Here is a 115,343-nt window from a genome sequence, read left to right as displayed (position 1 = left end):
GGAGCAAAAACCCATTCGCACCCTTTCCGCCTGTGGTTCACTGGTGGTGGTGGCGCTGTATCTGATTGCGCAGATGGTTGGTGCCGGTAAGCTGATTCAGCTCCTGTTCGGCCTCAATTACCATGTCGCGGTCATTCTGGTGGGCATCCTGATGGTGATGTATGTGCTGTTCGGCGGCATGCTGGCGACCACCTGGGTGCAGATTATCAAAGCGGTGCTGCTGCTGTTCGGTGCCACCTTTATGGCTGTCATGGTGATGAAAACCGCAGGTTTCAGCTTCAACACGCTGTTTACTGAAGCGATGGCAGTACACCCGAAAGGCTCAGCCATTATGCAGCCTGGTGGGTTGGTGAAAGATCCGATTTCAGCGCTGTCGCTCGGACTGGCCCTGATGTTTGGTACTGCCGGATTGCCACATATCCTGATGCGCTTCTTTACGGTAGCCGATGCTCGTGAGGCGCGTAAGAGCGTGTTTTGGGCCACCGGCTTTATGGGCTATTTCTACTTCCTGACCTTTATTATCGGCTTCGGCGCGATCTTGCTGGTAGGGGCCAATCCCGCCTTTAAAGATGCCAGCGGCGCGCTGATTGGCGGCACCAATATGGCGGCAGTCCATCTGGCGGATGCAGTGGGTGGCAGCCTGTTCCTTGGCTTTATCTCTGCTGTGGCATTCGCCACCATTCTGGCGGTGGTGGCCGGGTTAACGCTGGCGGGGGCTTCTGCGGTTTCTCATGACCTGTATGCCAGCGTGATCCGCAAAGGCAAGGCCACCGAACGCGAGGAACTGCATGTCTCGAAAGTCACGGTGCTGGTGCTTGGCATCGTAGCGATTGCGTTGGGGATTTTGTTTGAGAAGCAGAATATCGCCTTTATGGTCGGCCTGGCGTTCTCTATCGCGGCCAGCTGTAACTTCCCGATTATTTTGCTGTCGATGTACTGGTCGAAGCTGACCACACGCGGCGCAATGATTGGAGGCTGGCTGGGCTTGCTGACGGCGGTGGTGCTGATGATTCTTGGCCCCACCATCTGGGTGCAGGTATTAGGGCATGCTGCGCCGATCTATCCGTATGAGTATCCGGCGTTGTTCTCAATACTGGCCGCGTTTATCGGCACCTGGCTGTTTTCCATTACCGATCATTCGGAACAGGGGGCCATTGAACGTCAACGCTTCCGTGGACAGTTTATTCGTTCTCAAACCGGTGTGGGGATTTCACAGGGGAAAGCGCACTGACGCCCTCACCCTAGCCCTCTCCCACAAGTGGGAGAGGGAATATATGGTACCCCTCCCTCTCCCTTATGGGAGAGGGAATATATGGTACCCCTCCCTCTCCCTTATGGGAGAGGGAATGGTCCGTGCAAAACTGGCATATCGCACACCGCCCTCTCCCTTATGGGAGAGGGCCGGGGTGCGGGTCACAACGCGCAGATGACTCTAACCGCAGAGGATTAAAAACGCAGTGACGCCCCAACATACGGGCCATCGGCCAGCACGTTGTCTTTACGGCTGCCTTTGTTGTTCAGCTCGATATACTGATAACCCACACGTACGTTCAACAGCGAGATCGGGGTGAAGCTCAGGCCGCCAGACACTTCCTGGTAGCTGTCGAGATGATCAGAGAAGGATTCCGGTGCATAGTAGTAGCCACCATACAGGCCCCACATGCTATTGAAGTTGTACTGCGCACCCGCACCCAGTGCCACGGCAAATCCGTCTTTACCATCTTCCGGGTGGGTAAACAGCGCTTTCGCCGTCGGAGCCAGACGCAGGTTACCAAAATCAACGTTGTAACCCAGACCCAAACCGTAAGTGCTGCCATCATGATCGCTGCGCAGCCAGTTGCCATTAAGGAACAGACCCGGTGAGTTGGTACCGAGGCCAAGGTTGAGGTTGGTGGTGTGTTCACCCACGTCAACACTGCCCTCAATCGCCTGCGCGCCGCTGCTCAGCAGAGCCAGACCCAGTACGCTTCCTGTAACAAGTTGCTTTAACATGTAATTCCACTCCATGAAGGACAATCAATTCGGCGGAAAGGGTAAACAGCCAGGCGGCAGGAAACAACTTTATTTGGCAAGCTTTACGTAAACAGGAATGACAGCAACATGCAAAACGGCCCTTGCGGGCCGTTAATTTGGCAGATTACGCCTGCCACATCAGATGCCCCAGCAAGGGGGCAAGGATCACCGTCACCACACCAGAAAGCATCATCACCAGGCTGGAAACCACCCCTTCCTGCTGACCTATCTGGTAAGCGCGCGCCGTACCAGCACCGTGCGAGGCAGCGCCGAAACCGGCCCCCTTCGCCACACCCTGTTTGATCGCGATACGCAGGAACAGAAAATCCCCTACCGCCATGCCAAACACCCCGGTGATCACCACAAACAGCGCCACCAGATCCGGCTGACCGCCAATCGGTTTCGCCGCCGCCAGTGCAAACGGCGTGGTGATGGAGCGCACGGCCAGGCTGCGCTGAATAGATTCCGGCAGAGTAAGCAAACGCGCCAGCCACACCGAACTGCACACCGACACCAGCGTCGCGGTCGCCACCCCCAAACTGAGCGATAACCAGTGGCGTTTGATAATCTCCTGGTTTTCATACACCGGCACCGCAAAGGCCAGCGTTGCCGGGCCAAGCAGCCACAGCAGCCAGTGGCTTTCGGCGATGTAATCTTTCCAGCTCACATGGGTAATCAGCAGCAGTACCACCAACACCAGCGGCGTCATCACCAACGGCATCAGCAGCAAAGTGCGCCAGCGCTGGTACAAACGTTTGTTGAGGTAATAAACCAGCAGCGTCAGCGCCAGACAAAGCAGGCTAATGATCAGATCATTCATGATGCGCCTGCTTACGCGCTGCACGCGCCATTTCAAAACGGTAAACGCGATCAACCACCAGCGAGGTCGCCGCCAACACCAACAGGGTGCTGATGCCAATCACCAGACAGATGCGCCAACCCTCGCTGCGCAACAAATCGCTGTAGTTCACCACCGCCACCACCGCCGGGACAAAGAATAACAACATCTCGGCCAGCAGCCAGTTAGCGCCCGCCTTCACCCAGCGCAGCGGTATCACGCGCGTGATAATCAACACCAACAACAGCAACATGCCGACGACATTGGCAGGCAGCGGCAAATGCAGCCAACCCACCAGTTTATCGCTGGCGATAAACAATCCCACGTACAGCACCAACTGTAGCGGGACGAAAATACGTTGCAGGATGTCCGTTCTGCGCGGACTCAATGCGAACGCCATTTTCCTCACTCCCCCGTAAATAAATCAGGTGTTCAGTATAAAACGCAGGCAGAGTGTGAAAAAAATGAATTAATATTATTCAAACTATGCCAATCAGGAATACTTCTATGGACGTCCGCGCCCTGCGCTACTTTACCGAAGTGGTGCGCCAACAAAGCTTCACCCGCGCCGCGCAGAAGCTTTACGTCACACAGCCCACCATCAGTAAAATGCTGCGCCAACTGGAAGAGGAGCTGGGCTGCACGCTGCTGCTGCGCGACGGTCGCAAGCTGCATCTTACCGATAGCGGCCAGGCGGTTTATCAGCGTGGGTTGGCGATTTTGCAGGAGTTTCACCAACTGGAAGCTGAGATCGGTGACATCACCCAACTGAAGACCGGCGAGCTGCGGTTGGGCATTCCGCCAATGGTGGGGATGCAAATTGCCGGTTCCATCTCTGCCTTCCGCCGTCGTTATCCGGGTGTGGAACTGAAAATCGCCGAGTTTGGCGGCCTGACGGTGCAGCAGGCGGTGCTGGATGGCAGCCTCGATATCGCGCTGACGGCGCTGCCGGTCGACGCCGATTTGCCACTGAATACACTGGAGTTGATGCACCATCCGTTATGCGTTTTGCTGCCGCGCACCGCGCCCTGGCTCAATCGTACCCATCTGGGGCTGGGTGAGCTGGCGGAACATCCGTTGCTGATTTTCAACGAAGAATTTTCGCTCAATCGCCAGTTAATGAAGGCCTTTCATCGTCTTGGGTTGACGGCAAATATCGCGGTGCGCAGCGGTCAATGGGACTTCCTCGCCGCGATGGTGCAGGCGGAAATGGGGTTGGCGATCCTGCCGGAACCGATTTGCCAACGGCTGGATAAGCAATCACTGCTGTGGCTGCCGCTGGAATCAGAGCTGAAGTGGAGCCTGGGATTGATCTGGCGGGAAGGCAGTTATTTGTCACGTAGCGCTCAGGCGTGGATTGCCTGCTGTCGTGAGCACTGGCCGGATAATGCGCCGCGAATCTCAGTCTGATTCGCGGCGCAGCGGTTACTCTTCTTTCTCGATCAGCAAGGCTTCCAGCAGGTCGAGATCGCGCAACAATTTCTGCATGGTTTCGTTGGAGATTTGCTGGGTGGCGCGCAGGTGATACACCTCGGCGCGCTCGGCGCGGATCGCCGTCAGACGGAAGCGGCGTTCAAGGTTCTCCGCAAACAGCGCCTGCTCCAGCTCCTCTTTCCCGACCACGCGACGGCGCAGATTGCCAATCACCCGCAGGCTGACCTCTTTCAACAGCTCCGGATCGATGTTTTCTTCGGTGTCTTTTTCCAGCCGGGCTTCCATCTTTTGCAGGCTTTCGATCGCCACGCTGGCCATCGCGGCACGCGCGCTTTGAATTTCGCGTCGATGGCCTGCTTTATCGGTGCTCTCCATGCCGCGCAGCAGGATGGGTAACAGCACCACACCAACCAGCAGCGAAAACAGGATCACGCCGGTAGAGAGGAATACCAACTCGTAGCGCGCCGGGAACGGGTCACCGTTGCTGAGGAACAGAGGAATTGACAGCACACCGGCAAGGGTAATCGCCCCGCGCACCCCGGCAAACGAGGCAATCAGCAGTTCGCGCAGGGAGTAGCTGGCAAATTCCAGCGGCTTTTTCTTGAGGAAACGCAGGCTGGCGCGTTTCATCATCCACAGCCAGCCAAAACGCACCACCATCAGCGCGGCATACACCAACACGATGTCGGTGAACAGCATCCACAGCTCGACATTGGGATCGGCGTTGGCCTGTGCCACCGAGGTTTCAATAATGTCCGGCAGTTGCAGGCCGAGCATCAGGAACACCATGCCGTTGAAGACAAATTCCAGCATCTGCCACACGCTGTTGGCGCGTAAACGCATCGCCAGCGGAGCCTGGCGGATGATACCGGAACGGGTGATGGTCATACCGGCCGCCACTGCCGCGAGGATCCCGGAGACACCAAGGTGTTCCGCAATCAGATAGGAGGCAAACGGCAGCAGCAGCAATAACACCGTCTGCGTTGCCGGATCGTCACCGCTCCAGCGACTCAGCAGACGCAGCGAGCGGCCATACAGCCAGCAAACCGCGACCCCGGCCACCAGGCCGCCAACCGCCACTTTGAGGAACTCGACGCTGGCACCGCCCCAGGTGAAGACCATAGTGCCCATCGCCACGGCGACAGCAAACTTGAGAGACACCAGGCCGGATGCGTCGTTCATCAGGGCTTCGCCCTGCACAATCGACATGATTTTTTTCGGGATGCGCCCTTCCCCAACGATACCGGAGAGCGCCACCGCATCGGTCGGTGACAGCACCGCCGCCAGCGCAAAGGCCGGAATCAGCGGGATACCCGGCACCAGCCAGTAAATCAGATAGCCGATACCCACCACGGTGATCAGCACCAGCACCAGCGCCAGTCCGATGATCTCACGACCGTGATGCAGAAATTCGTTAATCGGTGTTTTCCAGCCGTCGGCGAACAGCAAGGGCGGAATAAACAGCACCAGAAACAGTTCGGGATCAAAATCGACATGCAGACCAAAGGTCGGCCAGGCGAGCATTGCACCGGCCGCGATCTGCACCAGCGGCAGCGGGATTTGAAACGGCAAGATACGTGCCGCAACACCAGAGAGTGACACAACCAGTGTCATGATGAGAATGGTAAAGAAGATTTCCATGCTTTCCTTAGGCGAATCATTTTCGTTAAAGCGATGTTTGTTGCGCAGGAAAGTGTAAAACAAAACGCCGCACGACGGGAAAACCCGACGTGCGGCAGTACAAGGAAAGCGAATAATTCGGATTTCAGGAAAATTTCAGGTCAGATGGCCCAGCCACCGGCGTAGAAAGCCACCAATGCCACAGCAATCACCACCGTACCGATATTCAGCTTGCGCCACTCACCGGCAAACAGGCGACCAATCACCAATGCCGCGAAGCCGAGCATAATGCCGGTGACGATGTTGCAGGTCAGCACGATAAACACCGCCGTCAGCAGGCCGGACATGGCATCAACGAAATCATTGAAATCGATTTTCGCCACGTTGCTGAGCATAAGCAGACCGACATACATCAGCGCCGGAGCAGTAGCATACGCCGGCACCAGATACGCCAGCGGCGACATAAACAGAATCACCATGAACAACAGACCCACTACCACCGCCGTCAGACCGGTTTTACCGCCCGCCGCCGTACCGGCCGCCGATTCGATATAGACCGCCGCCGGGGAAGCGCCCAGCAGACCGGCAAACAGGCTGCTGACAGAGTCGGTGGTCAGGGCGCGGCCACCATTGATGATCTGGCCGTATTTATCCAGCAGATTAGCCTGGCCGGCCACCGCCCGGATGGTGCCGGTAGCATCAAACACCGCCGTCATCACCAGCGCCAGCACCGTCGGCAGCACCGCGGGTTTGAGCGCGCCCATGATATCGAGGCTGAACACCAGCGACTGACCGCTGGCATCTTTCAGGCTCGGCATGGCAAACAGCCCCTGATATTTCACTGCCGGATCAAAAATCAGTCCGACAATCGAGATCGCCACAATGGTCAGCAAAATGCCGCCAGGGACACGGCGCTTCTCCAGCCCGAAGATCGCCGCCAGACCCACCAGCGCCATAATCACCGGGAAGGAGGCGAAGTGGCCCAGTTCAACCGGCAAACCCGCCGCCGGGTTTTTCACCACCAGGCCAACGCTGTCAGCCGCGATCAGCAACAGAAACAGGCCAATACCGATGCCGGTACCATGCGCTACGCCCATTGGCAGGTTGCGCAGAATCCATGCTCGGATGCCGGTCACCGAGATCAGGGTGAACAGCAGCCCCATCAGGAACACCGCACCAAGCGCCACCGGCACGCTGATGTGCTGACCTAGCACCAGGCTAAAGGCGGTAAACGCCGTCAGCGAGATAGCGCAGCCAATCGCCATCGGCAGGTTGGCCCACAACCCCATGATGATCGAACCGAAACTCGCCACCAGGCAGGTAGCGACGAATACCGCGGTCGGTGAGAAGCCCGCTTTGCCGAGCATACCCGGTACCACGATGACGGAGTAGACCATCGCCAGGAAGGTGGTTAAGCCCGCCAGCACTTCCTGACGCACGCTACTGCCGCGTGCTGAAATATTGAACCAGCCGTCCAGTTTTCCACTGGCCGGGCGAGATTCGCCAGACATAATTAATCCTCTGAATTTTTGCTGTTGTGAGTGGCCGCACGACTGACGTTTGCCTGCCATCCTGGTGCACGTTTCTCCAACGGAGAAACAACGCAAACGTTTACGTAGTCGCGTATTTCTGGTCGTAAAAGGGGGAACTCAGAAAAAAGGCAAACGATTATCCGGTGATTGGCCTGAGATTTTCAACTGCTAATCTGCATCGATACAGGATAATCCTCATTGCATAACAGAAATGCAACGTAGTTTCGCTGCCCCGGCGTGCGCGAGTTTCAGTGGAACAGACTGGAAATTATAGGAATTTTTATGCGCATTTTTGTTGCGCAACCAAATGATAGCCGGGTTGCGCAACATGATTATTGGCTGAAATTGATCGGGCCACCCTGCTCAATCGCCCGCTGCCAGGCGGCGCGTTGTTCCAGCCCTTCCAGCCAGTGCTGACTGGCAGGCATATCACGCAGGCCGGTACGCGCACGCATCGCCAGCAGCGGAAAACTCATCTGAATATCGGCGATGCTAAAACGATTACCGGCGAAGTAAGGGTGCTGACTCAGGTGCTGTTCAATCACATCCCCATGTAATCTCAACTGCTTGTTCAGCCAGGCTTTCTGGATCCCGGCGCTCAGAGCCTTACCGGCCGGGCGCAACAGCCAGGGCACCGGTTTTTTACCCAACTGCCCGAACACCAGTTTCATCACCAGCAGGGGCATCAACGACCCCTCGGCGTAATGCAGCCAGTAACGCGCCGCAATTTGCGCATCTTCATCGGACAGCTTTAATCGATATTCGGCGTCATATTTGTCGGCCAGATACTCCAGGATTGCGCCAGATTCCGCGATCACGCGATTGCCATCGGTGATCACCGGAGATTTCCCCAACGGATGGACTTTCTTCAACGACTCGGGTGCCAGCAGGGTGCCTTCACGTTGGTAACGTTTGATCTGATAAGGCACTGACAGCTCTTCCAGCAGCCACAGCACCCGATGTGAACGAGAATTTTCAAGATGGTGAACAGTGATCATCATGGCTTCCTGACCAATGGTTGGACCAGCAAGTATAGATGATGTCGCCTCAGCGTTTCTGCTCGTCCTGTTGCGGATCGAGCAAAACCGCCCCTGAACCTTGCTCGCCCAAACGGTCGCCAGGGTTACGCAATGGACAGTCACGCATTGACAGGCAACCACAGCCGATACAGCCATCAAGATCGTTACGCAGCCGCGTCAGGGTTTCGATGCGTTTATCCAGTTCCTCACGCCAGTGCTGCGTCAGCGCATCCCATTCCTGGGTCGACATGCGCTTGTTAGCCGGCACATGCATCAGACTGTCGCTGACCGTGGCGAGGGGAATACCAATGCGCTGCGCAATTTTAATGATCGCCACGCGGCGTAGCACATCACGGCTGTAACGCCGTTGGTTGCCGTTATTACGCGTACTGGAGATCAATCCTTTGGTTTCGTAAAAGTGCAAAGCCGACACCGCCACACCGCTGCGCTTCGCCACTTCACCCGGCGTCAGCACCGGTTTCGGGTAGTTGCGTTCTTTTTTCATTTCGCTCTTTACCTCAAGTTAACTTGAGGAATTATACTCGCTCCCCATTGAAACTTCGAATCTCTACTCAGAAGGATGTGGTTATGATGCAAGAGGAAATCATTCATTCACTGACTCACTGGATCGATCAGAATCTGGATAAAACCCTGTCGATTGATGAAGTAGCGGCGAAATCAGGTTATTCCAAATGGCACCTGCAACGTATGTTCCGTACCGTGACGAAACAAACGCTGGGCGGTTATATCCGCGAACGCCGCTTAACGCTGGCCGCTGAGGCTCTGCGTCAGACACAACGTCCGGTATTTGATATCGCTATGCAGTACGGCTACGACTCACAGCAAACCTTTTCCCGCGTGTTTCGCCGTCAGTTCTCGCAAACGCCCACCGCGTATCGCCATACCATGCGTCGCCAGGCGATGATTCAGCGCCCACGTCTGGTGAGCTTTGATTGCAACGAGAATATGGCCAGCTTTACCCAGCGTACTACCGGCGAGTGCTGCCCGGTTCGCTAACCTTGCCTGCGCGCCCCGCGCGGGCGCTCCCTGCCCTGTCTATTCGTGCGCGATAAATCGCGCCGCTACAAATCCGTGGTAACGCCATAAATTTCCGCACGCTGCCGATACGTGCGCGATAAGTCCGTGGCAACGCCATAAATTTCCTTACGCTGCCGATACGTGCGCGATAAATCCGTGGCTACGCCATAAATTTCCGCATGCTGCCGATACGTGCGCGATAAATCCGTGGCAACGCCATAAATTTCCGCATGCTGCCGATACGTGCGCGATAAATCCGTGGCAACGCCATAAATTTCCGCACGCTGTCGATACGTGCGCGATAAGTCCGTGGCAACGCCATAAATTTCCTTACGCTGCGGATACGTGCGCGATAAGTCCGTGGCAACGCCATAAATTTCCTTACGCTGCCGATACGTGCGCGATAAATCCGTGGCAACGCCATAAATTTCCGCATGCTGCCGATACGTGCGCGATAAATCCGTGGCAACGCCATAAATTTCCGCACGCTGTCGATACGTGCGCGATAAGTCCGTGGCAACGCCATAAATTTCCTTACGCTGCCGATACGTGCGCGATAAGTCCGTGGCAACGCCATAAATTTCCTTACGCTGCCGATACGTGCGCGATAAATCCGTGGCTACGCCATAAATTTCCGCATGCTGTCGTTGCGGCGCGATTTATCGCGCGAATCCTCTACCAGCATCGATAAATTTTTTTCTACCATACCAGGTATAAATTTTGTTCAAACTTTCAAATCGGATGATATAATGTGACCCAAGTCACAGTTTAATGCGTAGTTCGACGGCCTGAAGGGCCTCCCTGACCTTCCTTCTCTGCCGCCAGTGATGTCCGATGAATGTCAGGGATGTTACTGATTCATAGAGGTTCGTTGCAGATGGCTACTTTAACCACCAGTCTTATCGTTATGCGCTGGGAATTGCTGAGCGCAGTAATGATGTTTTTCGCCAGCACCCTGAAAATTCGTTTTCGTCAGAACAGCCACCATGTGATGGCGCTGATGTGCGGCGGAATCGGCCTGGGTATGTCCTGCTGGTTTGTCACTGGCCTGATGGGGATCACCCTCAGTATGGAGAATCTGCATAACTTTATGGAAATCTCCAAAAATGCCTTTGTTGAGGTGATGAGCCAGACGCCTGCTGACTGGCCAATGCCTTGATCGCTACCCATAAAAAACCCCGCGTTGCGGGGTTTTTTATTTTGCTGTGTGATTTCAAATTTTCTTCAATACGGCCGGGATGTTGACATCCTCCACCGTTCCGTCGGGTGTCTGTGCACCAAGACGGTCCTGAATCCACATATCACCCATCATCTGATTAAGTCCACGATCCAGCCCGGTGACCATCCCCGCGCCAGGCGTAAAGGTCAGCTCACCAAAGAAAACCTGCTGCTCGTGGATATACCAGTCAACGCGCACATAATCGAAATCACTTGCCAGCTTCTTGCTCAAGACTAACGCGTGCTGTAACGCGGCCATTTGCGGCGAGATATCCAGGCCGGTATCGCGAATCTTGTGATACGCCTCGTCTAAATTGTTAACGTAAAAGTTCATGGATAACAACGGCCTACATCGGTTGTAAATCACCTGAAGCACATATTCAAAGTTGCCATCACGTTTATTAAACATATGGAACTTGTAATCAATGGGCGCGTTTTTCCCATCACCAATGTATTTTTCTACCAGAATGCGCGGTTTGATATAGCGGTAGTGGATCTCGCGCGCTTCATCCGCATAGTCTTTTTTCAACCAGGTTTGGCATTTACTGATGATCTGCTGTTTCTTCAGCGCATCTGGCTCTTCCAACAGGATTTCGACCATATTCGAACCGTGGTTCGGTTTGATGACCGTATTTTTCCAGCTCGACAGGGTATGCAGTGAATGAGGATCGCTGGTTTCATACACCAGCGGGATCAGATATTCGCTGCCCACCTTCTCAGCAACGTAATCACGCACCGAGTATTTATCCGACAGGCGACCATAGTTCTGGTAATCGCCATAGACAAACTTGCGATACAGCACCTTCTCATTAAACACTTTGGGCTGACGCAAATTGGGTAACCGACGAAACCTACGGAAGTAGTACAGACGGTCCTGGTAAGCCCAGGGCATTTTTTTGATGAAATACCGCACACTTCGTCTGAGTTCATCTTTCAACTTGAGCATATCTAACCTCATTTGTAGGTTTTGTAGTTGAGCGAGGAAACTTGAATCTTAAAAATGGCGCCATTTCTGAAGAAGTAATTCATCACCGTAAGGGACAGAAGTTCAGTAATGAAGACGCTCCAGGCGGCCCCCATGATGCCGTAGCCCTGAATAAGCCACCACGAGAGCGGCAGGCTGATCGCCATCAAGCAGATAATTTTTCTGAGCAGATAGTTAAACCCTCCTTCCTTGACCATGTAGCGGTACGCCACGGTTCCCATTGCGGAGAAGCTGGACGCTATCGACAACACGGTAATCAGACTTCCTGACTGCGTGTATTCGTGACCATACAAAGCAATGATGATTTTTTCGCCGTATAAGGCGATGACAAGTAACAAGAGCAATGAAACACCCAAAACATAACCGTTCAGGCGCGCCGTCAGCTTGATAGCAACGCTGCCGCGCTCCCTGAAAATCTCTGAAAAGCTGGAGGTGATAATGGCCAATGGAATGAAGGTCCATGAGGCCGATATGGTGTTGGCGGCGGCGAACAAGCCAAGCTCACGCGCCGAGGCGATACCCACCAGAAACATCTGCGCAGTTTTCACCTGTACCGAAATAAAAATGCTGGAGATCGCCAACGGTAAACCGGCATACAGCAGATAACGCAGATAAGCGCCGCGTTTGCTGCGTGCAGGTGCCTGCTCCTGGTTTTCACGGTAGAAGTTGTAGCGTTTGATGGCGTAGGGAACCAACGTCACCACCACAATCGATAAGGTCAGCCAGATGGGGTTGAGCCGGAACCAGGCAATGGCGAAACTGAGTGAAAAACCCAGCAGCAGACCGATTGAGTTGGCAATGGTATTGAGCCGTGAAGCCAGACGCGCGTTGTTATACACGCTGAACGTGTCCTGGGTAACGAATACCGAAGCGATGAACGAAGCCAGCGCAAACGCAAGAAAGTTTTCCTGCATGTTGTACCAGACCCAAATCAACACCGGCACCGAGGTCAATACCAGGAGCGCAAATCGCAACGTGCGTGCCACGTTCATCAGGCGCACACCTTTTGGCTCACTTTTGCTGATGGTTTTGAACAGTATCGTTTCGGTGCCAAACATCGCTACGGTCTGCACCATAGAAAACAGTGAGGTGGAAAACGCCATTTGGCCGAACACCGTCGGGCCGAAGGATTTTGCCACATAGGAAGTCACAAATATGACGCCGAAAACCGAGACGATCTTCTCAGACATCATCCAGGCGGCATTTGACATTACGCTTAATTTCATCAACTCGTCCTTAGTATTACTTACTGCAACTACTTTCGGTACAACGTCCTTGAAAGAATTAAACAAGCGCTAATTGGGCCTGACTTAAATTAATATCTTCAAACCATGCTGGTCCGAAAAAGAGGACTCGCGTCAGGATTCAGACAATGAATTCAGGATAATTCTGATTAAATCCGGCGCGAAACCCTGTGGATGTAACCGATTTCAGTCAAAATATTGACCAAAAAGCTACTGGCATATCCTGGCGTTTTTGCAAGCAGGTTATGCCGTTTTTCCGATGAATGTATAATTTTTCCGCATTTGGGATGAAATGAATCTATATCAAAAACCCAACACCAGGAAGGCGTTCAATGGCAATCAGAATAAAATAAGACTTATCCCATGATGATATTTATTCTAAATATCTTAATTTAACCCTCGCAATTCTAATCGCGCACTTTAATACTGCATTAATAGTGTTTTTGCAGTACCAGATATTAATACAGTAATTCTCATCCACTAATTGATAAGAAAGGTAATAGCATTTATGAGAAAGTCACGATATAGCGAAGAGCAAATCACAAATGCCATTAAAGCTTCTGAAACAGGAGTGAAAGTCAGGGAGATTTGTGAGGAGCTTGGCATTTCCGAAGCCACTTTCTATAGCTGGAAGAAAAAATTCTCTGGACTCTCTTCTGAGGAGGGAAGAAAAATCAAAGAGTTAGAAGACAAACTTCAAACACTCACCCGCGAGTTGCAGACACTCAGCTCTGATAAGGAGATGCTGCAAAGCGTGCTGAAAAATTTCTTCACCACCAATGAAAAACGCCAGGCTGTTAACTTTCTGCAAACCACCTTCGACATAGGCACACGTCGCAGTTGCCGCTTGCTGGATATTAGCCGCAGCGTTTACCACTACCCGTCAGGTACAGAAAATCGCTAACAACATTAAGGCCGTTGTTATTTGACTTAATGCTGAGATTTGTTCTTACCAGAAGAGATGAAGATCATTTAATTCGGCGTTCGTGACATAACAATTCGCACCATTATTTCCTGATGAATAACATCACGAAATTACTTCTTTTTTTGCGGTAAAATTGATTCACATCAGCAAAAGTCTCGCGTTTCAAGCTATTTACGTCCCTCCCAATCTCATTCAGGTGAGATTGGGGCTTTCATTATTACTTTATCAACATTAATACTCTTCGCCAGAAACAGGTATTTTTGTTTAGCATTGATGAACAACAGGCCAGAATCCCTCTCACACCCACTCTTCTTTTAAGTGGATCTATCGTTATCTGGGGGTGATCATATTATCCGCAGTTCCATGTGCCGATGGCGTACTCATACCAGGAATCAGCCTGAAGAGAAACGTTATCATCGCTAAACAATAACGCAATTAGCCATACCGGATGAGTTAATATCACGTCACTATTCATCGCCGCACTTAACCAATCTCGGTCACATGCACGGCGGAAGAGTCTCAGCCAGACAGCAACACCTTGAGGAAATGATGGTTCCGGCAGGGGGTTTTCAGTGCCAGAGCGCAATAAAAAGAGACCTGGCCCGGTTGTTTAATGCCTGTTTAGCGACCATTCAGCCGCCAAAACGGCCCATTTTGCCCGCGAATCACCGCGTCTTCCCCCCAGAACAGGGAGAATTTTATCCACTCGTCCCTGCCAGCCTGGCGTCAGATATGACGTTTCGCGCTGAAAACCTGCCTGGTGGCCCAGGAAATGGTTATAACGCGGTATGGCTTAAGAACAGATAAGGCAAAAGTGGCAGGATTTCTGGCTGGTCATAATCTTAAAATCAGGGGCAAATCAGGATGCCAGCACCCGTGGCTGGCATCGTTTTACGCTTAAATTTCCAGTGAAGTTACCACCGGCTGCGGCTTGATACGCATTGCCGAGATGACGCCAATAATCAAACAGCAGATACCGATGGCGGTCAGCAACGGCGGCCAGCTTTGTCGCCACAGGAAAGTCCAGAACAAGCCAGACAGGGTTTCGAACACAATTAACGGCCCCATAATGACCGTGGGCAGGCGCTGGCTGGCCGCATTCCAGCACAGCGTTCCGAGCCATGAGCACAGCAACCCTATCGCCAGCATCAACAGCAGGAAAACCTCAGGCTGCGGGCCAAAAGGTAACGCGAAATCAGGTTGTTGCCAGTGGATCTGTCCGCACACCAGCAGATAAAACACCACTGCCAGGGGTAACGTCACCAGGCCTTGCGCAGTCGCCCAACTGCCGGGTTTATGCTGCGGATGGTTACGCAGCCAACGCGCATTACGTAGCGGGTACCAGGTCCAACAGCCCACCGCCATCACCGCCAACAACAGGCCGGAGAGATAGCGCGGCCAGTCCAGCGTTGCTCCCTGTGCCTGCAACTCCGCAGCATTGACGCATACCAATCCCAGGGCAATGATCAGCAAGGCAGGCATCAACCGTCGCCAGGGCAATCGCCCTTCCAGATGCCCGTAACACAGGTTAGCCGTGACCGACATCACCACCGGTAAGGTGCCAATAATCATGGTTGCTACCGGTGCGCCGGTACGCTGAATGGCGGTGGCGAGAAAGGCGTAATACATCAGATTGCCCACCAGCGACAGCTTTAACGCCTCAATCCAATCCTGGCGCGCCAGTTGACGCAAGCGACGACGATCCAGCCAGGCAAGCGGCAAGGCGATCAAACCAAAAGCGACATAGCGCCCGGCGGATTGCAACGTGCCGGGATAATCCGGCACCAGCAGCGGCCCGACAAAGATCAGCCCCCACATCAATCCCGCCGCCAGCGCAAACAGAACTCCAGCCAACATAATCTTTTCCTGATTAAGATATTCCGGCGCAGTGTGGCGGAACGCAGCAGCAAAAGCTTGTAGCAGATTGCGGTTAGCGTGCGGGCCAGACCTGTTTTTGATAACGGCCAGGGGTGATGCCATAGCGATGCGCAAAGGCACGCGTCAGATGTGCCTGATCGGTTAAGCCAACGGCTGCTGCAACCGAGGCCGCACTTTCGCCTTGTGCCAGCCGCAACTTGGCGTCATAAAGCCGGAATGCCATCAACATCTGATGTGGTGTGACATGAAACTGCTGGCGGAAACTGCGTAGAAAATGCCACGGCGACAACCCCGCCAGCGCGGCCAGTTCATCCAGCCTGACCGGTTCAGCGAGATTTTCTCGCAGATACGTTTTCACCGAATCAAAACGGTGCGCTCCTTCCACCGGTCGGGATTGCCCGCGATGCGCCAATGGACGCATCAACTCCAGCAATTCCACCAACAATCCCTCGCGTTCCAGCGCGGTTTCAGCCTGCCACAAAGCCGCCAGCCGCAGCGAAAACGGCTGTGCCAGACGAGCATCGGTGCGCAGCGCTTCACTGAACCACCAGTTGCGATCGCCGGTCAGCCTGTCCATCTCATCCGGATGGATGTAAATCATGCGGTAACGCCAGCCCTCTTCACAGGCGGATTCGCCGGTGTGTAGCTCATCCGGATTCATCATCACCAACGAATGCTCGGGTGCGGTGTAGTGCGTGCCACGATAGCGGAAGCGTTGTGCACCCGACTCAATGGTGCCAATGCCAAACGCTTCATGGGTGTGCGGCTCAAAGGCATAACGGGAGATATGCGCCTGATACAATTCAATGCCCGGCAGCTCGGAAAATTGCTGGAATTGCGCGCGGTCACGCTCGCACGGGAAGATTGCAGGAACCACTGACACGACACACCTCCATCGTAAAGAAGATCACCAGCATGCCCCGTAAGACGGGCAAAATGCAAAACAGATTTGTTTTGCCTGTGAGGAAGTTCAGCGCGACACTGACGCCCAGGCATATAAAAGGAGGCGATCATGGGAAGCAAGGTAGTGATGGTGGTGGACATGCAAAACGGGGTGCTGGCAACGCCGCGTTTCGATCGGGCAGGACGTTGCGCGCGGATTAATCAGCTCATTGCCGCCGCTGATCAGGTCATTTTTATCCAGCACGTCGGTCCGGGTCTGGAGCTGAACAGCGAAGCCTGGCAGATTGTGCCTGAGCTACACCAACCGGCTCACGCCCTTTACGTCAATAAAACTGCCTGTGACGGCTTCTGGCAGACCGAGCTGGCGGCGCAGCTGGAACAGCAAGACATTTCGTCTTTTGTCATCTGTGGTTGTGCGACTGATTATTGCGTCGATACCACCCTCAAAGTGGGTGCCAGCCTGGGTTATCGCATCACCGTCGCCGCCGACGCGCACACCACAGCCGATCGTACCTGGGCAACCGCGCAGCAACTGATCAACCAACATAATGAAGTCTGGGCCGATCTGATCCTGCCGGGCAACCCGGTGCAGGTACGACCGACCGCAGAGCTGCTGGCTATCTGGCAGCCAGAGACGGTTAACCCGTAATCGGGCCGCCCAGGTTGAGGCCCTGAAACTGATCGGGCAACGCCAGCTTATAAATGGCAAAATGCGCAGCCGCGCCCGGTTGCGCTGCCAGCGGCTGTTTAACCGGAATATAAAGCTGACGATCGGCGCTGATAAACGTGCCGTCTGGCCGTAACAACCGCACATCACTGGCAATGACGCGCGTTTCACCGGACGGTGCCAACACCCGAATGTTGTGGGTAACGGTTTCCGAGAAGTACACATTGCCCGCCGAATCCATGCAGCAGCCCCCCGAGAAGTTGTTGTCATACACCTGCTCAACATGGGGCAGGATGTCTTCATCAGGCAGATCACTTTGCAGCCAACGGGTTTCCACGCGATAAAGCGGCCCGGTTGGTGCCGCCCAGTAAAGCCAGTTACCGTCGGCGGTGATTTCAATCATATCGCTATTGGGCGGATGGAAGGTTTTGCTGCCTTTGATGCCAGACAACATCGCCGGTGGCGCTTTATCCGACGCCTTCACCACCGGGGTAGCCGACAAACGACGCAGCGTTTTGCCACTGACCATGTCGTGTACAATGATGCCACCCAGACCGGAATCGGTAATGTACAACGCGTTGCCGTGAAAACGCAGGTCGTTCATCTGCGCGCCTGGCGGCAGGATGCGTTCGTCAAACCGCAGAATTTGCAGGATTTCGCCGCTATGTGCATCCAACTGCACCAACTTTTGCGCGCCGGGTTGTGGCACCGCATCTTTTGCTGAAAAAACACCGGCACTGAGCGACCCCTGATCAACACACCACACCGTATCATCAGCAAAAATATGTACCGAGTTAAGGTAAACAAACGCATTGCGCCCATCTTTACCCGGCTGCCACTCATTCCAGCCATTGCCAGGGAAAGGTCGCAAACTGCCATCCGTCTCGCGTCGCGCCAGGGAAGGTGTCGGTTTATCTTTGGCATAGCGTGGCAGGCCAAGAAACAGCAGATTACCGCGGGTTAACGCCACCTGATTCGCCATCCACGGCGAAACGACCACCCGCTCCAGTGGCAAGGGATCTTCAGCCGTAAAAGCCTGAACATTGCGCGCTACGCCCAGCGCGCCCAGCGCGCCCAGCGCCAGCAAAAATGTACGGCGATTGAGGTTCACTCACGCTCCTTCTGCGCCATTGTGTTAGGCCTGACAGGATGGCGAAGCCGCCGTGGGGATGAACGGCTTTTTGTGCCACGCCGGGAGGAATGTGGCAAAAGGTTAAAGCCAGCATTCAATCCGGGGAGCTAACTTGCACGCCACCATGCACCTTTTTGGTTCACGTCAGTCATAAAAAAGACGCTTAACGCTCACTTCTTGCACAGATTTACTCTAAAAAGCACAAATCAATTAATTTTTGCGCAATTAATGCACGGACCGTGAATTTACCCATAAAATAATTATTCTTTTTTATCATGACGTTAAGTATCACTTTCCGAAAAGCATCCCCCCACTGGCCCAGGAATTGCTAATCCCATGTAGATAAATATTGATACCTGCGGGAGTAGACATGGGCAACCATCAGTCAGAAAGTCAGCTGCACAGAGGCTTGAAAAATCGCCATATTCAACTGATTGCGCTGGGAGGCGCAATCGGTACCGGGCTGTTTCTTGGCATTGCGCAAACCATAAAAATGGCAGGTCCGTCGGTCCTGCTGGGCTATGCGATTGCTGGCGTGATCGCCTTCTTTATTATGCGCCAGCTCGGCGAGATGGTGGTTCACGAACCGGTTGCTGGCTCGTTTAGCCATTTTGCCAACCAATACTGGGGCAATTTTGCGGGCTTCGTAGCGGGATGGAATTATTGGGTGCTTTACGTACTGGTCAGCATGGCAGAGCTGACCGCGGTCGGTATTTACGTCCAATACTGGTGGCCGGAAATCCCGACCTGGGTGTCCGCCGGGGTGTTCTTTGTCGTGATCAATGCCATCAATATGGCCAACGTGAAAATTTATGGCGAGGTCGAATTCTGGTTTTCAATCATCAAAGTCGCGGCGATTGTCGGTATGATCGGTTTTGGTGCCTGGCTGCTCGCCAGCGGACACGGAGGTCCCGAGGCGAGCGTCGCAAATCTGTGGCAGCATGGAGGGTTCTTCCCTAACGGAATCAAGGGACTGGTGATGGCAATGGCCGTAATCATGTTCTCATTCGGTGGTCTGGAGCTGATCGGCATTACTGCCGCCGAGGCCGACAATCCGCAGAAAAGCATTCCGAAAGCCACAAACCAGGTTATCTATCGCATCCTGCTGTTCTATGTTGGCGCGCTGGCGGTGTTGTTGTCGCTCTACCCGTGGCAGAAAGTGGTGGAAGGGGGTAGCCCGTTCGTCCTGATTTTCCACGCACTTGACAGTAATCTGGTCGCGACGTTGCTCAACGCCGTCGTGCTTTCTGCTGCGCTTTCCGTTTATAACAGCTGTGTGTTCAGCAACAGCCGCATGTTGTTTGGTCTGGCGAAACAGGGGAACGCTCCCGCCTCATTGTTAAAAGTTAATCGGCGCGGTATTCCTTTTAACGCCCTCAGCGTCTCAGCGCTGGTTACTGCGTTGTGTGTGCTGCTTAACTACCTCATGCCGGGCAAAGCCTTCGAGCTGCTGATGTCGCTGGTGGTCTCTGCACTCGTCATCAACTGGGCGATGATCAGTATCACCCATCTGAAATTCCGCCGCGCCATACGTATCACCAAACAGGAAACCCATTTCCCCAGCCTGGGCTACCCACTGACCAATATCCTGTGTCTGCTGTTCCTGGCCGGAATTCTGGTGATTATGTTTATGACGCCTGGCATCGAGATTTCAGTCTGGCTGATCCCCGTTTGGCTGCTGGTGCTGGCCGTCAGCTATCGGTTAAGAAAAAAGAGCAACACAGAAGCACAGCATCAGAAGATAGCGGCCAACTGAATGTCCTTGGCACGGCAATGCATGAAATAAAAAAGAGGCCCTGCGGCCTCTTTCGAAAATCTGTCTGAATGTGTTCCGATCTTAGAACGGAATATCGTCGTCAAAATCCATCGGCGGTTCGTTGTTCGCTGGTGCGCTCTGCTGCTGTGGACGCTGTTGCGCGCCGCCGCTGAACTGGTTGCCGCCCTGCGGCTGCTGTGGTTGACCCCAACCGTTGTTGTTGCCGCCACTCTGGCCGCCCATCGGTGCTCCGCCGGTGCTGGCGCCCTGCTGACGACCACCCAGCATCTGCATGGTGCCGCCCACGTTTACCACGATCTCGGTGGTGTAACGATCCTGGCCGCCCTGGTCCTGCCATTTACGGGTGCGCAGCTGGCCTTCAATGTAGACCTGTGAACCTTTACGCAGGTATTCACCGGCCACTTCCGCCAGTTTGCCAAACAGCACTACGCGGTGCCATTCGGTGATCTCTTTGTTTTCACCGGTTTGTTTGTCACGCCAGCTTTCTGACGTAGCCAGCGTAATGTTGGCAACTGCGCCACCATTTGGCATATAACGTACTTCCGGATCCTGACCCAGATTCCCGACAAGAATCACTTTGTTAACGCCACGACTGGCCATGTTGCTGTCTCCCGATGAGTTAATGCGTCAATACTAAACGATCAATTCTAGCACGTCTGGATCGCGGTTCCCACTTTCGAGCTGGCTTCCAGAATACACAATCAAAACACAAAATACTGGATATTTATTCAGTTTATTTTTTATGCCATAATACGCGTTTCTTCTGGCCGCCGTCGGCAAGGCGCGGCGAGTGCTGCTAATCCGGGAAAGGTGAATGGATAAGATCGAAGTTCGTGGTGCCCGCACCCATAATTTGAAAAACATCAACCTGATCATCCCTCGCGACAAACTCATTGTGGTTACCGGCCTGTCAGGCTCCGGTAAATCCTCTCTGGCGTTTGATACGCTGTACGCGGAAGGTCAGCGTCGCTATGTGGAGTCGCTCTCTGCCTATGCGCGCCAGTTTCTTTCCTTAATGGAGAAGCCGGACGTTGACCATATCGAAGGTCTCTCGCCCGCCATCTCTATTGAGCAAAAATCCACGTCCCATAACCCGCGCTCGACGGTCGGCACCATTACCGAAATCCACGACTATCTGCGTTTGCTGTTTGCCCGTGTTGGCGAGCCGCGCTGCCCGGATCATGACGTCACCCTGGCGGCGCAAACCGTTAGCCAGATGGTCGATCAGGTGCTGGCACAGGAAGAAGGCCGTCGCCTGATGTTGCTGGCTCCGGTGGTGAAGGATCGTAAAGGCGAGCACACCAAAACGCTGGAGAACCTTGCCTCGCAGGGGTATATCCGCGCCCGTATCGATGGTGAAGTCTGTGATCTCTCCGATCCGCCAAAGCTGGAACTCCAGAAGAAGCATACTATCGAGGTGGTGATTGACCGCTTCCGCGTCCGTGACGACCTCGCGACACGTTTAGCCGAATCGTTCGAAACCGCGTTGGAATTAAGCGGTGGCACGGCGATTGTCGCTGATATGGATGACAACAGCGCCGAAGAGATGCTGTTCTCCGCCAACTTTGCCTGCCCGGTGTGCGGCTACAGCATGCGCGAACTCGAACCGCGCCTGTTCTCGTTCAATAACCCGGCGGGTGCCTGTCCAACCTGTGACGGCCTCGGTGTGCAGCAATATTTCGATCCCGATCGTGTAGTTCAAAACCCGGAGCTGTCGCTGGCGGGTGGTGCGATTCGCGGCTGGGATCGCCGTAATTTCTACTATTTCCAGATGCTGCGTTCGCTGTCTGAGCATCTGGATTTCGATGTCGAAGCACCGTTTAACAGCCTGAGCGACAAAGCACAGCAGGTGATTCTGTACGGTTCTGGCAAAGAAAGCATCGAATTCAAATACATCAACGACCGTGGCGATACCTCAGTGCGCCGCCATCCGTTTGAAGGCGTGCTGCACAATATGGAGCGCCGCTATAAAGAGACGGAATCCAATGCGGTGCGCGAGGAGCTGGCGAAATTTATCAGCAACCGCGCCTGCGCCAGCTGTGAGGGCACCCGTCTGCGCCGTGAAGCGCGCCACGTCTTTGTGGAAAACACCAACCTGCCGACCATCTCTGACATGAGCATCGGCCACGCAATGGATTTCTTCCGCGATCTCAAACTGAGCGGCCAGCGCGCCAAAATTGCAGAAAAAGTCCTGAAAGAGATTGGCGATCGTCTGAGCTTCCTCGTCAACGTCGGGCTGAATTATCTTTCCATGTCGCGCTCTGCTGAGACGTTGTCCGGCGGTGAAGCACAGCGTATCCGTCTGGCGAGCCAGATCGGTGCGGGTCTGGTGGGGGTGATGTACGTACTGGATGAACCGTCGATTGGTCTGCATCAGCGCGACAACGAACGTCTGCTGAGTACGCTGATTCACCTGCGTGATCTCGGCAATACGGTGATTGTGGTGGAGCACGATGAAGATGCGATTCGTGCCGCCGACCATATCATCGATATCGGCCCCGGCGCCGGGGTGCATGGCGGCCAGGTGGTGGCGGAAGGTGACGTCAACGCCATCATGGCGCATGAAGATTCTCTTACCGGCCAGTACCTGAGCGGCAAACGTGAAATTGCCGTGCCGAAAGAACGCGTTAAAGGCGATCCCGCCAAGGTGCTGAAGTTGACCGGGGCGCGCGGCAACAACCTGAAAGACGTGACCCTGACGGTGCCGGTCGGTCTGTTTACCTGCATCACTGGCGTGTCAGGTTCCGGTAAATCGACACTGATTAACGATACCCTGTTCCCGATTGCTCAGCGCCAGTTAAACGGTGCCACCAGCGGTGAACCGGCACCCTATCGCGAGATCGCCGGTCTGGAACATTTCGACAAAGTGATCGATATCGATCAAAGCCCGATCGGTCGTACACCGCGTTCCAACCCCGCGACCTATACCGGCATCTTCACCCCGGTGCGCGAACTGTTTGCCGGTGTGCCGGAGTCGCGCTCGCGTGGCTATAATCCGGGCCGCTTCAGTTTTAACGTGCGTGGTGGACGTTGTGAAGCCTGCCAGGGCGATGGGGTGATCAAGGTTGAAATGCACTTCCTGCCGGATATTTACGTCCCCTGCGATCAGTGCAAAGGCAAACGTTATAACCGTGAAACGCTGGAGATTAAATACAAAGGCAAAAGCATCCATGAAGTGCTGGAGATGACCATCGAAGAAGCGCGTGACTTCTTTGATGCGGTGCCAGCGCTGGCGCGTAAGCTGCAAACCCTGATGGACGTGGGCTTGTCCTATATCCGCCTCGGCCAGTCTGCCACCACGCTGTCCGGCGGTGAAGCGCAGCGCGTGAAGCTGGCGCGTGAGCTGTCGAAACGCGGTACCGGCCAGACGTTGTACATCCTTGATGAGCCGACTACGGGCCTGCACTTTGCTGATATCCAGCAACTGCTGGAAGTGCTGCATCAGTTGCGCGATCAGGGCAATACCATCGTGGTGATTGAGCACAACCTCGACGTGATCAAAACGGCTGACTGGATCGTCGATCTCGGCCCCGAAGGCGGCAGCGGCGGCGGCGAAATCCTGGTGGCAGGTACGCCAGAAACCGTGGCGGAATGTGAAAAATCACATACGGCACGCTTCCTTAAACCAATGTTAAAAAAGTAATTTCTCTCTCAGGCCCGCGATTGCGGGCCTGATTCTTTCTGCCAGATTCCGCAGAGAAATGCAGAAACAGGCAAGAATCAGACATCTTCAGGCATATACGCTTTCCCATCAGGTGACTATCCTTACACAGTTCCTTTTTGGCGTACTCAAGCGCCTTTATCCCTTCCGTTTACGGAGAGGATCCCCGCAAAAACTCACGACACATCTTAACTGGAGACACCATGAATATTACGCATGCCTATGCCGCACAGGACGCGAAATCTAAACTCGCTCCGTTCGACTATAAGCCTCGCGAGCTGCGCGCTCATGATGTGCAGATTGAAGTGTTGTACTGCGGCGTCTGCCACTCTGACCTTCATACTGCGCGTAACGAATGGAAAAACACCATTTTCCCGGTCGTACCAGGCCATGAAATCGTTGGCCGCGTGACGGCGGTAGGCGCACACACTCATAAATACAAAGTGGGTGATCTGGTCGGCGTGGGCTGTATGGTCGACTCCTGCCGTAGCTGTCCGAGCTGCCAGGAAGGTCTGGAGCAGTACTGTGAAAACGGTTTTGTTGGCACCTACAACGGTGAAGATCGCGAAACCAAAGCCATCACCTATGGCGGCTACTCCACCAGCATGGTTGTGGATGAAAGCTTTGTGCTGCGTGTACCGGAAAACCTCGACCTGGCAGGTGTTGCACCGCTGCTGTGTGCCGGTATCACCACCTACTCACCGCTGCGTCACTGGAACGTGGGTCCGGGCCAGAAAGTCGGTATCGTCGGCCTTGGTGGTCTCGGTCATATGGGTGTGAAGCTGGCGCATGCTATGGGCGCACATGTGGTGCTGTTCACCACGTCACCGTCAAAAATTGAAGACGGCAAACGCCTTGGCGCTGACGAAGTGGTGATCTCGAAGGACGCGGATCAGATGGCCCAGCACCTCAACAGCTTTGACTTCATCCTGAACACCGTGGCGGCGCAGCACGATCTCAACCCGTTTATTGCCCTGCTGAAGCGCGATGGCAACATGACGCTGGTGGGCGCACCGGAGCACGATCACCCGGCACCGCAGGTGTTTAACCTGATCTTCAAACGTCGCAGCATCGCTGGCTCGCTGATTGGCGGTATCGCTGAAACCCAGGAAATGCTGGATTTCTGCGGCAAGCACGGTATCACTTCCGATATCGAACTGATCGCCATGAACCAAATCAACGAAGCCTATGAGCGTATGCTGAAAAGCGACGTGAAATACCGTTTTGTAATTGATATCAACACCCTGCGTGAGGAAGCTGTCGCTTAATCCTCATCATGGCTGACGCCCGCCGCGCGTGTGGCGTCAGCCTGTTGCCAGGAAGCATCCACCAGGTAGTAAATCTGCGAATCTTTCAGCGAACCGTCCAGCCACAGGGTGCTCCAGTGGGACTTGTTCAGATGCTCGCTGGGAAACACATCACTATGTTCTTCACGCAATAAATCGGCCAGTGCCGGGGTGGCTTTCAACGAAACCGCCGGACGCCCTTTTACCTCATGCACCATCGCAAATAAAATCCCCTCGCTTTTGATCTGCGTGGCTTTCCAGTCACTGTGCACACTCTGCTCTGCGCCCGGCTTGCTCATGCAATATGTCAGTAAATCCGAAGTGTTCATATTTACTCCCCTTGTAAGGTGGCGACAATGCGCCGCGCACCGCCGTGAACCCGATGTTCACCGAGCCAGATCCCCTGCCACGTCCCCAGCATCAGCCGCCCACGGCTAATCGGTAACAACAAGGATACGCCGAGTAGCGATGACTTAATGTGCGCGGGCATATCATCTGCACCTTCATAATCGTGTTGATAAGGGGCATTTTCTGGCACATGACGCAGAAAATGTTGCTCCATGTCGCTGCGTACCGTGGGATCGCAATTTTCATTGAGGGTCAGTGAGGCGGAGGTGTGCTGTAGCAACAAATGCAGCTGACCAATACGCACATCCGACAGGGCGCGTAGCTGTCCGACGATCTCGTCGGTGACCAGGTGAAAACCGCGTGGTTTGGCGCTAAGCGTTAAGGTTTGTTGGTGCCACATGCCTGAATCCTGAATTAAACACACCGTTTAAGTGTGCAGCATGACGGCGAAAGGTAAAGGAAAAAACGGCCTGAAATTGGACGAAAAAAAACCGCCAGCATCAAGCTGGCGGCTTCATCATGGATTACATCACCGCAGCAAAGGCTTCAGCTACCTGATGTACGTTGCGGCTATTAAGTCCTGCCACACACATACGACCGCTGGCAATCAGGTAGACACCGAACTCGTCACGCAGACGATCGACCTGCTGCGCACTCAGCCCGGTGTAGCTGAACATGCCACGCTGTTTCAGCAGATAATCGAAGTTCTGGCCCGGCAGCTTCTCACGCAGTACCGCAACCAGTGCCTGACGCATTTCGATAATACGCAGACGCATCGCTTCTACTTCCGCCAACCAGTTGTTCAGCAGCGCTTCATCGTTCAGAACACAGGAAACCACCTGAGCACCGAAGTTCGGCGGGCTGGAGTAGTTACGGCGCACCGTTGCTTTCAACTGACCCAGCACACGGCCTGCTTCTTCTGCGCTATCGCAAACGATAGAGAGTCCACCGACGCGCTCACCATACAGTGAGAAGATTTTGGAAAACGAGTTGCTGACCAGCGCTGGCAGACCCGCAGCCGCCACGGCACGAATCGCATAGGCGTCTTCGTTCATACCGGCGCCAAACCCCTGATAAGCGATATCGAGGAACGGGATCAGTTCCTGTGCTTTCAGCACCTCAACGGTCTGATCCCACTGTGCGTCAGTCAAATCCGCACCGGTTGGGTTATGGCAGCACGGATGCAGCAGCACGATGCTTTGCTTCGGCAGGGTTTTCAGCGCAGCGATAAAGGCATCGAATTTCACGCCGTTGGTTTCTGCGTCGTACCACGGGTAAGTGCTGACTTCAAAACCGGCACCGTTGAAGATCGCAATGTGGTTTTCCCAGGTAGGATCGCTAACCCAGACGTTGGAGTTCGGGAAGTAACGTTTGAGGAAATCCGCACCGACTTTCAGCGCACCTGACCCACCCAGCGTCTGGATGGAGGCAATGCGGCCCGCCTTCAGCATCGGGTGCTCGCGACCGAACAGCAATGGTGCGATGGCGTTACGGTAAGGACCAAAACCTTCCATCGGCAGATAAAGCGAAGCCTGATGCGGTGCCGCTTGCAGGCGCTCTTCCGCTGCGGCAACCGCCTGCAGCTGAGGAATGATGCCCTGCTCGTTGTAATAGAGGCCGATGCTCAGATTCACTTTATTCGCGCGCTGGTCCTGTTTGAAGGTTTCCATCAGCGACAGAATCGGATCGCCGGCATAGGCATCAACGTTTTGAAACACGGTGCAGATCTCCATGATTGGTCAAAAAAGTCAGGTAACGATGCATCGTCAAACCCTGTAACGGCCTGGGCGGTGATTCATGGCGATGATCAGATTCAGGATCACCGCGCCCGCTATCGAGGCAAGCAGCATGGGTACGGATACGACAAACAACGAAGCCAACACCACGCAGGTATCGACCGCCATTTGCAGTTTTCCAGCGCGCAGGCCGATGCGGTCCTGCAACCAGAGCGCCAGAATATTGACGCCGCCCAGACTGGCTTTGTGACGAAACAACACTATAAACCCAATCCCCATTACCACGTTACCGAACAATGTCGCATAAAACGGATTTAATGAGGAAAAATGGATGAACAACGGGTGCAGGTGGGTAAACAGTGACACCAGGCCCACGGCGCAGAATGTTTTCAGGGTAAATTCCCAGCCCATACGACGCACCGCCAGCCAGTAAAATGGCAGGTTAATCAGGAAAAAGGCGCTGCCGAAGGAAAGTGGCGTCAGATAGCTAATTAAGAAGGCAATACCGGCGGAACTGCCGGTCAACGCTCCCGCTTGCTTCAGCATGATCACGCCGAAAGAAACCATCAGCGTGCCAAGCACTATCGCCAGGGCATCTTCGATACGGGAGTGGGGAATCTTGGTGGGTTCAACAACGTTATCCATGGATTTATCTCATTGCAATTGATGCGGTTCAAATGCAAAAAACGCACCACATCGGCGACGTCGTGTCGCCGCCGATGGGTGCCAATGATTATCCAATTGATAACTAAGGCGCTTTATTGCAGGTTTTTGTGCATGGCTCAGAGGCTAAATCAGTAATCCATGCACAAATCTGTTATCTGGTGCGCGTTTTTTGCATTTGATTGGCAATAATTGCACCAGACTAGCACATTACGCACTTTTTTGGCGCGTTTTGTGCTCAGGAATTATCATCAAACCGTTCTCTTTTAAACGGCTCAAAACCACTGAGGTTTTGACATGGGCGACACTTTGATGCCCCCCCACCAGTTGGCTGATTAAGGCACTGAGTGAAGCCAGATCCGCTACCGCAACTTTCAGCAAATAATCCGCATCACCCGTGGTTTTAAACGCATCCACGATGGCCGTTTCCTGTTCCACCATACGGTGAAAACTCTCTTCATAATCAGGTGTGTGGTTAATCAGCCGCACCTCAATCAATCCCACCATGCCGAGGCCGATGGCATCGGGCGACAAGCGGGCGTGATAACCGAGAATCAGGTTTGCCTGTTCAAGATTGATGCGTCGGCGTGAACATTGAGACGCCGAAAGGCCCACTAAATCACTGAGTTCCTGGTTGGTGAGGCGGCCGTTAGATTGTAATAATGTCAATATTTTAAGGTCGTAATCGTCTACCTGAGTCATGCTGCTTCCAGAGCGTAAATGGGGGCGCTTTGCTACAGATAACCTGATTAAAGGCGGGGTTGTCCAACACTATTTTCCAATGACGTGAAATGCATGCACAGATCGTGCATGCAGAGGGGAGAAGAGGATTATTCGTCGTCGTATTGCGGGCCGGCGTAGTTATCAAAACGCGACCAGTGACCATTGAAGGTCAAACGTACTGTGCCGATCGGTCCGTTACGCTGTTTACCGATGATGATCTCAGCAATGCCTTTCAGATCGCTGTTTTCGTGATAAACCTCATCACGATATATAAACATGATCAGGTCCGCATCCTGTTCGATCGAGCCGGATTCACGCAGATCCGAGTTCACCGGGCGTTTATCGGCACGTTGTTCCAGCGAGCGGTTCAACTGCGACAACGCCACCACCGGCACATTCAGTTCTTTCGCCAACGCCTTGAGCGAGCGTGATATTTCGGCGATTTCCAGCGTACGGTTATCCGACAGCGAGGGGACACGCATCAATTGCAGGTAGTCGATCATGATCATGCTCAGGCCATCGTTTTCACGATAGATACGGCGCGCGCGCGAACGCACCTCCGTCGGCGTCAGACCGGAAGAATCATCGATGTACATGTTCTTCTTCTCAAGCAGGATGCCCATAGTAGCGGAGATACGCGCCCAGTCCTCATCCTCCAGCTGACCGGTACGGATACGCGTCTGATCCACTCGTGATAATGACGCCAGCATACGCATCATGATCTGTTCGCTGGGCATTTCCAGACTGAAAATCAGGACCGGCTTTTCTTGCAGCATGGCGGCGTTTTCGCACAAGTTCATGGCGAAGGTGGTTTTACCCATCGACGGACGTGCCGCAACGATAATCAGATCAGAACCCTGCAAACCGGCGGTTTTTTTGTTCAGATCCTGATAACCGGTGTCTACCCCGGTGACGCCATCGTGCGGCGTAGAAACCAGCGATTCAATACGCGATACCGTGGCTTCGAGGATTTGCTCGATATTCCTCGGGCCTTCATCTTTGTTGGCGCGCTGCTCGGCGATCTTGAAGACGTTGGATTCCGCGAAATCGAGCAGATCTTCACTGCTGCGCCCCTGCGGATCGTAACCGGCATCGGCGATTTGATTCGCCACTGAGATCATTTCGCGTACCACCGCACGCTCGCGCACGATGTCAGCATAGGCACCAATGTTGGCCGCGCTCGGGGTGTTTTTTGCCAGTTCGGCGAGATAGGCAAAGCCCCCCGCCATTTCCAGCTCGCCACGCGTTTCCAACGATTCCGACAGCGTAATCAGGTCGATAGGCTGTCCGGCTTCCAGCAGGCTCTGCATTTCGGAGAAGATTAGCCGGTGCGAGCGGTTGAAGAAATCCTCAGCGACCACGCGTTCGGAGACGTTGTCCCAACGCTCGTTATCCAGCATCAACCCACCGAGTACCGACTGCTCCGCCTCAATGGAATGCGGCGGCATTTTCACGCCCTCCAGTTGACGGTCGCGGGTTTCGTTCGATTTGTTGGTGGGTTTATTTCCTGCCATAGTGAATGCATTACCGATCTTTAGAGTGACGGGCAAGTATAACGTCACAGGATGAACAATCACAGGAGTCAGAATGGCAAAGCGTATTCAGTTCAACGAACATGGCAGCCCTGAAGTACTGCAATGGGTGGATTTTGAGCTCAATGACCCCGTTGAACATGAAGTCCAGGTGGAAAATCGGGCAATCGGTATTAACTATATCGATACCTATGTACGTAGCGGATTGTATCCGGTGGCAGCGAAACCATCTGGTCTGGGTACGGAAGCGGCAGGCGTAGTGAAAAAAGTTGGTTCTGCCGTTACACGCTTTAAAGTGGGCGATCGCGTGGTGTATTGCCAGTCGGCGCTCGGTGCGTACAGCGAGTTGCACAATGTGCATGAAGATCGTCTGGTGATTCTGCCTGAACGCATCAGCTTCGAGCAGGGAGCCGCCTCGTTCCTGAAGGGCCTGACCGTACAATATCTGTTGCGTCAGACTTATAAGGTCAAAGCGGATGAGACATTCCTGTTCCATGCCGCAGCGGGCGGTGTCGGTCTGATTGCCTGCCAGTGGGCGAAAGCGCTGGGCGCGCACCTGATTGGTACCGTAGGCTCCGCTGAAAAAGCGCAAATCGCCAAAGAGGCGGGCGCATGGGCCACCATTAACTATCGCGACGAGAATATTGCGCAACGGGTGAGTGAACTGACCAACGGCAAAAAAGTGGCTGTGGTGTATGACTCAGTAGGTAAAGATACCTGGGAAGCGTCACTGGATAGTCTGCGTCGCCACGGTCTGATGGTGAGTTTTGGTAATGCGTCCGGTCCGGTCACCGGTGTCGATTTGGGCATTCTGAACAAGAAGGGGTCGCTGTTTGTCACCCGTCCTTCATTGTTTGGTTATATTACCAACCGCGAAGAACTCGACCACGCCAGTGCTGAGCTGTTTTCACTGATTGCCAGCCATGCGATTAAAATCAATGTGCCGGAACAGCAGAAATTCGCGTTACGCGATGCGGCTCAGGCGCATAAGGTGCTGGAAAGCCGCGCAACGCAAGGTTCAAGCCTGCTGATTCCCTGACGCCATAAAGCAAACGGGGCTTCCCGTAGGAAGCCCCTTTTTCTTTTTTATAGTTCGCGCTGGTGTAGGGACAGCGGCGATGAATTTGTTTCGACTCAACGGCAAACATCCTGACAGAAAACATAAGTAAAAAATATGTTTAATTGCAGATTTGAACTAAGCATTGCCAACTCTGTGATCGCCTCCGCATTTAGCGCCAGCCGTTTCTCTCTAACTTACTGATTTTTCTTTTCAGTCGATTCAGCTTCACTTCACCCTGCGGCGTGGTAAAAGCGCGATACACCCAGACAGCCACCACCGCCAACACCAGCCACGGCAACAATTTAATAACAAGTGCAAACAACCCGCCGAGGAACATCAGCACCGTTGCAACAATCAGCGCGGCAATCACGCCCAGCAGTGACACACCGGTCAGCAACAGCATGAGAAAAAAGCCGATAACAAATAATATTTCCACGAAGGTTCTCCTGTGTAGGTTACAGGAAGTGCATTACAAGATACGTGCCAACACTGAATTCTTGCTAATTAATTGAAATCAATAGAAATGATAAGCGAGATAGGTTTGGAGAATAGTGAAATTCACCAAATAGTGGTGTGAATAAAACCATTGAACCATCCCCGTAACGGCGCGATTAATCGCGCAATTTCGTGCGCGTTGCAGGAAAAATCCGCGCGATAAATCGCGCCGCTACGGAGAAAAAAATCAGGCTTCCTGGGGAATTTTATCCGCCACCAGCGCCAGCGCCGCTTCCAGCACGCGAACATCAGCGCCCGGTTTATGGGCATTCTCGCTAAGATAACGTCGCCACTGGCGTGCGCCCGGAATGCCCTGGAACAGGCCCAACATATGGCGCGTGACGTGACCAAGGTAAGTCCCTTTCGCCAGTTCCGCCTCGATATACGGATACATGCTACGTACCACGGCCACGGGATCTACGGCTGGCGTATCACGACCAAACAACTCACGGTCAACCTGCGTCAGAATGCCCGGATTCTGATAGGCTTCACGCCCCATCATCACGCCATCCATATGTTGCAGGTGGATTTTCGCCTCTTCCAGCGTTTTGATCCCCCCATTGATCGCCATAGTCAGATGGGGGAAATCACGTTTCAGTTGATAGACGCGCGGATAATCAAGCGGGGGGATCTCGCGGTTCTCTTTTGGGCTAAGACCCGACAACCAGGCTTTACGGGCGTGGATGATAAACGTGTCGCAGCCACCCTGCTGTGCGACAGTGCCAACGAAATCGCACAAGAAGGCGTAGCTATCCTGATCGTCAATACCGATACGGGTTTTCACCGTCACCGGAATGCTTACCACGTCACGCATCGCTTTAATGCAATCCGCCACCAGCGCCGCTTCTCCCATCAGACAGGCACCAAAACGGCCATTCTGCACGCGATCGGACGGACAGCCGACATTAAGGTTGATCTCATCATAACCACGCGTTTCCGCCAGTTGCGCGCACTGCGCCAGGGCTGCTGGATCGCTGCCACCCAGTTGCAGCGCAACCGGATGTTCATCCTCGCTAAAAGCCAGATAATCACCCTTGCCATGAATGATCGCGCCGGTTGTCACCATTTCGGTGTAAAGCAGCGTGTCACCACTCAGCTGGCGGTGAAAATAACGACAGTGACGATCGGTCCAGTCGAGCATCGGGGCAATAGAAAAACGTTGCGAAGAGAAGGTATCGGTCATGAAACGCAGTAAATCCGGGGTTAAGTGATGAGATTCTGCGCAATGATATCACAGGATTGACGGGCGACACAGCCGCCCATCAGGATGAAGCAGAGACATCAGAAATTAAAGCCGAGCTGCAACATCGCACCCCAGGTATTGTCGTCGCCAACCGAACCGGCCAAATCAAGGTGCACGGTATTGTTAAACGGTGACACACCAAAACCTGCGGTGAACACGTTGGCGTCATTTGACTTCATATCCGCACGATAACCAGCCCGCAATTGCAGCCAGTCCAGTACACGATATTCCCCACCGACTCCAACGTATTGACTGCTGTCTTCCGATTTAAAACGCTTGGTTTGTGTCAAATCGACATCGCCAGTCAGTGTGAAGGCACCATAGTTCCAGGCCAGACCGGTGGTGACCAGTGGACGGATTTGGTACGTATCACGGTAGCCATTCACTTCTTTGGTATCGATATCGCGTGAAATCAGGTTCTGGCCGGTCAGGCCGAACGTCCAGTTATCGGCAAAGTCCGTTGCGATACCTGCATCAACGTTAAAACCGGTATCTGAGCTGCGGTAGCGGCTGTTGTTGATATCACTTTTGTCGTAGTTGTACACGCTGGCGGTGTAGTTATACAGCCAGGTTTTTTGCAGTTTCGGCGTAATCCCTACAGAGACAGGATGCCCGGCAACGCTGAACTGATGCGCCATAGCAATACCGTAATCGGTCACTAATGCCGCCAGACCGTTGGCGCTGGAGGTCAACTTATCCTCATCACCCGGCACTGGAATGACAGTGCCATCCGCAACCCCTTGCAGATAATCAATATCGCTTTGTGACACGTTCGCACGGATGTGTGCAGTACCGTAGGCTTTGGTGACAAACGCGAAGGGCAGCGTTTCATTGGGCACCGTAACAGCCAGCGCAACGCCTGCTGAGCCGTCTGCTTTGTTGCCACGCAGATCGCGCAACTGGTTTGCCATATCACCCGCCGCGGCTTTAAGTTCTGGATAGCCGTTGAGGTAGTCCTGGAAGGTTAAGTTATCAATCACATTCTGATAACGGTCGACGGTGTCCGTGATGTCATCAACACGATTAATCAGTTTGTCTTTATCAGTAACCTGTATCCCGGCTGAAGGGAAAATAATACTCACGTCATCATCAGGTTTTGCTTTGGTCATCAAAGCCGGGTTTGCCAGTACCGCAGAACTCCAGGTGGAAGAAGCGACACCTGTCCCCCCCATTGCATCGTTACGAGCGTCGTACCAGGTACCTGCGGCCAGGGCCGAAGAGGAAAGAAATACTGCATTCAAAACAACAATATAACCAACACTTTTGCGTCTGAATAATGTCTTCACCATTTGCCTGCCATCACCTTTAAAAGTCGTGACCACGTCATCGACGAAACAATTTACCAGCCCCTTATTGTGAACCTGGGCTAACGATTTATTGCTGTGAAATGAAAGGAAATAGCACTGCTATTCGCAGAATTGACTGCTGAAGCGTCAATCTGTCGTGTATTTATGCAAAAAAATAAACAGCACTTAAATTAAGACCAGATATTACTTAAGACCTTTTGAACCTTAGTCGCTAAGTCGGTGAGTTGCAAAGCAAAAAATGATAAGCCTCTGTAATGAGGTCAGAGCAAGCAGAATCAATGATGACAGGGTGAGAAGAGTCTGCGGAAAATTGCGCGGCTAACCTGATGAAAAAATGAAATTTTATTGAGAGAGTTAAGAAGAAAAAGCAATCACAGCAGCGTAAAAATTTGTGTGATAAAATAACATCACTCGCAACCTGGAGAACGCTTATGTCAAATCTGTCGCCCGACCAACTGCTTACTCAGGCAGAGACACTCTGTCTGCAACGCGGTGTACGTCTGACCTCACAACGCGCCGAGGTGCTGCGCCTGATGGCAGAACAGAATGGATCGATCAGCGCCTATGATTTGCTGGATCAGTTGCGTGTCAGTGAGCCCCAGGCAAAACCCCCCACTATTTACCGTGCACTGGACTTCCTGCTGGAGCAGGGTTTTATCCATCGTGTGGAGTCCAATAACAGCTACGTGGTTTGCCATCATTTCGATGAACCGGCACATACCTCAGTCATGCTGGTGTGCGATCGTTGTGCCGCAGTCAGTGAAAAGCACGCGCATGGCGTGGAAAAGATCATTGCAGGCCTGGCCGAACAGGCCGGTTTTTCCTTGCGACACAGCGTCATAGAAGCACACGGTCTGTGTGAAAATTGTGTTGAAGTAGAAGCCTGTACGCATCACGAAAGCTGTGAGCACGATCATCAGGTAGAAAGTAAGAAGCGGGGTAAAAAAGGATAGATGGCACATCCCTGTGCCAGCCCGATCATCACGATCGGAGGGCAGGAGCATCGTCCTTAAACGGGTCCGTTACCAGCGATAATCCTTGTTGTGACTTTCCCAGTCTTTAACTTCTCGCTCGGCCTGATCTTTTGCGTAGCCGTAGCGTTCCTGAATTTTCCCGACAAGCTGATCGCGTTTCCCTTCAATGACCGTCATATCGTCATCCGTCAGCTTGCCCCATTTTTCTTTCACTTTCCCTTTGAATTGTTTCCAGTTTCCGCTCACTTCGTCTTTGTTCATAACCTTTCTCCATGTTATGTCGAGTGATAGTGGTGGAATACCCAACGCCAGCGGGTAAAACCAACATAAAGCGCTACTCATTCGCGCTGATAAGGATAACTATAGTAGACATTACGGAATGGTTAGCACACTTACGGATTATTCTGTATTCAAAGCATCATAGTTAACTGTTTGCGAACCAGCTGTCATGACGCCAGTGACGACGCCAGACGAACCAGAGCGTTATTCCACGCACGGCCAGAAACACCGTCACCGCCAGCCACAATCCATGATTACCTAACCAGGGAAGCGTCAGTAATGACAGGCCATAACCGAGCGCCGCCAGCGCCATGCTGTTACGCATTTCCCGGCCGCGCGTTGCCCCGATAAACATGCCATCCAACAGGTAGCACCACACGCCCACTAACGGCATCACCACCTGCCATAACAGATAGCGATCGGCCGCATCGCGTAATGCCTCCAGTGAAGTCAGCAGGGCCACGATATGGGTGCCAAATAACGCATAAATCGCCGCAAACAGCAGCGCGACCAACCCCGCCTGACGGCAGGCAGCATGCCAGATGAGCAATAGCCGGCTGCGATCTTTGGCACCGACGGCTTCACCAGAACACGCTTCAACCGCATAAGCAAAGCCATCCTGTGCATACGCGGTGAAAGTCAGAAACATCAACAGCACCGCATTGACCGCTACCACATCCGGGCCAATACGTGCACCGAGTATCGTCAGGGAAGCAAAGCAGATTTGTAGCAGGAAGGAGCGCAGCATAATGTCGCGATTGAGGCGAAACAGACGAGCAGCATCACCGCGCCAACTCTCCCGCAGCATCGCCAAATCAATTCCGCGCAGCTTCAATACACGCGCCACCATCCATAATCCGACGGCAAGTGTCGTATATTCAGCCAGTGCCGTTGCTGCTGCGGCACCTGCTACGCCCCAATGCAGCCCCAACACAAACGCCAGATCCAACAGGATATTGACCAAATTCCCCACCACCAGTAGCACCACTGGCGCACGCGCATATTGCACCCCCAACAACCAACCGAGGATGACCAGGTTTGCCAGCGTGGCGGGAGCGCTCAGCCAGCGAATCTGAATGAACAATTGCGCCTGCTGTTGGACCTCCTGGCTGCCACCCATCAGCACCGCTGCCAGATTACTGACTGGCGTGCGCAGCAAAATAAACAGCACACCGGCCACCAGGGCAATGAGTAAAGGCTGGGTAAGCGCCCGAGCCAGTGCCTTTTTGTTGCCAGCACCAAATGCCTGAGCAGTCAGCCCGGTGGTGCTCATACGTAAAAACAGCAGCAACATAAAGATGAAACTGGTCGCCGTGGTGCCAACCGCCACACCGCCGAGATAAATGGGACTATCGAGATGACCAATGACGGCGGTATCAACCACGCCAAGTAGCGGAACAGTGATATTGGAGAGAATCATAGGCAGCGCCAGCCGCCAGAGTGCTTTGTCAGAGGAGGAAAACAGCTGCATCAGCCCGTCCCGGTTTGCTGCACTACCGTCTTGTCAGAGAATAAAACCACGGCAGCACAGAAGGCTGCCGTAGCAGGGGGAATCAAGGTATCAGAGCCACTCGCCGTTACGCACAATGCCTACCGCCAGTCCTTCGACCGTCAGGGATTGTTCGCGGGTATCGACAACAATCGGCTGGAAGTCGCTGTTTTCCGGCAGCAGTTGCACAATTGCGCCCTGCTTTTTCCAGCGCTTCACCGTGACTTCGTCATCGATACGTGCGACGACAACCTGGCCGTTACGCACTTCCTGTGTTTTGTGTACCGCCAGCAGATCGCCATCCATAATGCCGATATCTTTCATCGACATGCCGCTGACACGCAGCAGGAAATCAGCGCTGGGTTTGAACAGGTTAGCATCGACCTGGTAGTGCGCTTCAATGTGCTCCTGCGCCAGCAAAGGTTCACCCGCAGCGACACGGCCAACCAATGGCAGCCCCTCACTGGCTTCTTCTTCCATCAATAAACGAATGCCGCGCGAAGCGCCGGAAACGATCTCAATAACGCCTTTACGCGCTAATGCTTTCAGGTGTTCTTCTGCCGCATTAGGTGAGCGGAAGCCCAGCTGCGAAGCAATTTCCGCACGCGTTGGCGGCATGCCCGTCTGGTTAATATGGTCGCGAATCAGATCATAGACCTGTTGCTGCCTGCTGGTTAACGCTTTCATCCCGCCCCCTGGTTGTTTATACAGTCGCTGTGAGTATATACAGGTATTGGTGAAATGGAAACCAAAACTGAGGGAAAAATCAGCGAGTTGATGAATCCGGAATCCTTATCGCAAATGTGACCAAAGCAGCGCGATCCAGACAAACAGCGCCAGTAAAATAGCCAGCAACACGGCGGCCGATCCCATGTCTTTCGCGCGTCCAGCCAGCGGATGGCGTTCCTGACCAATGCGGTCGACCACGGCTTCAATGGCGCTATTCAGGATCTCAACAATGACCACCAGCACTACGGAACCAATCATGAGTACGCGGGAAATCGCATCAACATCCAGCCAGCACGCCACTATAATTGCCACTAATGCGGCAATAGCTTCCTGGCGAAACGCTGCTTCATGTGTCCAGGCAGCGCGCAATCCCTGCCAGGAATAACCGGCTGCTTTCACTATCCTGAGAAAACCGGTGACGTTATTTGCCATGTCGTTGAACCCTTTACTCGTTTTGACGTCAGTCTGGGCAGCCGGAGTGGTGCAGCCACAGATTTTCGCGGCGCATTCTGGTATGCTTGCCGCGCTTTGCTAACAAGAGGCTTGAAGTTGTCTATGTCAGGTTGGCGTAAACTTTATTATAAATTATTGAATTTACCACTCTCCATTTTGGTAAAGAGTAAGGCCATTCCCGCCGATCCCGTGTCCGAGCATGGACTGGATCCGACGCGGCCTATCCTGTATGTACTGCCTTATGATTCCAAGGCCGATCTCCTCACACTGCGTTCGCAGTGTCTGAAACACGATCTGCCCGATCCGCTCGCACCGCTGGAAATTGACGGCTCATTGCTGCCGCGACATGTGTTTATCCACGATGGACCGCGTGTTTTCCCGTATTTCGTGCCGAATCTGGAGTCCGTAAAGCTGTTCCATGACTACCTTGATCTGCACCGCAGCAACCCGGAACTGGATGTACAGATGCTGCCAGTATCGGTGATGTTTGGACGTGCACCAGGACGTGAAGTTCAGGGGGAATCCACCCCTCACCTGCGTATTCTGAACGGTGTGCAGAAATTCTTCGCCATTCTCTGGCATGGTCGCGATAGCTTTGTGCGCTTTTCGCCGACCGTTTCACTGCGCCAGATGGCGACCGAACACGGTACGGATAAGTCGATAGCCCAGAAACTGGCACGCGTGGCGCGGATCCACTTCGCCCGCCAGCGTCTGGCTGCGATTGGCCCGCGCTTGCCCGCCCGCCAGGATCTGTTTAATAAGCTGCTGCAATCGAAAGCGATTGAAAAAGCGGTGGAAGACGAGGCGCGCAGCAAAAAGATTTCCCACGAGAAAGCACAGCAAAACGCCGTCGAATTGATGGAAGAGATTGCTGCCGACTTCTCGTATGAAGCTATCCGCGTCACCGATCGCGTGATGGGCTGGATGTGGAGTCGTCTCTATCAGGGGATCAACGTGAATGGTGGCGAGCGAGTGCGCCAGTTGGCACAGGATGGACATGAGATCGTTTATGTCCCCTGCCATCGTAGCCACATGGATTACTTGCTGCTTTCCTACGTTCTCTATCATCAGGGACTGGTGCCGCCGCACATCGCCGCAGGTATCAACCTGAATTTCTGGCCCGCCGGGCCGATTTTCCGTCGCCTTGGCGCGTTCTTTATTCGCCGCACCTTCAAGGGCAACAAGCTTTACTCTACGGTCTTCCGTGAATATCTGGGCGAGTTGTTTAATCGCGGTTATTCGGTTGAATACTTTGTGGAAGGCGGGCGCTCACGTACTGGCCGCTTGCTGGAACCAAAAACCGGCACGCTGTCGATGACATTGCAGGCATTGCTACGCGGCGGTAGCCGTCCCATCACCTTCGTGCCGATTTATATTGGCTACGAACATGTGATGGAAGTCGGCACCTATGCCAAAGAACTGCGTGGTGCAGCGAAAGAAAAAGAAGGCTTTATGCAGATGGTGCGCGGCCTGCGTAAGCTGCGCAATCTTGGCCAGGGTTATGTGAACTTCGGTGAACCCCTGCCGTTGGTGAACTATCTGAACAAACATGTGCCGGAATGGCGCGAGGCGATTGATCCGATCGAGCCGCAGCGTCAGGCGTGGATGAACCCCGCAGTGAATGACATCGCTAACCGCCTGATGGTGCGGATTAACGATGCGGGTGCCGCCAATGCCATGAACCTGTGCGTCACCGCGTTACTGGCTTCTCGTCAGCGTTCGCTGACCCGCGAGCAGCTCATTGAGCAACTGGAGTGTTACACCCAATTGCTGCGCAATGTGCCCTACTCACCGGAAGCCACGGTGCCGAATCTCAGCGCTGAAGCCCTGCTGGATCACGCGATGGGCATGAATAAGTTCGAGACTGAGCAAGATAATATCGGTGACATCATCATCCTGCCGCGTGAGCAGGCAGTGTTGATGACCTACTATCGCAACAACATTCAACACATGCTGGTGATGCCGTCGCTGATTGCCGCGATTGTGCAGCAGCATCGTGAAATCAGTGAAGCTGAATTGTTGCGTCAGGTCGCGCTGGTCTATCCGATGCTGAAGAGTGAACTGTTCCTGCGCTGGAGCAACAATGAGTTGCCTGAGCTGATTCAGTCGCTGTGCAACGAGATGGCGCGTCAGGGTCTGATCACGCAACAAAACGGTCAGGTACAAATGACCACCGCGCGCTATCGCACGCTACAACTACTGGCGGCGGGTATCCGTGAAACGCTCCAGCGTTTTGCCATCACCTTCTCGATTCTCAGTGCGAAACCCACCATCAACCGTGGCACGCTGGAAAAAGAGAGTCGTACGCTGGCACAGCGTTTGTCGGTGCTGCACGGCATCAATGCCCCTGAGTTCTTTGATAAAGCGGTGTTCACCGCGCTGGTACTGACCCTGCGCGATGAAGGCTATATCAGCGACAGTGGCGATGCCGAGCCAGGACAGACACAAGCCATGTGGCAAATGCTGGCCGAATTGGTGACCAGCGATGTGCGTCTGACCATCGAGAGTGCAGTCGCTCACGATTAAGGTGCTAATTAAAAAGCCGTCATCCACTGGATGACGGCTTTTTTACTTCAACAATCGCACGAAAAATCGCGCTGCTACAGCAAATCGATAAACGGCTGAGTATTCAACAGAATACCGATAAACAGCACCAGACCAACGTAGTTGTTATTCAGGAATGCCTGGAAGCAGGGTTCGCGCTCGCGTTGAGCTATCAACTTCTGCTGATGGACAAACAAGCCTGCCGCTAACAGCAGCGACCAGTAAAACGCGCCATTCAGATTCAGCAGCATCCCCACCAGCACCATCAGACCCAGCGTTGCCAGCTGCAACAAGCCGATGATCAACTTGTCATAGCGACCAAACAGAATGGCCGTCGATTTCACGCCTATCTTTAAATCATCGTCCCGATCCACCATAGCGTATTGTGTATCGTACGCGACCGTCCAGCACAGGTTGGCGATAAATACCAGCCAGCAGACTAAAGGTAAGGACTCACTAACTGCCGCCCAGCCCATGGGAATGGCCCAGCCAAAAGCAGCGCCCAGCACCACCTGTGGCAGATGGGTATAACGCTTCATGAAGGGATAAACCCAGGCCAGCGCCAGCCCCACCACTGACAACATAATCGTCATGCGATTCATGGTCAGCACCAGCAAAAACGCCAGCAGAGCTAAGCCCACAAACAGCAGCTTCGCTTCTTTTTCCGTCACCAGCCCACTCGCCAACGGGCGTGCCGCGGTACGTTTCACATGTCCATCGACTTTACGGTCAGCGTAGTCATTAATGACGCAACCCGCAGCACGCATCACAACGACACCCAACACAAACACCAGCAGCACCGGGAGTGGGGGAATCGCCATGCCGGATAACCACAGCGCCCATAGCGTTGGCCACAGCAGCAGCAGCGTGCCAATCGGTTTATCAATGCGCATCAGGCGGCTGTAGGCCTGTAATTTATTTATTCCCAGGGTCTTTTGCACAATCCTTATCCTTAATCCAGCGCGCGGTAAAGCGGCGACGCCGGTAAAAACAGTTCAGTTAACAACAGCGGTTTGCCGGAGAGGCGTAAACGGGAACGCCGACCCCACAGCGCACCGACTTGACCCGGATCGATAAAATCTCGCGTCAGGGTAGAGTCAGCAAACAGATAGCGCCCGAGTGGGCGTGTACCAAGCTGCTGTAGCATCTGCTCAGGGCCATTAAGCGTGCTTTCCGGCACCAGGGTGCGGCCAGCCAGCCAGGGCACACCATCGCCGCATAACAAAATTTCTCGCAGCCAGAAGCGCTGATCGGCGGGTAGCAAATCCCCTTCCTCTTGCAGTTCACCGGCATCAATAAAGGCTTCACGTACCAGTTGCACCGTGACTTGCTGGCAATGCTGCTCAAAGCGTCGTGTCATCGAGTCTTCTTCCATTAGCCAGTCGAGCAAGGGTGCGGTTAGCAGCGGGGAAGAAGCAGGCAGCCAGTGTAGCGCGCGCAATTGCGCCAGCGCATCCTGAGACATAAAAACTCTCCACAGAAAAAAGTGCGCCCAGTGTAACGCACCACCGCCGCAGCGCGAATAACGAAGCGTTGCCGGAAATGCGTTGTAAGTTAATTCAATGCAAAACCGCTATGCTTGCTTCAGTTCACCAGGCTACTAAGGAGATGTCATGACGCCAGAACAACATCAGGATCTGTTAAACGCACTGGAGCAACCCCTAAACGACCAGGCACTCAGCTGGGTCGCCACACAAAACAGCCTTACCACTGCTCAATTCGCTCAGGGCAGCCGTTTCCAACAGGCCCAGCAAGCGACGCTGCATTGGCTGAATGACAAGTCCAACATTCCCTGGGTTACCCACTATCGCGAGAGCCTGTATAACTTCTGGCAGGATGAGGAACATCCGCGCGGTATCTGGCGGCGTACTAACGCGGTCTCCTATCAGAGCGCCGAACCCGAGTGGGAAACCGTGCTGGATTTGGATCAACTCAACCAGCAGGAAAACAGCCACTGGAGTTTTCATGGCGCCCAGCCACTCTACCCCGACTACGCGCGTGCGCTGATTTACCTCTCCAGCGGCGGCGATGCCTGTGAGATACGCGAGTTTGATCTGGTCAGTAAGACCTTTATCAACGACGGCTTTTTTCTCCCTGTCAGCAAAAGCCGGGTGAGTTGGGTAGATGAAAACACCCTTTTACTCAGCCTGGATGCGGGGGGCGAAACCCTGACCTCTTCCGGCTATCCACGCTGTGTCCGTCGCTGGCAGCGCGGCACGTCCCCTGAATCCGCCCCGTTGATTTACGCAGGTGAGGTCAACGATCTCTCGGTTTCTGCCTGGCGTATTCATACTCCGGGTTATGAGAAAGAGTTGGTGTATCGCGGGATCGATTTTTACCGTCATCAAACCTGGTTACTGAAAGATCAGGGCCAGCTGGAACACATTGCCATCCCGGATGATGCCACTGCCGGTTTTTTCAAAGAGTGGCTGCTGGTTACCCTGACCAGCCGCTGGCAGATAGCGGATGAGGTCTACCCGGCTGGCGCGTTACTGGCGATTAACCTGGACGATTTTCAACAGGGAAAACGCCACTTCACTCCCCTGTTTACGCCAGATGCGCACACCACATTGAATAGCTACTCTGCCACGCGTGATTATCTGTTGATCGATAAGATCCGTGACGTGGTGGAAACCGTCAGCGTACTAACGTGGGCAGAAGGAGAGTGGCAGACGGTTGAGGAGATCAGCCTCAATGATGCCACCAATGTGTTTGCGCATGCGCTGGATAATGAGAGCAACCGCTACGCACTGATCAGCCACGGTTTTTTGCAGCCGAGACGTCTGAGCTGGGGTGACTTTGATCGACAAACGCGCGTAGAGGTGAAGCAGGATCCGGCCAGCTTTGACGCCACAAACTTTGCAGTGACGCAACATTTTGCGCTATCGCTGGATGGCACCCCTGTTCCCTATTTCCAGGTTAGCGCCAAAAATCTGACGTTGAGCGGCGATCACCCGACGTTACTCAATGGCTACGGCGGCTTTGAAGTTTCACTGACGCCCTCTTATCTGGGTGCGAAAGGCGCGACATGGCTGCAAAAAGGCGGCGTTTACGTGGTGGCAAATATTCGCGGTGGGGGTGAGTATGGCCCGCAGTGGCACCAGGCGGCGTTGAAAGAGCATCGTCACCGGGCTTATGAGGATTTTGCTGCTGTCGCTGCTGACCTGGTCGCGCGCAATGTCACCTGCCCGGCACGTCTTGCCGCACGCGGCGGCAGCAATGGCGGATTGCTGATTGGCAATATGTTGACGGACTACCCCGCATACTTCGGCGCGTTGGTCTGCGAAGTTCCGCTGCTGGATATGGCGAACTATCATCGCTGGCTGGCAGGCGCATCCTGGATTGCGGAATATGGCGATCCGGACAAACCGGAAGAGTGGCAATGGCTGAAAAACTATTCCCCCTTCGACAAGGTTCAGGCCGATAAAACCTATCCTCCCACCCTGTTTACCACCGGAACCCGGGATGATCGCGTGAGTCCGGCGCACGCCCGTAAAATGGTGGCGCGGATGCAGCAACAAGGACATCAGCAGGTTTGGTTATATGAAGAAACCGAGGCCGGACACGGTAACGCGCCAGAGAAAGGACAGATTGCATTCAAGATGGCGTTAGTGGAGGAGTTTTTGTGGCAAATGTTAATGGGTAACTAAGGGATGCGTAGCGGCGCGATTTATCGCGCAATTTCGTGCGCGCTGAAGGAAAAGCACGCGCGATACGCGCCGCTACGAACGTGAAATTACTCGCGTTTCAATCTGTTGCTGTTCGCGAGCCACAGCGTCACCACCAGAATCAGAATGGCGGCGGAGTAGCACAGCGTATCGAACGGGTTTTTATGGTCGACGATAATCAACCGAATGATCGCAGTGATGCCGATATAGACGAAATAGCGCAATGGGAAGTGATAACCAGACTGGAAATACTTCACAATCAACGCGATAAATTCGAAATAGAGAAAGTAGATCACAATCCCTTCGATCAGCAGAAAGGACGACGCCTGTTCGCCAGTGCTAAACAGCACGTTGGCCAGATGAATGGTTTCCTTACCCAGGAATACCACCAGAATGATCGCCAGGATCACCAATCCCAGGTTCAACACCCATTGCAGAGCCGTGGCAATCAGTTGCCCCGCCGCTGATTTTTCAGTCATTTTTGCGCCTTAATAAAACGAGTTATCTCTGGCGCTATCATGCGGTAGTGTGATCAAAATCACAATATGCTCAGACATCCACATCCACGCACAGCGCATCATAGCGCCAGTACTCACAGTCGCAGTCGATGACACGTTTGTGCTGATCACGGTTGGTGCGGGTAATCAGCAATCCTGGCGTGCCGCTGGCGACATTTAATGCTGGCGCGGCATGGGCGGGTAATGGCCCTGGCAGGATAGTAAAACGTGCACCGCCGTAACGAATGCCATAGCGGTGGTTATACAGATCAGTCAGGGAACGGGTGAGGTCCTCGTCAAGCAGGCCCGGAAAATAGTGTGGGTTAAGATAGTGCTCCACATACAGCACCGCGCGCCCATCAATGCGGCGCAGACGGCGAATCAGGTAAACCTCATCGCCTTCAGCCAGTTGCAGTTGATGCGCCACCGAGGACTGCACCGGCGCTTTACGCGCTTCAATCACCTCAGTGCTGGCAATCCGCCCCTGTTGGGCAGCCATCGCGTGGAAATGGCTGTGGTGCAACGGGTTGTACACCAATCTCGGCGGGGCGAGAAACCAACCGCGGCGCAATTCACGGTAAATAACACCCTGTGCCTCCAGCGATCCCAGCGCTTCACGCAAGGTAATACGCGTGGTGGAATATTGTTCGCTCAGGCTGCGTTCCGCAGGCAAACGCCCGCTGGTGAACTCGCCTGCGTCAATCCGACTATGCAGCGCGGCTGCGATGACATCTGCCGTTTTCGACAACATCTTTAAAGCCTCATTTTGGGGCGAAGCTGCACTATGACAGTTCGATGACATTCTAATGACAACGTAAACCTGGTCTCAATGCCTTCCGAACATCTGTGTGGATCGGCGCTCTACACCACATTTTACCGCCTTAGTCATAAAACCTTCATCTGCAACAGCTAAATTGGCTCGGTTCTTGCTGGACTAGACCAAGATGTCCCTCAACTTACACCGGGAGCAACTGAGATGAAAGCGTTAATCGCCTCTGTAGTAGCCAGTGCCGTACTGCTTGCGTTGCCAGCCGCGCAAGCCGCCGACAACGACCTCGCCGCGTTGGAAAAAGCCGCGCGCAGTGAAGGTCAAATCAACAGCGTCGGTATGCCAGATAGCTGGGCCAACTGGAAAGATACCTGGAATGACATCAGTAGCAAATATGGCCTGAAGCACAGCGATACCGATATGTCATCGGCGCAGGAGCTGGCTAAATTTGCCGCCGAAAAAGAAAATGCCAGCGCCGATATCGGTGACGTGGGTGCCGCTTTTGGCCCGGTCGCGGTAGCGAAAGGTCTGGCACAGCCCTACAAGCCGACGCACTGGGATCAGGTGCCGGACTGGGCGAAAGATAAAGAAGGCAACTGGATGCTGGCCTATACCGGCACCATCGCGTTCCTCGTCGACAAGCAGCAGGTGAAAGATGTCCCGCATAGCTGGGCCGATCTGAAAAAAGGTAAGTATGTGGTCACTATCGGTGACGTCGGTGTGGCTGCTCAGGCTGCCAACGGTGTTCTGGCGGCTAACTACGCGCTGGGCGGTGACGAGAAAAACCTGAAACCGGCACTGAACTTCTTTGCTGACCTCGCCAAACAAAGCCGTCTCGGCGTGACCGATCCGGTAATTGCCAACATTGAGAAAGGCGAAATCCAGGTTGCTGTGGTGTGGGACTTCAACGGTCTGAACTACCGCGATCAGATCGACAAAAACCGCTATGAAGTGGTGATCCCATCCGACGGTTCCGTGACGTCTGGCTACACCACCATCATCAACAAATACGCCAAACACCCGAACGCCGCCAAACTGGCGCGCGAATATATCTTCTCTGATGCCGGTCAGACTAACCTGGCAAAAGGTTACGCACGCCCGATTCGTGCCAAATACCTCACGCTGCCAGCTGACGTGCAGGCCAAACTGCTGCCGGAATCTGAGTACAAAAATGCCCGACCGATCAAAGACCAGGCTGCCTGGGATAAATCGTCAAAAGCACTGCCGCGTCTGTGGCAAGAGAACGTGATCATCAATATGCAGCAGTAAGGAGAAGGGGATGAAAACAATCCTGGTGGTACTGGATGGGCTGAGCAATCAGGTGGCACAGCACGCAATGGGTTACCTGTTTGCCGAATGCGCGCAGGGCAATGGCCAATATTACACCCTGACCTGCGAGTTGCCGTCGCTGTCGCGGCCGCTGTACGAATGTATTCTCACCGGCATCCCGCCGGTGCGTAGCGGCATCATTCATAATGGCGTCAGTCGGTTGAGCAAAGAGCGCAGCATCTTCCATTATGCCCGCGCCGCCGGTTTAACCACCGCAGCTGCGGCGTACCACTGGGTGAGTGAGCTGTACAATCAGACCCCGTTTAACGCAGCGCGCGACCGGCATACGGTCGCGCCTGACCTGCCCATTCAATATGGGCACTTTTACTGGGACGACGGCTATCCGGATTCCCACCTGTTTGAAGATGCCGAAAGCCTGCGTCTGCGCCACGACCCGGACTTTATGCTGATCCACCCGATGAATATTGACGATGCCGGGCACAAACATAGCCTGTCGTCACCACAGTATCGCAACCGTGCGCGCATGGCCGATGGTTATCTGTCGCACTGGATGCCAGGCTGGTTGGCTGCCGGTTACCAGGTGATTGTCACCGCCGACCACGGCATGAACGACGATCGCTCTCACGGCGGGATTCTGCCGGAGGAAACCAACGTGCCGCTGTTCGTGTTTGGTGAAGGCTTCTCAAAACAGCCGGATCTGCAACCACGACAGACCGAGTTGTGCGGCATCGTCTGCACCCTGTTGGGCGTCGAGCATGATAAACCGGTATGCCGTGACCTGCTGGCGGAGCCGCGTCATGAAGGGTAAGGGCCTGGCGCTACTACTGTTGCTGCCGTTCGCCCTGTTCTGGGTGGCATTCCAGCTCGCCCCTTTGCTGTGGATCGCCATCAACAGCTTCTGGAGCGACATGAACGAAAGCTGGGGACTGGATAACTACAGCGATATCCTGACCTCGCCGTTCTATTTACAGGCTTTTCGCCTGTCGCTGGATATCTCGATCTGGTCGAGTATTTATGGCCTGTTAATCGCGCTGGTCGCCGGATACTCACTGCATCAGATGGGCAGTGGACGCTTTCAGCGCTTTTTGATGTCGTTTACCAATATGACCAGCAACTTCGCCGGCGTGCCGCTGGCGTTTGCCTTTGTCATTTTACTCGGACTGAACGGCTGCCTGACGTTGCTGCTGCGCCATTACAATTTGCTGGAAAGCTTCAAACTGTTCTCGCGCGACGGCATGGTGATTGTCTACACCTGGTTCCAGATCCCGCTCGGCATTTTGCTGCTCTACCCGGCTTTTGATGGCTTGCGTCAGGACTGGCAGGAATCCGCCGCGTTGCTCGGTGCCAGCCGCTGGCGCTACTGGTGGCATATCGGGCTACCGATTCTGTTCCCGGCCCTGCTCGGCACCTTCGTGATTCTGCTCGCCAACGCCCTTGGTGCTTACGCCACCATTTATGCGCTCACCACTGGCAACTTTAACGTGGTGCCGGTACGTATCGCCGCCCTGGTATCGGGTGATATTTCGCTGGATCCTAATACCGGCGGCGCGCTGGCGATGCTGTTGGTGCTGTTGATGGCGGTGATTACCGTGGTGCAGCAGTATCTGGTGCGCCGCAGTTATCTCAACGCCAAACCGTCCTGAGGAGCGGCCCATGTCTCGCGTCGAAAAATTTTACCATCGCCTGATTGTCTGGCTGCTGCTGGTGATTCTGGCGGCTCCGCTGTTGGCAACGCTGTTGTATGCGCTCTCCTCCGACTGGAGCAACACCATTCTGCCGCAGGGCTACACGCTGAAATGGTTCTTTGAACTGTGGAGCGACAGTCGTTTCCTGACGGCGCTCGGCCATTCGCTGTTGATTTGCTTTGGTGCGCTGTTGTTCTCGTTAGTGCTGGTGCTGCCTGCGATGTTTGTGATCGCTTACTACTTTCCGAAGCTGGACTCGGTTATGAACGTGCTGATTCTGATGCCGTTCGCCGTACCGCCGGTAGTGTCATCGGTCGGCTTGTTGCAGCTTTACTCCTCATCACCGCTGATGCTCACCGGCACGCCGTGGATTCTGATTGGCTGTTATTTCACCATCGCGCTGCCATTTATCTATCGTGCCATCTCCAACAATATGCAGGCCATCAACCTGAAAGAGTTGATTGATGCCGCGCATCTGCTGGGCGCCAGCACCTGGCAGGCAGCGCTGTTTGTGGTGCTGCCGAACCTGCGCAAAGGTGTATTTATAGCCGTGCTGCTCTCCTTCTCTTTCCTGATAGGTGAGTTTGTATTCGCTAACCTGCTGGTCGGCACCCGCTATGAAACCTTGCAGGTTTACCTCTACAACATGCGCAACGGCAGCGGCCATTTCACCAGCGCGCTGGTGATCTCCTATTTTGTTGTCGTCCTGCTGGTCACCTGGCTGGCGAATGCCCTCAATCCTGAACGAGGCTGACCATGAGTTACCTGAACGTTACAAAGCTGAATAAAAGCTACGGCCCAACCACCATTTTCGAAAATATCGATTTCAGCGCCGACGAGGGCGAGTTCGTCACCCTGCTCGGCCCAAGCGGCTGTGGTAAATCAACGCTGCTGCGCTGCATTGCCGGGCTGACCTCGGTCGACAACGGGCAAATTCTGTTGCAGGGCCAGGATATCGTGCCGTTGCCGCCGCAGAAACGTACCATCGGCATGGTGTTTCAGAGCTATGCCCTGTTCCCGAATATGACGGTAGAAAAGAACGTCGCCTTCGGCCTGAAGATGCAAAAACTGGCGGCAAGTGAAATCCAAAGCCGGGTGATGGAAGCGCTGGCGCTGGTGGAACTGACCGACTTCGCCCGCCGCTATCCCCACCAACTGTCAGGCGGCCAGTGCCAGCGCGTGGCGCTGGCGCGTTCGCTGGTGACGCGGCCACGTCTGCTGCTGCTGGATGAACCGCTGTCGGCGCTTGATGCCCGTATTCGCCGCCATCTGCGCGAGCAAATCCGCAATATCCAGCAGGAACTGAAGCTCACCACCATCTTCGTGACGCACGACCAGGAAGAAGCGCTGACACTGTCAGATCGCATCGTGTTGATGAATCGTGGAAAAATCGTGCAAAACGGCAATGCCGAAGCGCTATATACTCAACCGGCCGATCTGTTTGCCGCCGGGTTTATCGGTAACTACAACCTGTTGAGTGCCGAGCAGGCAACGCAGTTAACCGGCCAGACGTTCACCGGTCAGGTGGCGATTCGCCCGGAATCGATTCTGATGGGTGCGCCAGAGTCAGGTATTGCGGCCACCATTATCAGCCACAGCCTGCTGGGTAACGTGATCCGTTATCGTGTGCTGGCGCACAATGTGGAACTTTCGGTCGATGTTCTGAACCGTAGCGTGGCAGATTTACACCCCGCCGGGATGCAGATTGGGCTACAGTTAGAGATGTCGACGTTGCGCCAGGTCGCTTAAATTACAGGAAAAATTAGCAACGCAACGTGACGATATCTTGTACAGGTTGCGCTCTCCGTCAGGCTGGCAACCTGCTTTAAAGCCTGACGGTAAAGGAGCCAGCTTACGTGTTAACCCTGTTAAACCTGTTATCTGCCGTGGCCCTGTTGGTGTGGGGCACACACATTGTTCGTACCGGCATTATGCGTGTGTATGGTGCCGATCTGCGTCGGGTACTTAGCCGCAGCGTCGAGAAAAAGCCGATGGCGTTTCTCGCCGGGATTGGCGTCACCGCGTTGGTGCAAAGCAGCAACGCCACCACCATGTTGGTCACCTCATTCGTCGCGCAGAATCTTGTCAGCCTGACACCCGCCCTGGTGGTGGTGCTGGGTGCTGACGTCGGTACGGCCGTCATGGCACGTATCCTGACCTTCGATCTTTCGTGGTTGTCGCCGCTGTTTATCCTGTTTGGCGTGATCTTTTTCCTCGGTCGAAAACAAACCCGTCTCGGTCAACTGGGACGAGCCAGCATCGGCCTCGGTCTGATCCTGCTGGCGCTGCAACTGATTGTCGCCGCCGCGCGCCCGATTACCCAGGCAGCGGGCGTACAGGTCATCTTTTCCACGCTGACCGGTGATGTGATGCTGGATGCCTTGATTGGCGCGGTGTTCGCCATCATCAGTTATTCCAGTCTGGCGGCGGTGTTGATTACCGCCACCCTGACCGCCACCGGGGTGATCTCCTTCAAAGTCGCGCTTTGTCTGGTGATTGGTGCCAATCTTGGCAGCGGCCTGCTGGCGATGATTAACGCCAGCGGCTCCAATGCTGCCGGCAAACGTGTCGCACTTGGCAGCCTGCTGTTTAAACTTATCGGTAGCATCGTGATTTTGCCGTTCGTTAATACCGTGGCAGACGTATTGGATAAGCTGCCAGTTAACGACGAAGAGTTGGTCATTTTCTTCCATGTGTTCTACAACCTGATCCGCTGCATCGTGATGGTCCCCTTCGCCGATCCGATGGCGCGCCTGTGCCGCCGGATGATTAGCGATGACGCAGAAACTGACACCGTGCTGAAACCGAAACACCTCGACAGCAGCGCGCTGGATACCCCCGCGCTGGCGCTGGTCAATGCGGCGCGTGAGACGTTACGCATTGGCGATGTGGTTGAGCAGATGGTCGAAACCTTCAGCAAGGTGGTGCACGGCGAGCTACGCGAGGAACGCGCGGTGCGACGGCTGGATGATGATGTTGATGTGTTGTACACCGCCATCAAACTCTATCTGGCACGTATGCAAAAGGAGGATCTGGCGGAAGAGGATTCGCGCCGCTGGGCGGAGATCATCGAAATGGCGCTTAACCTGGAACAGGCGGGCGACATTATCGAACGCATGAGCGCTGATGTGGCCGATAAAGCGCTGGCCGCACGCCGTGCCTTCTCACCGGAGGGGCTGGAGGAGCTGGAGACATTGCAGGAGCAGTTGCTGAATAACCTGCGCCTGAGCCTGTCGGTGTTTTTATCCCACGATGTCGCCAGCGCCAAACGTCTGCGCCGTTCCAAACATCGTTTCCGTATTCTGATTCGACGTTTTTCCCATGCCCATGTTGAGCGTCTGCATCGCCAGAACGTGCAAAGTATCGAAACCAGCTCGTTGCATCTGGGATTACTGGGAGATATGAAGCGTCTGAATTCGCTGTTCTGCGCCGTAGCCTACACGGTGCTGGAACAGCCGGATGACGACAGGGATGATGAATAATAGCCAAGGCACCTTGCGTAGCGGCGCGATTTATCGCGCGGATTTTTCCCGCATCGCGCACGGAACTGCGCGATAAATCGCGCAGTTCCGGTTCGGTGATTTTAATTAAGACAACAAGCTGAAGGCAATCATCCCGACAATTGCCCCGGTGGTGCCGAGGATAGTTTCCATCAGCGTCCAGGTTTTCAGGGTTTCACCTTCCGTCGCGCCGGTAAAGCGGCCAAACAGCCAGAAACCGGCGTCATTGACGTGGCTGATTATGATGGAGCCACCGCCGATACAAATCGACAGCGCCGCCAGTTGCGCGCCGCTGTAGTGCAGCGGTTCAATCACCGGCATCACCAGGCCAACCGTCGTCAGGCAGGCGACCGTGGCTGAACCCTGAATCACCCGCACCGCACCGGAGAGGATAAAACAAGCCAGCGCAATCGGCAGACCCGCGCCAATCAACGCGTGGCCCAGTACCGGACCGACGCCGGAATCCACCAGCACCTGTTTAAACACCCCACCCGCACCGATCACCAGCAGGATAATCCCCGCCGGTTGCAGCGCGCTGCCGCAGACCTGCATCACCCTCTCTTTATCCATGCCCTGACGGTACGCCAGGCCATAAATCGCCACCAGACAGGCCAGCAGAATCGCGGTGAAGGGGTGACCAATAAACTCCAGCCACTCATACAGACGTGAATCCGGCGTAGTGAAGCGCGCACCGATGGTTTTCAGCCCCACCAACAGCAGCGGGAACAGGATCAGCGCCAGACTGAAGCGAAACGACGGCAGCTTGCCCTCTTCCACATCCGGTTGATTGTCTTCCGGCGGGGCGCTGAAGGTGACGCGTTTAGCAATCAGGTTGCCAAACAGCGGTCCGGCGATAATCATGCCAGGGATTGCTGCGCACAGGCCCAACAAAATCATCCAGCCAAAATCAGCATGCATTTGTGACGCCAGCAACATCGGAGCCGGTCCCGGCAGCAGAAACGCTGCGGAAGCAGCGACCCCGGCAAACAATGGGATCACCAGTTTCACCAGGTTATCGCCGGTGCGGCGCGCCACGGCAAATGCGATGCTGATCAGCAACACCACCGCCACCTCAAAAAACAGCGGCAGCGCGCAGATTAACCCGGCAATGCCCATCGCGTAATGCGCGCGGCTTTCCCCGAAGGTTTTCAGCATGCGGATAGCAATCTGATCGACCGCGCCGGTTTCATGCAGGATTTTGCCGAACATCGCGCCCAGCGCCACCACAATCGCCAGGAAACCGAGCGTACCGCCCATGCCTTTCTGCATGGTGTCAGCAATTTTGTCGAGCGGCATACCGGAGAACAACCCGGCACCAATGGAGACTAACATCAGGGCGACAAAGGCGTGCATACGCGCTTTCATCACCAAAAACAGCAGCAGCAGGACAGAGCCTGCTGCGGTTAACACCAGCGTTGCGGTACTCATGACTAACCCTTGTTGATTGCTCCCTTGATGGTCGCAACCGTGGCCGCAACTACCTCATCCAGTGAATGATTAATATCAACCACCAGTACATCGGGTTCGTTCGCGCCGGGTTCTTCCAGCGTGGCAAACTGCGTCACCAGCATCTGTGGTTTGAAGAAGTGGCCTTTGCGGGCTTTCAGGCGGGATTCGATGGTTTCGAAATCGCCTTTCAAATAGACAAATTTCAGGTTGTGGTTGCCTTGACGCAGGATGTCGCGGTAGGACTTTTTCAGTGCCGAGCAGACAATGATGGAGACTTCCTGGGTACGTTGCATGGCAAAAGCGGCATCGTTCAGCGCCTGCAACCACGGGCGACGATCGTTGTCATCCAGCGGATGGCCTTCGGCCATTTTCATAATGTTGCTGCGCGGATGCAGGAAATCACCGTCAAGAAAGGCGGTGTTGAGTTGGTGTGAAACCTGATTGGCGACGGCAGACTTTCCGCTGCCGGACACACCCATCAGGATAAAAACATGGTGCGACGGGGATGGCGTTGTCATTGTTTTGCGCTCCGGCAGTTAATCTGCCAATGTTACCGATAACAAATTCGATCATCATTGTCGGTACCCGGTCACAGGCTGGCAACCCTTTTACCGGGAAAAGCACGAAAGTGTGAACTGACTCAAAAAATCGCCAGAATCAGATGCTGCCGCCTTCGGCAATTTCAAACCCGACATCCAGTGGCACAGTGACGGAACGATCGCCGCCAATTCGCGCCAGCAGCATCGCCGCCGATTCCCGTCCCATGCGTTCGCGCGGGGTCAGCACCGTCGCGAGACGCGGGTTAACCACTTGGGTGATATCGTGACCGTGGAAACCGGCAATCGCCATTTGCTCCGGGACGCTCAATCCCTGACGTTGGCATTCGAACATCGCCCCGACTGCAAGGTCATCGTTGGTACAGAACAAGCTGTCGGTTTGCGGATAGCGTCGTTGCGCCTCACGCAGCAACAAGGCTCCGGCGCTGAAGGACGAGGCATCTTCCATCATCACGCTGTGCGGTGTTAACCCGGCTTCACGCATCGCCTGCTCGTAGCCCTGCTGTTTCTGGAGGGTACGTTCATCAAGGCGCGCACCGAGGTAGACGGTGTGGCGATGGCCTTTTTTCAGGATAGCATGGGTCATCTGACGCGCCGCTTCGACGTTGTTAAAGCCCACAGCCATATCGAGGCAAGGTGAAACCGAGTCCATCATTTCGATTACCGGGATGCCTGCCACTTCGAGCATACGCAGCGTACCCGGCGTATGGGTGCGTTCCGTCAGGATCACCCCATCGATGTTCCAGCCCAGCAGCGAACGCAGCTGTAATTCCTCTTTCTGTGCGTTATAGCCGAAGTGCCCCACCAACGTCTGATACCCCGCCTCATCGGTGACGGTTTCAATCCCGCGCAGCACGTCAGCAAATACCTGGTTAGTCAGTGACGGCAGCAGCACACCGATGGCGCGGCTGGTGGCGTTAGAGAGCATGTCAGGAGCGCGGTTGGGGATGTAACCCAACTCGTCCAGCGCAATGGCGATTTTGTCACGCAGCGCAGCGGAGACCTGCTCTGGATTGCGCAGGTAGCGGCTGACGGTCATTTTGGTGATGCCGACGCGATCGGCAACGTCCTGTAGTACCGGTCTTTTTTTCTTCATCGTAAGCGCCTGAGGTCAGAGATACGCTGAGTCTATCATTAAATTGTCATGCGATTGTAAACGGGGCGCGGGAAGCGGGATCGTTGCCGAATGTCGGAGAAAAAGACAAAAAAAAAGCCAGCACCCGAGCTGGCTAAGAAACACTGGAAGCAATGTGAGCAATGTCGTGCTTTCCCGGTTTGTCAGGAGGACTTCCCGGGACCGCATCGCAATAATAATCATTATCATTCGCGTCTGTAAAGTCCTTTTGAGAATTATTTTCAATTGACCAGCGATAAAAAATCCTTGATGTTAAAGGGGATTTTTTCATTTTGCATAAGGAGCCGCACCATGAGTCTGATCACTGTGCGTCACACCACGCCTGATGACGCCGCCGTACTGTTTCAGCTTTACAGCCACGCTGAAACCCAGGCGGATACCCTGCATTTACCCTTGCAATCGCCTGCGCTGTGGCAGGAGCGACTGCAAAACATTCGTCCGGGTGAGCAACGTCTGGTGGCGTGCATTGATGGACAGGTGGTGGGACAACTCACCGTCAGCGTGCTGGAGGCGATGCGCCGTCGTCATACCGCGACTATCGGGATGGGGGTTGATCCAGCGTTTCACCGCCGTGGCGTCGGTTCCGCGTTGATGGCGGCGATGGTGGACCTGTGCGACAACTGGTTGCAGGTGACGCGCATTGAGCTGACGGTGTTTGCCGACAATAAAGCCGCGATTGGGTTGTATCAGAAGTTTGGGTTTGAGATTGAGGGCACCGCGCGCCGTTATGCGATGCGGAACGGCGCGCTGGTGGATACCCATTATATGGCGCGGTTGAAAGGGGAAGCTGGCCAGGTGGCAGTGGGTTGACACCGAATAGGTTCCGCCCGCCAAACATAGTGGAGTTTCAGCCGCTACGTGCAGGCGGACGGGCAAAGGTGCGAGGGCGCGCACCTTTGCAATCCGCTCCCTGCGCCGTCCTCGCGCAGCGCATAGCGCTGTTCCCTCGCTTATCACTCAGGCCGTACGGCCCGCGCGGATTCGCCATCCCTGGCTCATTCCGCCCTCTCGCCGCATCCATGCGGCTCGTCCTGGCCTTCACTCTGCGCTCAGCGCTGCGGATGCCGCCCACCCCATCGCCTGAAAGCCAGGTGCTCTCTTAATTGCGCGATAAATCGCGCCGCTACAAATGGCAGCACGTTACCCGTAGCGGCGCGATTTATCGCGCAAAAAAAGAGGCTGGCGCAGGGCCCGGGATTGCAAAGGATGCGGCCAGGCGCCCTTTGCTCGGTCGCCGCACCGGCGAGCTGAAACTGCATCAGCCTATGGCGAACGAAACCCGCTCAGTGCGAACGAAACCACGGAGCCTTTAATAACCCGCGCTTAAATCATCCACCGAACGCGGATCGGATGCACCATAACGCGTGCCATCCGGCCCAATCATAATGCTCTGGGTACTGCCCATCGCCGGGAGCACCTTCACATGCTGACCTTTGCTCTCCAGCAAACGCAAGGTATCCGGGCTAAAGCCCTTCTCCACACGCAGCTGATCCGGCAGCCACTGATGATGGAAACGCGGCGCATTGGTCGCCTCGGCCACATTCATACCAAAATCGATGCTGTTGACCACCATCTGCAACACCGTGGTGATAATGCGGCTGCCGCCAGGGCTACCGGTCACCAGCCAGGTTTTGCCATCCTTCACCACAATGGTCGGTGACATCGACGACAGAGGACGCTTGGCAGGTTGCACCGCATTGGCTTCACCACCAACCAGACCATAGACGTTCGGTGTCCCCGGTTTGGCGGAGAAGTCATCCATCTCGTTGTTCATCAGGATACCGCTCTGCCCGGCCACAATGCCGCTACCGAAGTAGGTATTCAGCGTGTAGGTCACCGCCACTGCATTGCCGTCCTTATCCACCACGGAGAAATGGGTAGTTTGATTGCTCTCGTACGGCTCCAGCTTGCCCGGTTTGATTTCGCTCGACGGGCGCGCCTTGTTGACATCAATCTGCTGCGCCAGCGATTTCGCGTAAGCTTTGCTGGTCAACGCCTGCTGCGGCACCTTCACAAAATCCGGGTCACCGAGATATTCCGAGCGGTCGGCATAGGCGTATTTTTCTGCCTCGGCCATCACCTGCATCGCATCGGCGCTACCAAAGCCCATCTTCGCCAAATCGAAGTTTTCCAGGATATTAAGGATTTCGATGATATGAATGCCGCCTGATGACGGCGGTGGCATTGAGAAGACCTGATAGCCGCGATAGCTGCCGCTGACCGGTTTGCGCTCAACGGCGCGATAGGCTGCCAAATCAGCTTTGCCAATCAGACCACCATGTTGTGCCATCTCACCGGCGATTTCGTCGGCAATTTTGCCTTTGTAGAAGGCATCCGGCCCTTGTTGCGCAATCAATTGCAGGCTGTGCGCGAGGTTTTTCTGCACCAGACGATCGCCCTTCTGATAAGGCTGGCCGTCGGCTTTGTAGAAAATGGCCCGGCTGTTGTCGTGATTGATCAGGTTTTCTTTGCCATAGGTGGCGAGGTCATCCGCCAGCGCATCGTTAACAATGATGCCGTTCCGCGCCAGTTTGATTGCCGGGGCCAGCAAAGTGCTTAACGGCAGCGTGCCATATTTATGAGCGGCCAGCGCAAAACCCGCCACCGTGCCTGGCGTACCCGATGCCAGATGGGAAGTGAGTGATAACTTACTGTCGGCGTTGCCTTGTTTATCAAGGAACATATCGCGCGAGGCACGCGCCGGAGCCATTTCGCGGAAATCGATGGCGGTGGTCTGCCCGGAGGCGGTACGCAGCAACATAAATCCGCCGCCACCGAGGTTTCCGGCCTGTGGATGGGTCACCGCCAGCGCGAAGCCGACCGCGACCGCGGCATCCACCGCATTGCCACCCTGCTTGAGAATCTCCACGCCCACGTCAGTGGCGGTCGCATCCACCGAGGCCACCATGCCATGTTTCGCCTTCACCGGATGGAAGGTATCGCTATCCACGCCATAAGAGACGGGAGGTGCGCTGTTTGGTGCCGCCTGTCCCCCCTGCACCACGGTAAAACTCATCAACAACGCCCAGCCGAGCTGGCGTACACTGCCTTGTATCCGCATGCCACTACCATCCTTTTCAGTTGTTTATAATTGTTTACATTGACGCAAGTGTTTACAAACACTGAAAAAGATTAGCAGCTAACTCAAATTAGGTGCACTCCTGGATTGGCCCTTTTTAATATCGCATAAACTTATGGTTGCTGCGGTTACGCCAGACACACAGCACCGCGGCATTAATGGAGGAGTGATCATGAAAAAATGGCTGATTGTTTTCGCTGCCCTGCTGCCGTTAAGCAGCATGGCGAATATGCTGAATAACACCAACGAACCCTTTAAACCGGGCTACAACCCAAGCCAGCAACGGATGCAGACGCAGATGCAAATCCAGCAGCAGCAGGAGAAACTGAAGCTGCAACAGGATCAGCAACAGCAGAAACAGGATTTACAGCGCAAAATGCAGGAACATCGCGACAGCGCCCAGCAGCGCATCATCAAAACGCAGCCGGGCCAGCAGAAGACCAATTAACGGAAGTCGGGACCAATAATGTCGATGCGGTCGGTACAGATCGCATCGACGCCCCACCCCAGCAGCTCGCGCGCCCGCTCGGGCTGATTCACGGTATAAACCAGGATATGCAGACCTGCCGCTTTCAACTGCGCGGTGCGCTCGGCATTCAGCAATTTGTGGTTGAGGTGAATGGAGACGCAATCCAGACTTGAGGTCAGCGCTTGCCAGTCATCATGCCAGCTATCCAGCAGCAAGCCGCGTGGCAGTTCTGGCACCGCCTGCATGGCGGCTTCCAGCGCCTGATACGAGAAAGAAGAGAGCAGCGGCGCAGTTTGCCCCTGCCACAATTCACGCGCGGCTAACGCCACATCGCGCCCCGTCTCCACCTCTTTGCCAGTGGTCGGTTTGATCTCAATATTCGCCATCATCTGATGCTGACGGCAGCGCGCGGCCACGTCACTCAGCAGCGCCAGCGGCTCACCGGCAAATTTGTTGCTGAACCAGCTACCGGCATCCAGTTGCGCCAGCTTATCCCACGGCAAATCGCCCGCCACGCCCCAGCCGTTGCTGGTGCGATCGAGGGTGTCATCGTGCAGCAGGAAAATCTGGCGATCGTCTGAGAGTTTGGCGTCAAACTCAATCATTTGGTGGTGATAATGCGCCCCCACATCAATGGCGGCGAGGGTGTTTTCCGGGGCCAGTTTACCGCCGCCACGATGGGCGACAATGTGCGGATACGGCCAGTTGTGCTTACTCATTCCAGACGCTTTCCATGAGTTGAATCGAAGAAATGTAACGCCTCCGACGGCAAATGCAGCCATAGGCTGCTGCCCGCCGGCGGGCGTTCGCTGTGCGGCAAACGTACCACCAATCGCGCCTCACCGATACGACCATGCGCCAGATTATCAGCACCGAGCATTTCCAGTGTCTCCACCACCAACGGAATCCCCCCCGCCTCTCGGCTTGTTAGCTGGATATGCTCCGGGCGAATGCCCAGCGTCAGTGGCCGATTGGCCCACTTCGCCTTGCTTTCCGCCAGCGGCAGCGCGTGCAGGGCATCGAGGGTAAAACGGGTGCCGTCGCTGTTGATCTGCCCCGGCAGCAGGTTCATCGCCGGTGCGCCGATAAAAGCGGCGACAAACTGGCTGGCCGGGCGTTCGTACACCTCAACCGGCGTGCCCACCTGCTCGACAATGCCTTTGTTCATTACCATCACGCGCTGTGCCAGCGTCATCGCCTCAACCTGGTCATGCGTCACGTACAGGCTGGTGGTTTGCAGACGACGGTGCAGCTGTTGCAGCTCCAGCCGCATCTGCACGCGCAGGCGGGCATCAAGGTTTGACAACGGTTCATCAAACAGGAACACCGCCGGTTCACGCACGATGGCGCGCCCCATCGCCACACGCTGGCGTTGACCGCCGGATAACTCACGCGGGCGACGGGTCAGCAGATGATCCAGTTCGAGGCTACGCGCCGCTTCCAGTACGCGCTGGCGAATCTGTTCTTTGCCCATACCACGGATTTTCAGGCCATAGGCCATGTTCTCTTCTACCGTCATATGTGGGTAGAGCGCGTAGTTCTGGAACACCATCGCGATACCACGATCTTTCGGCTCCAGATCGGTAACACGTTGGTCGTCAATATAGATATCGCCAGAGCTGACGCGCTCCAGCCCGGCCACCATACGCAGCAGCGTGGATTTACCGCAGCCGGAAGGCCCGACCATCACCATAAACTCGCCATCGTTGATGGTGATATTCAGCGGCTGAATGATCTGATTTTTGCCGTCATACGATTTGGTGACGGTCTGAAGGGTTACGCCTGCCATTTTATTTCTCACTCTCCACCAGGCCACGCACAAAGGCACGCTGCATGACTAAAACCACCACCACCGGTGGGATCAGGGTTAATAACATTGCCGCCATCACTTCATTCCACTGCGTCGGACCGCCGCTGGTATTGATCATACTTCTCACCCCGGCCACGGCTGTGCCAAGGCTGGCATCATTGATGATCAGCAGCGGCCACAGATACTGGTTCCAGCCGTAGATGAAGGTAATGACAAACAGCGCGGCCAGATTGGTTTTCGACAGCGGCAACACGATGTCCCAGAAGAAGCGCAGTGGACTGGCACCGTCGATGCGTGCCGCTTCAATCAACTCATCCGGTAGCGACATAAAGAACTGGCGAAACAGGAAGGTGGCGGTGGCCGAGGCCATCAGCGGCAACGTCAGACCGCTGTAGCTGTCGAGCATATGCAGCGTCGCAATCACCTCCACCGTCGGGAAGATACGCACTTCCACCGGCAGCATCAGGGTGATGAAAATCAGCCAGAAAAACAGCGAGCGCAGCGGAAAGCGAAACCACACCAGCGCAAATGCCGACAGCATCGAGACGGCGATTTTGCCCACGGTGATACTCAGCGCCATCACCAGGCTGTTGAACAGCATCAGGCCAAACGCCGGGCCACTGCCGTTAACGCCCTGAGTCCAGATGCGCGCGATGTTGTCCCACAGGTGGTGACCTGGGATCAGCGTCATTGGCACCTGATAAACCGCGTTGTTGTCCAGCGTTGCCGCGACAAAGGCGACATACAGCGGAAACAGGATCGTCAGCACACCCAGCACCAGCAGCGTGTGGCTGAAGATATCCAGCCCGCGTCGGTTCTCAATCATTGGTATTGCACCTTACGCTCGACAAAGCGGAATTGCAGGATAGTGAGGCCAATCACCAGCAACATCAGCACCACCGATTGCGCTGCCGACGAGGAGAGATCAAGCCCGGTAAACCCTTCGCGATAAATTTTGTAGATAAGCGTGGTGGTCGCCTGTACCGGCCCACCGCCAGTGGCGGCATCGATCACCGGGAAGGTGTCGAAGAAGGCATAGACCAGGTTGACCACCAGCAGGAAGAAACTCACCGGGGTGATCAACGGCAGCGACAGGTTAAAGAAGCGCCGCACCGGCCCGGCACCGTCAATCGCCGCTGCTTCCACCAGCGATTTGGGGATCGATTGCAGCGCCGCAAAGAAAAACAGGAAGTTGTAGCTCATCTGCTGCCAGATCGATGCCAGCACGATCAGGAACATCGCCTGGCCGCTGTTTTGCGCGTAGTTCCAGTTGTAACCGATCTGGTTAAGGAGATGGCTGAACAGGCCGAGTCCGGGGTTAAACAGGAACATCCACAGCACTGCCGCGACCACCGGGGCCACCGCATACGGCAGCAGTAGCAAGGTTTGGTAGAGTTTTTTCAGCCGCACCACATAATCCACCAGCGCCGCCAGCAGCAGAGAAAACAGCATGCCGCACCCCGTGACCAGCGCGCTGAATTCAATGGTGGTCCAGAAAGAGGCCAGGTAGTACTCATCACTGAACAGCCGTCTGAAGTTATCCAGCCCAACAAAAGTGCTGGAGATACCAAAGGGATCAAGGCTTTGCAGTGAGTACCACAGCGCTTCACCGGCTGGCCAGAGAAAGAAGATGGCGGTGATCACCAGCTGTGGCAGTACCAGCAGATAGGGCAACAAACGGGAGCGGAAAACCGGGCGTGATGATGAGGACATAACGGACTCGTTCAGGCAAAAAGATCGGGGCAGACACGCGGCCTGCCCCGTTACGGCGGGTTACTTCACCTGCTGCTCAAAACGGCGCAGCAGTTCGTTTCCGCGTTTAACTGAGTTATCCAGCGCTGCCTGCGGCGATTGTTTGCCGGTCCACACGCTTTCCAGCTCCTCGTCCACGATGGTGCGAATCTGCGGCATATTGCCCAGACGCATCCCTTTGGTGAACGGCAGCGGATCTTTGTTCAGCATCTGGCGCGTCGCGATATCGGCACCCGGGTTCTTGTCGTAGAAGCCCTGCTGTTTGGTCAGCTCGTACGCCGCCGTGGTGATCGGCAGATAACCGGTTTTCTGGTGCCACTCGGCGGCGATTTCCGGTTGCGCCAGGAACTGCATAAACTCCGCCACACCTTTGTAAGTGTTGGCATCTTTGCCCTTCATCACCCACAGGCTGGCACCACCGATGATGGCATTCTGCGGTGCATTCGGCACGGTTGCGTCATACGGCATCATGCCGACACCAAAGTTGAATTTGGCGTAGTGTTTGATATCCGCCAGTGAACCGGAAGACGCGGTGGTGATGCCGCAATCGCCGTTGTAGAACTTCGCGGTGGATTCATCTTTGCGGCCAAAGTAGGTGAAATCACCCTTCTTGTTCATGTTTTCCAGCATCTGGATGTGACGAACCTGCACCGGCTTGTTGAACTCCAGCTCAGCGTCTGTGCCGTCAAAACCGTTGTTTTTGGTCGCCACCGGCAAGCCGTGCCAGGCGCTGAAGTTTTCAATCTGAATCCAGCCTTGCCAGCCGCTGGCGTAACCGCAGGTCAGGCCCGCTTTACGCAGCGCATCGGCGTCTTTTGCCAGTTCCTGCCAGGTTTTTGGTGGCTGATCCGGGTTCAGACCGGCTTTTTTGAAGGCGTCTTTGTTGTAGTACAGCACCGGGGTGGAGCTGTTGAACGGCTGAGAGATTAAATGGCCGCTGGAATCGCTGTAGTAACCCGCGACAGTCGGGACGAACTGTTTTTCATCAAATGCGATTCCGGCATCCTGGAACACCTGATGCACCGGCACAATGGCTTTGGACGCCATCATGGTGGCAGTACCCACTTCATACACCTGCAAAATGGCCGGTGCTTTACCGGTACGCACAGCGGCAATCCCCGCCGCCAGGCTTTGTTCATAGTTGCCTTTGTAGACCGGGACGATTTTGTAGTCTGGGTGGGCCTGGTTAAAACGTTGTGCCAGAGAATCAACTTCTTTGCCTAACTCGCCTTCCATTGAGTGCCAGAAAGGAATTTCGGTGGCAGCCAGTGCATGACCACTGAGCATCAGACCGAGCAGGGCACTCATCAGGCGGGGACGAAGCGTAAAAGCGGACATAATGTTTTCCTGTGCATGTAGGTACGCGCGAAATCACGCATTTTTTGTTCGCGAAGTAACATGACACGGGAAAATGACGGAAAAATAACAGGTTAATGACGGGAATGTGACAAGGCTGAGTGCAGCTTGTTGCCCTCATCCCGGCCTTCTCCCGCAAGCGGGAGAAGGAGACGTGCAATATATAAGTTTGGCTCGATCAATTCCCTCTCCCGCTCGCGGGAGAGGGTTAGGGCACTCAGGCACCTAAATAGGCGCTTCTTACCGCCTCGTTGGACAACAGCGCTTCGCCACTATCCTCCAGCACCACATGCCCGTTCTCCAGCACGTAGCCACGGTCGGCCAGTTTCAGTGCCTGGTTGGCGTTCTGCTCGACAAGGAAGATGGTCATCCCTTCTTTACGCAGCTGCTCGATGGTGTCGAAAATCTGCTGAATGATAATCGGCGCCAGGCCGAGCGATGGCTCGTCCAGCAACAGCAGACGCGGCTGGCTCATCAGCGCACGACCAATCGCCAGCATCTGCTGCTCGCCACCGGACATGGTACCGGCACGTTGCACCTTACGCTCCGCCAGACGCGGGAACAGATCATAGACGCGCTCAATACGCTCCTGATACTGGCTACGGCTGGCAAAGAAGCCCCCCATCGCCAGATTCTCTTCCACCGTCATGCGCGAAAACACCCGACGCCCTTCCGGGACAATGGCGATCGCCTCACGCATGATGCGTGCGGTTTGCCAATCGGTAATGGTTTTGCCATCAAACGTAATGGTGCCTGCGGTTGCACGCGGCTCGCCACACAGCGTACCGAGCAGCGTAGTTTTGCCTGCACCGTTGGCACCAATCAGGGTGACAATTTCGCCCTGATTGATATACAGGCTGACGTTATGCAGCGCCTGAATTTTACCGTAATGGGCGCTGACGTTTTCAATGGTTAACATTGGGTTGGCCATATTACGCCTCTCCTAAATAGGCACGGATCACATCCGGGTTATTACGAATCTCTTCCGGCGTGCCGTTGGCCAGTGGCGTTCCCTGATTGACCACGTAAATACGGTCAGAAATGCCCATCACCAGCTTCATATCATGTTCGATCAACAACACCGACACCTTATGCGTACCGCGCAGTTCGGCAATCAGTTCGTCCAGTTCGTGCGTTTCTTTCGGGTTCAGACCGGCCGCCGGTTCATCCAGCATCAGGATTTCCGGGCGCGTGACCATGCAGCGTGCGATCTCCAGACGACGTTGCTGACCATAAGCAAGGTTACCCGCCTGACGGTTCGCCAGCTCCAGCAGGCCGATACGTTCCAGCCAGGTGGCAGCGCGGTCCAGCGCTTCGCTTTCGCCTTTGCGGAACGCCGGGGTTTTGAATAACCCGGAAAATACGCCGCTTTTCAGATGCTGATGTTGCGCCACCAGCAAGTTTTCAATCACCGTCATCTCACGAAACAGGCGCACATGCTGGAAGGTACGCACAATGCCCATCCGTGCAATTTTCTGCCCCGGTAAGCCGGCCAGATTTTGATCGCGCAGTTTGATGCTGCCGCCCGTGGGTTTGTAGAAACCGGTCAGGCAGTTGAACACCGTGGTTTTACCCGCGCCGTTTGGACCAATCAACGAAACGATTTCCTGCTCCCGCAGTTCCAGCGCCACGTTGTTGACTGCCAGCAGGCCACCAAAACGCATCATCAGGCCTTCTACGGCTAATAAAGGCTGACTCATGCCTGCTCTCCTGCTTTACCCTGTTTCAGTTTCAGCTGCGGACGCTTCATCGGCAGCAACCCCTGCGGTCGCCAAATCATCATCAGCACCATTAAGCCACCCAGTACCAGCATGCTGTATTCGTTGAGGTCACGCATCAGCTCACGCGATACCACCAGCAACACAGCGGCGAGGATGACCGCAAACTGCGAGCCCATGCCCCCCAGCACCACAATCGCCAACACAAACGCCGACTCGACAAAGGTGAAGGATTCCGGGCTGACAAAGCCCTGGCGCGCAGCAAACAGCGTACCGGCAAAACCGGCAAAGGCCGCGCTGATGGTAAACGCCGTCAGCTTGATACGCGTCGGGCTAAGACCAAGAGAACGGCAGGCGATTTCATCTTCGCGCAGCGCTTCCCAGGCACGGCCCAGCGGCATACGCAGCAGGCGGTTGATGATAATCAGCGTCAGCACTACCAGCAGCAGCGCCACCAGGTAGAGGAAAATCACGCGGTCATTGGGATCGTATTTCATGCCGAACACCTCGTGGAAGGTGCCCCAGCCGCCCTCGCTGACCTTGCGACCAAACTCCAGGCCGAAGAGGGTCGGTTTCGGGATCTGCGCGATACCGTTTGGACCGCCGGTAATCGAGGTGTTGTTCAGCAGCAGGATACGGACGATTTCGCCAAAGCCGAGGGTGACAATCGCCAGATAGTCACCACGCAGACGCAGCACCGGGAAACCGAGCAGTAAGCCGAACGCCCCGGCCACCAGACCCGCCAGCGGCAGGCTCTGCCAGAAGCCAAAACCGTAGTAGTGGTTCAGCAAGGCGAAGGTATAGGCACCGATGGCATAGAAGCCGCCGTAGCCCAGCACCAGCAGGCCCGACAAGCCCACCACCACGTTAAGCCCGAGGCCCAACATCACGTAGATCAGCGTCAGGGTGGCGATATCCACGCTACCGCGCGAAACCAGGAACGGCCAGATCACCGCAGCCACGATCATCAACACCATCACCAGCTTCTGCTTCGGCGTTGAACCATCAAAGCCCGGCAGCACCAGGCCATTGCCGCTGCGTTTGAATTTGCCGTGGAATAACGGACGCAGCAACTGGAACAGGAATACCACGCCGCAACCGACAAAAATCCAGTTCCAGCGCACCGTTCCGGCGTTGGATACCACCAGTTTGGTGCCATCAAGATCAAGGCGCATACCCATAAAGAAGGTGGCAAGCACCAGCAACATCACCGTAGAGATAACGGCGTTAACCAGTCCGAGGCGCTTCATACTTTTTCCACCTCCGGACGGCCAAGAATGCCGGTTGGCATCACCAGCAGCACGACAATCAGCAACGCAAAGGAGACCACGTCTTTATATTCGGTAGAGAGATAGGCCGAGGTCAATGCTTCGGCAATGCCCAGCACCAGACCACCGATCATCGCCCCCGGAATGCTGCCGATCCCGCCCAGTACTGCGGCAGTGAAGGCTTTCATCCCGGCCATAAAGCCGATAAACGGGTTGATGGAACCGTAGAACTGCCCCAGCAGTACGCCAGCCACTGCCGCCATCGCCGCACCAATCACAAAGGTCAGTGAAATCACGCGATCGGTATTGATACCCAGCAGGCTGGCCATTTTCAGGTCTTCTGCACAGGCACGGCAGGCGCGCCCCATACGTGAATAACGGATAAATACCGTCAGTGCCAACATGGCGATAAAGGTCACAACCCAGATCATCAACTGCATGGTGGAGAGCGTGGCGGCAAAGCCGTTGCTTTCACCCAAGGTCCATTGCCCGGTGATCAAGCTCGGCAGCGCGAGATCGCGCGAACCTTGCGTCAGGCTGACGTAGTTTTGCAGGAAGATCGACATCCCGATGGCGGAGATCAGCGCGATCAGGCGCTTGGAGGAACGCACCGGCTTATACGCCACACGTTCGATACTCCAGCCGTAGGCGCTGGAGATAATGATCGCCATGACAAAACCGGCGGCAATCATCAGCCAGGTGGTGTCGATGCCCATCATCATTAGCGCGGCGATGACGATAAAGGAGACATAGCTACCGATCATGTACACTTCGCCGTGGGCGAAGTTGATCATGCCGATAATGCCGTAAACCATCGTGTACCCAATGGCGATCAGCGCGTAGGTGCTGCCCAGGGTCACTCCGTTGAACATCTGCTGGAGGAAATAGAGGAACTGCTCGGACATAACAAGTACCTTAGAAACACGTCCGTGATGGTAAATCGTTACCGCGACTGGCGGTAAATTAACCGGTTTGATTAAGGGCGGCCTGAAGGCCGCCCTTGCGATCGTGCTGGATGCAACGATTACTTGATCGCGGTTGATGAGCCGTCTTTATGCCATTTGAAGATGCCGAATTCGAAGCCTTTCAGGTCACCTTTCTGGTCCCAGCTCAGGTTGCCCATCACGGTCGGAACCGGTGCGCCTTCTTTCAGGTTCTTGGCGATCGCATCAGGCTCGTCGCTCTTGCTGCGCTCGATACCGGCCACCAGCGACTGAATCGCGGCATAGGTGGTCCAGACGAACGGACCGGTCGGATCTTTGCGGTTCGGTGCGGTGTTGGCTTTGATGGCGTCAACAATCGCTTTGTTGTCCGGCAGCTGGTCATAACGCTTCGGCAGGGTCACGTACAGACCTTCAGATGCATCACCGGCAATGTTAGACAGTGAGGCGTTGCCCACCCCTTCCGGTCCCATAAAGCCCGCGTTCAGGCCCGCGGCTTTTGCCTGGCGCAGAATCTGCCCCAGCTCCGGGTAGTAACCACCGTAGTAAACGAAGTCGACGTTGTCTTTCTTCAGACGCGCAATCAGGGTGGAGAAATCTTTATCGCCAGCGGTGATACCTTCGAACAGCACCACGTTGCCGCCTTTGGCTTTCAGGGTTTTCTGCACCGACTCCGCCAGACCCTGGCCGTATTGCTGCTTGTCATGCACCACAGCGATACGTTTTGGTTTGATGGTATCGAGGATGTAGTTTGCCGCCGTCGGGCCCTGATCGGAGTCGAGGCCGGTGGTGCGCATCACGTCAGCATAACCACGCGCGGTCAGTTCCGGTGCGGTCGCTGCCGGGGTGATCATCAGCACGCCTTCGTCGTTATAGATATCAGAGGCCGGCTGGGTAGAAGAGGAGCAGAGGTGACCGATAACGTATTTGATACCATCGTTCACAACTTTGTTGGCAACCGCTACCGCTTGTTTCGGGTCGCAGGCATCGTCATATTCCACGCCAACCAGTTTATCGCCGTTGACACCGCCTTTGGCATTGATGTCTTTAATGGCCTGTGCCGCACCGGTAAATTGCATGTCGCCGTATTGGGCTACCGGACCGGTTGCTGCACCGACGATGGCAATTTTGATGTCTTTTGCCAGCGCCGCATGGCTCATCGCCAGCGCTACGCAGCCCGCCAATAATGCGCGTCCTTTACTCATTTTCATGCGAACTTCCCCATCTGTTGTGTCGTGTCTGTTGTGAGTTGGATTATTTTCTGCCAGTGAAAGAGGAAAACTGATTCTGGAATAATGAGTTAGCGCACTTTTCTGGCATTTATTGGTAATAAGGCTTTATTTTTCAGGTTATTAAACAGGAAGTTTCTTCTGTAAATCAACTGACATATTCAGTTATAGCTGGGTTGAACAGCAGAATCGTCTGGTTGTTATGGCCGTATTTTCGCCGACTTGCCAGCTAATTATGCTAGCTATTTAACCAATCATCACTCTGTTCAACTATCATCCTGGCAAACAGGCTGTTGTTTGACCTATTTTCATCAAAAAAAAGTGACAGCGCTCTGACTGTCTAAATTCGCTACACTATGCCCTTTGCACTAGTACAGGTACGGGGAATGAAGCTCACTATTCAGCGCTTAACATCGTTGACGACGCAGGATCGAATCGACCTGACCAAAGTCTGGCCGGAAATCGATATTTCACAGCTGGAAGCCCAGCTGAGCGAGACACAACGGATGTATGCCGCGCGCTTTAATGATCGTCTGCTGGCGGCACTGCAACTGACCATTCAGGGCGCGCAGGGAAAAATTACCCAGCTTCAGGTGCGGGAAGTGACGCGTCGTCGCGGCGTGGGGAAATATTTGCTGGAGGAGACGCTGGCGCAGAACAGCGCGCTGGCAGAGTGGTGGGTGGCCGATGACGGCGCTGATGAACAGGACATTCGTGCTGCGTTTATGCAGGCTTGCGGCTTTCGCGCGCAGGGTGATGGCTGGACACGATAAAAACGTAGCGGCGCGATTTATCGCGCTTTTGTCCGTTGTAATAACGTCAAAGGCGCGCGATAAATCGCGCCGCTACAGGTTATGTGCTTTTATCAGGCTTCAATTGCCATACGTAATTTCTTCATGGCGTTCTTTTCCAGCTGGCGTACACGCTCTGCGGAAACGCCGTATTGGTCGGCCAGTTCCTGCAAGGTGGTTTTGTTCTCTTCATCCAGCCAGCGCGCACGGATGATGTGCTGACTACGCTCGTCCAGGCCCTGCATCGCGTCGGTCAGTTTATCGGCGGCGTGTGCATCCCAGTTGTCCTCTTCAATGCCATCAGCAAAGTCAGACGTTTTATCCTGGAGATACAGCACCGGGGCCATGGTTTTGCTTTCGCCGTTTTCGTCGTCAGACGACATGTCGAAAGTCATATCCTGTGCCGCCATGCGCGATTCCATTTCACGCACATCTTTGCTGCTCACGCCCAGCTCGCGCGCTACCATCTCGACTTCGTCCTGGTTAAACCAGCCCAGACGCTGCTTGGTTTTACGCAGGTTAAAGAACAGCTTACGCTGTGCTTTTGTGGTAGCGACCTTCACAATACGCCAGTTACGCAGCACGTATTCGTGAATCTCAGCTTTAATCCAGTGCACGGCAAACGACACCAGACGCACACCCACTTCAGGATTGAAGCGACGCACCGCCTTCATCAGGCCGATGTTCCCTTCCTGAATCAGGTCTGCCTGTGGCAAGCCGTAACCGGAATAGTTACGAGCGATATGAACAACAAAGCGCAGATGAGACAGGATCAGCGTCTTAGCCGCATCCAGATCGCCCTGGTAATGCAGCCGTTCAGCCAGCGCTTTTTCCTCTTCTGCCGACAGCATCGGCCAGACGTTGGCAGCCCGAATATACGATTCCAGGTTACCAAGAGGAGCAATAGCTAAAGTTTGCATTTCTTTGGTCATTCAAACCCTCACAAATTCAGTGGAATATTGCTGCACGTTCCCATGAGCAGACGATACATTAAGTCAACGTCGCGGGAAATCCGAAAGCAATCTGTGCTACCCGAACTTAGAGATCAAAGTTATCCACAAGTTCCATCGTAACAGTGAATATTTTACACACAGATGACAGGAAGGGAAGCGGAGAAAAAATCCTCTGCGCCCGATTGTCGGCAGCAGAGGACTATTATACCAAAAAAATGTGTCAGGCGTTTACTGGGGCGTAAATCGGCGTAAATGTTGTACCGTTGCCAGCCAGGCAGCAATCCAGCCGATGATGGCAGCAATTAACAACAGCAGCAGCGCTTCATCCCAGGAAAATCCTTCCAGATCAAAGCTGGTGCCGAATACCTGCGCCACCTGCGCGACCACCGATTGCAGACGCAGCACCAGCACTTCAGACAAAATCAGCGATAACACCGCGCCACTTAAACCCAACATCGCCCCGCCATACAGGAACGGACGCAGGATAAAGCCGTCAGTTGCACCCAGCAATTTCTGAACGTTAATAGTATCGCGGCGCGCAAAAATGCTGAGACGCACGCTGTTGCCAATCACCAGGAATACCGCGATTACCATTAACAGACCAATGATCTCCGCAATTTGTCCTACCAGCCCAGACAACGCCGCCAGACGGGCAAACCAACTGTCATCCATGCGCACTTCATCGACGCCCTGCACTTTGGACACCCGATCACGCAGGCTCGCCAGTGTATCGGCACTCTGGAAATTCAGATTCGGCGTGATAATCGCCACGGCTGGCAACGGATTCTGCTCCAGCATATCCATCGCGCCGCCAAAACCGGACCAGTTGCGGAATTCGTTGAGCGCCTCTTCCCGCGTCAGATAGTCGACGTTCTTCACGCCGTCCAACTGCTTCAGCTGTGCAGTGACGTTTTCCGCCGCGGTGTCATCCAGCGTTTTGGAGAGATACACCGTCAGCTGCGGAGCCGGATACCACTGGGTTGCCGCCTGGCTGACGTTTTTCCACACCATATAGCAAACGCTCGGCAGCGTCAGCGAGATGGCAATCACCATTACCGTCAGCAACGTCGCCAACGGCTGACGCCACATATCAGACAGCGTGCCGCGCAGCGCATAGCGCCACTGCTCCTGCCAGCCGCCCTTCAGCGCTTTGCTTTTTGAAGGCTGTTTCGCTTTCGGCGCCGGTGTGCGCTTATTGCGTTTATTGACCATCATGGCCTCCGTGCAGGCGTCCCTGATTAAGCGTCATCATGCGATAGTTACGACGGGCAATCAGGCCCATATCATGGGTAGCCATCAGCACCGTTACACCAACGCGGTTGAACTCTTCAAACAGGCGCAGAATATCTTCCGACAACGCTTCATCAAGGTTACCGGTCGGTTCATCCGCCAGCAGTACGGCGGGTTTATTCACCACCGCGCGCGCAATGCCGACGCGCTGCTGTTCACCACCAGAGAGCTGAATCGGGAAACTTTTCGCTTTGTCGAGCAGGCCCACTTTATCCAGTGCCGCAGAGACGCGACGACGAATATCCTCACCGCTGGCTCCCGAGATGATCAGCGGGATCGCCACGTTGTCATACACCGAACGGTCCATCAGCAGATGGTGATCCTGGAAGATCATGCCAATCTGACGACGCAAAAAAGGCACTTCGCTATTCCGCAGCCGGGAGATATCGTGCCCACTGAACCAGATTTTCCCGGCGCTCGGGCGCTCAATACCACAAATCAGCTTCAGTAAGGTACTTTTCCCCGCGCCAGAGTGGCCGGTCAGAAACGCCATTTCACCGGGGCGCAGATGAAAATCCACCCCCTGGAGCGCCTGACGTCCGCCCAGATATGCCTTACTGACCTCTTCAAAGCGAATCATCCCAATTAGTCCTCTCGGGCAAACAGTGCCTCAATAAAGTCTGCGGCCTTAAACGGCCGTAAATCCTCGATGCCTTCCCCGACACCGATATAACGAATCGGAATGCCAAACTGATCGGCAACCGAGAAGATCACACCACCTTTCGCAGTGCCATCCAGTTTTGTCAGGGTGATGCCAGTCAGGCCCACCGCTTCATGGAACAGTTTCGCCTGGCTGATGGCGTTCTGCCCGGTGCTGGCGTCAATGGTCAGCATCACTTCATGCGGCGCATCTTCATCCAGTTTCTTCATCACGCGGGTGATTTTCTTTAACTCTTCCATCAGGTGCGATTTGTTTTGCAGACGTCCGGCGGTATCGGCGATCAACACATCGACATTACGCGCTTTCGCCGCCTGAATGGCGTCAAAGATCACGGATGCGGAATCCGCACCGGTGTGCTGGGCAATAACCGGGATGTTGTTGCGCTGACCCCAGACCTGCAACTGCTCAACCGCAGCCGCACGGAAGGTATCACCCGCCGCCAGCATCACGGATTTGCCTTCGGCCTGATACTGGCGCGCCAGCTTGCCGATAGTGGTGGTTTTACCAACGCCGTTGACCCCAACCATCAGGATGACAAACGGCGTTTTGCCTGATACATCCAGCGGAGCATCGACTTTATCGAGAATTCCGGCCATTTCCGCTTTCAGCAAACCATACAACGCTTCGGCATCCCGTAGTTGTTTACGGTCTGCCTGCTGCGTCAGATTGGTGATGATGCGGCGCGTGGTTTCAACACCAACGTCAGCAATCAACAGCTGCTCTTCCAGTTCCTCAAACAAATCGTCATCGATTTTCTTGCCACGGAAGAGGCTGATGAACCCGGAACCAAGATTCGCGCGCGTTTTTACCAGGCTACGTTTCAGACGGGCAAAGAAGCCCTCTTTGGTTGGACGTTCCTGCTCCTGCGCCACCAACGGCGCAGCGGCCAGCGGCAGATCGCTGACAGTATCCTGCGCGACTTCGGGTTCCGCTTCTGGCGCTTCTTCCGCCAGCGCCAGCGCTTCGAGTTCTTCATCGCTCAGCGCGGTGTCTTCTTCGTCCTGCTCGACCTCGGCAACCGGCTCAACTACAGGTGGCTGCTGGGTTTCTGGCAGGACTTCTTCGGCGACGACAACGTCCGGCGCTTCAGCCTGCTGCTCTGCCACCTGCTCGGTGACGGCAACGGTTTCTTCCGCCTGCGCTTCGGCGCGATCTAACGCGCTCTCTTCAACGGCTGGCTCCTGCGCCACCTCAGCGGGTTGTTGCTGCTCTTCGGCAGGCTGTTGCGTCTCTTCTTCTTTGCCAAAGCCCAGCCAGGAAAAAAAGCCGCGTTTTTTCTCTTTTGCCATTGTGTAACCACACTCCTCGATGGCTTATTCCCGGTAGCACGCTGTTCCCAGGGGATAAAAAATTCAATTTGAAGGCTTTAGCCGCGTAAAAATCAGTGAATTACACGCGCCATACCAACTCACTAGTCTAACACTTTCCAGCCAGCGCACCACAGCACCCTTTTTTACGTTTCTTCTGCCTTCCACGCCCGTTAAACTACGCAACAAATTATGACGAGTTGTGAGCAAAATGAGTAAATCCCCCCGCAGCAGCGGCGCTGCTGGTCAGATCCGCATTATTGGCGGTCAATGGCGCGGCCGTAAATTGCCGGTGCCCGACAGCGCGGGCCTGCGCCCGACCACCGACCGGGTACGCGAAACCTTGTTTAACTGGCTAGCCCCGGACATTCAGCAGGCACGCTGCCTGGATTGCTTTGCTGGCAGCGGTGCGCTCGGTTTGGAGGCGCTGTCGCGCTTTGCCGGCTCTGCCACCCTGTTGGAGCTGGAGCGCCCGGTGGCACAACAATTGACGCAAAATCTGCAAACGCTGCGCGCCAGCAATGGCAAAGTGGTACAGACCAATACGCTACAATGGCTGAGTCAGCCGGGTGAGCCCTTTGATGTGGTGTTTGTTGATCCGCCATTCCGTAAGGGATTGTTACAGGAGACGCTGACGCTGCTGGAGCAAAACGGCTGGCTGGCAGCCGAAGCGCTGATTTATGTCGAAAGTGAGGTGGAGCATGGCGCCCCTCCGGTTCCCGCCTGCTGGGATCTGTATCGTGAGAAAATTGCCGGCCAGGTCGCTTATCGTTTATATCAACGTCAACAAGGAGATGTGTGATGTGGCTTAATCTGGGACGTTTATTAATGATCTGCGTCTGGGCCTTTTTGCTGTTAAATCTGGTCCAGCCATTTCCAACGCCGCTGCGCTATTTCGTGCATGTGGCGCTGTTCTTTATGATCATCATGCACGGTTTACAGCTGGTCTTGCTGCGCGCCACGCAGCCGAAGGAAGCGCCCAAACTGGGACGCGCCACACAATTAAAGATTTTCTTCTTTGGCGTGTTTGAACTGCTGGCGTGGCAGAAAAAACATTATCCGAAAGGATAATGTTTCTTACGTAGCAGCGCGATTTATCGCGCAGATTTTTCCTGCCGCGCACACGCAATTGCGCGATAAATCGCGCCGTTACAGGGGAGTGAAACTCACAAAGCGGGTGCCCTGCATTTTCAGCTCGCCCTTCACCCCTTTATCCATCTGATGATAATCCCCGGCATTGACGACCAGCTTGAAATCGCCCGCGCCATTCAGCGGGTGAAACCAGGCTTCATAACGCATATCTTCCCCGGCAATCACTTCACGCTGGCGCGAACGGCGATTGGGTGACGGATACTCACGTTTGGTTTTGATTTCTACACTCAGGGTTTGGATCGGGGAAGCATCGTTCACCGCCGTTTCGCGGCGTTGCTTGATAAACTGACGGGTCGCCAAAACAGCAATAATCGCCAGAACGATAAAAAAGAGTAGCGGTGGTTTGCTCATGTTTTCTCTCGTGCTTTGCGTTAATGTCGGAAAGGTAAAGAGGCCCAAGCATACAACCAGAGTTGCCCGATTGTCACATTCACCGCCGGTAACTTACACTGGGATCGCGTTTTTGGGAAAATTCATCAGACTGGCGGACATCACGTCCAGAAAAGGGAGAAAACATGCTTTGGTCTTTCCTTGCCGTACTTTTTTCCGGTTGGCTCTATGTCGATGCAACTTACCGCGGCCCGCAGTGGCAACGTTGGTTATTTAAACCCGTCACCCTGTTGCTGCTGGTGGCCTGGGCCTGGCAAGCGCCAACCTTTAACCCCACCGATTACCTGATTCTTGCCGGCCTGGTCGCCACGCTGGTTGGCGATGCGCTGACGCTGTTGCCTCGCCAGCAGATGCTGTATGCGCTGGGGGCTTTCTTCCTCTCGCATCTGCTCTACACCATCAGCTTTGCCGCGCATATGACGATCAGCTTCTTCTGGCCGGTACCACTAACGCTGCTGATTATCGGCGTGCTCTTGATTGCCATCATCTGGAGCAAGCTGGAAGAGTTGCGCTGGCCGGTGTGCACCTTTATTGGCATGACGTTGGTCATGACCTGGATGGCCGCTGAAAATTACTTCTTCCGCCCGACGGATTACAGCTTCTCACTGATGGTCGGTGCCGCATTGCTGCTGCTGGCGAATATCGTCTGGTTTATCACCCACTATCGTCGTCGTTACAGCCCGGATAGCGCCATCGTTGCCGCCTGCTACTTTGCCGGTCATTTTATGATCGTGCGTTCTTTGTGGCTCAATTGAAGAAAAAGTAAGCTCCAACGCTTGACTCTGGAGTGCACTCCAGAGTGTAGCATCAGGGTACGGACCTTTGTCCGTCCCTGAATCCGGAGGTTACATGCATCAACATTCCCACGCCTGTCGTTGTGGTAAAAGCCATAGCAAACCGCAGCCACTTTGTGGCATTAGCCGCGCGCGCCCGGTGACGTTACAGATTTCCGCCGCACAGCCGGTCACGCCGGACAGCAACTGTAGCTGCTGCGATAACGGCAGTCCCGGCGGTGGCGACGCCGACGAAGAGAGCGACAGGTCCGGCCCTGACACCCAACAATTCCGCTGGCAAATTGCCGGGATGGATTGCCCGAGCTGCGCCCGCAAAATCGAAACTGCCGTACAAAAACTGCCGCAGGTACGCAACGCCCGTGTCATCTTCGCCAGCGAGAAACTGGTGGTTGACGCTGAAAATGATATCCGTCCGGCGATCGAACAGGCGGTAAAAAACGCCGGTTTCCGCCTGACCTCCACCGAGCCACAACCCCAACCAGGCCGTTTACGGGAAAATGCCGGATTGCTGCTGCTGGCGCTATTGATGCTCGCCAGTTGGCTCCTCAGCTTGGTTGCTCCGGTCTGGGGCGATCGCCTGTTTATTGTGACCACCTTAGTCGGCCTGCTGCCGGTGGCCCGCAGCGCATGGCGTCTGCTACGTAGCGGTTCCCCTTTCAGTATCGAAACCCTGATGACCCTCGCCGCTGGCGGTGCGCTGGCGATTGGCGCCCATGCCGAAGCCGCGATGGTCTTGCTGCTGTTCCTGCTGGGTGAACGGCTGGAAGCCTATGCCGCCACTCGCGCCCGTCGTGGTGTGACCGCGCTGATGGCGCTGCGCCCGGATACCGCTACTCGCGTGCGTGGTGCACAGCGTGAACAAGTCGCGCTGGCGGATTTACGCCCCGGCGATGTCATTGAAGTGGCTGCGGGTGGCCGTTTGCCTGCCGATGGCGAGTTACTTGCCAGCGCTGCCAGCTTTGACGAAAGCGCATTGACCGGCGAATCGTTGCCGGTAGCACGCCAACCCGGTGAGACAGTGATGGCCGGAGCCACCAGCGTCGACCGTCTGGTAACGCTACAAGTGATCTCGGAACCCGGCCACAGCGCTATTGATCGTATCCTGCAACTGATTGAGGAAGCAGAAAGCCACCGCGCACCGATCGAACGTTTTATCGATCGCTTTAGCCGCCTTTACACCCCGACGATTATGTTGCTGGCGGTGCTGGTGATGACGTTGCCGCCGCTGTTGGGTGGCGCTGACTGGCTGCCATGGATTTACAAAGGTTTGACGCTGCTGCTGATTGGGTGCCCCTGTGCACTGGTGATCTCTACCCCGGCAGCCATTACCTCTGGGCTGGCTGCTGCGGCACGTCAGGGAGCGCTGATTAAAGGGGGAGCCGCGCTGGAAAGACTCAGCCGCGTCACCATCATGGCGTTTGATAAAACCGGCACCCTGACCGAGGGTAAGCCGCAGGTGACCGACGTGGTCCCCTTTGGTGACGCCCAACCTGAAACCTTGCTGACGTCAGGCGCAGCGGTGGAACTTGGCTCCAGTCACCCATTGGCAATGGCGATCGTCGCGGAAGCCAGCCGTCGCCAGCTTTCCCTGCCTGAGGCCCGCGATCAGCGTACGTTGCCCGGTAGCGGCATTGCAGCGCAGATTGCGGGCATCAGCTATCAATTGCTGGCCCCGCGCGAAGTGAAAAACCTGCTTGAGGATCAGCAGCAAACCATCGCGCAGCTTGAAGCCGAAGGCAAAACCGTGGTGGTGCTGTTGCAGGATGCCCGCCCGCTGGGTGTGCTGGCGTTGCAGGATAAGTTACGAAGCGAGGCCGCGAGCGCCGTAGCGGCGCTACAACAACTCGGTGTCAGCAGCCTGATGCTGACCGGTGATAATCCGCGTGCTGCCGCCGCCATCGCCGCAGACCTGGAGATTGATTATCGCGCGGGTCTGTTGCCTGCTGATAAGGTTGCCGCGGTACGCGATCTGGATGCACAACAATCGCTGGCAATGATTGGCGATGGCATCAATGATGCCCCGGCGATGAAAGCCGCTACCATAGGGATTGCGATGGGCAGCGGCACCGATGTTGCACTGGAAGCAGCCGATGCGGCCCTGACGCAAAACCGGCTGGCGATTCTGCCGCGCACCGTGGCGCTGGCACGCCGTACCCGCCGCATTATCCGTCAGAATATCGCGCTGGCGCTGGGGCTGAAGGCCTTGTTCCTCGTCACCACGCTACTCGGCTTTACCGGCTTGTGGCTGGCAGTGCTGGCGGATTCCGGTGCCACCGCGCTGGTGACTGCCAATGCGCTGCGGTTGCTGCGCTCACGTTAAGCTGCGCGCGGATGCCCTCAGGCGTCCGCGCCTTTCTGGATCAGGTACTGGTACGGCAGGCTTTCCGTCTGCTGTGCCAGCAACGTATGCTCCATAAAACGGCAAAAGCCGGGAATATCACGCGTGGTTGCCGGATCGTCGGCGATAATCAGCAGGGTTTCACCCGCCTGCATCTGGCGCACGGTTTTACGCACCATCATCACCGGCTCCGGGCAGCGCAGGCCAAGGGCATCCAGGGTGTGGTCCGGCGCGGAAAAGGGATCGCTCATGATTCTCTGTCTGTTTTCAAGGGAGGGCGCTCATTCTAACGCGCTAAATCATCAGCGCAAGGCGATAACGATTGCGTTAATATTAACCATTGCATAAATCGCACAACGCGATAAGATGCCGCCGATTTTTTATTAACCACCGCAGCAAACTGCGGTACTGGGTTCCCTCACCCCAACACTAAAAAGGCTCAACATGATCGCTTTTTCTCCGCGTCAGCGCATGCATGCGCTGTTCTGGCTGTCGCTGTTTCATCTGCTGGTGATCACTTCCAGTAACTATCTGGTGCAGTTACCGGTGGCCATTTTTGGCTTCCACACCACCTGGGGTGCGTTCAGCTTTCCGTTTATTTTCCTCGCGACCGATCTCACCGTGCGTATTTTTGGCGCGCCACTGGCGCGACGCATTATTCTGGCGGTGATGGTGCCGGCGTTGTTTATCTCTTACATCGTCTCCTGCGTGTTTTATCAGGGCGAATGGCAGGGTTGGGCGTCACTGGAGCAAGTGAATCTGTTCGTGGCCCGTATCGCCAGTGCCAGCTTTATGGCCTATGCATTGGGACAGATTCTGGATGTGCATGTATTTAACCGTCTGCGTCGTCTGCCGCAGTGGTGGATTGCACCCGGCGCAGCCATGTTCCTCGGTAATATCAGCGATACGCTGGCGTTCTTCTTTATCGCCTTCTACAAAAGTCCGGACCCGTTTATGGCTCAGCACTGGGTGGAAATCGCGCTGGTGGATTACAGCTTCAAAGTAATGATCTGCATGCTTTTCTTCCTGCCAGCCTATGGCGTACTGCTGAACGCAACCCTGAAGCGTCTGGCTGAGCGTTCGGCCCAGCGTCAGCTCAATTTCGGTTAATTCTACGTAGTACCCTCGCCGCACCCACGCTAAGATTTCCTGACAAACCGGCGGTTGCTTTTGACTGCCGATTCCGATTTGATAATCGCGGACTGGAATCTTGTTATAGGGAAAAGAATGCGTAACTTAGTGAAATATGCGGGCATTGGCCTGCTGGTGCTTGGCCTCGCGGCCTGTGACCAGAAAAAAGATGACGCGGCAGCGGCGGACAACGGCGCCACTGCCAGCCAGTCAACCCAGACGGTGAGTCTGCTGGATGGCAAACTGAGCTTTACCCTGCCTGCGGGGATGTCGGATAAGAGCGGCAAATTGGGTACAGAATCCGCCAACATGCATGTCTACGCCGATCAAACCGGCGCGCGCGCGATTATCGTGATAGCCGGTGACCCAACCAATGAAGCGCTGGATTCTCTCTCCCAGCGTCTGGAACAGCAGCAACGCAACCGCGATCCGCAGTTGCAGGTGGTATCGAACAAAGCGGTAATGCTGAGCGATCAACCGGCCCAGCAGCTGGATACGGTGATTTCTGCCAACCACCAGACCTCCTGGTCTTCGGTGATTCTGGCGAAGATCGATGGCAAACTGCTGACCCTGCAAATTACCCTGCCAGCGGATAATCAGCAGCAGGCGCAGAGCGATGCCGACAGCATCGTGAAAAGCATCACGCTGAAATAGTTTTTGCGGCCTGTGGCCCTCACCCCGGCCCTCTCCCGCAAGACGGGAGAGGGTGGCGTCCAGCGTTCCGTTACAATCTCACTGGCGAAATATGCCAGATCTCATCGGCATACTCCTGAATGGTACGATCCGCCGAAAAATAACCCATATTAGCGATATTCAGCGCCGCACGTCGTTGCCACTCATCTGGCTGACGATAGAGTTTGTCCACCTTATCCTGGGTATCCACGTAGCTGCGATAATCTGCCAGCAATTGATAGTGGTCACCAAAGTTCACCAGCGCATCGAACAGGTTACGATAGCGACCTGGATCCTGCGGGCTAAACAGACCACTGGCAATCTGCGTCAGCGCCTGATGCAGCTCCTCATCCTCTTCGTAGTATTTACGTGGGTTGTAGCCATCTTTGCGCAACTGCTCGACCTGCGGCGTAGTGTTACCGAAGATAAAGATATTCTCCGCACCGACATGTTCGCGCATCTCGACGTTGGCCCCATCCAGCGTACCAATCGTTAACGCGCCGTTGAGCGCAAACTTCATATTACTGGTGCCGGAAGCCTCCGTACCCGCCGTGGAGATCTGCTCGGAGAGATCCGCCGCCGGAATAATGATCTGCGCCAGGCTAACCCCGTAGTTAGGGATAAACACCACCTTCAGCTTGTTTTTCACCTGCGGATCGTTGTTGATCACCTTCGCTACATCGTTGATCAGATGAATGATGTGCTTCGCCATGTAATAGGCGGAGGCCGCTTTACCGGCAAAAATATTCACCCGAGGTACCCAATCTGCATCGGGATCGGCCTTGATGCGGTTGTAGCGGGTGATAACGTGCAACACGTTCAGCAGCTGGCGTTTGTACTCATGAATGCGTTTGATTTGCACATCAAACAGCGCATGAGGGTCCAGCACAATATCGAGGTTTTTTGCTACCCAATCCGCCAGGCGTTTTTTGTTGGCAAATTTGGCATCGGCGATCTGCTCAATAAACGCCGGGAAATCGATTTGCGGCGTCAGGTCGCTGAGTTGGCTAAGGTCGGTGCGCCAGTTGCGACCAATCGCCTCATCCAGGACTTCTGAAAGTGCCGGGTTAGCCAGAGCCAGCCAGCGGCGTGGTGTGACGCCATTGGTTTTATTGCAGAAACGTCCCGGGAACAGACGAGAAAAATCGGCAAACAGCGACTGCACCATCAGGTTGGAGTGGAGTTCGGAAACACCGTTAACCTTATGACTGACCACCACCGCCAGCCATGCCATACGGACCTTGCGGCCATTGTTCTCATCAATGATTGAGATACGTGACATCAGATCCCAGTCATCCGGATAGTATTCCTGAATGGTTTTCAGGAAATAATCATTAATTTCAAAGATGATGCTGAGATGGCGCGGCAGGATCTTGCCGATCATATCCACCGGCCAGGTTTCCAGCGCCTCGGTCATCAGCGTGTGGTTGGTGTAGGAGAACACCTGGCAGGTGACTTCAAACGCATCGTCCCAGGAAAATTTCTGCTCATCAATCAACAACCGCATCAGTTCGGGGATCGCCAGCACCGGGTGGGTATCGTTGAGATGGATGGCGATTTTATCCGCCAGGTTGTCCCAGGTTTGGTGCATCTGCCAGTGACGGTTCAGGATGTCCTGCACCGTTGAGGAGACGAGAAAATATTCCTGGCGCAGACGCAGCTCGCGACCGGAATAGGTGGAGTCGTCGGGATAAAGCACACGCGACACGTTTTCCGAGTGGTTTTTATCTTCCACGGCGGCAAAGTAATCGCCCTGATTGAACTTACCAAGGTTGATTTCGTTACTGGCCTGCGCGCCCCACAACCGCAGCGTGTTGGTGGCATCGGTATCAAAACCGGGCACGATCTGATCATACGCAATGGCCAGGATCTCTTCGGTTTCGATCCAGCGCACCCGGCTGCCTTCGTGTTGCAAACGGCCACCAAAACGCACTTTGTAGCGGGTGTTAAAACGCTGGAATTCCCACGGGTTACCATATTCCAGCCAGTAATCCGGCGATTCGCGCTGCTGGCCATCGACAATATTCTGCTTGAACATACCGTAATCGTAACGGATGCCGTAGCCACGCCCCGGCAGGCCGAGGGTCGCCAGTGAATCGAGGAAACAGGCGGCGAGACGTCCCAGACCACCGTTGCCAAGGCCGGGATCGTTCTCTTCTTCCATCAGTTCGCTGAGATCCAGCCCCATCTCATCCAGCGCCTGATTGAGATCGTCGTAAATACCCATCGCCAGCAGCGCGTTGCCCAGGGTGCGGCCCATCAGGAATTCCATCGACAGGTAATACACCTGACGTACATCCTGCGACAATTGCGCCCGGCTGGAACGTAGCCAACGTTCCACCATGCGGTCGCGCACTGCCAGCAGCGCGGCGTTGAGCCACTCGTGCTTATTGGCGATGGAAGGGTCTTTACCGATGGTAAACATCAGTTTATAGGCTATCGAGTGCTTCAGCGCATCAACCGTCAGGGTGGGTGAGGCATAGGTGAAAGGTGCGTTCATATCAAGTATCCCAATCTCTCATTACAGCAAACGTTGATAAAGATCGCGGTAGGCTTGTGCTGCCACCTGCCAACTAAAATCCATCCCCATCGCCTGACGCTGAACATAACGCCAGAGGGAAGGACGGGACCACAGTACAAAAGCGCGCCGAATCGCTCTGAGCAGCGACCAGGCATTACTGTCTTCAAAGCTGAAACCACTGGCGATCCCATCTGCCAGGTTTTCCAGCGAACTGTCATTCACCGTATCCGCCAGACCACCGGTACGACGTACCAGTGGCAGCGTGCCGTATTTCAGACCATAAAGTTGTGTCAGGCCACACGGTTCAAAGCGGCTGGGCACCAGAATCACATCCGCGCCGCCGACAATGCGGTGCGAGAAAGCCTCGTGATAGCCAATCTGCACGCCAACGCTGCCGGGGTGCTCGGCCGCCGCCGCCAGAAATCCCTGCTGTAATTCGGCATCTCCCTGCCCCAACAATACCAACTGGCCGCCCTGCGCCAGTAAACCGGGCAGCGCTTCCAGCACCAAATCCAGACCTTTCTGCCGGGTTAAGCGGCTGATTACGCAAAACACCGGTACTTTGTCATCGACCTTCAAGCCCATAGCAATTTGCAGCTGACGTTTGTTCTCCGCCTTGCTCTCCAGCGTGTCCCGGTCGTAACGCGCGGTCAGCAGCAGGTCATGCGTCGGGTCCCAGATCGCCGGATCAACACCATTCAACACGCCACTTAACCGTCCTTCACGCAGACGCTGCGCCAGCAGCGCTTCCATACCATAGCCAAACTCCGGGCGGGTGATCTCCAGCGCGTAAGTCGGGCTGACCGCCGTAATATGATCTGCATAAAACAGGCCAGCTTTGAGATAAGAAATTTGCCCATAAAACTCCAGGCCATGCATGTTGAAGAATGATCGCGGTAACTGGATCTCCTCCATATGGCGCGCCGAAAACAGCCCCTGATACGCCAGGTTATGCACGGTAAACACCGATTTCGCCGGGCGGCCTCGCGCCTCCAGATAGGCGCAGGTTAACCCGGCATGCCAGTCATGTGCATGCACGATATCTGGCCGCCAGAAGGTGTCCAGTCCACAGGCGATTTCACAGCCCATCCAGCCGAGCAGCGCAAAGCGCAGATAGTTATCGACGTAGGCAAACTGTGATTCATCGTGGTACGGGCTTCCCGGACGTTCATACAATCCCGGTGCATCAATTAAATAAATGCCAACACCGTTGAAATGTCCAAAAAGTAAGCGAACAAACCCAGCAAAGGTTGGCAGCTCCGCCACCACTTCCGTATCCGGAATCCCTCTACGCAGGTCGGGATACGCGGGAAGTAAGACCCGCGTATCCGTACCACCGGCAATTTGTGCCTGCGGTAAAGCGCCGACAACATCAGCCAACCCGCCGGTTTTCAACAACGGGAAAAGTTCTGAACAGACATGTAAAACCTGCATCCTGGACCCCTTTTGTGATATCGCTCGCGTTCCACGCGTCGATTGTCTGTGTGCTTTTTCGTCACCGGCCGACGGCACCCGCCAGTTTGGCTAACATGGCGCGCGTCACCAGCACGATGCCCTCTTCTGAACGGTAAAAACGGCGGCTGTCTTCATCGGGATTTTCGCCAATCACAATGCCTTCCGGCAGCACGCAGGCGCGGTCAATCACGCAGCGGCGCAGACGGCAGGATCGGCCAATCACCACATCCGGCAGCAGTACCGAAGAATCGATGTTGCAAAAAGAGTTCACACGTACGCGCGGGAACAGTACCGAGTTCACCACCACGGAGCCGGAGATAATGCACCCGCCAGAAACCAGCGAGTTCATCGTCATACCATGGCTACCGGAACGATCCTGCACAAACTTCGCCGGTGGTAGCGGCTCCATATGGGTACGGATCGGCCAGCCGTGGTCATACATGTCCAGTTCCGGTGTGACGGAGGCCAAATCCAGATTGGCGCGCCAGTAGGCTTCGAGCGTTCCGACATCGCGCCAGTAGGGTTCGGCAGCTTCGTCGCTTTGCACGCAGGACAGGGTGAAGGAGTGCGCGTAGGCGTCGCCACTGGCCACAATTTTCGGCAGCAAATCTTTACCGAAATCGTGATTGGACTCAGGTATCTGGGCGTCTTCTTCCAGCAGCTGGTAGAGATAATCGGCGTTAAAGACATAAATCCCCATGCTGGCCAGCGCCTTGCTGTCATCGCCGGGCATTGAGGGGGGAACAGGCGGTTTTTCTACAAAATCGACCACGTTGTTCTCGGTATCCACCGCCATCACGCCAAAGGCAGTAGCTTCCTCCAACGGCACCGGCAAGCAGGCGATGGTGCATTTGGCACCACGATCGACGTGATCCAGCAGCATGCGCGAATAATCCATTTTGTAGATATGATCCCCGGCGAGGATCACGATGTACTGGGCGTTATACCGACGAATGATGTCGAGGTTTTGCGTTACCGCATCCGCCGTCCCACGGTACCAGTGCTCAGTGGAGAAGCGCTGTTGTGCGGGCAACAGATCAACAAATTCGTTCATCTCTTCGTTGAAAATCGACCAGCCGCGCTGGATATGCTGCACCAGTGTGTGTGACTGATATTGCGTGATCACGCCAATGCGCCGGATGCCCGAGTTGAGGCAATTGGAGAGTGCAAAGTCGATGATGCGGAACTTCCCGCCAAAGTGCACCGCCGGTTTGGCGCGTTTGGCGGTCAGGTCTTTCAGGCGTGTGCCGCGTCCTCCGGCGAGGATCAGCGCCACCGTCTGCGTAGGAAGCTGGCGTGCCAGCATCAGATGATCTGTTCTATCTAAATTCACCATGTCTGACTCCTTATGATTGTTTCAGGAACACACACACACCGTGTGCGGGCCCGTGCCAGACAGTTGTCAAAATGGGGTTATCTTCCCCGGCGAAAGGAGGAATGGCACGCCACTCTCCGTCTGGTAAGGCGAGGTCACTCACCGCATCCGTGGCGTTAATTGTTATTAACCAGCGGCCGGAGAGCAGGATCTGCATTCTGTGCGTCCCCTGTTCCCACTCCTCATTCCCCAGTGGTTTGCCGCTGGCATTGAACCACCGTACGTTGCCATCGCCCTCCTGCCACCAGCGATCTGCCGTGAGCGCGGGAATGCGCTTACGCAGATGGATTAACGCGGCAGTGAAGTCGACCAGTCCAGAATCATCCTGTTGCCAGTCCAGCCAGGTCAGCGGGTTGTCCTGACAATACGCATTGTTGTTGCCATGCTGGCTGTGACCACGTTCATCACCCGCCAGCAGCATCGGCGTACCCTGCGCCAGCAGCAACGTCGTGAGCAGCGCATGCACACTGAGCCGCCGTCGCTCGACAACATCGAAACTGACATGCAGCCCTTCATGACCGTGGTTATCGCTGAAGTTGTTGTTGCTGCCGTCGCGATTGTCTTCGCCGTTAGCCTGATTGTGTTTATGGTTGAAGCTCACCACATCGCGCAGCGTAAAACCGTCGTGTGCGGTGATCAGATTGATACTGGCGTGCGGCAGACGTGGCGCACGCTGAAAAACATCGCTGGAGGCGGCAAAGCGTCGGGCAAAATCACCGTTGCTCAGCCCGCCGTGTAACCAGAAGCACCGCGTTGCATCGCGAAAGTGGTCGTTCCACTCGGCAAAGGTTGGCGGATAGTTACCGACCTGATAGCCGCCGGGACCGACATCCCAGGGTTCGGCGATCAGTTTCACTTTTGACAAAATCGGACAGGCTTTGATGGCCGCGAATAGCGGCGCATCCTGGCGGAAATCCGGCGTACGCCCCAACACCGAGGCAAGGTCGAAACGAAAGCCATCAATATGGCAATCGCGCACCCAGTGGCGCAGCCCTTCCAACACCCATTCCATCACCTGAGCATCGCTGAGATTCAGCGTATTGCCGCAGCCGGTCCAGTTATGGTATTCGCCCTGCGCGTTGAGCCAGTAATAACTGGCGTTATCAATTCCGCGCATCGCGATCACCGGGCCAAGCTCATCCAGTTCGGCGGTGTGGTTGAACACCACATCAAGAATCACCTCAATACCCGCCGCATGCAGCCTTTTTACCGCCTGCTGAAACTCCTGCAACGGCGTCAAACCGTCTTCGCCGGAGGCGTAACGGGGATCGACCGCCCAGAGTGCCACCGGGTTGTAGCCCCAGTAATTGCTGAGTCCCAACCGCAGTAAACGCGGCTCGCTGGCAAAATGGGCAATCGGCAGCAGCTCCAGCGCCGTGATACCAAGGTGGCGCAGATACTTCACCATAACAGGATGACCCAGTGCCGCATAAGTCCCGCGCAGTCTTTCCGGAATTTCCGGATGTAACTGAGTCAGCCCACGGACATGCGCTTCATAAATCACCGTTTTCCCCCAGGGGGTGCGCAACGGCGTGTCTTCATCCCAGTCAAAATCTTCGGCGATGACCAGTGATTTGGGCGCAATGCCAGCATTATCCTGCTTGTCCGGCAGGGTTGTGCCGTTAAAAAAGCGCGGATCGTCCGGCACATCGCCAACCACCGCTCTGGCGCAAGGATCAACCAGCAATTTCTTCGGATTAAAACGATGCCCCTCAGCAGGCGACCACGGGCCATGCACGCGGTAGCCATAGCGTTGACCCGGTTTCAGCCCAGGAAAGTAGCCGTGCCAGATATCGCCACTGCGTTGTGGCAGCGGGAAGCGACGCTCAACGCCGTGCTGATCAAACAGGCACAGCTCCACTTTTTCCGCATGGCGGGAAAACAGCGTGAAGTTGACACCATGACCATCGTAATTCGCGCCCAGCGGTGCGGGCTGCCCGCTCTCCAGCATTATTCTCCCTCCCGCACCAACCAGACTGTCGCCAGCGGCGGCAGGGATAGACTGAGGGATTGTCCCCGACCGTGGCTCGGGATGTCGTCAGTGTGTACCTGATGATTACGCACATCGCTACCGTGGTAGTCATGCTGGTCGGTATTGAGTACTTCTTGCCAGCGGCCAGCCTGATTGACGCCGAAGCGGTAATGGGGACGCGGTACCGGCGTAAAATTGCTGACCACAATCACCTCATTGCCGTCACGATCGCGCCGCACGAAGGCAAACACCGAGTTTTCATGGTCGTCGACCACCAGCCACTCGAACCCCTGCGGGTCGAAATCCAGCTGATACAGCGGCGAATAGTGGCGATAGGTATGGTTAAGATCGCGTACCAGGCGCTGCACGCCGTGATGCCAGTTATCCGCCCCTTCCAGCAGATGCCAGTCGAGGCTGGTGTCGTGGTTCCACTCTTTGCCCTGAGCAAATTCACCACCCATAAACAGCAGCTTCTTGCCCGGGAAGGCCCACATCCAGCCGTAATAGGCGCGCAGGTTAGCGAATTTCTGCCACGGATCACCCGGCATGCGATCGAGAATCGAACGTTTACCGTGTACCACTTCATCATGCGACAGCGGCAGCACGAAGTTTTCCGTGTAGTTATAGAGCATGCCGAAGGTCATCAACTGGTGATGGTAGCGGCGATGCACCGGGTCGTGTTTCATGTAATCCAGCGTGTCGTGCATCCAACCGAGGTTCCACTTAAACCAGAAACCAAGACCACCCGCTTCCGGTGGACGTGAGACGCCGGGATAGTCAGTGGACTCTTCGGCTATCGTGACAGCGCCCGGCGCTGCTCGCCCCAGGGTGCGGTTGGTATAACGCAGGAAGGAGATGGCCTCCAGATTATCGCGGCCTCCATATTGGTTGGGTATCCACTCACCTTCAGCCCGGCTGTAATCGCGGTAAATCATCGACGCCACCGCATCCACACGCAGCCCATCGATACCAAAGCGCTCCAGCCAGTACAGCGCATTGCCGGAGAGGTAATTACTCACTTCGCGGCGACCAAAGTTGTAGATCAGCGTGTTCCAGTCCTGATGGTAGCCTTCGCGCGGGTCGCTGTGTTCATACAGCTCGGTGCCATCAAACTTCGCCAGCCCAAAATCATCGCTGGGAAAATGGCCCGGTACCCAATCCAGCAGCACGTTGATGCCCGCAGCATGCGCACTGGCGATGAACTCGCGGAACTCATCGCGGGTGCCAAAGCGGCGAGTCGGCGCATACATGCCGAGTGGCTGATAACCCCAGCTACCGTCAAACGGGTGTTCATTAATCGGCAGCAGCTCAATATGGGTGAACCCCATCTCTTTGACATACGGGATCAACTGCTCCGACAGCTCCTTGTAGCTGAGCCAGAAGTTGTTCTCGGTATGCCGCCGCCAGGAACCCAGATGCACTTCGTAAATGGAAATCGGCGCATCGAAGGCATTCGCGGCTTTGCGCTGCGCCGTCATCTCGGTTTTTGGCGGCAGGCCGCAGATCATCGACGCCGTTTGCGGGCGCATCTGCGCTTCAAAGGCAAAGGGATCGGCTTTGATACGCAGTTGGCCGAAGGCATCAATGATTTCGAATTTGTAGAGCTGCCCGTTGAACGCACCGGGGACAAACAGCTCCCAGATCCCCAGTTCACGGCGGAAACGCATCGGATGGCGCCGTCCATCCCAGTAATTAAATTCCCCCACTACCGACACGCGCCGCGCGTTGGGCGCCCAAACGGAAAAACGCGTACCACTGACGCCATCAAGGGTGGTGCCGTGTGCCCCCAGGGTTTCATACGGACGTAAATGGGTGCCTTCAGCCAGCAACCAGGCATCCATCTCTTGCAGCAATGGCCCGAAACGGTAGGCATCATCAATCAGATTTTGCTGGCCGTGCCAGTTCACCGCCAGTTGGTAACGAAACAGATTTTTTCGGCGCGGGATGACGCCACTGAAGAAGCCGCGTGAGTCAAAACACTCCAGCTGAGCGCATTTACGCCCGGTGTTGGTTTCTATCACCCACACCTCTGACGCGTCGGGCAACAAGGCCCGGACTTCCAGACCTTGCTCAGTCTGGTGCATTCCCAGCAGGGAAAAAGGATCGGAATAATTGCCCGCAAACAGGGCATTGATCGCCTGGCGATCGGGAAGCTCTGACATGATTTCTTCCTGTGACATTTGGCAGGCGAACTGCGTCAGACGTGAAAGCCTTATCAGATGCGCTGCTCTTCATTGAGCCATGAGTACACAGCAAGGAAGGAGACCGTCCGTGGAAAAAATCTTTGCTATGTACAACAACCATTCAGTACGGAAAGCAAAACAACCAACTACCGGCACATCATTGTTAAATCATAGCTTGGGGCTGGCAGAAGCCAGGGAGGATCGCAAAAAATTATTTTCGGGAGAGCAAAAAAGGGAAGCCGATCACTTGTCAGGCGAAATTTTGGTTAAGTGTTGCAGCCTGAAATGCAAAAAAGGCCGGGAAAATCCCGGCCATGTTTTAACGTTACGCTTAATCCACCAGCAGACGCAACATACGACGCAGCGGTTCTGCCGCGCCCCACAATAACTGGTCGCCGACGGTGAAGGCCGACAGGTACTCCGGCCCCATATTCAGTTTGCGCAGACGCCCTACCGGCGTCGTGAGCGTGCCGGTTACCGCCGCCGGTGTCAGTTCACGCATGGTGATTTCACGGTCGTTCGGCACCACTTTGACCCACTCGTTGTGGGCGGCCAGCAGCTGCTCAATCTCCGCCAGCGGCACATCTTTTTTCAGTTTCAGCGTAAATGCCTGGCTGTGGCAGCGCAGCGCACCGACGCGTACGCACAGGCCATCAACCGGGATGACTTTCTGCGTGCCGAGGATTTTGTTGGTTTCTGCCTGGCCTTTCCACTCTTCGCGGCTCTGGCCGTTTTCCAGTTGTTTGTCGATCCACGGAATCAGGCTGCCCGCCAGTGGCACACCGAAGTTATCGGTTGGCAACGTGCCTGAACGGGTGAAGTCGGTCACGCTACGTTCGATGTCGAGGATGGCAGAAGCCGGATCCTGCAACGATTTCGCCACATGATCATGCAGCATACCCATCTGCGTCAGCAGCTCGCGCATATGACGCGCACCGCCTCCGGACGCCGCCTGATAAGTGGCCACGGAGGTCCACTCCACCAGATCGTTAGCAAACAGGCCACCGAGTGACATCAGCATCAGGCTGACGGTGCAGTTACCGCCGACAAAGGTTTTGATGCCGCTGTCGAGGCCCTGACGAATCACCTGATGGTTGACCGGATCAAGAATAATGATGGCGTCATCTTTCATGCGCAGCGTGGAAGCGGCGTCAATCCAGTAACCCTGCCAGCCGCTGGCGCGCAGCTTCGGATAGACTTCACTGGTGTAATCCCCGCCCTGGCAGGTGATAATGATGTCGAGCGCCTTCAGCGCATCAATATCAAAAGCATCCTGAAGCGCACCGGTCGACTTACTACCGAAGGTCGGTGCAGCCTGGCCAAGTTGCGAAGTGGAGAAGAAGACCGGATTGATCACATCAAAATCACGTTCTTCGCTCATGCGGGACATCAGCACGGAGCCGACCATACCACGCCAACCAATAAAACCTACATTCTTCATTTTCTGTCCGTCTCGGGCGCTTCTTCAGAGGCCCTGTCTGGTGCGAGGGAAAAAACCAACCGGATTAACCTGCTGGTCTGCGTAATAATCAGGTTTACCTATGACCTTCAACTCTACAAAATGCTGCACTTCTGGCAAGTGAATTAATTCGATTGCGCTAACTTTTTCAGCAGCGCAACTAATAACGGCGCATAACGCCGCAAAGGGATGGTTTAACACAAATGACTGAAATGATTTCCGCCACCATATTATTGCTGCTGATTATGGACCCGTTGGGTAACCTACCGATATTTATGTCGGTTTTGAAGCATCTGGAACCTAAACGCCGTCGCGTGGTGCTCATACGGGAAATGTTGATTGCGCTGGTGTTAATGCTGCTTTTTTTATTCGCTGGTGAACGCATTCTGGCGTTTCTCAATCTGCGCACCGAGACGGTGTCGATTTCCGGCGGCATCATTTTGTTCCTGATCGCGATCCGCATGATTTTCCCGTCGACTGAGAGCAGCAGCACCGGTTTACCCGCCGGAGAAGAACCCTTCCTGGTGCCGCTGGCGATCCCGCTGGTGGCCGGACCGTCGCTGTTGGCAACCCTGATGCTGCTGTCGCATCAGTACCCAAATCAAATGACATATCTGGTCGGCGCGCTGTTGATCGCCTGGGGCGTGACAGTGGTGATTTTGTTGTTGTCCGGCTTGTTCTTGCGCCTGTTGGGCGATAAAGGTGTCAACGCGCTGGAACGTCTGATGGGATTGATTTTGATTATGCTGGCTACGCAGATGTTTCTGGATGGGATTCGCGCTTACCTGAAGATTTAACGTAGCGGCGCAATTTATCGCGCGGTTCGGTGCGCGATGCAGGAAAAACCTTGCGCGATAAATCGCGCCGCTACGGGTGCATGTTTTACTTTTTCTTTATGGGTTTGCCTGACCAGTAACCCGCCAGCAGGGAACCTGACAGGTTGTGCCATACCGAGAACAACGCGCCTGGCAGCGCAGCCAGCGGCGAGAAGTAGAGTTTGCCCAGTGTTGCCGCCAGACCGGAGTTTTGCATCCCCACTTCCAGCGCCAGGGTGCGACAGGTGGATTCGTCAAAGCCGAACAGCTTACCGCCCCAGTACCCGCCGAGCAGACCAATGGCGTTGTGCAGAATCACCGCCACAATCACCACCAGCCCTACCGAACCGATAAAGCCCTGGCTACCCGCCACCACCGCGCTGATGATCAACAGAATACACACCATAGAAAACGCCGGCAGATAAGGTTCTACGCGACGCACCACGCTATTCATTGAGTGGTGGATAATCAGGCCCAGACCAATCGGGATCACCACGATTTTTACGATGCTGAGCAGCATCCCCACCACATCCACCTGGATATGCGTGTCGACATAGAAACGCGTCAGCAGCGGGGTGGCAAACACCCCCACCAGCGCCGAAACGGAGGAGATGGTCACCGACAAGGCCACATCCCCCTTCGCCAGATAGATCATCACGTTCGACGCGGTGCCACTGGCAACGCTGCCCACCAGAATCATGCCCGCGGCCAGGTCCGGCGGCATCTGGAACAGTTTTGCCAGACCCCATGCCGCCAGCGGCATCACCAGATAGTGCAGAAACGTACCGGCGATAACCGGAGCCGGGCGCACCAGCACGCGTTTGAAATCATCAATATTTAGCGTTACGCCCATGCCAAACATAATCAGCATCAGCAGATACGTCACCCACGGACCAATGCCAAGGAACGTGGATGGAGAATAATAGGCAGCGACCGAGAGCAGTACAGCCCACAGTGGGAACAGGCGGGTAATTTTGCCGAGCATGGACGAACTTCCTTATGCAGGTTTTATTATGTCATTGCGGAGTATTGCCACAGATAAAGTGTCGCGCAGGAAACGGCTGCCACGACGGACGCGGGATCATAACATTTCGTTATCGTGAGGTAAGGCTGGAAGTGAAAATGCGGATCGGCTGCTGCCGATCCGGGTAAATTGGCCGAAATTACTCTGCTTTTTCCAGTAAAAAGCGGTAGATCGCACCACCAATTGCACCGCCGATGATGGGCATTAGCCAGAACATCCACAACTGAGACAACGCCCAACCGCCCTGGAACAACGCCACGCCGGTGCTGCGCGCCGGATTCACCGAAGTATTGGTCACCGGAATACTCACCAGATGGATCAGCGTCAATGCCAGACCGATGGCAATCGGCGCGAACCCCGCCGGGGCGCGTTTATCAGTGGCCCCCATAATCACTATCAGAAACACCGCGCTGAGGACCGTTTCGCTAATCATCCCCGACAGCAAGTTAAAACCACCGGGTGAGTGCTCACCATAGCCGTTAGCGGCAAAGCCACTGGCGGCGACATCAAAATCGGCCTTGCCGCTGGCGATCAGATACAACACCGCCGCCGCTGCAACGGCCCCCAGCAGTTGCGAGACGATATAGGGCACCACCAGGCTGGCCGGAAAACGCCCGCCAATCATCACCCCAACGGTCACCGCCGGATTAAAATGCCCGCCCGAGATGTGCCCGACAGCGAACGCCATTACCAGCACCGTCAAACCAAATGCCAGCGCCACGCCTGCAAAGCCAATACCCAGTTGTGGAAACGCAGCGGCCAACACCGCACTGCCACAGCCCCCTAACACCAGAACAAAAGTACCGAAGAACTCTGCAACGAACTTTTGCATCGCGATTCCCTCAATAAGATTGATGATTTAGCGTCAGAATTGTCATTCTCGGTTGCTGAAGTGCAACCGTTCACAGTGAGCGTAGTGGGCTTTTTACACTATTCCAGCGCAAAACAGGCGCTTGCCGTGCGGGTTTAAGCGAAACGGGAGGAAAAAGTGGTACGGATACGGATAAATTTTGCGACTTAATTAATTGTTTAGATTAATTAATAAATAAAAAAAGCCGGACCTTGTCCGGCTCGATACATGCTTAAAAATTCTTTTAACAGCCAAAAAGATTTTTATGCAGCGCGCGCACCACTTCTTCTGCGTCACCACCCGGCACCAGGAAGCACAGGTTGTAGCTGCTGGCTCCGTAACAGATCATTCGCAGATTAAACGGTTCCAGGGCACCAAACACTTCTTTGCCCACACCGCAGGCTTTCGACAGGTTGTTACCGATAATCGCCACCAGCGCGAGGTTCTCTTCCACTTCGACGCGACACAGAGAAGAGAGTTCGGTCAGCAACGCCTGAGTCAGCAGGCTGTCGCCGGTGGAGGTGGAACCGGTGGTATCCAGCGTCAGCGCCACGCTCACTTCGGAGGTGGTGATCAGATCGACCGAGATACTGTGGCGCGCCAGAATCGCGAACACTTCGGCCAGGAAGCCGCGTGCATGCAACATGTTCAGGCTGTGCAGCGTCAGCAGAGTTTGCTTACGACGCAGCGCCAGTGCGCGGAACAACGGCGGGTTTTGCGTCTCGTTGCACACGCGTGTACCACCAGCGGCCGGGTCTTTACTGGAACCGACGAACACCGGGATATCGCTGCGCACTGCGGGCAGCAACGTCGCCGGATGCAGCACTTTGGCACCAAAGGTCGCCATTTCAGCGGCTTCTTCGAAGGTGATTTCATCGATACGCTTGGCGGCAGGCACCACGCGCGGATCGGTGGTGTAGATACCCGGGACATCGGTCCAGATATCGACGCGTACTGCCTGCAACGCTTCACCCAACAGTGCAGCAGTATAGTCGCTACCGCCACGGCCCAGCGTGGTGGTGCGGCCTTTGCTTTCACTACCGATAAAGCCCTGGGTCACTACCAGCGCCTGGGCGGTGCGCGGGGCCAGCAACACAGCGGATTGTTCTTTCAATGCCGCCACATCCGGTTCCGCACGACCAAAGCGGTCGCTGGTGCGCATCACTTTGCGCACATCAAACCACTCGGCGTTGATTTGGCGCTCACGCAGAATTTCCACGAACAGCAGCGTCGACATCAGTTCGCCGTGGCTGACCAGTTCATCGGTCAGTGCATTGGACGTCGCCAGTGCCGCCGCTTCCGACAGCATGCCGATGTTTTCCAGCATGCGATCAATCTCTTCACGGATCACTTCCGGTGATTGCAGACGATCGATGATGGCGTATTGAATACGGCGGATTTCATCCAGCAGAGTCGCGCGCTGCGCTTGTTCTTTGCCTTCAGAGAGGGATACCAGCAGGTTGGTGACGCCAGCCGAGGCGGATAACACCACCAGACGGGTATTGGCATCGGACAGCACCACGTTGGCGCTGCGGTTCATGGCATCAAAATCGGCAACGCTGGTGCCACCAAATTTCGCCACGATCAGAGTTTGAGACATGTAACGAACCTCGTGTCAGGTTATCTTTCTCCCGCTTTGTTGGGACGGGAGACATTCTATCAGCCTTGGCACAAGAGAAGAGCAGAAATGGGCAGACAAGATCATGAGACGAGTCACCCAGAAGCGCTTCACCTTGCGAAACGTCCGACTGTGGACGTTTCTGGTGACAACCCAGAGGATTCAGCCCCTGCAGCCGACAGCACAACACACCGCGTGTTGCCCCACCTCGGCGTCGCACCCCCTGATGTGTTATCCCCGGATACGGTTCCTCCAACACACTGCCTGGGCGACGCGCCTCTTCTGGCTTACGCCCGGAGGCGTAAGTAGCGCGCACATAAATATAGGTTAATTGTTCCGCTGTCAACGCCTGATGTTTGAGGATTTTTCACATTCACGGCATGACGTGCGCATCGCAGAACAAACGGACAGGTGAACTCCCGCCTAAAGTAGTGGCGGGTGGCCAGTCATCTGCCCTTTTCCTGATACGGCACAGGGAATCCACAGCGGATTTTGCTGAAAATGTTTCAGAATCATCGCAGCTCCTCTGCCGGACGAGATTTGGGGGCAGCGCGCGAAATCACAATTTTTTTCCTTTCAGTAGCAACTGTGGTCATACTGAAACCCGTCGCGGTAGCACAAGTCGCCGCCAGAATGCTAAACAAGCCGGGCCAGCTGGATGCGCCCGGTTGGAATGACAGTTCTTTTTATTTCAACAAGAGTGTTGCCATGAAAAATATCAATCCGACACAAACCGCAGCCTGGAAAGCGCTGCAGCAGCATTTTGACCAGATGAAATCGGTGCAGATCGCCGACCTGTTCGCTCAGGATGCCGATCGTTTTGCGAAATTCTCTGCCACCTTTGATGATCAGATGCTGGTGGATTTCTCAAAAAACCGCATTACCCAGGAAACCCTCGACAAACTTCAGGCGCTGGCAAAAGAAACCGATCTGGCGGGCGCCATTAAGTCCATGTTTTCTGGTGAGAAGATCAACCGCACCGAAGACCGCGCCGTGCTGCATGTCGCCCTGCGTAACCGCAGCAACACGCCGATCGTGGTCGATGGCAAAGATGTAATGCCGGAAGTAAATGCGGTGCTGGCGAAGATGAAAGGCTTCTCTGAGCGCATCATCAGCGGCGAGTGGAAGGGTTATACCGGCAAAGCCATCACCGACGTGGTCAACATCGGTATCGGCGGCTCTGACCTGGGTCCGTTCATGGTGACCGAAGCGCTGCGTCCGTACAAAAACCACCTGAACATGCACTTTGTTTCCAACGTCGATGGCACCCATATCGCTGAAACGCTGAAAGATCTCAGCCCGGAAACCACGCTGTTCCTCGTCGCCTCCAAAACCTTCACCACCCAGGAAACCATGACTAACGCCCACAGCGCGCGTGACTGGTTCCTGAAAGCCGCTGGCGATCAGCAGCATGTGGCGAAACACTTTGCGGCGCTCTCCACCAACGGCAAAGCGGTCGGTGAGTTCGGCATTGATACCGCCAATATGTTCGAGTTCTGGGACTGGGTCGGCGGTCGTTATTCCCTGTGGTCAGCGATTGGCCTGTCGATCATTCTGTCCATCGGCTTCGACAATTTCGAGCAGCTGCTGAGCGGCGCGCACGCGATGGACAAACACTTCTCCACCACGCCTGCCGAGCAGAACCTGCCGGTACTGCTGGCGTTGATCGGGATCTGGTACAACAACTTCTTTGGTGCCGAAACCGAAGCCATTCTGCCGTACGACCAGTATATGCATCGCTTCGCTGCCTACTTCCAGCAGGGCAACATGGAATCCAACGGTAAATACGTCGATCGTGACGGCAACGCCGTGGATTACCAGACCGGCCCCATCATCTGGGGTGAACCCGGCACCAATGGTCAGCACGCGTTCTATCAGCTGATTCATCAGGGCACCAAACTGATTCCGTGTGACTTTATCGCTCCGGCGCAGACCCATAACGCTCTGGCGGATCATCATCAGAAACTGCTGTCGAACTTCTTCGCCCAGACCGAAGCACTGGCGTTTGGTAAGTCTCGCAATGTGGTTGAGAAAGAGTTTACCGATGCCGGTAAATCCGCTGAGTCAGTGGCGCATATCGTGCCGTTCAAGGTGTTCGAAGGTAACCGCCCGACTAACTCCATCCTGCTGCGCGAAATCACGCCGTTCAGCCTCGGTGCGTTGATTGCGCTGTACGAACACAAAATCTTCACCCAGGGCGCAATCCTGAATATCTTCACCTTTGACCAGTGGGGCGTTGAGCTGGGTAAACAGCTGGCAAACCGTATTCTGCCAGAGCTGGAGAACGACGCGAAAATTGCCAGCCACGACAGTTCCACCAATGGCTTAATTAATCGCTATAAGTCCTGGCGTTAATCTTTTACGGGTTTTGTCATAAGGCGGCAATATGGCCGCCTTTTTTACGTCTAATATGCAATAACCCGGTAGATTTTGTTATTTATTGGACTATTATTGGTTAGATAATTCTTAAAATGACTTAGGCAAATTCTGAAGATTTTGTGTGAGAATTGAACTAACATCTAAAAAACATGGATCTATTTACGTTTGATTTTTTCCCTATCATCATGATTAATAGATTCTTTTTATTTACTCATATTAAGGGAATTCTGAATATTCCGATTCCGTACCAATTCTTAATGCAAAAGTGAAAAATCCTGCCCGCAATCTCGCAACCAAACAGTTGTTCCAGTTCAAATAAAAACCCCAATAAAAAAAAGCAGCTATCGCTAATTTGCCTTATTTTCCACCAGAACCGTTCGTTATTTTCGCCCCCTTCCCCTCGCGCTGAACTCTGGTAATTTGTTGCCCTATACTGAACGCGCCCTATAAAGGGTAAATCCTTCATTCATATAGATGCAGGAAAGCTGTTATGAAAAAACTTATGGTTGCCGGTGCAGCCTTACTTTACGTTGCCGTTTCTTCCGCTGCGATTGCCGCACCGGAAGAAGCTGGTGCCGCAGCAGGTGCGCAGGCGGGTGCTATGTCCGCTGGTGCATCAACCGCTGTGGGTATCGGTGCGCTCGGTGCGTTGGTAGGTCTCGGCATTGCCGCTTCCGGCGGTGGTGACGGTGCAAATACCGGTACAACAACCACGACCACAACGGGCACCACTCGTTGATGTAGCACCTTTAAACATAACCACACATCCGTGTGGTTATTTTTTGCTTTGATTCGATTTGATCAGGGACACACAGTGCGCCGACTTCCTTTGCTGCTTCTCTGCCTGTTGTTGCAGGCCTGTACTCAAACACAAAAAGGTCTGGAACAGACCGTAATGCTGGCTATCAATGGGCCGGATGATGTCACGGTAACCAATGAGCAGGTTACCAGCCTGCCTTACGCCAGCCTTTATGCCCGCATCAACGCTGGCCAGCGCATCTTTGTGGTGCTGGGCTACAACGAAAATGGTCAGCAGAAATGGATAACCCAGGACCGGGCGATGCTGGTGATGCAGCACGGCCGTCTGGTGAAAACCCTCGGCCTGTCCGACAACCTGATTGATGTCAGTAATCTGGCGCAGGACCCGCTGGCCGACCCACTACACCTGCAAAACGGCGCCAGCTGGACCCGCGTGGTGCAGTGGCGTGAGAAAGATAAGCAACGCGCCGCTACCGCTGTCTCCCAATTTCAGCGCGGTGATGATGAAGTGCTGACTATTGCCGGTGAGGCCGTGCCCTGCCGGGTATGGCACGAGACGGTGCGTATCGACAGCATGGGTCGTGAGTGGCAGAACACCTTCTGGCTCGATAACCGCGACGGCACCGTGATGCAAGCCACGCAGATGCTGGCAGCAGGCGAATTCCCGATTGAAACCACCATTCTGAAACCGGCGAAATCATGAAAAAAATAACGTCTTTGCTGGCGGGACTGGCGCTGTTCACTGCGGGCAATGCGCTGGCCGATAGCCAGGTTATCGTCCACGACGGACAACAGCGCGCGACCTTTCAGGTCGATCATGCACAAAACCTCAGCCAACTGGTGACCAATCCGGCTATCCACACCTGGTGGCCTGGTACGGTGATTGCCGAACGCGGCGCTACCGCTGTGGTAAAACAACAGCAACAACAATTGCTGGCCGATTTGCGCGCCTGGCAGGCGGATAGCAGCGGCGATCGTGCCGCCGTCATTGGTACGGTTATCCAGCAGCTAGCCGCCGTCCCGGTGACGGGCCGTCAGTTTACTTCGCTCGACCCCGACTGGGTACGTATCCGCCCGGAAGCCAATCGTCGCTTGCAAGGCAGCTATGACCTCTACACGCTGGCACCGCCGACTCAGGTACTGGTGCTTGGTGCGCTGGCGCATCCCGGCAAAGTGAGCTGGCAACCTGGCCGCACGGTGCGCAGCTATCTGGCCGATCACGATCGTCTTTCCGGTGGTGAACGCAGCTTCGCCACGGTGATTGCCCCCTCCGGCGAGACGCAACAGGTCCCGATTGCGTACTGGAATCATCGTCATGTGGAAGTGGAGCCTGGCAGCATTATCTGGCTCGGTTTTTCATCGTGGAGCCTGCCCTGGGGCCAGAGCGACCTGAATGACCGCATGATTTCTGTTCTGACTCACCGGATTCCAGACTGATGAAAAAACACTATCTTCTCAGCCTGCTGGCTGTTGCTGTTTCCGCGGCCTGTAACGTACAGGCGGCAAGCTATGACGATCCGATTGGCCCGTCACAATCTGACTTCGGCGGCGTCGGCCTGATGCAGGTGCCGACTGCGCGCATGTCGCGTGACGGGGAGTTCAGCCTCAACTATCGCAACAACGACCAGTACCGCTACTATTCGGCGTCGCTGCAACTGTTCCCGTGGCTCGAAAGCACCGTGCGTTATACCGACGTACGCACCCGTCGCTACAGCGCCAGCGAGAGTTTCAGTGGCGACCAGAGCTATAAAGACAAAGCCTTCGACCTGAAGCTGCGCCTGTGGCAAGAGAGCTACTGGCTGCCGGAAGTGTCGGTTGGCACGCGCGATTTGGGCGGTACCGGCCTGTTCGACAGCGAATATCTGGTGGGCACCAAAGCCTGGGGACCGTTTGATTTCACCTTCGGTATCGGCTGGGGCTATCTCGGTAACAGCGGCAGCATCAAAAACCCATTCTGTTCCTACAGCGCCAGTTTCTGTAGCCGCAGCAGCGGCGGCGAGACGGGTTCGATCAACGGTTCGCAGATGTTCCACGGCCCGGCTGCGTTGTTTGGGGGTATCGAATATCAGACCCCCTGGCAGCCGCTGCGTCTGAAAGTCGAATATGAAGGCAACAACTACCAGGATGACTTCGCCGGACGTCTGGAGCAGCGCAGCAAAGTTAACGTCGGGGCGATTTACCGTGTGACCGACTGGGCGGATATCAACGCCAGCTATGAGCGCGGCAATACCTTTATGTTTGGCTTCACCATTCGCACCAACTTTAACGATTTGCGCCAGGAACATATCGACAGCGCCAAACCGGCCTACAATCCGCAGCCGCAGGGCGATTTGTTGCAATCGACCGTGGTGGCAAACCAGTTGACCGACCTGAAATATAACGCTGGCCTGGATGGCCCACGAATTCAGACCAAAGGCGATACCTTGTATGTCTCTGGCGAGCAGACCAAATATCGTGATACCACCGAAGGCGTCGACCGTGCCAACCGCATTATCATGAATAATCTGCCGGACGGCATTAAGACGATTGATGTGACCGAGTCGCGCTTCAATATGCCACAGGTGACCACCCGCACCGACGTCGCCAGTCTGCACAACGATCTCGCCGGTTACCCGCTGGGTCAGGAAAAACCGTTGCAACAGCAGCGTATCGATCCGGTCGATCCGGGTGAAGCCGAACAGGGTTACTTCATCCGTAAAGATCGTCTGAACTACAGCCTGTCGCCGGTGCTGAATCAGTCGGTCGGTGGGCCGGAAAGTTTCTATATGTACCAGGTCGGGGTGATGGGTAACGTTGATTACTGGCTGACGGATCACCTGCTGGTCGGCGGTAGCCTGTTTGGCAACATCGCCAACAACTACGATAAGTTTAATTACAATGGTTTATCGGCCAGCAACGGCCTGCCGCGTGTACGTACCCATATTCGTCAGTACGTTGAGAACAACGTTTATATCAATGACCTGCAAGCCAACTACATGCATTACCTCGGCAATGGCTTCTACGGTCAGGTGTACGGCGGTTATCTGGAAACTATGTATGGCGGTGTCGGTGGCGAGGTGTTGTACCGTCCGGTCGACAGCAACTGGGCGTTTGGCGTCGATGCCAACTACGTCAAGCAGCGCGACTGGGACAACATGATGAAGTTCACCGATTACAAAGCGCCTGTGGGTAATCTGACCGCTTACTGGCGTCCGTGGTTTATGGAGAACGTGTTGGTGAAAGCCAGCGTAGGTCAGTATCTGGCGAAGGATAAAGGTGTGACAGTCGATATGTCGAAGCAGTTCGACAGCGGTGTGATCGTCGGCTTCTACGCCACCAAAACCAACGTCTCCGCAGAAGAGTATGGCGAAGGTAGCTTCACCAAAGGCTTCTATATCTCAATTCCGATGGACCTGTTTACCGTGACGCCAACGCGTGGTCGTGCGCAGGTGAACTGGGTACCGTTGACGCGTGATGGCGGTCAGATGTTGGGACGTAAATACCAGCTGTATGATATGACCTCTGATCGTGATGCGCGGTTTAATTAACCGCCATAAAAATGGGCGGCCCGGTGGGTCGCCCAAATATGCGCGATAAATCGCGCCGCTACGCACGGGTAACGATGGGATAATCGCGCCGCGACTAGCCCGTGCGAACCTGTAGCGGCGCGATTTATCGCGCAGCAAAGACTAGTCTGCGTCGTAGCCGAGGTTCGGCGCTAACCAGCGCTCCACCTCACTGATGCTCATCCCTTTACGCACCGCGTAATCCTCCACCTGGTCGCGCTGAATCTGCGCCACGGCGAAATAGCGGCTGTCAGGATGGCTGAAATACCAGCCGGACACTGATGCCCCCGGCCACATAGCGAAGGACTCGGTCAGCTTCATGCCGGTATGGGTTTCCACATCCAGCAGTTGCCAGATCTGCGCTTTTTCGGTGTGCTCCGGGCATGCGGGATAACCCGGTGCCGGACGGATACCCTGATAATTCTCACGAATCAGTTCGTCATTGCTGAGGTTTTCATGAGCAGCAAAGCCCCAGATCACCTTACGCACTCGCTCATGTAAATATTCCGCGAACGCTTCAGCCAGACGATCCGCCACCGCCTTGATCATGATTTTGTTGTAGTCGTCATGCTGCTGGTCATAGGCTTCGGCCAGTGCATCTTCTTCGAGGCCACCGGTGACCGCGAAAGCACCAAGGTAATCCGCCTTGCCGCTCGATTTCGGTGCCACGAAGTCAGCCAGACAATAGTTAGCAAAGTCGGTTTTTTCCGTCTGTTGACGTAAGTGATGACTCACACACAACACCTGATTGCGGTTTTCATCAGTGTAAATTTCGATGTCATCGCCCACGCGGTTAGCCGGGAAAATCCCCACCACACCGCGTGGCTGAAGCGTACCTTTCTGGCTCAGCATATCGAGCATCGCGTTAGCATCATGGAACAGACGCTGTGCCTCTTCACCCACGACTTCATCTTGCAGAATGCGTGGGTATTTCCCGGCCAGTGACCAGGTCATAAAGAAGGGTGTCCAGTCGATGTAGTTACGCAGCGTTTCAATGCTGGCCTCTACCGGACTGGCGCCGAGACGATGTGCCACCGGCGGCGTATAGCTTTCCCAGTCAAATGAGAAATCATTGTCACGCGCGATTTGCAGGCTGACCGGCGGAGTACGCGGCTTTTTGCGCGCATGCTGAATACGCACGGTGTCGTACTCTTTGCGCGTACGTGCCACAAAATCATCTTTCAGCGTCGGTGACAGCAGCGAAGAAACCACGCCAACGGTGCGCGAGGCGTTCTGTACGTACACCGTCGGGCCGCTGTAGTTCTGCTCGATTTTGACTGCGGTATGCGCTTTAGAGGTGGTTGCGCCGCCAATCAGCAGCGGCAGGGTGAAACCCTGACGCTCCATCTCTTTCGCCACGTTGACCATCTCATCCAACGATGGCGTGATCAGCCCGGAGAGACCAATAATGTCGGCCTTCTGCTCAATCGCGGTTTTCAGAATTTTGTCACTCGGCACCATCACGCCAAGATCGATGATTTCGTAGTTGTTACATTGCAGCACCACGCCAACGATGTTTTTGCCGATGTCATGCACATCGCCCTTCACCGTCGCCAGCACAATTTTGCCGTTGCTGCTGCCCGCTTCTTTACTCGCCTGGATAAAAGGCTCGAGGTAAGCCACCGCCTGCTTCATCACGCGCGCGGATTTCACCACCTGCGGCAGGAACATCTTCCCTTCGCCAAACAGATCGCCCACCACGTTCATGCCGGACATCAGCGGCCCTTCAATCACCTCAATCGGCCGCGCAGATGCCTGGCGCGCTTCTTCGGTGTCCTGCTCGATAAACTCGGTGATACCTTTAACCAGCGAATATTCGAGACGTTTGACCACATCCCAGCTGCGCCATTCCGCCTGCTGTTTTTCCTGCTCGCCGTCGCCTTTGGCACCACGGTACTTCTCCGCCAGCTCCAGCAGACGCTCGGTGCCGTCGTCACGGCGGTTGAGGATCACATCCTCCACCGCATCGCGCAGTTCAGCGGGTAAGTCGTCATAAATCGCCAGCTGCCCGGCGTTGACGATACCCATGTCCATGCCGTTGCGAATCGCGTAGTAAAGGAACACCGCGTGGATCGCTTCACGCACCGGTTCGTTACCCCGGAACGAGAACGATACGTTGGATACACCACCGGAGATCATCGCATGCGGCAGCTCGCGCTTGATGTCTTCACAAGCACCGATAAAGTCCATCGCGTAATTGTTGTGTTCTTCAATACCGGTCGCGACGGCAAAAATGTTCGGATCAAAGATGATATCTTCCGGCGGGAAACCGACTTCTTCGGTGAGGATCTGGTAAGCACGACGGCAGATCTCAATTTTGCGTGCGCGGGTATCCGCCTGACCGACTTCGTCAAACGCCATCACCACCATCGCCGCACCGTAACGACGCACCTTACGTGCGTGATCGATAAACGGCTCAATCCCCTCTTTCATCGAGATCGAGTTGACGATGCCTTTGCCCTGGATGCATTGCAGCCCTTTCTCAATCACCTCCCATTTGGAGGAGTCGATCATGATCGGCACGCGCGCGATATCCGGTTCACCGGCAATCAGGTTGAGGAAGCGCACCATCGCCGCTTCCGCATCCAGCATACCTTCGTCCATGTTGATATCGATGATTTGCGCGCCGCTTTCCACCTGCTGACGCGCCACATCCAGCGCTTCGTTGTATTTCTCTTCTTTAATCAGACGCTTAAATTTCGCCGAACCGGTTACGTTGGTACGTTCGCCCACGTTAACGAACAGCGAGTCAGCGCTGATATTCAGCGGTTCCAGCCCGGACAAGCGACACGCCACCGGGATCTCCGGCAGTTGACGTGGGGCAACGCCGTCCACTACCGCGGCCATCGCCGCAATATGCTCCGGCGTGGTGCCGCAGCAGCCACCGATAATATTCAGAAAGCCGGAACGCGCCCATTCACCAATCTGCTGTGCCATAGTGGCGGCATCGAGATCGTATTCGCCAAAGGCGTTGGGCAGACCGGCGTTAGGGTGTGCGGTGACGTAACCTTCGGCAATGCGCGACAATTCAGCGACATACTGACGGAGTTCATCGGGTCCCAATGCACAGTTAAGACCGAAGGAGAGCGGCTCAGCATGGCGCAGCGAGTTATAAAAGGCCTCCGTCGTCTGACCGGACAGGGTACGGCCAGAGGCATCGGTGATGGTGCCGGAGATCATCAGCGGCAGCTTGACCCCCATCGCCTCCATCTCGGCCTGTACTGCGTAAATCGCGGCTTTGGCGTTCAGGGTATCGAACACCGTTTCGATCATGATCAGGTCAGAACCGCCTTTGATCAGCGCGTGGGTGGATTCACGGTAGGCGTCCACCAGCTGATTAAAGGTGATATTACGGAAAGCGGGATCGTTCACGTCCGGTGAGATGGAACAGGTGCGGTTGGTCGGGCCAAGCACCCCGGCCACGTAGCGTGGGCGCTCAGGTGTTTTTGCACTCCATTCGTCGGCACAGGCACGCGCCAGTTTCGCGGCCTCGAAATTAATCTCCGCCGACAACGCCTCCATCTCGTAATCCGCCATCGCAATGGTGGTGGCGTTGAAGGTATTGGTTTCCAGAATATCAGCACCTGCCGCGAGGTAGGCGTCATGGATCTCGCGGATCACCTCAGGTTTGGACAGCACCAGCAAATCGTTGTTGCCCTTGAGATCGCATGGCCAGTCGGCAAAACGGCTGCCACGAAAATCCTGCTCGTCCAGTTTATAACTCTGGATCATGGTGCCCATGCCACCGTCCAGAATCATGATGCGTCGCGCGAGCTGCTGATGCAGCGCTTCTATTCTGTTGCTCACTCTTGCCCCGTCCACGTCATTACGTTGGCTGAAATGCCAGCCAGACATACTGGCATAACTTTACGGTGGGTAAAAGTTATGCCAGTTGAGACATTTTCAGAGTGTGACTTTACAGATCCGACCAGTGAGCCAGCGTTTGCATTCACCAGACGAAAAACGAAAATGGTTTCCATATTTGGAGCAATTCTGGAGACGTCATGGTTACCCCTGCACCCGCCAAACGCGGCAAAAAACCCCGTACCGCTGCGGCCAGCTCGGCCCCGGCTGGCGGCCAGGTCCAATCCCTGACGCGCGGCCTGCGTTTGCTGGAACTGATTGCAGAATCACACGGCAGCGTGCCGTTGACTGAACTGGCGCAACAGGCCGGTTTACCCAACTCCACCACCCATCGCCTGCTCACCACCATGCAGCAGCAGGGCTTCGTCCATCAGGTGGGTGATCTCGGTTTCTGGGCGATTGGTTCGCATGCGTTTGTTGTCGGCAGCAGCTTCCTGCAAAGTCGCAATCTGCTGGCGATTGTGCATCCGATTCTGCGCAAGTTAATGGAAGATGCCGGAGAAACCGTCAATCTGGCGGTGCTGGATCTCAGTGATTATCAGGCGGTGATTATCGACCAGGTGCAGTGCACTCAACTGATGCGTATGTCTGCACCGATTGGCGGTAAGCTCCCGATGCACGCTTCCGGCGCTGGCAAAGCCTTCCTCGCGCATCTGAGCGACGATCAGGTGACGGCGTTGCTGCATCAAAAAGGGCTGCATTACTACACACCGAAAACCCTGATGTCGCCGCATAGCCTGAAAGAGAATCTGGCGCTGATTCGCAAGATGGGTTTTTCTCACGATGATGAAGAACACGCGCTGGGTCTGCGTTGTGTGGCGGCACCGATTTATGACGAACATGGTGAACCCTTTGCGGCGATCTCCATTTCCGGCCCGATTGCACGTATGACTGATGACCGCATCACCGAATTAGGTGCGCTGGTGATCCGCGCCGCGAAGCAGGTGACTCAGGCGTACGCCGGACGTTAAGCAGGGAGCAAAGCATAGCGCACGCTAAAGCGCTGTGCTGCCCGCCACGCGATCACTTCCTCAATATGCCCCTGACGAATACGCGCCTGTTGGGCACGCCACCAGCCCGCATCGAATAACTCAGGATGCAGCGCCAGCAGCAACTTCCCGGTGGCCGGTTCGCTACACAACGCATAGCGGAACGTTTCCGGGAACACATCATCTGGCCCGACGCTGTACCACGGCTCGGCCTGGAGTTCATCCTCTTCGTAACGCGCGGGCGGTACGTCACGGAACTGTAGCTCGGTCATCGGGCGGATTTCGTCGTAATCGTAAAACACCACCCGACCGTGGCGCGTCATGCCGAAATTTTTAAATAACATGTCTCCCGGAAAAATGTTCGCTGCCGCCAACTGGCGTATGGCATCGCCATACTCTTCAATGGCATGGCGGCGCTGCGCAGCATCGGCCTGTGCCAGCCACAAGTTGAGCGGCTGCATACGGCGCTCCAGCCACAGATGGCGAATAATCACCACGTCATCTTCAATGCAGATTTTTTCCGGGATTTCACGTTCAAACTCGGCCATCAGCGCCGCCGGGATACGTGCACGCGGCAGCGCGAAGTGTTCAAACTCCTGGGTATCCGCCATGCGACCGACACGATCATGCTCTTTCACCCGTTGGTAGCAGTCGCGCACCTGCGCTTCCGTCACCTCCTTCTGCGGGGCAAAACGGTCTTTGATCACCTTAAAAACCCGATCAAATCCTGGCAGCGTGAACACCAACATCACCATGCCGCGAACGCCAGGGGCAATGGTGAACTCTTCCTCGCTGTGCGCCAGGTAGTGCAGATATTCGCGATAGCATTCGGTTTTGCCATGCTTCTGGCAGCCAATCGCCATATAACGTTCAGCGGTGGTTTTGCCGGGCAGAATGGGTGCCAGCCAGGCCACCAGCGCAGCAGGCACCGGGGCATAAACCATAAAGTAGGCGCGGGCGAAACCGAACACGATGCTGGCGTCGTTGCTGTCAGTCAGACAGGTATCAATCCACAACCGCCCGGCTTCATCACGCTGGATCGGTAACAGGCACGGGACAGTGGCATCGGCCAGTCGCAGGCGCGCCACTATCCATGCGGTTTTATTGCGGTAAAACAGCTCGCAGGCCACATCCAACGTCGCCGTCGCTAACTGCGTTGCGCTGAATTGCTCGTGCAGATGGCGCACCACCCAGCTGATATCACGCGCCTGATCCTGCCACGGCAGACGCAGCGGGATATCGTTGAGGATCTGCCGTAATGTCTCCTGCCACCCCTGCTGGGGCCGGTACAGACGCGACAGCGGGCGCGGTGATTCCGGGGCGGAGGCATACGGCTGCGACGGAAAGATAAACAGCCGCTCAGGCGACAGATGGCTATGGCCCTGTAAGCGGCAATACACCGAGTTAAAGAAGCTTTCGGCAATCTCATGGCGCGGATAACCCGGCAACAGCGTTTCGTAGTGGCTTTTCACCCGCAGCCAGAAGGCCTCATCCCAGTCTGCCGCACCGTTGATGATCCGTAGCTGGTTTGCCACCAGACCGACATGGTGATCGTAAAGGTGAATACGCGCCTTCATCGCCTGCTGTACCGCATGCCAGTCGGCCTGTTCAAAGCGCTGTTGAGCACCGGCGGTAATATCGAGAAAGCGGCCATACTGCGCGTCAAAACCTTGCAGGATGGTATGGGCGATCAGAGATTCTCTCGGCGGCATCGGCACGTCTCCCGGCAATATGGCCCCTCCGTGGGCCAGGGATCACAACTCAGAACTGTGCAGCTTCCGTGGAACCGGTCAGCGCCGTCACCGACGACTGGCCGCCCTGAATCACCGTGGTGATACGGTCGAAATAGCCGGTACCCACTTCCTGCTGATGGGACGAGAAGGTGTAGCCCTTCTCACGCGCCGCGAATTCTGGCTGCTGTACTTTCTCCACGTAGTGGCGCATCCCCTCGCCCTGCGCATAGGCGTGCGCCAGGTCGAACATGTTGAACCACATGCTGTGAATACCTGCCAGGGTGATGAACTGGAAGCGGTAACCCATCTCGCTCAACGCCTGCTGGAAGCGGGCGATGGTGCGATCATCGAGGTTTTTCTTCCAGTTAAACGACGGCGAGCAGTTGTAGGCCAGCAGCTTACCGGGGTATTGCGCATGGATCGCGTCGGCAAAACGCTGCGCCAGCGCCAGATCCGGCGTCGAGGTTTCGCACCACAACACATCCGCATAAGGGGCATAGGCCAGACCGCGGCTGATCGCCTGCTCAATCCCGGCGCGAGTGCGGAAGAACCCTTCCGAGGTGCGCTCACCAGTAATAAAGGCGCGATCATATTCATCGCAGTCCGAGGTGATCAGGTCAGCAGCATCCGCGTCGGTGCGGGCGATCAGCACCGTCGGGACATCCATCACATCTGCCGCCAGTCGTGCCGCCACCAGTTTTTGAATCGCCTCCTGCGTTGGCACCAGCACTTTGCCGCCCATATGGCCGCATTTCTTTACCGCCGCCAGTTGATCTTCAAAATGCACCGCCGCCGCACCTGCCTGGATCATCGACTTCATCAACTCAAACGCGTTGAGCACCCCGCCAAAGCCCGCTTCAGCATCCGCCACGATCGGCAGGTAGTAATCAATAAACCCTTCAACGTCCGGCGACATTCCGCTGGCCCACTGAATCTGATCGGCACGCTGGAAGCTTTGATTGATACGTTCCACTACCGCCGGTACCGAGTTCACCGGATACAGCGACTGATCCGGGTACATTTGCCCGGCAAGGTTGGCATCCGCCGCCACCTGCCAGCCGGAGAGATAAATCGCCTCAATACCCGCTTTCGCCTGTTGTACCGCCTGACCACCGGTCAGTGCCCCCAGGCTATTGATGTAACCCTTTTGCGATTCGCCATTCAGCAGCGACCACAGCTTTTGCGCGCCGCGTTCGGCGAGGGTGCAAGCCGGATTCACCGAACCGCGTAAATTCACCACATCCTGCGCGCTGTAAGGACGGGTAATGCCCTGCCAGCGCGCGTCGCGCCAGGTGGTTTCCAGTTGTTTGATTTGTTGTGCACGAGTCGTCATGGCAATGTCTCCTGGGTCATGGCAGCAGGCGGTAACCTGGCAGGGTGAGGAAAGGAACCAGTTCATCATCGGTGGTGATTTGCGCCATCAGCGCAGCGGCATCAGCAAAACGTCCATGACGGAAGCGCTCTTCGCCGAGGCTGTGCTGTAACGCATGCAACTCTTCATCCAGCAGTTGTTCAAACAATGCAGCCGTCACCAGCCGACCATCGCTGAGGATTTGCCTGTGGTGAATCCATTGCCAGATCGAGGTACGGGCAATTTCGGCAGTCGCGGCGTCTTCCATCAGACCATCAATGGGGACACAGCCGTTGCCACTGATCCACGACTCCAGATATTGCAGCGCCACCCGGATGTTGGCGCGCATCCCGGCTTCGGTACGTTTGCCGCGACAGGGAAGTAATAAGCGCTCGGCGGTGATCGGATTGTCTTGCTCGCGGCTGACATGCAACTGGTTAGGTCGATCGCCCAGTTGGCGATTAAATTCGGCCATCGCAATATCCGCCAGACCGGGATGTGCCACCCAGGTGCCGTCGTGGCCGTTTGCCGCTTCACGAGCCTTGTCCTCCCGTACCTTCTGCATCACCCAGGCATTACGCTCTTCATCCTTGCTTGGGATCAGCGCCGACATGCCACCCATTGCCAGCGCGCCGCGCCGATGGCAGGTTTTGATCAGCAGACGCGAGTAGGCATCCAGGAAAGGTTGATCCATGCTGATTTGCTGACGATCTGGCAGGATGCGTTCACCATGCTGCCCCAGCGTTTTGATGTAGCTGAAGATATAATCCCAGCGACCACAGTTCAGACCGACCACATGATCGCGCAGCTCCCACAGGATCTCATCCATCTGGAATACCGCCGGTAACGTCTCGATCAACACCGTGGCTTTAATGGTGCCGCGTGGCAGATCAAGCCGATCTTCGCTGAAACGGAAGATTTCACGCCACCACGCCACTTCCGAGGCATGTTCGGTTTTCGGCAGATAGAACCACGGCCCATGACCTTTCTCCAGCAGCGCATCGACGTTGTGAAACAGATACAACGCAAAATCGAACAACCCACCGGGGATGGCACGATCACGCCATTCCACATGCTTCTCATCCAGATGCAAACCGCGCACACGGCACATCAGCAATGCCGGATCGGATCGTAACTGGTAGATCTTGCCTGCTTCACTGGTGAAGCTCAGCGTACCTTTTACCGCATCACGCAGCGCCAGCTGACCATCAACCAATTTTTGCCAGGTGGGTGCCAGCGAATCCTCAAAATCCGCCATAAAGACTTTTACGTTCGCATTCAATGCGTTGATCACCATTTTGCGATCCGGTGGTCCGGTGATCTCAACGCGGCGATCGTGCAATAACTCGGGAATGGGGCGCACCTGCCATGCATTTTCACGAATGGAAGCCGTTTCCGAATCAAAGCCTGGCAATGCGCCTTGGTCATAACGCTGCTGCCGTTGCTCGCGAGCTTTCAACAGGCGATCGCGTTCCGGGGCGAAACGTGCCACCAGGGAGTGCAGGAAGTCGATCGCTTCCGGGGTGAGCAGCTGCTTTTCCGCGTGGGTAAAGGGCTGGCTGAAGGTTAGCGTACTGCTGATAACCGAGTCTGTCATGCGGGCTGCCTCCTGTGTTGATCCCTGATTGCGTGCGGGATCCGGCTGTAGGGTATTTTTTGACCTGCAAGATTAGAGCATAATGATTTTTATTTTATTTTCAAAAACAATTTCCATTTTTGATTAAAATGTAATTCAACCATATGATTTAAATGTAATTTAAAGTCTCGAATTAAAGGCAATGACTTCCACGACATCTAGCAGGCAAAAAAAAGCCGTGGTTACACAGGCAACCACGGCAAGGTCAAATGAGTTGGAACGGTTACTCGAGTGTCGGATTCATATGTCGTAGATCAAACGGCGTGATCTGGTAAACGTAATAGTTCAGCCAGTTTGAGAACAACAGGTTGCCATGACTGCGCCAGGTAGCGCGTGGCGGCAACTCCGGGTTGTCGTGAGGGAAATAGTTAAATGGCACCGCGGGATGCAGCCCGGCATCGTAATCACGATGGTATTCACCGGATAGTGTCAGCGCATCGTACTCCGGGTGTCCGGTAACAAACGCCAGGCGCTTATCTTTGCTCGCCATCAGGTAGGCCCCGGTGGTTTCCGATTCGGCAAACAGCTCCAGATCGGTGTAATCACGGATCAGCTGGCTGGGAAAGTCGGCATAGCGCGAATGCGGGGCAAGGAAGTTGTCATCAAAACCACGCGTCAGCAACGCATGCGGATGCAGGATTTGATGCTCATACACGCCAGACAACTTGTGCTGGCGCGTCTGTTTAGGAATGCCGTAGAGAATATTCAACGCGGCCTGTACCGCCCAGCAGACAAATAACGTCGAGGTGACGTGTTCCTTTGCCCAGTGCAGCACACGCTGAATCTGCGGCCAGTAGGCGACATCATTGAAATCAACCAGACCCAGCGGCGCACCGGTAACAATCAGTCCATCGAAGTTATCATCCTGAATATCCTCAAAATTGCAGTAGAAATTATTCAGGTGCTCGGTGGGGGTATTACGTGACTCGCGGCTGTCGATACGCAGTAGCTGAATATCAATCTGCAATGGCGAGTTGGATAACAGGCGCAGGAACTGGTTTTCGGTCTCAATCTTTTTCGGCATCAGGTTGAGGACCAGCACTTTCAACGGACGGATCTCCTGAACACTGGCGCGCGACGAGGTCATCACAAAGACATTCTCGTTGCGCAAGAAATTTACTGCCGGTAACTCGTCGGGGATCCTGATTGGCATAACCTGCTTACCTCTTACAACCGTATAAACGTTTAGACATCCAGATGCCTGACATTAGCCTGGAGTATCGTGAATGTCGAGTCTTCATGCGATTTATGAAAATGTTTCAGCTTAATGTGTCTTAAGGATCTGGCGAAGAAAGAATCTCTGACAGCTTGAAATTAAATGACTGCGGGTCAATTTAAATAATCAAAGCGGAGGGAAAACATTCGATCCATATTTATTTGGTTTATAATTCAGACTTTTTAGGTTGTATAAATACCAGCAATAAAAGTGAGGAAAATAATTAAACCTTATGAAATTGAAATATAAAAACCATTAAATTCATTACGTTATGAATTTTATTGTTCCCAATCAAAACCTCCAAATAAATATTTATAAAATTTAAATCACGTCAGGTGTATAAATCACTTCTGTTATAAAAACAGACCACACTATTAATTCCAATTTTGAAATATCCCTTTATTTAACTTTTTGGCTCGGAAATTATATCTGTAAGGTTTATTACTATGCATAAACTCAAAATTGCACACCTGATCGTACCAGGCATGCTGGTCATGGCGTCACCCTACGGGTTTGCGGCTGCCGCCCCCTTCTCCAGTGATTCACCGTGGATGTTAGGTGACTGGGATGGTCAGCGTACCGCCCTTCAACAACAAGGCATTGATTTTAATGTTAATTATGTGATGGAGAGTGCCGCGAATCTGGCAGGTGGCTATCAATCCTCCACTACCGCACGTTATACCGATCAATGGATGTTCAGTACCCATCTCGATCTGGAAAAATTGCTGGGGTGGCAGGACACTGATTTCCAGGCCACAGTGACCGATCGTAATGGGCAGAACCTGTCGGAACAGGTGGCAAACCCTAAAGCCCCGATGCTTTCTTCTGTTCAGGAGGTTTATGGCCGCGGTCAGACATGGCGACTGACACAGTTCTGGTTGCGTAGCGGTTTTTTCAACGACCATGTCAATCTTAAGCTGGGTCGTGCGACGGTAGGGGAGGATTTTGGCACCATCGAGTCACATTTCCAGAACCTGGCGCTCGGACCGGGTATTCCGGGTAAATCTCGTAGCGATCGCTGGATGAACTGGCCGGTATCTCAGTGGATGGGGCGTTTACAGCTGAATATCACGCCGGATGTCTATGTTAAGGTGGGATTTTATAATCAGAACGATGATAACGATAATCGCGGCAGCGGTTTTCACTTCTCGGTCAATCACTCCGATGGCAATCTGGTTCCGGTAGAAATTGGCTGGCAGCCAAAGCTTGGTGCTGATGCACTACAGGGAAATTATCGCCTGGGTGCTTACTACTCTTCGGCTCAGGGTGGGGTTTATCACAGCTGGCAACACGGTCAATATGGCGATACCGCGCATGGCTACGGCGCTTATGCCATTGTTCAGCAGCAATTATTTGCCCTGCAACATGATAATCATCGCAGCTTGTCTCTGACGCTGAGCCAGGTGATGCATGATAAGCGCACCTCAAAACTCGATTATACCCAAACGGTGGCACTGAGCTGGAAAGGGCTTTTTGCTACGCGTCCCCAGGATGAAATTGGTTTAGGTATGGCACGTTTGCATGTGAACTCGGCATACAGCCGCATGCTCGAGCGGGAGAATGAAGAGAACAGTGCGCAAAGCGTGAATGATGCTACTTATCTGCCAGTGATCAGAGGCTCTGAATACGACTATGAACTCTACTATTCCTGGAACGCCAGCTCATGGCTTACATTGCGTCCTAATCTGCAATATGTTGTCGCGCCAGGCGCAGACAGCAGCGTAAAAGATGCATTTATTGGGGGAATTACAGCGAGCTTAACGTTCTAACAGTTAAGCTGTAATGGTGCGATTTATCGCATCATTACCCGTAGCGGCGCGATTTATCGCGCGGGTTTTATTGTTCCGGACGCAGAAAAATGCGCGATAAATCGCGCCGCTACGGGGATATTGACTGGTTTCCAGACGTAAAAAAGCCCTGAACTTTCGTTCAGGGCTTCTTCACTTAATTGATGCCTGGCAGTTCCCTACTCTCGCATGGGGAGACCCCACACTACCATCGGCGCTACGGCGTTTCACTTCTGAGTTCGGCATGGGGTCAGGTGGGACCACCGCGCTACAGCCGCCAGGCAAATTCTGTTTATCCGTACCGCCCTCGCAGGCCATACGAATCAATCCGTTCGAACAATGCTGAAAATTCTCGCGTCTCTCAACTCAAAACGCCTCTGGCGTTGTAAGGTTAAGCCTCACGGGTCATTAGTACC

At 54.9% G+C, this 115,343-nt stretch carries 102 protein-coding genes, 1 rRNA gene and 1 riboswitch (1 of these 104 only partly in view); of the genes, 37 read left to right on the top strand and 66 right to left on the bottom strand.

All coding sequences use genetic code 11. The features are described 5' to 3' along the window. On the top strand, positions 1-1,231 hold the 3' portion of the coding sequence (actP, locus tag CTZ24_RS01730) for a cation/acetate symporter ActP (RefSeq protein ID WP_021184113.1). Its footprint begins 422 nt before the window's first position; only the last 1,231 of its 1,653 coding nucleotides appear in the window; the start codon falls outside the window, past its left edge; the stop codon is at positions 1,229-1,231. A 215-nt stretch (positions 1,232-1,446) separates the two neighbouring features. On the opposite strand, the gene CTZ24_RS01725 is transcribed toward actP, so the two are convergent. The 3 genes from CTZ24_RS01725 to CTZ24_RS01715 form a co-directional block, all read right to left on the bottom strand. Continuing rightward, positions 1,447-1,992, bottom strand: a complete 546-nt coding sequence (locus CTZ24_RS01725; RefSeq protein ID WP_208724622.1) for a YfaZ family outer membrane protein — start codon at positions 1,990-1,992, stop codon at positions 1,447-1,449. 145 nt (positions 1,993-2,137) lie between these two features. Then, positions 2,138-2,833, bottom strand: coding sequence for an LrgB family protein (locus tag CTZ24_RS01720; RefSeq protein WP_021184111.1), 696 nt, complete (start codon positions 2,831-2,833; stop codon positions 2,138-2,140). After that, positions 2,826-3,251 (bottom strand): CidA/LrgA family protein, encoded by a 426-nt coding sequence (locus CTZ24_RS01715; RefSeq protein WP_208724621.1) that lies wholly within the window; start codon positions 3,249-3,251, stop codon positions 2,826-2,828. Before CTZ24_RS01715 ends, CTZ24_RS01720 begins: the two co-directional genes overlap by 8 nt. Before the next feature lie 107 nt (positions 3,252-3,358). On the opposite strand from CTZ24_RS01715, the gene CTZ24_RS01710 reads away from it, so the two are divergent. Next, the gene (locus CTZ24_RS01710) at positions 3,359-4,261 is read left to right on the top strand and encodes a LysR family transcriptional regulator (RefSeq protein WP_021184109.1); all 903 of its coding nucleotides are present in this window, start codon (positions 3,359-3,361) and stop codon (positions 4,259-4,261) included. A 15-nt stretch (positions 4,262-4,276) separates the two neighbouring features. On the opposite strand, the gene CTZ24_RS01705 is transcribed toward CTZ24_RS01710, so the two are convergent. The 4 genes from CTZ24_RS01705 to soxR all read right to left on the bottom strand — a co-directional run bounded on the left by CTZ24_RS01705 (position 4,277) and on the right by soxR (position 8,961). Continuing rightward, positions 4,277-5,926: a Na+/H+ antiporter gene (locus CTZ24_RS01705; protein WP_021184108.1), complete on the bottom strand. Its 1,650-nt coding sequence runs from the start codon at positions 5,924-5,926 to the stop codon at positions 4,277-4,279. 140 nt (positions 5,927-6,066) lie between these two features. Continuing rightward, complete coding sequence (locus CTZ24_RS01700; RefSeq protein WP_208724620.1) at positions 6,067-7,416, bottom strand: NCS2 family permease; 1,350 nt, start codon at positions 7,414-7,416, stop codon at positions 6,067-6,069. Between the two features lie 353 nt (positions 7,417-7,769). After that, a complete protein-coding gene (locus CTZ24_RS01695) occupies positions 7,770-8,435 on the bottom strand; it encodes a glutathione S-transferase family protein (protein ID WP_208725482.1) in 666 nt (221 codons plus the stop codon). A 49-nt stretch (positions 8,436-8,484) separates the two neighbouring features. After that, complete coding sequence (soxR, locus tag CTZ24_RS01690) at positions 8,485-8,961, bottom strand: redox-sensitive transcriptional activator SoxR (RefSeq protein ID WP_013507513.1); 477 nt, start codon at positions 8,959-8,961, stop codon at positions 8,485-8,487. A gap of 83 nt (positions 8,962-9,044) precedes the next feature. Between soxR and soxS the strand changes: the two genes are divergently transcribed. After that, positions 9,045-9,473 (top strand): superoxide response transcriptional regulator SoxS, encoded by a 429-nt coding sequence (gene soxS, locus CTZ24_RS01685; RefSeq protein WP_021184105.1) that lies wholly within the window; start codon positions 9,045-9,047, stop codon positions 9,471-9,473. A 181-nt stretch (positions 9,474-9,654) separates the two neighbouring features. On the opposite strand, the gene CTZ24_RS01680 is transcribed toward soxS, so the two are convergent. Continuing rightward, entirely contained in the window at positions 9,655-10,071 is a 417-nt protein-coding gene (locus tag CTZ24_RS01680; RefSeq protein WP_208724619.1) for a hypothetical protein, read from the bottom strand. 300 nt (positions 10,072-10,371) lie between these two features. On the opposite strand from CTZ24_RS01680, the gene CTZ24_RS01675 reads away from it, so the two are divergent. Then, a complete protein-coding gene (locus CTZ24_RS01675; RefSeq protein WP_013507511.1) occupies positions 10,372-10,653 on the top strand; it encodes a YjcB family protein in 282 nt (93 codons plus the stop codon). Positions 10,654-10,707: 54 nt separating this feature from the next. Here the strand turns inward: CTZ24_RS01675 and CTZ24_RS01670 are convergent, their stop codons facing one another. Both CTZ24_RS01670 and CTZ24_RS01665 read right to left on the bottom strand, forming a co-directional pair. Continuing rightward, on the bottom strand, positions 10,708-11,658 hold the full coding sequence (locus CTZ24_RS01670; protein ID WP_021184103.1) for an ATP-grasp fold amidoligase family protein: 951 nt from the start codon (positions 11,656-11,658) through the stop codon (positions 10,708-10,710). A gap of 8 nt (positions 11,659-11,666) precedes the next feature. Further along, entirely contained in the window at positions 11,667-12,923 is a 1,257-nt protein-coding gene (locus tag CTZ24_RS01665; protein ID WP_021184102.1) for an MATE family efflux transporter, read from the bottom strand. Positions 12,924-13,449: 526 nt separating this feature from the next. On the opposite strand from CTZ24_RS01665, the gene CTZ24_RS01660 reads away from it, so the two are divergent. Then, positions 13,450-13,845 carry a transposase gene (locus CTZ24_RS01660; RefSeq protein ID WP_021184101.1) on the top strand — a complete coding sequence of 132 codons (396 nt, stop codon included), beginning with the start codon at positions 13,450-13,452 and terminating at the stop codon, positions 13,843-13,845. Positions 13,846-14,763: 918 nt separating this feature from the next. Here CTZ24_RS01660 and CTZ24_RS01655 read toward each other — a convergent pair. After that, positions 14,764-15,723 carry a DMT family transporter gene (locus CTZ24_RS01655; protein WP_021184099.1) on the bottom strand — a complete coding sequence of 320 codons (960 nt, stop codon included), beginning with the start codon at positions 15,721-15,723 and terminating at the stop codon, positions 14,764-14,766. Positions 15,724-15,796: 73 nt separating this feature from the next. Beyond that, a complete protein-coding gene (locus tag CTZ24_RS01650; protein WP_208724618.1) occupies positions 15,797-16,627 on the bottom strand; it encodes an AraC family transcriptional regulator in 831 nt (276 codons plus the stop codon). 129 nt (positions 16,628-16,756) lie between these two features. Here CTZ24_RS01650 and CTZ24_RS01645 point away from each other — a divergent pair, with 129 nt between their 5' ends. Then, positions 16,757-17,296 carry an isochorismatase family protein gene (locus CTZ24_RS01645; protein WP_021184097.1) on the top strand — a complete coding sequence of 180 codons (540 nt, stop codon included), beginning with the start codon at positions 16,757-16,759 and terminating at the stop codon, positions 17,294-17,296. On the opposite strand, the gene CTZ24_RS01640 is transcribed toward CTZ24_RS01645, so the two are convergent. Further along, entirely contained in the window at positions 17,286-18,425 is a 1,140-nt protein-coding gene (locus tag CTZ24_RS01640; RefSeq protein ID WP_208724617.1) for an SMP-30/gluconolactonase/LRE family protein, read from the bottom strand. The genes CTZ24_RS01645 and CTZ24_RS01640 overlap by 11 nt on opposite strands. Positions 18,426-18,816: 391 nt before the next feature. On the opposite strand from CTZ24_RS01640, the gene CTZ24_RS01635 reads away from it, so the two are divergent. Further along, on the top strand, positions 18,817-20,202 hold the full coding sequence (locus CTZ24_RS01635; protein ID WP_208724616.1) for an amino acid permease: 1,386 nt from the start codon (positions 18,817-18,819) through the stop codon (positions 20,200-20,202). A gap of 81 nt (positions 20,203-20,283) precedes the next feature. Here the strand turns inward: CTZ24_RS01635 and ssb1 are convergent, their stop codons facing one another. After that, positions 20,284-20,823 carry a single-stranded DNA-binding protein gene (gene ssb1, locus CTZ24_RS01630; protein WP_208724615.1) on the bottom strand — a complete coding sequence of 180 codons (540 nt, stop codon included), beginning with the start codon at positions 20,821-20,823 and terminating at the stop codon, positions 20,284-20,286. A gap of 214 nt (positions 20,824-21,037) precedes the next feature. Between ssb1 and uvrA the strand changes: the two genes are divergently transcribed. Together uvrA and CTZ24_RS01620 are read left to right on the top strand one after the other, a co-directional pair. Further along, a complete protein-coding gene (gene uvrA / locus CTZ24_RS01625; RefSeq protein WP_021184093.1) occupies positions 21,038-23,866 on the top strand; it encodes an excinuclease ABC subunit UvrA in 2,829 nt (942 codons plus the stop codon). A 221-nt stretch (positions 23,867-24,087) separates the two neighbouring features. Beyond that, positions 24,088-25,152, top strand: a complete 1,065-nt coding sequence (locus tag CTZ24_RS01620; RefSeq protein WP_208724614.1) for an NAD(P)-dependent alcohol dehydrogenase — start codon at positions 24,088-24,090, stop codon at positions 25,150-25,152. Here CTZ24_RS01620 and CTZ24_RS01615 read toward each other — a convergent pair. The 6 genes from CTZ24_RS01615 to dnaB form a co-directional block, all read right to left on the bottom strand. Then, entirely contained in the window at positions 25,149-25,499 is a 351-nt protein-coding gene (locus CTZ24_RS01615) for an MmcQ/YjbR family DNA-binding protein (protein ID WP_021184091.1), read from the bottom strand. The two genes, CTZ24_RS01620 and CTZ24_RS01615, sit on opposite strands and share 4 nt — an antisense overlap. A 2-nt stretch (positions 25,500-25,501) precedes the next feature. Further along, on the bottom strand, positions 25,502-25,918 hold the full coding sequence (locus tag CTZ24_RS01610; RefSeq protein WP_013507498.1) for a secondary thiamine-phosphate synthase enzyme YjbQ: 417 nt from the start codon (positions 25,916-25,918) through the stop codon (positions 25,502-25,504). A 124-nt stretch (positions 25,919-26,042) separates the two neighbouring features. Next, positions 26,043-27,236 carry an amino acid aminotransferase gene (locus tag CTZ24_RS01605; protein WP_208724613.1) on the bottom strand — a complete coding sequence of 398 codons (1,194 nt, stop codon included), beginning with the start codon at positions 27,234-27,236 and terminating at the stop codon, positions 26,043-26,045. Between the two features lie 48 nt (positions 27,237-27,284). After that, positions 27,285-27,899 (bottom strand): YitT family protein, encoded by a 615-nt coding sequence (locus CTZ24_RS01600; protein WP_013507496.1) that lies wholly within the window; start codon positions 27,897-27,899, stop codon positions 27,285-27,287. 228 nt (positions 27,900-28,127) lie between these two features. Then, complete coding sequence (locus tag CTZ24_RS01595; protein WP_208724612.1) at positions 28,128-28,619, bottom strand: Lrp/AsnC family transcriptional regulator; 492 nt, start codon at positions 28,617-28,619, stop codon at positions 28,128-28,130. A gap of 128 nt (positions 28,620-28,747) precedes the next feature. Next, positions 28,748-30,154: a replicative DNA helicase gene (gene dnaB / locus CTZ24_RS01590; RefSeq protein ID WP_021184088.1), complete on the bottom strand. Its 1,407-nt coding sequence runs from the start codon at positions 30,152-30,154 to the stop codon at positions 28,748-28,750. A gap of 73 nt (positions 30,155-30,227) precedes the next feature. Between dnaB and CTZ24_RS01585 the strand changes: the two genes are divergently transcribed. Then, positions 30,228-31,211, top strand: a complete 984-nt coding sequence (locus CTZ24_RS01585) for a quinone oxidoreductase (protein ID WP_208724611.1) — start codon at positions 30,228-30,230, stop codon at positions 31,209-31,211. A 190-nt stretch (positions 31,212-31,401) separates the two neighbouring features. On the opposite strand, the gene pspG is transcribed toward CTZ24_RS01585, so the two are convergent. The 3 genes from pspG to CTZ24_RS01570 form a co-directional block, all read right to left on the bottom strand. Continuing rightward, positions 31,402-31,668 carry an envelope stress response protein PspG gene (pspG, locus tag CTZ24_RS01580; protein ID WP_021184086.1) on the bottom strand — a complete coding sequence of 89 codons (267 nt, stop codon included), beginning with the start codon at positions 31,666-31,668 and terminating at the stop codon, positions 31,402-31,404. 246 nt (positions 31,669-31,914) lie between these two features. Next, positions 31,915-32,910, bottom strand: coding sequence for a tRNA dihydrouridine(20/20a) synthase DusA (dusA, locus tag CTZ24_RS01575; protein WP_208724610.1), 996 nt, complete (start codon positions 32,908-32,910; stop codon positions 31,915-31,917). Between the two features lie 98 nt (positions 32,911-33,008). Next, positions 33,009-34,259, bottom strand: coding sequence for a conjugal transfer protein TraF (locus CTZ24_RS01570; RefSeq protein ID WP_208724609.1), 1,251 nt, complete (start codon positions 34,257-34,259; stop codon positions 33,009-33,011). A gap of 449 nt (positions 34,260-34,708) precedes the next feature. Here CTZ24_RS01570 and zur point away from each other — a divergent pair, with 449 nt between their 5' ends. Further along, a complete protein-coding gene (gene zur, locus CTZ24_RS01565) occupies positions 34,709-35,230 on the top strand; it encodes a zinc uptake transcriptional repressor Zur (protein ID WP_021184082.1) in 522 nt (173 codons plus the stop codon). 69 nt (positions 35,231-35,299) lie between these two features. On the opposite strand, the gene CTZ24_RS01560 is transcribed toward zur, so the two are convergent. From CTZ24_RS01560 to CTZ24_RS01545, 4 genes are all read right to left on the bottom strand, one after another. Then, positions 35,300-35,512, bottom strand: coding sequence for a CsbD family protein (locus CTZ24_RS01560; protein ID WP_021184081.1), 213 nt, complete (start codon positions 35,510-35,512; stop codon positions 35,300-35,302). A 163-nt stretch (positions 35,513-35,675) separates the two neighbouring features. Next, positions 35,676-37,001, bottom strand: a complete 1,326-nt coding sequence (dinF, locus tag CTZ24_RS01555) for an MATE family efflux transporter DinF (protein ID WP_208724608.1) — start codon at positions 36,999-37,001, stop codon at positions 35,676-35,678. A 90-nt stretch (positions 37,002-37,091) separates the two neighbouring features. Next, positions 37,092-37,706, bottom strand: a complete 615-nt coding sequence (lexA, locus tag CTZ24_RS01550; RefSeq protein ID WP_021184079.1) for a transcriptional repressor LexA — start codon at positions 37,704-37,706, stop codon at positions 37,092-37,094. Positions 37,707-37,811: 105 nt separating this feature from the next. After that, positions 37,812-38,180 (bottom strand): diacylglycerol kinase, encoded by a 369-nt coding sequence (locus CTZ24_RS01545; protein WP_208724607.1) that lies wholly within the window; start codon positions 38,178-38,180, stop codon positions 37,812-37,814. 123 nt (positions 38,181-38,303) lie between these two features. On the opposite strand from CTZ24_RS01545, the gene plsB reads away from it, so the two are divergent. Continuing rightward, entirely contained in the window at positions 38,304-40,727 is a 2,424-nt protein-coding gene (gene plsB / locus CTZ24_RS01540; protein ID WP_208724606.1) for a glycerol-3-phosphate 1-O-acyltransferase PlsB, read from the top strand. Between the two features lie 74 nt (positions 40,728-40,801). On the opposite strand, the gene ubiA is transcribed toward plsB, so the two are convergent. After that, positions 40,802-41,686, bottom strand: coding sequence for a 4-hydroxybenzoate octaprenyltransferase (ubiA, locus tag CTZ24_RS01535; protein WP_208724605.1), 885 nt, complete (start codon positions 41,684-41,686; stop codon positions 40,802-40,804). Positions 41,687-41,697: 11 nt separating this feature from the next. Then, the gene (ubiC, locus tag CTZ24_RS01530; RefSeq protein WP_021184075.1) at positions 41,698-42,210 is read right to left on the bottom strand and encodes a chorismate lyase; all 513 of its coding nucleotides are present in this window, start codon (positions 42,208-42,210) and stop codon (positions 41,698-41,700) included. Between the two features lie 148 nt (positions 42,211-42,358). On the opposite strand from ubiC, the gene CTZ24_RS01525 reads away from it, so the two are divergent. After that, positions 42,359-44,395, top strand: coding sequence for a prolyl oligopeptidase family serine peptidase (locus CTZ24_RS01525; RefSeq protein WP_208724604.1), 2,037 nt, complete (start codon positions 42,359-42,361; stop codon positions 44,393-44,395). An 86-nt stretch (positions 44,396-44,481) separates the two neighbouring features. Here the strand turns inward: CTZ24_RS01525 and psiE are convergent, their stop codons facing one another. Together psiE and CTZ24_RS01515 are read right to left on the bottom strand one after the other, a co-directional pair. Then, a complete protein-coding gene (gene psiE / locus CTZ24_RS01520) occupies positions 44,482-44,892 on the bottom strand; it encodes a phosphate-starvation-inducible protein PsiE (protein ID WP_013507480.1) in 411 nt (136 codons plus the stop codon). Between the two features lie 70 nt (positions 44,893-44,962). Beyond that, positions 44,963-45,661 carry a UTRA domain-containing protein gene (locus CTZ24_RS01515; RefSeq protein WP_208724603.1) on the bottom strand — a complete coding sequence of 233 codons (699 nt, stop codon included), beginning with the start codon at positions 45,659-45,661 and terminating at the stop codon, positions 44,963-44,965. 225 nt (positions 45,662-45,886) lie between these two features. Between CTZ24_RS01515 and CTZ24_RS01510 the strand changes: the two genes are divergently transcribed. The 6 genes from CTZ24_RS01510 to CTZ24_RS01485 all read left to right on the top strand — a co-directional run bounded on the left by CTZ24_RS01510 (position 45,887) and on the right by CTZ24_RS01485 (position 52,136). After that, a complete protein-coding gene (locus CTZ24_RS01510; RefSeq protein ID WP_021184072.1) occupies positions 45,887-46,948 on the top strand; it encodes an ABC transporter substrate-binding protein in 1,062 nt (353 codons plus the stop codon). Between the two features lie 10 nt (positions 46,949-46,958). After that, a complete protein-coding gene (locus CTZ24_RS01505) occupies positions 46,959-47,777 on the top strand; it encodes an alkaline phosphatase family protein (protein ID WP_208724602.1) in 819 nt (272 codons plus the stop codon). After that, a complete protein-coding gene (locus CTZ24_RS01500) occupies positions 47,767-48,612 on the top strand; it encodes an ABC transporter permease (RefSeq protein ID WP_021184070.1) in 846 nt (281 codons plus the stop codon). The genes CTZ24_RS01505 and CTZ24_RS01500 overlap by 11 nt, the downstream gene beginning before the upstream one ends. Positions 48,613-48,622: 10 nt before the next feature. After that, a complete protein-coding gene (locus tag CTZ24_RS01495; protein WP_208724601.1) occupies positions 48,623-49,408 on the top strand; it encodes an ABC transporter permease in 786 nt (261 codons plus the stop codon). Positions 49,409-49,410: 2 nt separating this feature from the next. Further along, the gene (locus CTZ24_RS01490) at positions 49,411-50,403 is read left to right on the top strand and encodes an ABC transporter ATP-binding protein (RefSeq protein WP_208724600.1); all 993 of its coding nucleotides are present in this window, start codon (positions 49,411-49,413) and stop codon (positions 50,401-50,403) included. Between the two features lie 107 nt (positions 50,404-50,510). Further along, positions 50,511-52,136: a Na/Pi cotransporter family protein gene (locus tag CTZ24_RS01485; protein WP_021184067.1), complete on the top strand. Its 1,626-nt coding sequence runs from the start codon at positions 50,511-50,513 to the stop codon at positions 52,134-52,136. 105 nt (positions 52,137-52,241) lie between these two features. Here the strand turns inward: CTZ24_RS01485 and gntU are convergent, their stop codons facing one another. From gntU to gntR, 3 genes are all read right to left on the bottom strand, one after another. Further along, the gene (gene gntU / locus CTZ24_RS01480) at positions 52,242-53,582 is read right to left on the bottom strand and encodes a gluconate transporter (RefSeq protein WP_208724599.1); all 1,341 of its coding nucleotides are present in this window, start codon (positions 53,580-53,582) and stop codon (positions 52,242-52,244) included. A 2-nt stretch (positions 53,583-53,584) separates the two neighbouring features. Then, entirely contained in the window at positions 53,585-54,121 is a 537-nt protein-coding gene (gene gntK, locus CTZ24_RS01475; RefSeq protein WP_021184064.1) for a gluconokinase, read from the bottom strand. A gap of 139 nt (positions 54,122-54,260) precedes the next feature. Further along, a complete protein-coding gene (gene gntR, locus CTZ24_RS01470) occupies positions 54,261-55,256 on the bottom strand; it encodes a gluconate operon transcriptional repressor GntR (protein ID WP_208724598.1) in 996 nt (331 codons plus the stop codon). 330 nt (positions 55,257-55,586) lie between these two features. Here gntR and CTZ24_RS01465 point away from each other — a divergent pair, with 330 nt between their 5' ends. Then, positions 55,587-56,105 carry a GNAT family N-acetyltransferase gene (locus CTZ24_RS01465; RefSeq protein ID WP_208724597.1) on the top strand — a complete coding sequence of 173 codons (519 nt, stop codon included), beginning with the start codon at positions 55,587-55,589 and terminating at the stop codon, positions 56,103-56,105. Positions 56,106-56,604: 499 nt separating this feature from the next. On the opposite strand, the gene ggt is transcribed toward CTZ24_RS01465, so the two are convergent. After that, the gene (gene ggt / locus CTZ24_RS01460; RefSeq protein WP_021184061.1) at positions 56,605-58,356 is read right to left on the bottom strand and encodes a gamma-glutamyltransferase; all 1,752 of its coding nucleotides are present in this window, start codon (positions 58,354-58,356) and stop codon (positions 56,605-56,607) included. Positions 58,357-58,546: 190 nt separating this feature from the next. On the opposite strand from ggt, the gene CTZ24_RS01455 reads away from it, so the two are divergent. Next, positions 58,547-58,822: a DUF2756 domain-containing protein gene (locus tag CTZ24_RS01455; RefSeq protein WP_021184060.1), complete on the top strand. Its 276-nt coding sequence runs from the start codon at positions 58,547-58,549 to the stop codon at positions 58,820-58,822. Here the strand turns inward: CTZ24_RS01455 and ugpQ are convergent. The 10 genes from ugpQ to CTZ24_RS01405 form a co-directional block, all read right to left on the bottom strand. Next, positions 58,819-59,562, bottom strand: coding sequence for a glycerophosphodiester phosphodiesterase (gene ugpQ, locus CTZ24_RS01450; RefSeq protein ID WP_208724596.1), 744 nt, complete (start codon positions 59,560-59,562; stop codon positions 58,819-58,821). The two genes, CTZ24_RS01455 and ugpQ, sit on opposite strands and share 4 nt — an antisense overlap. Continuing rightward, positions 59,559-60,632, bottom strand: coding sequence for a sn-glycerol-3-phosphate import ATP-binding protein UgpC (locus CTZ24_RS01445; RefSeq protein ID WP_208724595.1), 1,074 nt, complete (start codon positions 60,630-60,632; stop codon positions 59,559-59,561). Before CTZ24_RS01445 ends, ugpQ begins: the two co-directional genes overlap by 4 nt. Before the next feature lies 1 nt (position 60,633). After that, positions 60,634-61,479, bottom strand: a complete 846-nt coding sequence (gene ugpE, locus CTZ24_RS01440) for a sn-glycerol-3-phosphate ABC transporter permease UgpE (protein ID WP_208724594.1) — start codon at positions 61,477-61,479, stop codon at positions 60,634-60,636. After that, on the bottom strand, positions 61,476-62,366 hold the full coding sequence (gene ugpA / locus CTZ24_RS01435; protein WP_208724593.1) for a sn-glycerol-3-phosphate ABC transporter permease UgpA: 891 nt from the start codon (positions 62,364-62,366) through the stop codon (positions 61,476-61,478). Before ugpA ends, ugpE begins: the two co-directional genes overlap by 4 nt. Before the next feature lie 60 nt (positions 62,367-62,426). Then, entirely contained in the window at positions 62,427-63,743 is a 1,317-nt protein-coding gene (gene ugpB, locus CTZ24_RS01430; protein ID WP_208724592.1) for a sn-glycerol-3-phosphate ABC transporter substrate-binding protein UgpB, read from the bottom strand. 235 nt (positions 63,744-63,978) lie between these two features. Beyond that, positions 63,979-64,692, bottom strand: coding sequence for a high-affinity branched-chain amino acid ABC transporter ATP-binding protein LivF (livF, locus tag CTZ24_RS01425; protein ID WP_208724591.1), 714 nt, complete (start codon positions 64,690-64,692; stop codon positions 63,979-63,981). Between the two features lies 1 nt (position 64,693). Continuing rightward, positions 64,694-65,461 carry a high-affinity branched-chain amino acid ABC transporter ATP-binding protein LivG gene (livG, locus tag CTZ24_RS01420; RefSeq protein ID WP_013507459.1) on the bottom strand — a complete coding sequence of 256 codons (768 nt, stop codon included), beginning with the start codon at positions 65,459-65,461 and terminating at the stop codon, positions 64,694-64,696. Then, positions 65,458-66,729 carry a high-affinity branched-chain amino acid ABC transporter permease LivM gene (locus CTZ24_RS01415; protein ID WP_021184053.1) on the bottom strand — a complete coding sequence of 424 codons (1,272 nt, stop codon included), beginning with the start codon at positions 66,727-66,729 and terminating at the stop codon, positions 65,458-65,460. The genes livG and CTZ24_RS01415 overlap by 4 nt, the downstream gene beginning before the upstream one ends. Next, positions 66,726-67,652, bottom strand: coding sequence for a high-affinity branched-chain amino acid ABC transporter permease LivH (gene livH / locus CTZ24_RS01410; RefSeq protein WP_013507457.1), 927 nt, complete (start codon positions 67,650-67,652; stop codon positions 66,726-66,728). Before livH ends, CTZ24_RS01415 begins: the two co-directional genes overlap by 4 nt. A 119-nt stretch (positions 67,653-67,771) precedes the next feature. Continuing rightward, a complete protein-coding gene (locus tag CTZ24_RS01405; RefSeq protein WP_021184052.1) occupies positions 67,772-68,899 on the bottom strand; it encodes a branched-chain amino acid ABC transporter substrate-binding protein in 1,128 nt (375 codons plus the stop codon). 404 nt (positions 68,900-69,303) lie between these two features. Between CTZ24_RS01405 and panM the strand changes: the two genes are divergently transcribed. Further along, positions 69,304-69,690 (top strand): aspartate 1-decarboxylase autocleavage activator PanM, encoded by a 387-nt coding sequence (gene panM / locus CTZ24_RS01400; RefSeq protein ID WP_208724590.1) that lies wholly within the window; start codon positions 69,304-69,306, stop codon positions 69,688-69,690. Between the two features lie 92 nt (positions 69,691-69,782). Here panM and rpoH read toward each other — a convergent pair whose 3' ends face one another. The 4 genes from rpoH to ftsY all read right to left on the bottom strand — a co-directional run bounded on the left by rpoH (position 69,783) and on the right by ftsY (position 73,901). Then, positions 69,783-70,640, bottom strand: coding sequence for an RNA polymerase sigma factor RpoH (rpoH, locus tag CTZ24_RS01395; RefSeq protein ID WP_021184050.1), 858 nt, complete (start codon positions 70,638-70,640; stop codon positions 69,783-69,785). A 249-nt stretch (positions 70,641-70,889) separates the two neighbouring features. Then, positions 70,890-71,873: a permease-like cell division protein FtsX gene (ftsX, locus tag CTZ24_RS01390; protein WP_021184049.1), complete on the bottom strand. Its 984-nt coding sequence runs from the start codon at positions 71,871-71,873 to the stop codon at positions 70,890-70,892. Next, positions 71,863-72,531 (bottom strand): cell division ATP-binding protein FtsE, encoded by a 669-nt coding sequence (gene ftsE / locus CTZ24_RS01385; RefSeq protein ID WP_013507452.1) that lies wholly within the window; start codon positions 72,529-72,531, stop codon positions 71,863-71,865. Before ftsE ends, ftsX begins: the two co-directional genes overlap by 11 nt. Before the next feature lie 5 nt (positions 72,532-72,536). Then, on the bottom strand, positions 72,537-73,901 hold the full coding sequence (gene ftsY, locus CTZ24_RS01380; RefSeq protein WP_208724589.1) for a signal recognition particle-docking protein FtsY: 1,365 nt from the start codon (positions 73,899-73,901) through the stop codon (positions 72,537-72,539). Between the two features lie 229 nt (positions 73,902-74,130). Here ftsY and rsmD point away from each other — a divergent pair, with 229 nt between their 5' ends. After that, a complete protein-coding gene (rsmD, locus tag CTZ24_RS01375; protein WP_208724588.1) occupies positions 74,131-74,721 on the top strand; it encodes a 16S rRNA (guanine(966)-N(2))-methyltransferase in 591 nt (196 codons plus the stop codon). Further along, positions 74,721-74,990, top strand: coding sequence for a DUF1145 family protein (locus CTZ24_RS01370; RefSeq protein ID WP_021184046.1), 270 nt, complete (start codon positions 74,721-74,723; stop codon positions 74,988-74,990). Before rsmD ends, CTZ24_RS01370 begins: the two co-directional genes overlap by 1 nt. Positions 74,991-75,068: 78 nt before the next feature. Here the strand turns inward: CTZ24_RS01370 and CTZ24_RS01365 are convergent, their stop codons facing one another. Continuing rightward, entirely contained in the window at positions 75,069-75,422 is a 354-nt protein-coding gene (locus tag CTZ24_RS01365; RefSeq protein WP_021186278.1) for a DUF2500 domain-containing protein, read from the bottom strand. A gap of 164 nt (positions 75,423-75,586) precedes the next feature. On the opposite strand from CTZ24_RS01365, the gene CTZ24_RS01360 reads away from it, so the two are divergent. Together CTZ24_RS01360 and CTZ24_RS01355 are read left to right on the top strand one after the other, a co-directional pair. Then, positions 75,587-76,216 (top strand): lysoplasmalogenase, encoded by a 630-nt coding sequence (locus CTZ24_RS01360; protein WP_208724587.1) that lies wholly within the window; start codon positions 75,587-75,589, stop codon positions 76,214-76,216. A gap of 94 nt (positions 76,217-76,310) precedes the next feature. Continuing rightward, on the top strand, positions 76,311-78,575 hold the full coding sequence (locus CTZ24_RS01355; RefSeq protein WP_208724586.1) for a zinc/cadmium/mercury/lead-transporting ATPase: 2,265 nt from the start codon (positions 76,311-76,313) through the stop codon (positions 78,573-78,575). Between the two features lie 17 nt (positions 78,576-78,592). Here the strand turns inward: CTZ24_RS01355 and tusA are convergent, their stop codons facing one another. Then, on the bottom strand, positions 78,593-78,844 hold the full coding sequence (gene tusA / locus CTZ24_RS01350) for a sulfurtransferase TusA (RefSeq protein ID WP_021186275.1): 252 nt from the start codon (positions 78,842-78,844) through the stop codon (positions 78,593-78,595). 193 nt (positions 78,845-79,037) lie between these two features. Between tusA and CTZ24_RS01345 the strand changes: the two genes are divergently transcribed. Next, positions 79,038-79,703, top strand: coding sequence for a 7-cyano-7-deazaguanine/7-aminomethyl-7-deazaguanine transporter (locus CTZ24_RS01345; RefSeq protein ID WP_021186274.1), 666 nt, complete (start codon positions 79,038-79,040; stop codon positions 79,701-79,703). Between the two features lie 117 nt (positions 79,704-79,820). Next, the gene (locus CTZ24_RS01340) at positions 79,821-80,378 is read left to right on the top strand and encodes a DcrB family lipoprotein (RefSeq protein WP_208724585.1); all 558 of its coding nucleotides are present in this window, start codon (positions 79,821-79,823) and stop codon (positions 80,376-80,378) included. Positions 80,379-80,448: 70 nt separating this feature from the next. Here the strand turns inward: CTZ24_RS01340 and glgP are convergent, their stop codons facing one another. From glgP to glgB, 5 genes are all read right to left on the bottom strand, one after another. Continuing rightward, positions 80,449-82,896 carry a glycogen phosphorylase gene (gene glgP / locus CTZ24_RS01335; protein ID WP_021186272.1) on the bottom strand — a complete coding sequence of 816 codons (2,448 nt, stop codon included), beginning with the start codon at positions 82,894-82,896 and terminating at the stop codon, positions 80,449-80,451. Between the two features lie 21 nt (positions 82,897-82,917). Beyond that, positions 82,918-84,351: a glycogen synthase GlgA gene (gene glgA, locus CTZ24_RS01330; protein ID WP_021186271.1), complete on the bottom strand. Its 1,434-nt coding sequence runs from the start codon at positions 84,349-84,351 to the stop codon at positions 82,918-82,920. 61 nt (positions 84,352-84,412) lie between these two features. After that, the gene (glgC, locus tag CTZ24_RS01325; protein WP_021186270.1) at positions 84,413-85,708 is read right to left on the bottom strand and encodes a glucose-1-phosphate adenylyltransferase; all 1,296 of its coding nucleotides are present in this window, start codon (positions 85,706-85,708) and stop codon (positions 84,413-84,415) included. Positions 85,709-85,718: 10 nt separating this feature from the next. Beyond that, positions 85,719-87,698: a glycogen debranching protein GlgX gene (glgX, locus tag CTZ24_RS01320; RefSeq protein ID WP_208724584.1), complete on the bottom strand. Its 1,980-nt coding sequence runs from the start codon at positions 87,696-87,698 to the stop codon at positions 85,719-85,721. Further along, positions 87,698-89,881: a 1,4-alpha-glucan branching enzyme gene (gene glgB / locus CTZ24_RS01315; protein WP_208724583.1), complete on the bottom strand. Its 2,184-nt coding sequence runs from the start codon at positions 89,879-89,881 to the stop codon at positions 87,698-87,700. The genes glgX and glgB overlap by 1 nt, the downstream gene beginning before the upstream one ends. A gap of 109 nt (positions 89,882-89,990) precedes the next feature. Between glgB and CTZ24_RS01310 the strand changes: the two genes are divergently transcribed. Continuing rightward, the gene (locus CTZ24_RS01310; RefSeq protein WP_208724582.1) at positions 89,991-90,290 is read left to right on the top strand and encodes a hypothetical protein; all 300 of its coding nucleotides are present in this window, start codon (positions 89,991-89,993) and stop codon (positions 90,288-90,290) included. Here CTZ24_RS01310 and asd read toward each other — a convergent pair. After that, positions 90,234-91,343 (bottom strand): aspartate-semialdehyde dehydrogenase, encoded by a 1,110-nt coding sequence (gene asd / locus CTZ24_RS01305; protein ID WP_021186267.1) that lies wholly within the window; start codon positions 91,341-91,343, stop codon positions 90,234-90,236. The two genes, CTZ24_RS01310 and asd, sit on opposite strands and share 57 nt — an antisense overlap. Positions 91,344-91,564: 221 nt before the next feature. On the opposite strand from asd, the gene CTZ24_RS01300 reads away from it, so the two are divergent. Further along, positions 91,565-92,158, top strand: a complete 594-nt coding sequence (locus CTZ24_RS01300) for a YhgN family NAAT transporter (RefSeq protein ID WP_021186266.1) — start codon at positions 91,565-91,567, stop codon at positions 92,156-92,158. A gap of 85 nt (positions 92,159-92,243) precedes the next feature. Here the strand turns inward: CTZ24_RS01300 and panS are convergent, their stop codons facing one another. The 3 genes from panS to lysC all read right to left on the bottom strand — a co-directional run bounded on the left by panS (position 92,244) and on the right by lysC (position 95,650). Beyond that, on the bottom strand, positions 92,244-93,161 hold the full coding sequence (gene panS, locus CTZ24_RS01295) for a ketopantoate/pantoate/pantothenate transporter PanS (RefSeq protein WP_021186265.1): 918 nt from the start codon (positions 93,159-93,161) through the stop codon (positions 92,244-92,246). 178 nt (positions 93,162-93,339) lie between these two features. Then, positions 93,340-94,032 (bottom strand): aquaporin Z, encoded by a 693-nt coding sequence (gene aqpZ / locus CTZ24_RS01290; RefSeq protein ID WP_208724581.1) that lies wholly within the window; start codon positions 94,030-94,032, stop codon positions 93,340-93,342. A gap of 262 nt (positions 94,033-94,294) precedes the next feature. After that, a complete protein-coding gene (gene lysC, locus CTZ24_RS01285) occupies positions 94,295-95,650 on the bottom strand; it encodes a lysine-sensitive aspartokinase 3 (protein ID WP_021186263.1) in 1,356 nt (451 codons plus the stop codon). Between the two features lie 113 nt (positions 95,651-95,763). Continuing rightward, a riboswitch (Lysine riboswitch) is annotated at positions 95,764-95,958 on the bottom strand. A 418-nt stretch (positions 95,959-96,376) separates the two neighbouring features. On the opposite strand from lysC, the gene pgi reads away from it, so the two are divergent. The 5 genes from pgi to CTZ24_RS01260 all read left to right on the top strand — a co-directional run bounded on the left by pgi (position 96,377) and on the right by CTZ24_RS01260 (position 102,333). Next, entirely contained in the window at positions 96,377-98,023 is a 1,647-nt protein-coding gene (gene pgi / locus CTZ24_RS01280; RefSeq protein ID WP_208724580.1) for a glucose-6-phosphate isomerase, read from the top strand. 514 nt (positions 98,024-98,537) lie between these two features. After that, entirely contained in the window at positions 98,538-98,786 is a 249-nt protein-coding gene (gene yjbE, locus CTZ24_RS01275; protein WP_021186261.1) for an exopolysaccharide production protein YjbE, read from the top strand. Positions 98,787-98,861: 75 nt separating this feature from the next. After that, on the top strand, positions 98,862-99,509 hold the full coding sequence (locus CTZ24_RS01270) for a YjbF family lipoprotein (protein WP_208724579.1): 648 nt from the start codon (positions 98,862-98,864) through the stop codon (positions 99,507-99,509). Continuing rightward, positions 99,506-100,243 carry a capsule biosynthesis GfcC D2 domain-containing protein gene (locus tag CTZ24_RS01265; RefSeq protein WP_208724578.1) on the top strand — a complete coding sequence of 246 codons (738 nt, stop codon included), beginning with the start codon at positions 99,506-99,508 and terminating at the stop codon, positions 100,241-100,243. Before CTZ24_RS01270 ends, CTZ24_RS01265 begins: the two co-directional genes overlap by 4 nt. Next, positions 100,243-102,333 carry a YjbH domain-containing protein gene (locus tag CTZ24_RS01260; RefSeq protein WP_208724577.1) on the top strand — a complete coding sequence of 697 codons (2,091 nt, stop codon included), beginning with the start codon at positions 100,243-100,245 and terminating at the stop codon, positions 102,331-102,333. The genes CTZ24_RS01265 and CTZ24_RS01260 overlap by 1 nt, the downstream gene beginning before the upstream one ends. A 141-nt stretch (positions 102,334-102,474) precedes the next feature. Here the strand turns inward: CTZ24_RS01260 and metH are convergent, their stop codons facing one another. After that, positions 102,475-106,206, bottom strand: coding sequence for a methionine synthase (gene metH, locus CTZ24_RS01255; RefSeq protein WP_437180269.1), 3,732 nt, complete (start codon positions 106,204-106,206; stop codon positions 102,475-102,477). Between the two features lie 149 nt (positions 106,207-106,355). On the opposite strand from metH, the gene iclR reads away from it, so the two are divergent. Next, complete coding sequence (gene iclR, locus CTZ24_RS01250) at positions 106,356-107,186, top strand: glyoxylate bypass operon transcriptional repressor IclR (protein ID WP_021186256.1); 831 nt, start codon at positions 106,356-106,358, stop codon at positions 107,184-107,186. Here the strand turns inward: iclR and aceK are convergent. From aceK to metA, 4 genes are all read right to left on the bottom strand, one after another. After that, positions 107,183-108,916 carry a bifunctional isocitrate dehydrogenase kinase/phosphatase gene (gene aceK / locus CTZ24_RS01245; RefSeq protein ID WP_208724575.1) on the bottom strand — a complete coding sequence of 578 codons (1,734 nt, stop codon included), beginning with the start codon at positions 108,914-108,916 and terminating at the stop codon, positions 107,183-107,185. The genes iclR and aceK overlap by 4 nt on opposite strands. 49 nt (positions 108,917-108,965) lie before the next feature. Then, on the bottom strand, positions 108,966-110,270 hold the full coding sequence (aceA, locus tag CTZ24_RS01240) for an isocitrate lyase (protein WP_021186254.1): 1,305 nt from the start codon (positions 110,268-110,270) through the stop codon (positions 108,966-108,968). Between the two features lie 16 nt (positions 110,271-110,286). Continuing rightward, complete coding sequence (gene aceB, locus CTZ24_RS01235; RefSeq protein ID WP_208724574.1) at positions 110,287-111,885, bottom strand: malate synthase A; 1,599 nt, start codon at positions 111,883-111,885, stop codon at positions 110,287-110,289. Between the two features lie 262 nt (positions 111,886-112,147). Then, positions 112,148-113,077, bottom strand: a complete 930-nt coding sequence (gene metA / locus CTZ24_RS01230) for a homoserine O-acetyltransferase MetA (RefSeq protein WP_208724573.1) — start codon at positions 113,075-113,077, stop codon at positions 112,148-112,150. Between the two features lie 509 nt (positions 113,078-113,586). Between metA and CTZ24_RS01225 the strand changes: the two genes are divergently transcribed. Further along, a complete protein-coding gene (locus CTZ24_RS01225) occupies positions 113,587-114,909 on the top strand; it encodes a carbohydrate porin (RefSeq protein WP_208724572.1) in 1,323 nt (440 codons plus the stop codon). Between the two features lie 184 nt (positions 114,910-115,093). Here CTZ24_RS01225 and rrf read toward each other — a convergent pair. After that, a 5S ribosomal RNA gene (rrf, locus tag CTZ24_RS01220) occupies positions 115,094-115,209 on the bottom strand. Positions 115,210-115,343 lie beyond the last annotated feature (134 nt).

Origin of the sequence: Pantoea phytobeneficialis, assembly GCF_009728735.1 — a bacterium.
Taxonomy (GTDB): Bacteria; Pseudomonadota; Gammaproteobacteria; order Enterobacterales; family Enterobacteriaceae; genus Pantoea; species Pantoea phytobeneficialis.
Note: the sequence above shows the minus strand (reverse complement) of the source record. Positions and strands in the feature narration are given on the sequence as shown.

What these genes read in the sequence shown, in the direction of transcription:
- CTZ24_RS01725 (WP_208724622.1), bottom strand. Translation starts at nt 1,992, where the DNA reads ATGTTAAAGCAACTTGTTACAGGAAGCGTACTGGGTCTGGCTCTGCTG.
- CTZ24_RS01720 (WP_021184111.1), bottom strand. Translation starts at nt 2,833, where the DNA reads ATGAATGATCTGATCATTAGCCTGCTTTGTCTGGCGCTGACGCTGCTG.
- CTZ24_RS01715 (WP_208724621.1), bottom strand. Translation starts at nt 3,251, where the DNA reads ATGGCGTTCGCATTGAGTCCGCGCAGAACGGACATCCTGCAACGTATT.
- CTZ24_RS01710 (WP_021184109.1), top strand. Translation starts at nt 3,359, where the DNA reads ATGGACGTCCGCGCCCTGCGCTACTTTACCGAAGTGGTGCGCCAACAA.
- CTZ24_RS01705 (WP_021184108.1), bottom strand. Translation starts at nt 5,926, where the DNA reads ATGGAAATCTTCTTTACCATTCTCATCATGACACTGGTTGTGTCACTC.
- CTZ24_RS01700 (WP_208724620.1), bottom strand. Translation starts at nt 7,416, where the DNA reads ATGTCTGGCGAATCTCGCCCGGCCAGTGGAAAACTGGACGGCTGGTTC.
- CTZ24_RS01695 (WP_208725482.1), bottom strand. Translation starts at nt 8,435, where the DNA reads ATGATCACTGTTCACCATCTTGAAAATTCTCGTTCACATCGGGTGCTG.
- soxR (WP_013507513.1), bottom strand. Translation starts at nt 8,961, where the DNA reads ATGAAAAAAGAACGCAACTACCCGAAACCGGTGCTGACGCCGGGTGAA.
- soxS (WP_021184105.1), top strand. Translation starts at nt 9,045, where the DNA reads ATGATGCAAGAGGAAATCATTCATTCACTGACTCACTGGATCGATCAG.
- CTZ24_RS01680 (WP_208724619.1), bottom strand. Translation starts at nt 10,071, where the DNA reads ATGGCGTTGCCACGGACTTATCGCGCACGTATCGGCAGCGTAAGGAAA.
- CTZ24_RS01675 (WP_013507511.1), top strand. Translation starts at nt 10,372, where the DNA reads ATGGCTACTTTAACCACCAGTCTTATCGTTATGCGCTGGGAATTGCTG.
- CTZ24_RS01670 (WP_021184103.1), bottom strand. Translation starts at nt 11,658, where the DNA reads ATGCTCAAGTTGAAAGATGAACTCAGACGAAGTGTGCGGTATTTCATC.
- CTZ24_RS01665 (WP_021184102.1), bottom strand. Translation starts at nt 12,923, where the DNA reads ATGAAATTAAGCGTAATGTCAAATGCCGCCTGGATGATGTCTGAGAAG.
- CTZ24_RS01660 (WP_021184101.1), top strand. Translation starts at nt 13,450, where the DNA reads ATGAGAAAGTCACGATATAGCGAAGAGCAAATCACAAATGCCATTAAA.
- CTZ24_RS01655 (WP_021184099.1), bottom strand. Translation starts at nt 15,723, where the DNA reads ATGTTGGCTGGAGTTCTGTTTGCGCTGGCGGCGGGATTGATGTGGGGG.
- CTZ24_RS01645 (WP_021184097.1), top strand. Translation starts at nt 16,757, where the DNA reads ATGGGAAGCAAGGTAGTGATGGTGGTGGACATGCAAAACGGGGTGCTG.
- CTZ24_RS01635 (WP_208724616.1), top strand. Translation starts at nt 18,817, where the DNA reads ATGGGCAACCATCAGTCAGAAAGTCAGCTGCACAGAGGCTTGAAAAAT.
- ssb1 (WP_208724615.1), bottom strand. Translation starts at nt 20,823, where the DNA reads ATGGCCAGTCGTGGCGTTAACAAAGTGATTCTTGTCGGGAATCTGGGT.
- uvrA (WP_021184093.1), top strand. Translation starts at nt 21,038, where the DNA reads ATGGATAAGATCGAAGTTCGTGGTGCCCGCACCCATAATTTGAAAAAC.
- CTZ24_RS01620 (WP_208724614.1), top strand. Translation starts at nt 24,088, where the DNA reads ATGAATATTACGCATGCCTATGCCGCACAGGACGCGAAATCTAAACTC.
- CTZ24_RS01615 (WP_021184091.1), bottom strand. Translation starts at nt 25,499, where the DNA reads ATGAACACTTCGGATTTACTGACATATTGCATGAGCAAGCCGGGCGCA.
- CTZ24_RS01610 (WP_013507498.1), bottom strand. Translation starts at nt 25,918, where the DNA reads ATGTGGCACCAACAAACCTTAACGCTTAGCGCCAAACCACGCGGTTTT.
- CTZ24_RS01600 (WP_013507496.1), bottom strand. Translation starts at nt 27,899, where the DNA reads ATGGATAACGTTGTTGAACCCACCAAGATTCCCCACTCCCGTATCGAA.
- CTZ24_RS01595 (WP_208724612.1), bottom strand. Translation starts at nt 28,619, where the DNA reads ATGACTCAGGTAGACGATTACGACCTTAAAATATTGACATTATTACAA.
- dnaB (WP_021184088.1), bottom strand. Translation starts at nt 30,154, where the DNA reads ATGGCAGGAAATAAACCCACCAACAAATCGAACGAAACCCGCGACCGT.
- CTZ24_RS01585 (WP_208724611.1), top strand. Translation starts at nt 30,228, where the DNA reads ATGGCAAAGCGTATTCAGTTCAACGAACATGGCAGCCCTGAAGTACTG.
- dusA (WP_208724610.1), bottom strand. Translation starts at nt 32,910, where the DNA reads ATGACCGATACCTTCTCTTCGCAACGTTTTTCTATTGCCCCGATGCTC.
- CTZ24_RS01570 (WP_208724609.1), bottom strand. Translation starts at nt 34,259, where the DNA reads ATGGTGAAGACATTATTCAGACGCAAAAGTGTTGGTTATATTGTTGTT.
- zur (WP_021184082.1), top strand. Translation starts at nt 34,709, where the DNA reads ATGTCAAATCTGTCGCCCGACCAACTGCTTACTCAGGCAGAGACACTC.
- CTZ24_RS01560 (WP_021184081.1), bottom strand. Translation starts at nt 35,512, where the DNA reads ATGAACAAAGACGAAGTGAGCGGAAACTGGAAACAATTCAAAGGGAAA.
- dinF (WP_208724608.1), bottom strand. Translation starts at nt 37,001, where the DNA reads ATGCAGCTGTTTTCCTCCTCTGACAAAGCACTCTGGCGGCTGGCGCTG.
- lexA (WP_021184079.1), bottom strand. Translation starts at nt 37,706, where the DNA reads ATGAAAGCGTTAACCAGCAGGCAGCAACAGGTCTATGATCTGATTCGC.
- CTZ24_RS01545 (WP_208724607.1), bottom strand. Translation starts at nt 38,180, where the DNA reads ATGGCAAATAACGTCACCGGTTTTCTCAGGATAGTGAAAGCAGCCGGT.
- plsB (WP_208724606.1), top strand. Translation starts at nt 38,304, where the DNA reads ATGTCAGGTTGGCGTAAACTTTATTATAAATTATTGAATTTACCACTC.
- ubiC (WP_021184075.1), bottom strand. Translation starts at nt 42,210, where the DNA reads ATGTCTCAGGATGCGCTGGCGCAATTGCGCGCGCTACACTGGCTGCCT.
- CTZ24_RS01525 (WP_208724604.1), top strand. Translation starts at nt 42,359, where the DNA reads ATGACGCCAGAACAACATCAGGATCTGTTAAACGCACTGGAGCAACCC.
- psiE (WP_013507480.1), bottom strand. Translation starts at nt 44,892, where the DNA reads ATGACTGAAAAATCAGCGGCGGGGCAACTGATTGCCACGGCTCTGCAA.
- CTZ24_RS01515 (WP_208724603.1), bottom strand. Translation starts at nt 45,661, where the DNA reads ATGTTGTCGAAAACGGCAGATGTCATCGCAGCCGCGCTGCATAGTCGG.
- CTZ24_RS01510 (WP_021184072.1), top strand. Translation starts at nt 45,887, where the DNA reads ATGAAAGCGTTAATCGCCTCTGTAGTAGCCAGTGCCGTACTGCTTGCG.
- CTZ24_RS01505 (WP_208724602.1), top strand. Translation starts at nt 46,959, where the DNA reads ATGAAAACAATCCTGGTGGTACTGGATGGGCTGAGCAATCAGGTGGCA.
- CTZ24_RS01500 (WP_021184070.1), top strand. Translation starts at nt 47,767, where the DNA reads ATGAAGGGTAAGGGCCTGGCGCTACTACTGTTGCTGCCGTTCGCCCTG.
- CTZ24_RS01495 (WP_208724601.1), top strand. Translation starts at nt 48,623, where the DNA reads ATGTCTCGCGTCGAAAAATTTTACCATCGCCTGATTGTCTGGCTGCTG.
- CTZ24_RS01490 (WP_208724600.1), top strand. Translation starts at nt 49,411, where the DNA reads ATGAGTTACCTGAACGTTACAAAGCTGAATAAAAGCTACGGCCCAACC.
- gntU (WP_208724599.1), bottom strand. Translation starts at nt 53,582, where the DNA reads ATGAGTACCGCAACGCTGGTGTTAACCGCAGCAGGCTCTGTCCTGCTG.
- gntK (WP_021184064.1), bottom strand. Translation starts at nt 54,121, where the DNA reads ATGACAACGCCATCCCCGTCGCACCATGTTTTTATCCTGATGGGTGTG.
- gntR (WP_208724598.1), bottom strand. Translation starts at nt 55,256, where the DNA reads ATGAAGAAAAAAAGACCGGTACTACAGGACGTTGCCGATCGCGTCGGC.
- CTZ24_RS01465 (WP_208724597.1), top strand. Translation starts at nt 55,587, where the DNA reads ATGAGTCTGATCACTGTGCGTCACACCACGCCTGATGACGCCGCCGTA.
- ggt (WP_021184061.1), bottom strand. Translation starts at nt 58,356, where the DNA reads ATGCGGATACAAGGCAGTGTACGCCAGCTCGGCTGGGCGTTGTTGATG.
- CTZ24_RS01455 (WP_021184060.1), top strand. Translation starts at nt 58,547, where the DNA reads ATGAAAAAATGGCTGATTGTTTTCGCTGCCCTGCTGCCGTTAAGCAGC.
- ugpQ (WP_208724596.1), bottom strand. Translation starts at nt 59,562, where the DNA reads ATGAGTAAGCACAACTGGCCGTATCCGCACATTGTCGCCCATCGTGGC.
- CTZ24_RS01445 (WP_208724595.1), bottom strand. Translation starts at nt 60,632, where the DNA reads ATGGCAGGCGTAACCCTTCAGACCGTCACCAAATCGTATGACGGCAAA.
- ugpE (WP_208724594.1), bottom strand. Translation starts at nt 61,479, where the DNA reads ATGATTGAGAACCGACGCGGGCTGGATATCTTCAGCCACACGCTGCTG.
- ugpA (WP_208724593.1), bottom strand. Translation starts at nt 62,366, where the DNA reads ATGTCCTCATCATCACGCCCGGTTTTCCGCTCCCGTTTGTTGCCCTAT.
- ugpB (WP_208724592.1), bottom strand. Translation starts at nt 63,743, where the DNA reads ATGTCCGCTTTTACGCTTCGTCCCCGCCTGATGAGTGCCCTGCTCGGT.
- livF (WP_208724591.1), bottom strand. Translation starts at nt 64,692, where the DNA reads ATGGCCAACCCAATGTTAACCATTGAAAACGTCAGCGCCCATTACGGT.
- livG (WP_013507459.1), bottom strand. Translation starts at nt 65,461, where the DNA reads ATGAGTCAGCCTTTATTAGCCGTAGAAGGCCTGATGATGCGTTTTGGT.
- CTZ24_RS01415 (WP_021184053.1), bottom strand. Translation starts at nt 66,729, where the DNA reads ATGAAGCGCCTCGGACTGGTTAACGCCGTTATCTCTACGGTGATGTTG.
- livH (WP_013507457.1), bottom strand. Translation starts at nt 67,652, where the DNA reads ATGTCCGAGCAGTTCCTCTATTTCCTCCAGCAGATGTTCAACGGAGTG.
- CTZ24_RS01405 (WP_021184052.1), bottom strand. Translation starts at nt 68,899, where the DNA reads ATGAAAATGAGTAAAGGACGCGCATTATTGGCGGGCTGCGTAGCGCTG.
- panM (WP_208724590.1), top strand. Translation starts at nt 69,304, where the DNA reads ATGAAGCTCACTATTCAGCGCTTAACATCGTTGACGACGCAGGATCGA.
- rpoH (WP_021184050.1), bottom strand. Translation starts at nt 70,640, where the DNA reads ATGACCAAAGAAATGCAAACTTTAGCTATTGCTCCTCTTGGTAACCTG.
- ftsX (WP_021184049.1), bottom strand. Translation starts at nt 71,873, where the DNA reads ATGGTCAATAAACGCAATAAGCGCACACCGGCGCCGAAAGCGAAACAG.
- ftsE (WP_013507452.1), bottom strand. Translation starts at nt 72,531, where the DNA reads ATGATTCGCTTTGAAGAGGTCAGTAAGGCATATCTGGGCGGACGTCAG.
- ftsY (WP_208724589.1), bottom strand. Translation starts at nt 73,901, where the DNA reads ATGGCAAAAGAGAAAAAACGCGGCTTTTTTTCCTGGCTGGGCTTTGGC.
- rsmD (WP_208724588.1), top strand. Translation starts at nt 74,131, where the DNA reads ATGAGTAAATCCCCCCGCAGCAGCGGCGCTGCTGGTCAGATCCGCATT.
- CTZ24_RS01370 (WP_021184046.1), top strand. Translation starts at nt 74,721, where the DNA reads ATGTGGCTTAATCTGGGACGTTTATTAATGATCTGCGTCTGGGCCTTT.
- CTZ24_RS01365 (WP_021186278.1), bottom strand. Translation starts at nt 75,422, where the DNA reads ATGAGCAAACCACCGCTACTCTTTTTTATCGTTCTGGCGATTATTGCT.
- CTZ24_RS01360 (WP_208724587.1), top strand. Translation starts at nt 75,587, where the DNA reads ATGCTTTGGTCTTTCCTTGCCGTACTTTTTTCCGGTTGGCTCTATGTC.
- CTZ24_RS01355 (WP_208724586.1), top strand. Translation starts at nt 76,311, where the DNA reads ATGCATCAACATTCCCACGCCTGTCGTTGTGGTAAAAGCCATAGCAAA.
- tusA (WP_021186275.1), bottom strand. Translation starts at nt 78,844, where the DNA reads ATGAGCGATCCCTTTTCCGCGCCGGACCACACCCTGGATGCCCTTGGC.
- CTZ24_RS01345 (WP_021186274.1), top strand. Translation starts at nt 79,038, where the DNA reads ATGATCGCTTTTTCTCCGCGTCAGCGCATGCATGCGCTGTTCTGGCTG.
- CTZ24_RS01340 (WP_208724585.1), top strand. Translation starts at nt 79,821, where the DNA reads ATGCGTAACTTAGTGAAATATGCGGGCATTGGCCTGCTGGTGCTTGGC.
- glgP (WP_021186272.1), bottom strand. Translation starts at nt 82,896, where the DNA reads ATGAACGCACCTTTCACCTATGCCTCACCCACCCTGACGGTTGATGCG.
- glgA (WP_021186271.1), bottom strand. Translation starts at nt 84,351, where the DNA reads ATGCAGGTTTTACATGTCTGTTCAGAACTTTTCCCGTTGTTGAAAACC.
- glgC (WP_021186270.1), bottom strand. Translation starts at nt 85,708, where the DNA reads ATGGTGAATTTAGATAGAACAGATCATCTGATGCTGGCACGCCAGCTT.
- glgX (WP_208724584.1), bottom strand. Translation starts at nt 87,698, where the DNA reads ATGCTGGAGAGCGGGCAGCCCGCACCGCTGGGCGCGAATTACGATGGT.
- glgB (WP_208724583.1), bottom strand. Translation starts at nt 89,881, where the DNA reads ATGTCAGAGCTTCCCGATCGCCAGGCGATCAATGCCCTGTTTGCGGGC.
- asd (WP_021186267.1), bottom strand. Translation starts at nt 91,343, where the DNA reads ATGAAGAATGTAGGTTTTATTGGTTGGCGTGGTATGGTCGGCTCCGTG.
- CTZ24_RS01300 (WP_021186266.1), top strand. Translation starts at nt 91,565, where the DNA reads ATGACTGAAATGATTTCCGCCACCATATTATTGCTGCTGATTATGGAC.
- panS (WP_021186265.1), bottom strand. Translation starts at nt 93,161, where the DNA reads ATGCTCGGCAAAATTACCCGCCTGTTCCCACTGTGGGCTGTACTGCTC.
- aqpZ (WP_208724581.1), bottom strand. Translation starts at nt 94,032, where the DNA reads ATGCAAAAGTTCGTTGCAGAGTTCTTCGGTACTTTTGTTCTGGTGTTA.
- lysC (WP_021186263.1), bottom strand. Translation starts at nt 95,650, where the DNA reads ATGTCTCAAACTCTGATCGTGGCGAAATTTGGTGGCACCAGCGTTGCC.
- pgi (WP_208724580.1), top strand. Translation starts at nt 96,377, where the DNA reads ATGAAAAATATCAATCCGACACAAACCGCAGCCTGGAAAGCGCTGCAG.
- yjbE (WP_021186261.1), top strand. Translation starts at nt 98,538, where the DNA reads ATGAAAAAACTTATGGTTGCCGGTGCAGCCTTACTTTACGTTGCCGTT.
- CTZ24_RS01265 (WP_208724578.1), top strand. Translation starts at nt 99,506, where the DNA reads ATGAAAAAAATAACGTCTTTGCTGGCGGGACTGGCGCTGTTCACTGCG.
- CTZ24_RS01260 (WP_208724577.1), top strand. Translation starts at nt 100,243, where the DNA reads ATGAAAAAACACTATCTTCTCAGCCTGCTGGCTGTTGCTGTTTCCGCG.
- metH (WP_437180269.1), bottom strand. Translation starts at nt 106,206, where the DNA reads ATGTCTGGCTGGCATTTCAGCCAACGTAATGACGTGGACGGGGCAAGA.
- iclR (WP_021186256.1), top strand. Translation starts at nt 106,356, where the DNA reads ATGGTTACCCCTGCACCCGCCAAACGCGGCAAAAAACCCCGTACCGCT.
- aceK (WP_208724575.1), bottom strand. Translation starts at nt 108,916, where the DNA reads ATGCCGCCGAGAGAATCTCTGATCGCCCATACCATCCTGCAAGGTTTT.
- aceA (WP_021186254.1), bottom strand. Translation starts at nt 110,270, where the DNA reads ATGACGACTCGTGCACAACAAATCAAACAACTGGAAACCACCTGGCGC.
- aceB (WP_208724574.1), bottom strand. Translation starts at nt 111,885, where the DNA reads ATGACAGACTCGGTTATCAGCAGTACGCTAACCTTCAGCCAGCCCTTT.
- metA (WP_208724573.1), bottom strand. Translation starts at nt 113,077, where the DNA reads ATGCCAATCAGGATCCCCGACGAGTTACCGGCAGTAAATTTCTTGCGC.
- CTZ24_RS01225 (WP_208724572.1), top strand. Translation starts at nt 113,587, where the DNA reads ATGCATAAACTCAAAATTGCACACCTGATCGTACCAGGCATGCTGGTC.